The 113,629-nt window shown below is 60.4% G+C and carries 102 protein-coding genes, 5 tRNA genes and 2 pseudogenes (1 of these 109 only partly in view); 43 read left to right on the top strand and 66 right to left on the bottom strand.

Translation table 11 applies throughout. The features are described from left to right. Positions 1 to 261, top strand: partial view of a carboxymuconolactone decarboxylase family protein gene (locus tag ACHPFG_RS05260; RefSeq protein WP_431701764.1) — the 3' portion only. 120 nt of this gene lie to the left of the window's left edge; only the last 261 of its 381 coding nucleotides appear in the window; the start codon falls outside the window, past its left edge; its stop codon occupies positions 259 to 261. Here ACHPFG_RS05260 and ACHPFG_RS05255 read toward each other — a convergent pair. From ACHPFG_RS05255 to kdgD, 5 genes are all read right to left on the bottom strand, one after another. Further along, complete coding sequence (locus ACHPFG_RS05255; protein ID WP_131698440.1) at positions 258 to 1,199, bottom strand: AEC family transporter; 942 nt, start codon at positions 1,197 to 1,199, stop codon at positions 258 to 260. The genes ACHPFG_RS05260 and ACHPFG_RS05255 overlap by 4 nt on opposite strands. A gap of 161 nt (positions 1,200 to 1,360) precedes the next feature. Next, a complete protein-coding gene (garD, locus tag ACHPFG_RS05250) occupies positions 1,361 to 2,914 on the bottom strand; it encodes a galactarate dehydratase (protein WP_431701763.1) in 1,554 nt (517 codons plus the stop codon). 11 nt (positions 2,915 to 2,925) lie between these two features. Continuing rightward, positions 2,926 to 4,290: an MFS transporter gene (locus ACHPFG_RS05245; protein WP_131698442.1), complete on the bottom strand. Its 1,365-nt coding sequence runs from the start codon at positions 4,288 to 4,290 to the stop codon at positions 2,926 to 2,928. A 98-nt stretch (positions 4,291 to 4,388) separates the two neighbouring features. After that, positions 4,389 to 5,834 (bottom strand): aldehyde dehydrogenase family protein, encoded by a 1,446-nt coding sequence (locus tag ACHPFG_RS05240; RefSeq protein ID WP_027604836.1) that lies wholly within the window; start codon positions 5,832 to 5,834, stop codon positions 4,389 to 4,391. A 54-nt stretch (positions 5,835 to 5,888) separates the two neighbouring features. Next, a complete protein-coding gene (gene kdgD, locus ACHPFG_RS05235) occupies positions 5,889 to 6,800 on the bottom strand; it encodes a 5-dehydro-4-deoxyglucarate dehydratase (RefSeq protein WP_027604837.1) in 912 nt (303 codons plus the stop codon). A gap of 242 nt (positions 6,801 to 7,042) precedes the next feature. Between kdgD and ACHPFG_RS05230 the strand changes: the two genes are divergently transcribed. Further along, positions 7,043 to 8,197 (top strand): phospholipase, encoded by a 1,155-nt coding sequence (locus ACHPFG_RS05230; protein ID WP_431701762.1) that lies wholly within the window; start codon positions 7,043 to 7,045, stop codon positions 8,195 to 8,197. Positions 8,198 to 8,471: 274 nt separating this feature from the next. Next, positions 8,472 to 8,714, top strand: coding sequence for a hypothetical protein (locus ACHPFG_RS05225; protein WP_431701761.1), 243 nt, complete (start codon positions 8,472 to 8,474; stop codon positions 8,712 to 8,714). A 37-nt stretch (positions 8,715 to 8,751) separates the two neighbouring features. Here the strand turns inward: ACHPFG_RS05225 and ACHPFG_RS05220 are convergent, their stop codons facing one another. Next, complete coding sequence (locus ACHPFG_RS05220; RefSeq protein ID WP_259242150.1) at positions 8,752 to 9,498, bottom strand: FadR/GntR family transcriptional regulator; 747 nt, start codon at positions 9,496 to 9,498, stop codon at positions 8,752 to 8,754. A 278-nt stretch (positions 9,499 to 9,776) separates the two neighbouring features. On the opposite strand from ACHPFG_RS05220, the gene ACHPFG_RS05215 reads away from it, so the two are divergent. Then, positions 9,777 to 11,366 carry a glucan 1,4-alpha-maltotetraohydrolase domain-containing protein gene (locus ACHPFG_RS05215; protein ID WP_431701760.1) on the top strand — a complete coding sequence of 530 codons (1,590 nt, stop codon included), beginning with the start codon at positions 9,777 to 9,779 and terminating at the stop codon, positions 11,364 to 11,366. A gap of 60 nt (positions 11,367 to 11,426) precedes the next feature. Here ACHPFG_RS05215 and ACHPFG_RS05210 read toward each other — a convergent pair whose 3' ends face one another. From ACHPFG_RS05210 to rplM, 7 genes are all read right to left on the bottom strand, one after another. Further along, on the bottom strand, positions 11,427 to 11,846 hold the full coding sequence (locus ACHPFG_RS05210; protein WP_131698448.1) for a ClpXP protease specificity-enhancing factor: 420 nt from the start codon (positions 11,844 to 11,846) through the stop codon (positions 11,427 to 11,429). A 17-nt stretch (positions 11,847 to 11,863) separates the two neighbouring features. Beyond that, a complete protein-coding gene (locus ACHPFG_RS05205) occupies positions 11,864 to 12,481 on the bottom strand; it encodes a glutathione S-transferase N-terminal domain-containing protein (protein WP_027604841.1) in 618 nt (205 codons plus the stop codon). A gap of 147 nt (positions 12,482 to 12,628) precedes the next feature. Then, positions 12,629 to 13,408: a cytochrome c1 gene (locus tag ACHPFG_RS05200; RefSeq protein ID WP_027604842.1), complete on the bottom strand. Its 780-nt coding sequence runs from the start codon at positions 13,406 to 13,408 to the stop codon at positions 12,629 to 12,631. Then, positions 13,408 to 14,619, bottom strand: coding sequence for a cytochrome b (locus ACHPFG_RS05195; RefSeq protein WP_003171746.1), 1,212 nt, complete (start codon positions 14,617 to 14,619; stop codon positions 13,408 to 13,410). The genes ACHPFG_RS05200 and ACHPFG_RS05195 overlap by 1 nt, the downstream gene beginning before the upstream one ends. Beyond that, the gene (gene petA / locus ACHPFG_RS05190) at positions 14,619 to 15,212 is read right to left on the bottom strand and encodes a ubiquinol-cytochrome c reductase iron-sulfur subunit (RefSeq protein ID WP_027604843.1); all 594 of its coding nucleotides are present in this window, start codon (positions 15,210 to 15,212) and stop codon (positions 14,619 to 14,621) included. Before petA ends, ACHPFG_RS05195 begins: the two co-directional genes overlap by 1 nt. A gap of 266 nt (positions 15,213 to 15,478) precedes the next feature. Further along, the gene (gene rpsI, locus ACHPFG_RS05185; protein ID WP_003171743.1) at positions 15,479 to 15,871 is read right to left on the bottom strand and encodes a 30S ribosomal protein S9; all 393 of its coding nucleotides are present in this window, start codon (positions 15,869 to 15,871) and stop codon (positions 15,479 to 15,481) included. 14 nt (positions 15,872 to 15,885) lie between these two features. Continuing rightward, the gene (gene rplM / locus ACHPFG_RS05180; protein ID WP_003171742.1) at positions 15,886 to 16,314 is read right to left on the bottom strand and encodes a 50S ribosomal protein L13; all 429 of its coding nucleotides are present in this window, start codon (positions 16,312 to 16,314) and stop codon (positions 15,886 to 15,888) included. Positions 16,315 to 16,562: 248 nt separating this feature from the next. Here rplM and ACHPFG_RS05175 point away from each other — a divergent pair, with 248 nt between their 5' ends. Then, positions 16,563 to 17,603, top strand: a complete 1,041-nt coding sequence (locus ACHPFG_RS05175) for an NADP(H)-dependent aldo-keto reductase (RefSeq protein ID WP_131698449.1) — start codon at positions 16,563 to 16,565, stop codon at positions 17,601 to 17,603. A gap of 77 nt (positions 17,604 to 17,680) precedes the next feature. On the opposite strand, the gene ACHPFG_RS05170 is transcribed toward ACHPFG_RS05175, so the two are convergent. Continuing rightward, a complete protein-coding gene (locus ACHPFG_RS05170) occupies positions 17,681 to 18,817 on the bottom strand; it encodes an acyl-CoA dehydrogenase family protein (RefSeq protein ID WP_131698450.1) in 1,137 nt (378 codons plus the stop codon). Between the two features lie 220 nt (positions 18,818 to 19,037). On the opposite strand from ACHPFG_RS05170, the gene ACHPFG_RS05165 reads away from it, so the two are divergent. Continuing rightward, a complete protein-coding gene (locus ACHPFG_RS05165; protein ID WP_178116718.1) occupies positions 19,038 to 19,958 on the top strand; it encodes a GlxA family transcriptional regulator in 921 nt (306 codons plus the stop codon). 111 nt (positions 19,959 to 20,069) lie between these two features. Here ACHPFG_RS05165 and zapE read toward each other — a convergent pair whose 3' ends face one another. From zapE to ACHPFG_RS05150, 3 genes are all read right to left on the bottom strand, one after another. Further along, positions 20,070 to 21,164 carry a cell division protein ZapE gene (zapE, locus tag ACHPFG_RS05160; protein WP_431701759.1) on the bottom strand — a complete coding sequence of 365 codons (1,095 nt, stop codon included), beginning with the start codon at positions 21,162 to 21,164 and terminating at the stop codon, positions 20,070 to 20,072. Between the two features lie 79 nt (positions 21,165 to 21,243). Next, complete coding sequence (locus tag ACHPFG_RS05155; RefSeq protein WP_431701758.1) at positions 21,244 to 22,599, bottom strand: tryptophan--tRNA ligase; 1,356 nt, start codon at positions 22,597 to 22,599, stop codon at positions 21,244 to 21,246. Positions 22,600 to 22,623: 24 nt separating this feature from the next. After that, a complete protein-coding gene (locus tag ACHPFG_RS05150) occupies positions 22,624 to 23,253 on the bottom strand; it encodes an alpha/beta hydrolase (RefSeq protein ID WP_281113409.1) in 630 nt (209 codons plus the stop codon). A 147-nt stretch (positions 23,254 to 23,400) separates the two neighbouring features. Between ACHPFG_RS05150 and ACHPFG_RS05145 the strand changes: the two genes are divergently transcribed. After that, positions 23,401 to 23,838, top strand: a complete 438-nt coding sequence (locus ACHPFG_RS05145) for a YhcB family protein (RefSeq protein ID WP_003171734.1) — start codon at positions 23,401 to 23,403, stop codon at positions 23,836 to 23,838. Between the two features lie 68 nt (positions 23,839 to 23,906). Here the strand turns inward: ACHPFG_RS05145 and ACHPFG_RS05140 are convergent, their stop codons facing one another. The 3 genes from ACHPFG_RS05140 to ACHPFG_RS05130 form a co-directional block, all read right to left on the bottom strand. After that, positions 23,907 to 25,631, bottom strand: coding sequence for an ABC transporter ATP-binding protein/permease (locus tag ACHPFG_RS05140; RefSeq protein WP_131698453.1), 1,725 nt, complete (start codon positions 25,629 to 25,631; stop codon positions 23,907 to 23,909). A 100-nt stretch (positions 25,632 to 25,731) separates the two neighbouring features. Beyond that, positions 25,732 to 26,292, bottom strand: coding sequence for a response regulator transcription factor (locus ACHPFG_RS05135; protein WP_003171731.1), 561 nt, complete (start codon positions 26,290 to 26,292; stop codon positions 25,732 to 25,734). Further along, positions 26,285 to 27,547 carry an ATP-binding protein gene (locus ACHPFG_RS05130; RefSeq protein ID WP_090409478.1) on the bottom strand — a complete coding sequence of 421 codons (1,263 nt, stop codon included), beginning with the start codon at positions 27,545 to 27,547 and terminating at the stop codon, positions 26,285 to 26,287. Before ACHPFG_RS05130 ends, ACHPFG_RS05135 begins: the two co-directional genes overlap by 8 nt. A 204-nt stretch (positions 27,548 to 27,751) precedes the next feature. On the opposite strand from ACHPFG_RS05130, the gene ACHPFG_RS05125 reads away from it, so the two are divergent. From ACHPFG_RS05125 to ACHPFG_RS05080, 10 genes are all read left to right on the top strand, one after another. Further along, positions 27,752 to 28,465 carry an SIMPL domain-containing protein gene (locus ACHPFG_RS05125; protein WP_145335359.1) on the top strand — a complete coding sequence of 238 codons (714 nt, stop codon included), beginning with the start codon at positions 27,752 to 27,754 and terminating at the stop codon, positions 28,463 to 28,465. Positions 28,466 to 28,557: 92 nt separating this feature from the next. Beyond that, positions 28,558 to 30,159, top strand: coding sequence for an ABC transporter substrate-binding protein (locus ACHPFG_RS05120; RefSeq protein WP_431701757.1), 1,602 nt, complete (start codon positions 28,558 to 28,560; stop codon positions 30,157 to 30,159). Between the two features lie 258 nt (positions 30,160 to 30,417). Next, positions 30,418 to 32,046, top strand: coding sequence for an ABC transporter substrate-binding protein (locus ACHPFG_RS05115; RefSeq protein ID WP_431701756.1), 1,629 nt, complete (start codon positions 30,418 to 30,420; stop codon positions 32,044 to 32,046). A gap of 355 nt (positions 32,047 to 32,401) precedes the next feature. Then, complete coding sequence (locus ACHPFG_RS05110; protein WP_431703440.1) at positions 32,402 to 33,955, top strand: ABC transporter substrate-binding protein; 1,554 nt, start codon at positions 32,402 to 32,404, stop codon at positions 33,953 to 33,955. Between the two features lie 181 nt (positions 33,956 to 34,136). Beyond that, positions 34,137 to 35,534, top strand: a complete 1,398-nt coding sequence (locus ACHPFG_RS05105) for an OprD family outer membrane porin (RefSeq protein ID WP_431701755.1) — start codon at positions 34,137 to 34,139, stop codon at positions 35,532 to 35,534. Positions 35,535 to 35,614: 80 nt separating this feature from the next. Continuing rightward, positions 35,615 to 37,210 carry an ABC transporter substrate-binding protein gene (locus ACHPFG_RS05100; protein ID WP_131698459.1) on the top strand — a complete coding sequence of 532 codons (1,596 nt, stop codon included), beginning with the start codon at positions 35,615 to 35,617 and terminating at the stop codon, positions 37,208 to 37,210. Between the two features lie 76 nt (positions 37,211 to 37,286). Then, positions 37,287 to 38,297 carry an ABC transporter permease subunit gene (locus ACHPFG_RS05095; protein ID WP_003171721.1) on the top strand — a complete coding sequence of 337 codons (1,011 nt, stop codon included), beginning with the start codon at positions 37,287 to 37,289 and terminating at the stop codon, positions 38,295 to 38,297. 10 nt (positions 38,298 to 38,307) lie between these two features. Continuing rightward, positions 38,308 to 39,219, top strand: coding sequence for an ABC transporter permease subunit (locus tag ACHPFG_RS05090; protein ID WP_027604858.1), 912 nt, complete (start codon positions 38,308 to 38,310; stop codon positions 39,217 to 39,219). Between the two features lie 10 nt (positions 39,220 to 39,229). Continuing rightward, positions 39,230 to 40,198, top strand: coding sequence for an ABC transporter ATP-binding protein (locus ACHPFG_RS05085; RefSeq protein WP_131698461.1), 969 nt, complete (start codon positions 39,230 to 39,232; stop codon positions 40,196 to 40,198). After that, positions 40,198 to 41,169 (top strand): peptide ABC transporter ATP-binding protein, encoded by a 972-nt coding sequence (locus ACHPFG_RS05080; protein ID WP_017138288.1) that lies wholly within the window; start codon positions 40,198 to 40,200, stop codon positions 41,167 to 41,169. The genes ACHPFG_RS05085 and ACHPFG_RS05080 overlap by 1 nt, the downstream gene beginning before the upstream one ends. 103 nt (positions 41,170 to 41,272) lie before the next feature. Here ACHPFG_RS05080 and ACHPFG_RS05075 read toward each other — a convergent pair whose 3' ends face one another. Both ACHPFG_RS05075 and ACHPFG_RS05070 read right to left on the bottom strand, forming a co-directional pair. Continuing rightward, positions 41,273 to 41,518, bottom strand: coding sequence for a hypothetical protein (locus ACHPFG_RS05075; protein WP_431701754.1), 246 nt, complete (start codon positions 41,516 to 41,518; stop codon positions 41,273 to 41,275). A 134-nt stretch (positions 41,519 to 41,652) separates the two neighbouring features. Beyond that, positions 41,653 to 43,236 carry a peptide chain release factor 3 gene (locus ACHPFG_RS05070; RefSeq protein WP_431701753.1) on the bottom strand — a complete coding sequence of 528 codons (1,584 nt, stop codon included), beginning with the start codon at positions 43,234 to 43,236 and terminating at the stop codon, positions 41,653 to 41,655. 296 nt (positions 43,237 to 43,532) lie between these two features. Here ACHPFG_RS05070 and ACHPFG_RS05065 point away from each other — a divergent pair, with 296 nt between their 5' ends. The 5 genes from ACHPFG_RS05065 to ACHPFG_RS05045 all read left to right on the top strand — a co-directional run bounded on the left by ACHPFG_RS05065 (position 43,533) and on the right by ACHPFG_RS05045 (position 48,658). Further along, a complete protein-coding gene (locus ACHPFG_RS05065) occupies positions 43,533 to 44,285 on the top strand; it encodes an ABC transporter permease (protein WP_431701752.1) in 753 nt (250 codons plus the stop codon). A 20-nt stretch (positions 44,286 to 44,305) separates the two neighbouring features. Next, positions 44,306 to 45,199, top strand: coding sequence for a glycine betaine ABC transporter substrate-binding protein (locus ACHPFG_RS05060; RefSeq protein WP_431701751.1), 894 nt, complete (start codon positions 44,306 to 44,308; stop codon positions 45,197 to 45,199). 12 nt (positions 45,200 to 45,211) lie between these two features. Next, complete coding sequence (locus ACHPFG_RS05055) at positions 45,212 to 45,865, top strand: ABC transporter permease (RefSeq protein WP_027604864.1); 654 nt, start codon at positions 45,212 to 45,214, stop codon at positions 45,863 to 45,865. Then, the gene (locus ACHPFG_RS05050; RefSeq protein WP_431701750.1) at positions 45,862 to 47,019 is read left to right on the top strand and encodes an osmoprotectant ABC transporter ATP-binding protein OsmV; all 1,158 of its coding nucleotides are present in this window, start codon (positions 45,862 to 45,864) and stop codon (positions 47,017 to 47,019) included. The genes ACHPFG_RS05055 and ACHPFG_RS05050 overlap by 4 nt, the downstream gene beginning before the upstream one ends. Before the next feature lie 475 nt (positions 47,020 to 47,494). Continuing rightward, a complete protein-coding gene (locus ACHPFG_RS05045; RefSeq protein WP_014716890.1) occupies positions 47,495 to 48,658 on the top strand; it encodes a type III PLP-dependent enzyme in 1,164 nt (387 codons plus the stop codon). A 49-nt stretch (positions 48,659 to 48,707) separates the two neighbouring features. On the opposite strand, the gene ACHPFG_RS05040 is transcribed toward ACHPFG_RS05045, so the two are convergent. After that, positions 48,708 to 49,457, bottom strand: a complete 750-nt coding sequence (locus tag ACHPFG_RS05040; RefSeq protein ID WP_131698466.1) for a tetratricopeptide repeat protein — start codon at positions 49,455 to 49,457, stop codon at positions 48,708 to 48,710. A gap of 1 nt (position 49,458) precedes the next feature. After that, positions 49,459 to 50,139: a Fe2+-dependent dioxygenase gene (locus ACHPFG_RS05035; RefSeq protein WP_145335365.1), complete on the bottom strand. Its 681-nt coding sequence runs from the start codon at positions 50,137 to 50,139 to the stop codon at positions 49,459 to 49,461. A 206-nt stretch (positions 50,140 to 50,345) separates the two neighbouring features. Between ACHPFG_RS05035 and ACHPFG_RS05030 the strand changes: the two genes are divergently transcribed. Beyond that, positions 50,346 to 52,649 (top strand): TonB-dependent receptor, encoded by a 2,304-nt coding sequence (locus ACHPFG_RS05030; RefSeq protein WP_431701749.1) that lies wholly within the window; start codon positions 50,346 to 50,348, stop codon positions 52,647 to 52,649. Positions 52,650 to 52,781: 132 nt separating this feature from the next. Next, entirely contained in the window at positions 52,782 to 55,307 is a 2,526-nt protein-coding gene (locus ACHPFG_RS05025; protein WP_431701748.1) for a PepSY domain-containing protein, read from the top strand. A gap of 55 nt (positions 55,308 to 55,362) precedes the next feature. Here the strand turns inward: ACHPFG_RS05025 and ACHPFG_RS05020 are convergent, their stop codons facing one another. Genes ACHPFG_RS05020 through ptsP form a run of 4 tightly spaced genes read right to left on the bottom strand, consistent with a single transcriptional unit; the run spans position 55,363 to position 62,455 of the window. After that, on the bottom strand, positions 55,363 to 56,904 hold the full coding sequence (locus tag ACHPFG_RS05020; protein ID WP_431701747.1) for an alkaline phosphatase D family protein: 1,542 nt from the start codon (positions 56,902 to 56,904) through the stop codon (positions 55,363 to 55,365). Positions 56,905 to 56,948: 44 nt separating this feature from the next. After that, positions 56,949 to 58,664 carry a PTS fructose-like transporter subunit IIB gene (locus ACHPFG_RS05015; protein ID WP_131698471.1) on the bottom strand — a complete coding sequence of 572 codons (1,716 nt, stop codon included), beginning with the start codon at positions 58,662 to 58,664 and terminating at the stop codon, positions 56,949 to 56,951. A gap of 11 nt (positions 58,665 to 58,675) precedes the next feature. Continuing rightward, positions 58,676 to 59,596, bottom strand: a complete 921-nt coding sequence (pfkB, locus tag ACHPFG_RS05010; protein ID WP_431701746.1) for a 1-phosphofructokinase — start codon at positions 59,594 to 59,596, stop codon at positions 58,676 to 58,678. Then, positions 59,597 to 62,455, bottom strand: a complete 2,859-nt coding sequence (gene ptsP, locus ACHPFG_RS05005; protein ID WP_131698473.1) for a phosphoenolpyruvate--protein phosphotransferase — start codon at positions 62,453 to 62,455, stop codon at positions 59,597 to 59,599. It lies immediately after the preceding gene. A gap of 294 nt (positions 62,456 to 62,749) precedes the next feature. Between ptsP and cra the strand changes: the two genes are divergently transcribed. Together cra and ACHPFG_RS04995 are read left to right on the top strand one after the other, a co-directional pair. Beyond that, positions 62,750 to 63,745: a catabolite repressor/activator gene (cra, locus tag ACHPFG_RS05000; RefSeq protein WP_131698474.1), complete on the top strand. Its 996-nt coding sequence runs from the start codon at positions 62,750 to 62,752 to the stop codon at positions 63,743 to 63,745. A gap of 2 nt (positions 63,746 to 63,747) precedes the next feature. Next, a complete protein-coding gene (locus tag ACHPFG_RS04995; protein WP_431701745.1) occupies positions 63,748 to 64,524 on the top strand; it encodes a TatD family hydrolase in 777 nt (258 codons plus the stop codon). On the opposite strand, the gene ACHPFG_RS04990 is transcribed toward ACHPFG_RS04995, so the two are convergent. The 6 genes and pseudogenes from ACHPFG_RS04990 to ACHPFG_RS04965 form a co-directional block, all read right to left on the bottom strand. Beyond that, the gene (locus tag ACHPFG_RS04990; RefSeq protein ID WP_145335377.1) at positions 64,471 to 64,902 is read right to left on the bottom strand and encodes a hypothetical protein; all 432 of its coding nucleotides are present in this window, start codon (positions 64,900 to 64,902) and stop codon (positions 64,471 to 64,473) included. The two genes, ACHPFG_RS04995 and ACHPFG_RS04990, sit on opposite strands and share 54 nt — an antisense overlap. 126 nt (positions 64,903 to 65,028) lie before the next feature. Continuing rightward, complete coding sequence (locus tag ACHPFG_RS04985) at positions 65,029 to 65,733, bottom strand: methyl-accepting chemotaxis protein (RefSeq protein ID WP_431703439.1); 705 nt, start codon at positions 65,731 to 65,733, stop codon at positions 65,029 to 65,031. Between the two features lie 153 nt (positions 65,734 to 65,886). Then, positions 65,887 to 66,090, bottom strand: a pseudogene (locus ACHPFG_RS04980) (HAMP domain-containing protein); the annotation flags it as partial. 1,150 nt (positions 66,091 to 67,240) lie between these two features. Beyond that, a complete protein-coding gene (gene ampE, locus ACHPFG_RS04975; RefSeq protein WP_431701744.1) occupies positions 67,241 to 68,077 on the bottom strand; it encodes a regulatory signaling modulator protein AmpE in 837 nt (278 codons plus the stop codon). Beyond that, complete coding sequence (ampD, locus tag ACHPFG_RS04970) at positions 68,074 to 68,637, bottom strand: 1,6-anhydro-N-acetylmuramyl-L-alanine amidase AmpD (RefSeq protein ID WP_065924088.1); 564 nt, start codon at positions 68,635 to 68,637, stop codon at positions 68,074 to 68,076. The genes ampE and ampD overlap by 4 nt, the downstream gene beginning before the upstream one ends. Before the next feature lie 61 nt (positions 68,638 to 68,698). Further along, the gene (locus ACHPFG_RS04965) at positions 68,699 to 70,849 is read right to left on the bottom strand and encodes a DUF1631 domain-containing protein (protein ID WP_431701743.1); all 2,151 of its coding nucleotides are present in this window, start codon (positions 70,847 to 70,849) and stop codon (positions 68,699 to 68,701) included. 245 nt (positions 70,850 to 71,094) lie between these two features. Here ACHPFG_RS04965 and nadC point away from each other — a divergent pair, with 245 nt between their 5' ends. Continuing rightward, positions 71,095 to 71,943: a carboxylating nicotinate-nucleotide diphosphorylase gene (gene nadC / locus ACHPFG_RS04960; RefSeq protein WP_131698480.1), complete on the top strand. Its 849-nt coding sequence runs from the start codon at positions 71,095 to 71,097 to the stop codon at positions 71,941 to 71,943. A gap of 7 nt (positions 71,944 to 71,950) precedes the next feature. Here the strand turns inward: nadC and ACHPFG_RS04955 are convergent. The 5 genes and pseudogenes from ACHPFG_RS04955 to ACHPFG_RS04935 all read right to left on the bottom strand — a co-directional run. Beyond that, a pseudogene (locus ACHPFG_RS04955) lies at positions 71,951 to 72,040 on the bottom strand (outer membrane lipoprotein carrier protein LolA); the annotation flags it as partial. 21 nt (positions 72,041 to 72,061) lie between these two features. Continuing rightward, positions 72,062 to 72,367 carry a DUF6388 family protein gene (locus ACHPFG_RS04950; protein WP_431701742.1) on the bottom strand — a complete coding sequence of 102 codons (306 nt, stop codon included), beginning with the start codon at positions 72,365 to 72,367 and terminating at the stop codon, positions 72,062 to 72,064. A gap of 178 nt (positions 72,368 to 72,545) precedes the next feature. Further along, a tRNA-Thr gene (locus ACHPFG_RS04945) sits at positions 72,546 to 72,618 on the bottom strand. 48 nt (positions 72,619 to 72,666) lie between these two features. Further along, positions 72,667 to 74,067 carry an O-antigen ligase family protein gene (locus tag ACHPFG_RS04940; RefSeq protein WP_431701741.1) on the bottom strand — a complete coding sequence of 467 codons (1,401 nt, stop codon included), beginning with the start codon at positions 74,065 to 74,067 and terminating at the stop codon, positions 72,667 to 72,669. 35 nt (positions 74,068 to 74,102) lie between these two features. Continuing rightward, positions 74,103 to 74,513 (bottom strand): pilin, encoded by a 411-nt coding sequence (locus ACHPFG_RS04935; RefSeq protein ID WP_131698538.1) that lies wholly within the window; start codon positions 74,511 to 74,513, stop codon positions 74,103 to 74,105. 201 nt (positions 74,514 to 74,714) lie between these two features. Between ACHPFG_RS04935 and ACHPFG_RS04930 the strand changes: the two genes are divergently transcribed. From ACHPFG_RS04930 to yacG, 4 genes are read left to right on the top strand one after another with little or no spacing between them, the layout of a single operon-like run. Beyond that, positions 74,715 to 75,923 carry a type II secretion system F family protein gene (locus tag ACHPFG_RS04930; protein ID WP_431701740.1) on the top strand — a complete coding sequence of 403 codons (1,209 nt, stop codon included), beginning with the start codon at positions 74,715 to 74,717 and terminating at the stop codon, positions 75,921 to 75,923. Continuing rightward, positions 75,920 to 76,786: a prepilin peptidase gene (locus tag ACHPFG_RS04925; protein WP_431701739.1), complete on the top strand. Its 867-nt coding sequence runs from the start codon at positions 75,920 to 75,922 to the stop codon at positions 76,784 to 76,786. Before ACHPFG_RS04930 ends, ACHPFG_RS04925 begins: the two co-directional genes overlap by 4 nt. Then, entirely contained in the window at positions 76,783 to 77,406 is a 624-nt protein-coding gene (coaE, locus tag ACHPFG_RS04920) for a dephospho-CoA kinase (protein ID WP_027604887.1), read from the top strand. The genes ACHPFG_RS04925 and coaE overlap by 4 nt, the downstream gene beginning before the upstream one ends. Next, on the top strand, positions 77,403 to 77,603 hold the full coding sequence (gene yacG, locus ACHPFG_RS04915) for a DNA gyrase inhibitor YacG (RefSeq protein ID WP_003188437.1): 201 nt from the start codon (positions 77,403 to 77,405) through the stop codon (positions 77,601 to 77,603). Before coaE ends, yacG begins: the two co-directional genes overlap by 4 nt. Here the strand turns inward: yacG and ACHPFG_RS04910 are convergent. The 3 genes from ACHPFG_RS04910 to ACHPFG_RS04900 form a co-directional block, all read right to left on the bottom strand. Next, the gene (locus ACHPFG_RS04910) at positions 77,600 to 77,815 is read right to left on the bottom strand and encodes a hypothetical protein (RefSeq protein WP_003171680.1); all 216 of its coding nucleotides are present in this window, start codon (positions 77,813 to 77,815) and stop codon (positions 77,600 to 77,602) included. The two genes, yacG and ACHPFG_RS04910, sit on opposite strands and share 4 nt — an antisense overlap. 75 nt (positions 77,816 to 77,890) lie before the next feature. After that, a complete protein-coding gene (locus tag ACHPFG_RS04905; RefSeq protein WP_431701738.1) occupies positions 77,891 to 78,580 on the bottom strand; it encodes an energy-coupling factor ABC transporter permease in 690 nt (229 codons plus the stop codon). Then, positions 78,577 to 79,044 (bottom strand): FAD/FMN-containing dehydrogenase, encoded by a 468-nt coding sequence (locus tag ACHPFG_RS04900; protein WP_431701737.1) that lies wholly within the window; start codon positions 79,042 to 79,044, stop codon positions 78,577 to 78,579. Before ACHPFG_RS04900 ends, ACHPFG_RS04905 begins: the two co-directional genes overlap by 4 nt. 104 nt (positions 79,045 to 79,148) lie before the next feature. Here ACHPFG_RS04900 and ACHPFG_RS04895 point away from each other — a divergent pair, with 104 nt between their 5' ends. From ACHPFG_RS04895 to ACHPFG_RS04885, 3 genes are read left to right on the top strand one after another with little or no spacing between them, the layout of a single operon-like run. Then, positions 79,149 to 79,778: a DUF1780 domain-containing protein gene (locus ACHPFG_RS04895; RefSeq protein WP_027604891.1), complete on the top strand. Its 630-nt coding sequence runs from the start codon at positions 79,149 to 79,151 to the stop codon at positions 79,776 to 79,778. Between the two features lie 54 nt (positions 79,779 to 79,832). Then, positions 79,833 to 80,006, top strand: a complete 174-nt coding sequence (locus ACHPFG_RS04890; protein ID WP_016976295.1) for a DUF3094 family protein — start codon at positions 79,833 to 79,835, stop codon at positions 80,004 to 80,006. Between the two features lie 60 nt (positions 80,007 to 80,066). Next, positions 80,067 to 81,365, top strand: coding sequence for an NAD(P)/FAD-dependent oxidoreductase (locus tag ACHPFG_RS04885; RefSeq protein WP_145335397.1), 1,299 nt, complete (start codon positions 80,067 to 80,069; stop codon positions 81,363 to 81,365). Positions 81,366 to 81,496: 131 nt separating this feature from the next. On the opposite strand, the gene ACHPFG_RS04880 is transcribed toward ACHPFG_RS04885, so the two are convergent. From ACHPFG_RS04880 to rluD, 7 genes are all read right to left on the bottom strand, one after another. Then, positions 81,497 to 81,573, bottom strand: a tRNA-Pro gene (locus ACHPFG_RS04880). A 93-nt stretch (positions 81,574 to 81,666) separates the two neighbouring features. Then, positions 81,667 to 81,742: transfer RNA gene (locus tag ACHPFG_RS04875), tRNA-Lys, on the bottom strand. A 5-nt stretch (positions 81,743 to 81,747) separates the two neighbouring features. Beyond that, positions 81,748 to 81,824 (bottom strand) — tRNA-Pro (locus tag ACHPFG_RS04870). A gap of 9 nt (positions 81,825 to 81,833) precedes the next feature. Next, positions 81,834 to 81,909, bottom strand: a tRNA-Asn gene (locus tag ACHPFG_RS04865). A gap of 303 nt (positions 81,910 to 82,212) precedes the next feature. Beyond that, a complete protein-coding gene (gene clpB, locus ACHPFG_RS04860; RefSeq protein ID WP_115486600.1) occupies positions 82,213 to 84,777 on the bottom strand; it encodes an ATP-dependent chaperone ClpB in 2,565 nt (854 codons plus the stop codon). Positions 84,778 to 84,923: 146 nt separating this feature from the next. Beyond that, positions 84,924 to 85,649 (bottom strand): peptidoglycan editing factor PgeF, encoded by a 726-nt coding sequence (pgeF, locus tag ACHPFG_RS04855; protein ID WP_431701736.1) that lies wholly within the window; start codon positions 85,647 to 85,649, stop codon positions 84,924 to 84,926. Then, positions 85,646 to 86,608, bottom strand: a complete 963-nt coding sequence (gene rluD, locus ACHPFG_RS04850; RefSeq protein WP_090409564.1) for a 23S rRNA pseudouridine(1911/1915/1917) synthase RluD — start codon at positions 86,606 to 86,608, stop codon at positions 85,646 to 85,648. Before rluD ends, pgeF begins: the two co-directional genes overlap by 4 nt. A gap of 149 nt (positions 86,609 to 86,757) precedes the next feature. On the opposite strand from rluD, the gene ACHPFG_RS04845 reads away from it, so the two are divergent. Further along, positions 86,758 to 87,783 (top strand): outer membrane protein assembly factor BamD, encoded by a 1,026-nt coding sequence (locus ACHPFG_RS04845; RefSeq protein WP_131698489.1) that lies wholly within the window; start codon positions 86,758 to 86,760, stop codon positions 87,781 to 87,783. A 126-nt stretch (positions 87,784 to 87,909) separates the two neighbouring features. Beyond that, positions 87,910 to 88,143 carry a PP0621 family protein gene (locus tag ACHPFG_RS04840; RefSeq protein WP_027606845.1) on the top strand — a complete coding sequence of 78 codons (234 nt, stop codon included), beginning with the start codon at positions 87,910 to 87,912 and terminating at the stop codon, positions 88,141 to 88,143. On the opposite strand, the gene thiO is transcribed toward ACHPFG_RS04840, so the two are convergent. The 5 genes from thiO to pilV form a co-directional block, all read right to left on the bottom strand. After that, complete coding sequence (gene thiO, locus ACHPFG_RS04835) at positions 88,130 to 89,239, bottom strand: glycine oxidase ThiO (RefSeq protein ID WP_431701735.1); 1,110 nt, start codon at positions 89,237 to 89,239, stop codon at positions 88,130 to 88,132. The two genes, ACHPFG_RS04840 and thiO, sit on opposite strands and share 14 nt — an antisense overlap. Before the next feature lie 62 nt (positions 89,240 to 89,301). Then, entirely contained in the window at positions 89,302 to 89,703 is a 402-nt protein-coding gene (locus ACHPFG_RS04830) for a type IV pilin protein (protein WP_431701734.1), read from the bottom strand. 11 nt (positions 89,704 to 89,714) lie between these two features. After that, entirely contained in the window at positions 89,715 to 90,242 is a 528-nt protein-coding gene (locus tag ACHPFG_RS04825; protein WP_431703438.1) for a pilus assembly PilX family protein, read from the bottom strand. A 10-nt stretch (positions 90,243 to 90,252) separates the two neighbouring features. Continuing rightward, positions 90,253 to 90,954 (bottom strand): prepilin-type N-terminal cleavage/methylation domain-containing protein, encoded by a 702-nt coding sequence (locus tag ACHPFG_RS04820; RefSeq protein ID WP_431701733.1) that lies wholly within the window; start codon positions 90,952 to 90,954, stop codon positions 90,253 to 90,255. Continuing rightward, entirely contained in the window at positions 90,951 to 91,436 is a 486-nt protein-coding gene (pilV, locus tag ACHPFG_RS04815; protein WP_431701732.1) for a type IV pilus modification protein PilV, read from the bottom strand. The genes ACHPFG_RS04820 and pilV overlap by 4 nt, the downstream gene beginning before the upstream one ends. A gap of 204 nt (positions 91,437 to 91,640) precedes the next feature. Between pilV and ACHPFG_RS04810 the strand changes: the two genes are divergently transcribed. Further along, on the top strand, positions 91,641 to 92,222 hold the full coding sequence (locus ACHPFG_RS04810; RefSeq protein ID WP_431701731.1) for a GspH/FimT family pseudopilin: 582 nt from the start codon (positions 91,641 to 91,643) through the stop codon (positions 92,220 to 92,222). On the opposite strand, the gene ispH is transcribed toward ACHPFG_RS04810, so the two are convergent. The 6 genes from ispH to murJ all read right to left on the bottom strand — a co-directional run bounded on the left by ispH (position 92,176) and on the right by murJ (position 99,642). Then, positions 92,176 to 93,123 carry a 4-hydroxy-3-methylbut-2-enyl diphosphate reductase gene (gene ispH / locus ACHPFG_RS04805; protein ID WP_027606852.1) on the bottom strand — a complete coding sequence of 316 codons (948 nt, stop codon included), beginning with the start codon at positions 93,121 to 93,123 and terminating at the stop codon, positions 92,176 to 92,178. The genes ACHPFG_RS04810 and ispH overlap by 47 nt on opposite strands. A 126-nt stretch (positions 93,124 to 93,249) precedes the next feature. Continuing rightward, the gene (gene fkpB, locus ACHPFG_RS04800) at positions 93,250 to 93,687 is read right to left on the bottom strand and encodes an FKBP-type peptidyl-prolyl cis-trans isomerase (protein ID WP_174244855.1); all 438 of its coding nucleotides are present in this window, start codon (positions 93,685 to 93,687) and stop codon (positions 93,250 to 93,252) included. A gap of 7 nt (positions 93,688 to 93,694) precedes the next feature. Further along, on the bottom strand, positions 93,695 to 94,207 hold the full coding sequence (gene lspA, locus ACHPFG_RS04795) for a signal peptidase II (RefSeq protein ID WP_131698498.1): 513 nt from the start codon (positions 94,205 to 94,207) through the stop codon (positions 93,695 to 93,697). Beyond that, positions 94,200 to 97,031, bottom strand: coding sequence for an isoleucine--tRNA ligase (gene ileS / locus ACHPFG_RS04790; RefSeq protein WP_431701730.1), 2,832 nt, complete (start codon positions 97,029 to 97,031; stop codon positions 94,200 to 94,202). The genes lspA and ileS overlap by 8 nt, the downstream gene beginning before the upstream one ends. Positions 97,032 to 97,045: 14 nt before the next feature. Next, the gene (ribF, locus tag ACHPFG_RS04785; RefSeq protein WP_167654708.1) at positions 97,046 to 97,984 is read right to left on the bottom strand and encodes a bifunctional riboflavin kinase/FAD synthetase; all 939 of its coding nucleotides are present in this window, start codon (positions 97,982 to 97,984) and stop codon (positions 97,046 to 97,048) included. Positions 97,985 to 98,103: 119 nt separating this feature from the next. Then, positions 98,104 to 99,642, bottom strand: a complete 1,539-nt coding sequence (gene murJ, locus ACHPFG_RS04780) for a murein biosynthesis integral membrane protein MurJ (protein WP_131698501.1) — start codon at positions 99,640 to 99,642, stop codon at positions 98,104 to 98,106. Between the two features lie 253 nt (positions 99,643 to 99,895). On the opposite strand from murJ, the gene rpsT reads away from it, so the two are divergent. After that, complete coding sequence (rpsT, locus tag ACHPFG_RS04775; protein WP_003188401.1) at positions 99,896 to 100,174, top strand: 30S ribosomal protein S20; 279 nt, start codon at positions 99,896 to 99,898, stop codon at positions 100,172 to 100,174. A 202-nt stretch (positions 100,175 to 100,376) separates the two neighbouring features. Here the strand turns inward: rpsT and ACHPFG_RS04770 are convergent, their stop codons facing one another. Beyond that, positions 100,377 to 100,862 carry an FKBP-type peptidyl-prolyl cis-trans isomerase gene (locus tag ACHPFG_RS04770; protein WP_027606858.1) on the bottom strand — a complete coding sequence of 162 codons (486 nt, stop codon included), beginning with the start codon at positions 100,860 to 100,862 and terminating at the stop codon, positions 100,377 to 100,379. Between ACHPFG_RS04770 and ACHPFG_RS04765 the strand changes: the two genes are divergently transcribed. The 3 genes from ACHPFG_RS04765 (at position 100,831) to ACHPFG_RS04755 (ending at position 104,227) form a co-directional block, all read left to right on the top strand. Continuing rightward, positions 100,831 to 101,151, top strand: a complete 321-nt coding sequence (locus ACHPFG_RS04765) for a DUF3565 domain-containing protein (protein ID WP_431701729.1) — start codon at positions 100,831 to 100,833, stop codon at positions 101,149 to 101,151. The genes ACHPFG_RS04770 and ACHPFG_RS04765 overlap by 32 nt on opposite strands. A 79-nt stretch (positions 101,152 to 101,230) precedes the next feature. Next, the gene (gene pta, locus ACHPFG_RS04760; protein WP_053131777.1) at positions 101,231 to 103,330 is read left to right on the top strand and encodes a phosphate acetyltransferase; all 2,100 of its coding nucleotides are present in this window, start codon (positions 101,231 to 101,233) and stop codon (positions 103,328 to 103,330) included. Next, positions 103,331 to 104,227, top strand: a complete 897-nt coding sequence (locus tag ACHPFG_RS04755) for an acyltransferase (protein WP_431701728.1) — start codon at positions 103,331 to 103,333, stop codon at positions 104,225 to 104,227. Between the two features lie 115 nt (positions 104,228 to 104,342). On the opposite strand, the gene cysN is transcribed toward ACHPFG_RS04755, so the two are convergent. The 3 genes from cysN to ACHPFG_RS04740 form a co-directional block, all read right to left on the bottom strand. Beyond that, positions 104,343 to 106,241, bottom strand: a complete 1,899-nt coding sequence (cysN, locus tag ACHPFG_RS04750; RefSeq protein ID WP_431701727.1) for a sulfate adenylyltransferase subunit CysN — start codon at positions 106,239 to 106,241, stop codon at positions 104,343 to 104,345. Between the two features lie 9 nt (positions 106,242 to 106,250). After that, entirely contained in the window at positions 106,251 to 107,168 is a 918-nt protein-coding gene (gene cysD / locus ACHPFG_RS04745; protein ID WP_017137614.1) for a sulfate adenylyltransferase subunit CysD, read from the bottom strand. A gap of 136 nt (positions 107,169 to 107,304) precedes the next feature. Next, entirely contained in the window at positions 107,305 to 108,063 is a 759-nt protein-coding gene (locus tag ACHPFG_RS04740) for a Nif3-like dinuclear metal center hexameric protein (protein ID WP_131698506.1), read from the bottom strand. Positions 108,064 to 108,165: 102 nt separating this feature from the next. Between ACHPFG_RS04740 and algW the strand changes: the two genes are divergently transcribed. Further along, entirely contained in the window at positions 108,166 to 109,320 is a 1,155-nt protein-coding gene (algW, locus tag ACHPFG_RS04735) for a Do family serine endopeptidase AlgW (protein WP_339452488.1), read from the top strand. A 112-nt stretch (positions 109,321 to 109,432) separates the two neighbouring features. Then, positions 109,433 to 111,529 carry a TonB-dependent siderophore receptor gene (locus ACHPFG_RS04730; RefSeq protein ID WP_431701726.1) on the top strand — a complete coding sequence of 699 codons (2,097 nt, stop codon included), beginning with the start codon at positions 109,433 to 109,435 and terminating at the stop codon, positions 111,527 to 111,529. Positions 111,530 to 111,618: 89 nt separating this feature from the next. Here ACHPFG_RS04730 and hemH read toward each other — a convergent pair whose 3' ends face one another. Both hemH and ACHPFG_RS04720 read right to left on the bottom strand, forming a co-directional pair. Beyond that, positions 111,619 to 112,644, bottom strand: a complete 1,026-nt coding sequence (gene hemH, locus ACHPFG_RS04725; protein ID WP_431701725.1) for a ferrochelatase — start codon at positions 112,642 to 112,644, stop codon at positions 111,619 to 111,621. A gap of 15 nt (positions 112,645 to 112,659) precedes the next feature. After that, complete coding sequence (locus tag ACHPFG_RS04720) at positions 112,660 to 113,559, bottom strand: TIGR01777 family oxidoreductase (protein WP_167654704.1); 900 nt, start codon at positions 113,557 to 113,559, stop codon at positions 112,660 to 112,662. Positions 113,560 to 113,629: the final 70 nt, after the last annotated feature.

Here is a 113,629-nt window from a genome sequence, read left to right as displayed (position 1 = left end):
GAACATGCCTGGGGCAGCGTGTGGACCCGCGAAGGCTTGCCGCTGAAGACGCGCAGCCTGATCACCCTGGCCGCCCTCACCGCGCTCAAGTGCCCGCAGGAGCTCAAGGGCCACGTGCGTGGCGCGTTGAACAACGGCTGTACTGTGGAGGAAATTCGCGAGGCGCTGCTGCATTGCGCGGTTTATGCCGGCGTACCGGCGGCGATTGATGCGTTTCGGGCGGCGCAGGAAGTCATCGACACCTATCAGAAAGCAGGCTAGATCCAGCCACCCGCCTGCAACACGAAAATCCCGATATTCGTGGTCACTGCCGCCATCAGCGTGGTGATCACGATAATCGCCGCCGCCAGTTCATGATTGCCCTCGGCCGCCCTGGCCATCACGAAGCTCGCCGCGGCGGTCGGTGCGCCGAAGTACAGGAACAGAATTCCCAACTCCGGCCCGCGAAAGCCCAGCAGCCACGCCCCTAAGGTCGCGACCACCGGCAGCCAGACCATCTTCATCAAGCTCGCGCTCAGCGCCATATTGCCGCTCTTGCGCAACGCCGCCAGGGACAAGGTGCCGCCAATGCAGATCAATGCCAGCGGCAAGGTGGTGTCCGCCAGGTACTGCATGGATTTTTCCAGCCAGCCCGGCAGGCCAATCTGAAAATAGGCGAACGGCGCCGCCACGATGACGCTGATGATCAGCGGGTTGGCCACAACACTTTTGCAGATACTCCACGGGTCGGACTTGATCACCGGGCTGTACACCGCCAGCACAATGGTCGACAGCGTGTTGTAGAACAGGATCACCAGCGCCGCGAGGATCGCGCCGAGGGAGATGCCGTAGTCGCCATACATGCTGGCGGCCAGGGCCAGGCCGATCACCCCGTTATTGCCGCGAAACGCGCCCTGGGTGTAGATGCCCCGGTCTTCACGCTTGCAGCGAAAAATCGCCCAGCCCCAGGCCAGCGCAAAGCTCACCAGCGTGGCAATGGAGAAGTAGATCAGCAAACCCGGCTTGAGCGCCGAGTGCAGGTCGGCGTGGAGGATGCCGAGGAACAGCAACGCCGGCATGGTGACGTTGAACACCAGGGACGAAGCCGTGTGGATAAAGTTGTCGTTGATCCAGTTGATGCGCTTGAGCAGCACACCCAGGAACAGCATGGCGAATACCGGCGCGGTGATGGTAAGGGTGGTGAGGAAGATAGCCAGCATGCCGGGGAGAACCTTGGTGAGCGTCGTCAGGTGGCTAATGATAAGCCATACAGCCCAACGGCGCCTGATAGACCGCTATCGGGGGCAAGCCCCTCCCACAGTTTGAATGGTGAATACCTTCAGTGTGGGAGGGGGCTTGCTCCGATGCAGGCGACTCGGTCTCAGGTAATCGGCGCCGGGTTGAACAAGGTGATGTCGTTATGCAGCTTGTGCTGCTCCGCCCAGGTCTGCTTCTTACCGCTGGCCACGTCCAGATAGAAGTGGAACAACTCCCAGCCCAACTCCTCAATGGTCGCGCGCCCGGTGGCAATGCGCCCGGCGTCGATATCGATGAGGTCCGGCCAGCGCTGCGCCAGCTCCGTACGCGTCGAGACCTTCACCACCGGCGCCATCGCCAGCCCGTAAGGCGTGCCGCGCCCGGTGGTGAACACATGCAGGTTCATCCCCGCCGCCAATTGCAGGGTGCCGCAGACAAAGTCACTGGCCGGCGTCGCGCAAAAGATCAGGCCCTTGCTTTTGAAGCGCTCGCCCGGGCCCAGCACGCCATTGATCGCGCTGCTGCCGGACTTGACGATGGAGCCCAGGGACTTCTCGACAATGTTCGACAACCCGCCCTTCTTGTTGCCCGGTGTGGTGTTGGCACTGCGATCCGCCTCTCCCTTGGCCAGGTAACGGTCGTACCAGTCCATTTCCCTGACCAACTCTTCGGCAACTTCCTTCGTCTCTGCGCGCGAAGTCAGCAGGTAAATGGCATCACGCACTTCGGTGACTTCAGAAAACATCACCGTCGCCCCCGCCCGCAGCAACAAATCCGAGGCATAGCCCAGCGCCGGGTTGGCGGTGATGCCGGAAAACGCATCACTGCCGCCGCACTGCATGCCCAGGATCAGCTCGGACGCCGGCACGGTTTCCCGGCGGCGCTGGTCGAGCTTCTTCAGGCGCACTTCGGCCAGGTCCATGATCTGCTCGATCATCTCGGTAAAACCATGGCTGGAATCCTGCAACCGATACAGCCACGGCTCGCTGAGGTCGACGGAGCTGTCGTTGTCGTGCATCACCTGCCCGGCCTGCAACTTCTCGCAGCCCAGGCTGATCACCAGGGCTTCGCCCCCCAGGTTCGGGTTGCGCGCCAGGTTACGGACGGTACGGATCGGGATGTAGGCATCCGTCGCAGTAATCGCCACCCCGCAGCCGTAGCTGTGGGTCAGCGCCACCACGTCATCGACGTGGGGGTATTTGGGCAGCAATTCGTCCTTGATGCGCTTGACCGCATGGTCCAGCACGCCCGTCACGCACTGCACCGTGGTGGTGATGCCGAGGATATTGCGCGTGCCAACAGTACCGTCGGCGTTGCGATAGCCCTCGAAGGTAAACCCCTCCAACGGTGCCTGGGTTTCAGGCACCTCGGTGGACAGCGGCAAGCTGTCCAGCGGTGGCGCGGTGGGCATGCGCAGTTGATCTTCCTGGACCCAACTGCCGCGCGGAATCGGCGCCAGGGCGTAACCGATGGTCTGGCCGTAGCGAATAATCTGACCGCCTTCGGGGATGTCTTCCAGGGTCACTTTGTGGCTCTGGGGGATGAAATCCACGGTCACCAGGCCGTCCGGGAACTCGGTCCCGGCCGGTACGCCCTGGTCGTTGACCACGATCACCACGTTGTCGCGCTCGTGCAGGCGAATGGAGCGCGGCGAGTCGGCATGTTCAATCAACTGCATCACGGGGCCCCTCAGGAATGCGCTTCGGTTAGGTTGGTCAACTCAGGCCCCTTGCTTGGCGGCTCTTTGAGTACTACACGCTTGATCGGGCCGACGATGACCAGATAGCTGAACACCGCCACCAGTGCGTTGGCGCCGACAAACACCAGGGCCCACTTGAACGAGCCGGTGGTGCTGATGATGTAGCCGATGACAATCGGCGTGGTGATCGACGCGAGGTTACCGAAGGTGTTGAACAAGCCGCCACTGAGACCGGCGATTTGTTTCGGCGAGGTGTCGGATACGACCGCCCAGCCCAGTGCGCCAACGCCTTTGCCGAAGAAGGCCAAAGCCATGAAACCCACCACCATCCATTCAACGTCAACGTAGTTACACGCGATGATGCTACTGGAGACCAGCAGGCCTGCAATGATCGGCGCCTTGCGGGCGAACGTCAGCGAATGGCCTTTGCGCAGCAGATAGTCGGAAATCACCCCGCCCAGCACACCACCGATAAACCCGCAGATCGCCGGCAACGAGGCGATGAAACCGGCCTTGAGAATGGTCATGCCGCGATCCTGCACCAGGTAAACCGGGAACCAGGTCAGGAAGAAGTAGGTGATGCCGTTGATGCAGTACTGGCCCAGGTACACGCCAAGCATCATGCGGTTGGTCAGCAACTGACGGATGTAATCCCACTTCGGACCGTCGGTTTTCTTACCCTTGCCCTTGTCCTGATCCATATCGACCATCGCGCCATTGGCGGCGATGTGATTGAGCTCGGCTTCGTTGATCATCGGGTGCTGGCGCGGGCTGTGGATAACTTTCAACCAGATCAGCGAGAACACGATGCCGATCACGCCCATCACGATAAACACGTGCTGCCAGCCGAAGCTGTAGACGATCCAGCCCATCAACGGCGCGAACAACACGGTGGCGAAATACTGCGCCGAGTTGAAAATCGCCGAAGCCGTACCGCGTTCGGCGGTCGGGAACCAGGCCGCAACAATGCGCGCGTTACCGGGGAAGGACGGCGCCTCAGCCAGGCCCACCATGAAGCGCAGCATGAACAGCGCAACCACTGCGGTGGAGACACCGAACTCACCGACATAGCCTTGCAGCACGGTGAACAGTGACCAAGTGAAGATGCTCAGGGCGTAGACTTTTTTCGAGCCGAATCGGTCCAGCAGCCAGCCGCCGGGGATTTGCCCGGCCACGTAGGCCCAACCGAATGCGGAGAAGATATAACCGAGGGTGACCGCGTCGATACCGAGGTCTTTTTGCAGGCTGGAGCCCGCGATTGCAATGGTAGCCCGGTCGGCGTAGTTGATCGTGGTCACCAGGAACAGCATGAGCAGGATCAAATAGCGGACATGGGTCGGCTTGGTCGCTTGCATGTAGAAGTACTCCCACTAATTATTTTTTTTGCGGGTAATGGTTTTCTGTTTTTGTCGTGGGGACCGGCAGGCCTCCGGCCCCCACTGGGTGTTGCGTATTACGAACCGATGTAGCTGGTTTTCACCACGGTGTAGAACTCCTGCGCATAGCGACCCTGCTCCCGCGAGCCATAGGACGAGCCTTTACGGCCGCCGAATGGAACGTGGTAATCCACACCTGCCGTCGGCAGATTGACCATCACCATCCCCGCCTGGGAATGACGCTTGAAGTGGTTGGCGTACTTCAACGATGTGGTGGCAATGCCCGCCGACAAACCGAACTCGGTGTCGTTGGCCATAGCCAGTGCCGCCTCGTAGTCAGCCACGCGCACAACGTTGGCGACCGGGCCGAAGATCTCTTCACGACTGATACGCATGGCGGCTTCGCTGTCGGCAAACAGCGTCGGCGCCAGGTAGTAGCCTTCGGTGTCACACGTCACCAGGCCGCCACCGCTCACCAGCCGCGCGCCTTCGCTTTGGCCGATGTCGATGTACTTCATGTCCTGGTCCAGTTGGGCCTGGGAAACCACCGGGCCGATGTCGGTGCCGCTTTTCAGCGCGTGGCCGACTTTGATCGACTTCATGCGCTCGGCCATGGCCGCGACGAACTGGTCGTGAATACCGGCGGTGACAATCAGGCGGCTGGACGCCGTGCAACGCTGGCCGGTGGAGTAGAACGCGCTCTGTACCGACAACTCGACGGCCTGCTTGAGGTCGGCGTCGTCGAGAATGATCTGCGGGTTCTTGCCGCCCATTTCCAACTGCACTTTGGCTTGGCGCGATACGCAGCTGACAGCGATCTGACGACCCACACCGACGGAACCGGTGAAGCTGATGCCGTCGACTTTCGGGCTGTTGACCAGCACGTCGCCCACCACACGGCCGCTGCCCATCACCAGGTTGAACACACCGGCAGGGAAACCGGCGCGGGAGATGATCTCCGCCAGGGCCCAGGCGCAGCCCGGTACCAGTTCAGCCGGTTTGATCACCACGCAGTTGCCGTAGGCCAGGGCCGGGGCGATTTTCCAGGCGGGGATGGCGATCGGGAAGTTCCACGGGGTGATCAGGCCGACCACGCCGAGAGCTTCACGGGTGACTTCCACGTTGACGCCCGGGCGTACCGACGGCACGTAGTCGCCGGACAACCGCAGGCATTCACCGGCGAAGAACTTGAAGATGTTACCGGCGCGGGTCACTTCGCCGATGGCTTCCGGCAGGGTCTTGCCTTCTTCACGAGCCAACAGGGTGCCGAGTTCTTCGCGACGGGCGAGGATTTCGCTGCCGACTTTATCCAGGGCATCGTGGCGAGCCTGGATCCCGGAAGTGGACCAGGCTGGGAATGCGGCGCGAGCAGCGTCAATGGCGGCGTTGACCTGGGTGACGTCGGCCTTGGCGTATTCACCGATGACATCGGACAACTCCGACGGGTTGAGGTTGACGCAGTAGTCGGCGCCGGCAACCCATTCACCGTTGATGTAGTTCTCAAAACGCTTTACTTGGGACACGAATCTTCTCCTGACGCAAAAGGCCGCTGATTGCTCAGCGGCCTTGTGGATAATTTATTGCGGACCTTGCTTGTCGATCAGCGCGGCCAGGGCTTCGTATTCTTCCGGCAGCAGATCGGTCAGCGGCGTGCGCACAGGGCCTGCGTCATAGCCGACGATTTTTGCACCCGCCTTGACGATGCTCACGGCATAACCGGCCTTGCGGTTACGGATGTCCAGGTACGGCAGGAAGAAGTCGTCGATGATCTTGGCGACGGTGGCGTGATCATCCTTGGCAATGGCGTGGTAGAAGTCCATCGCGGTTTTCGGGATGAAGTTGAACACCGCCGAGGAGTACACCGGTACGCCCAGGGCCTTGTAGGCAGCGGCGTAAACCTCTGCGGTCGGCAGGCCGCCGAGGTAGCTGAAACGATCGCCCAGACGGCGGCGGATCGACACCATCAACTCGATGTCACCCAAGCCATCTTTGTAGCCGATCAGGTTCGGGCAGCGCTCGGCCAGGCGTTCCAGCAGCGGAGCGGTCAGGCGGCACACGTTGCGGTTGTAGACCACCACACCGATTTTGACCGATTTGCACACGGCTTCAACGTGGGCGGCAACGCCGTCCTGGCTGGCTTCGGTCAGGTAGTGCGGCAGCAGCAGCAGGCCTTTGGCGCCCAGGCGCTCGGCCTCTTGCGCGTACTCGATGGCCTGGCGGGTCGAACCACCGACACCGGCGAGGATCGGCACGCTGGTGGCGCAGGTATCAACGGCGGTCTTTATCACTTGGGAATATTCGCTGGCGGCGAGGGAGAAAAACTCACCGGTGCCGCCCGCTGCGAACAAAGCAGTGGCGCCGTAAGGTGCCAGCCATTCCAGGCGCTTGATATAGCCTGCCTGGTGGAAGTCACCCTGGGCATTGAAATCGGTCACCGGGAAAGACAGCAGACCGTGGGAGAGGATGGACTTCAGTTCTTGTGGATTCATTATTCGAACACCCTGGGCGAAGACTTTCTATTGAAAGGTTGTTGGTTTTGTTGATGTCGTACGTCATCGTACAACTATAAATAATTTCGTCAACTCCAATTCATCGGCGTTGTGCATTTGAGTGAGTTGAACGGCTCAGGCAGCGGTGTTCTTGACGTAGGAAATTATTCCTCTATCCTCGATACAGCTGTATAGATATACAGCAATTAAGGAAAATTCCTACGACATAGCAAGGAGCTAACATGTCAGGTCTTGAACTCGCAGCACCCGAAAAAAAACCGCCTACCCTGCGTTTCGAAGGCAGTGAACACACCGCCATCGGCGACGATACGCTGTTGCGCTTCAGCAAGGACGCCCCGGCAATTCCCGCGCGGCAAGTCGAACTGCATCTGCCTAACGGGCTGGCACTGACCTACGGCCAAGTGATCGCCCTGGGCGGTGACTTTTATGGCATCCCCGGCCAGCCTATCAACGAGGGCACCTCACCTGCCGATCGTGTGCAACGTTTCAGCGCAGCGTTCAACTCACTGGCCGTGCTGCCAGCCGCGCGGGACGAAGCGCCGAAGATCCTGGCGGTGATGCAAAAAGAGATCAGCGCGGTCAACCAGGCGATCAAGGACGGCAAGCAAGCCCATGAAGCCTATGATGCCCTGGGTGATACGTTGTCCGAGGAATGGAACCGCATCACCGGTGGCGGCAGCGCGGTGTCGGCACTGGTCCCATTGGGGCGCTACCTGAAACTGGCGGCGGACAATGCCGACCACTTCGGCGAATCGGCGCTGGCGGCTTACCTGGCAGGGCATGCAGCCGCATTGCAACAGGCCGTGGTGTCGCACCAAACCGGCACCGACCAGGCATTGGAACTGGCCTACGCCATGAACAGCTTTGCCGATCACTTCTTGACCGATCTGTTTTCTGCCGGCCACCTGCGGGTGCCGCGCAAACAGCTGGCAGCGGTCGTCGCACCGGGCGAATTGGGCTCGCTGATCAGCCGTTTCATGCACGATGAAGACAGCAAGTTCGGGCTCAAGGTACGCAATGCCATGGGTGACGAGTGGCATGCCTATGGCGACAAACGCTATTTCGACAGTATCGACGCAGCCAATCGGGCACAGGTCAAACGCGCCGTTCAGGCATCCGCTGATGAGATCTTCGAAACCTTCATCAATGGCGTTGCGCCCTCCCCGGCCAACTTCAAGGCACCGCTGTATGTGCCCGATTTGAACGCGGCACAGAACCCGGCGAATAACTTCTCGCCATTGTTCAAGATGGAGGGCGACAAGGTGCTGCGACGCAAGGAGGTGAATGACCTCAACGACAAGCACTGGACCAATGATTGGTGGGGGTGGAGTACGTATTTGTTGCTCAAGGGTTACAAACCGAATACCCCGGTTTAAGCGGTACCGCCTGTCGATACTGTGATTTCTAACAGTTATGCACCGCTCATCAAGGGCGGATAACACACCTCAGGGGCTTAGGAATTGTCTCCTGAGGCGATTTGTTGCAGCCCTTCTGATGCCTGAAGCCTCAGGCCACCACATCATAGGCCGGCAAGGGAACGGGCCCCAGGAAAATCAGTGCAACTGAACATCAAGGGCCATAACGTTGCGCCAGCTTCGGTCTGTGCTTGATTTTTGCTTCTTTTACTAAGGTTGATGAGAGAGGTGCGTCATGAAAACCACTGATGAAATTTTCGGCCTACTGGCCTCCAGTTTCCAAGCCAATCGGGATAAAAAAGATCAAGACTTTGATCCCGATATGCCTTTGGCCGAGCTGATCGCTGACGAGAACGAAAGGCGTCGTGTGATTGACACGTCCGTGAAGGTGCTTCAGTTGAACCTTCCTGACGACGTGGCGAAGGAAGCGACACTAGACTCGTTAGCGTCCTACATCCAATCAATGCAAGCGTCATAGAAAAACGCTGAACGGCACATGAGCCACCTGCGGCCTATCAGCCTGCCCTTTCAGCCTCTTCGTGAGCATGGCGCAGCCGCTCGCGGCTGTTGGTCAGGTGCAAACGCATCGCCGCCCGCGCCGCATCCGAATCCTGGCGGGCAATCGCCTCATAAATCTCTTCGTGTTCGCGGCTCAGGCGTCCCATGTAGTGCTGGTGGTCATCATGGGCCAGGCGTGCCGAGTTCAGGCGCGTACGCGGAATGATGCTGGTACCCAGGTGGGTCATGATGTCGGTGAAGTAGCGGTTGCCGGTGGACAACGCAATTTCCAGGTGGAATGCGAAGTCCGAGGCCACTGCATCACCGGCGTGCGCCGCGCTTTCATTGAGGGCATCGAGGGCCGCGCGCATGGAGGCCAGCTGTTCATCGCTACGGCGCAGTGCGGCCAGCCCGGCGGATTCCACTTCCAGGCTGATACGCAGTTCGAGAATCGCCAGCACATCACGCAGGGTCACGACGGTGGCCGGGTCGATGCGAAAGCCGCTCGGGCTAGGCGTGTCCAGCACAAAGGTGCCGATACCATGACGGGTTTCCACCTGCCCCGCCGCCTGCAAGCGGGAGATGGCTTCGCGGACCACGGTGCGGCTGACGCCATGGGCGTCCATGATCGCCGATTCGGTGGGCAGCTTGTCGCCACGCTTGAGTTGGCCGTCGCGGATCTGCTCGGACAACACCGTGACCAATTCCTGGGCAAGACTGCGGCGCTTGCGGGGAAGACGAGGGGCGGTGCTGGCGTTTTCCATGTGGAATCATCTATCTCGGCGGACTAAAACAGCATCATAGCCCATGGCGGTTGTACGATCACCGTTTGTACCGCACTTTCATGTACAAGCCGGCAGCTTTCAGCCCCGGCCGTACCTGCCCCCTCGTGCAAAGGGGTTCAAACTCGAACATAACGCGTGGCTACTTCACACCTGAGTCTTAGTACCAAACGATCTCCCGCACCTGGCAATTATGACAGCAGACGGGTTTGCATCCTCGTAGCAGAGTAAAGCCTGTTCCAGCAAACAGGTGGCGGGTGATGAAACGCACAGGCTGGTATTGCACAACGATTGTCTGGCTGCTGGCATGCACCGTCCACGCGGCGCCGCCGACTGTGCGCAATGGAGGTGGCGAAGACATCCTGCTGCAAGGCTTCCACTGGAACTCCAGCCGCAATGCTCCGCAGAAATGGTATGAGGTGCTGACACAAATGGCCCCCACTATCGGCCAGGACGGCTTCACCAAAATCTGGCTGCCTCCCGCCTGGACCGATCAATCCAGTTGGAGCGACGCGGCGTCGGGAACGTCCGGTGGCGGTGAAGGTTACTTCTGGAGCGACTTCGACAAGAACAGCCGATACGGCAGTGACAGCCAGCTCAAACAGGCGGTCGCCGCCTTGGCAGGGGCCGGCGTGCAAGCGATATACGACGTGGTGCCCAACCATATGAACGACAAGCTGCCGAGTCAACAGATACGCTTCCCCAGGGGCCTCAAGCTGTGGCGCGATGACTGCACAACGCCCGTCGTCTGTGATGAAGGCGACGCGTTCATGAGCGGTTCGGCCGACCTCAACACAAGCAACTCGGAAGTCTCGCAGCGCTTCATGCAGGAATTCAGGAACCTGCGGGACAACTACAGCGCCAAAGGCTTGCGCTTCGATTTTGCGCGCGGTTACGCGCCGGAGCGGGTCGATGTGTGGATGAAAAACTTTGGTGACCAAGCGTTCTGCGTCGGCGAGTTGTGGAAAGGCCCCAGCGAGTATCCGGCGAACGACTGGCGCAGTCAGGCCAGTTGGCAGGATGCGTTGAAGGACTGGTCGGATCGGTCCCACTGCAGCGTGTTCGATTTCGCCCTCAAGGAGCGCATGCAAAATGGCAGCTTGGCCGAGTGGCGCCATGGCTTGAATGGCAACCCCGACCCGGCATGGCGACAGGTCGCCGTTACCTTTGTCGATAACCACGACACCGGTTATTCGCCAGGGCAATACGGCGGGCAGCACCATTGGTCCCTTGCCGATCCGCAACGCAATATTGCCTATGCCTATATCCTGCTGAGCCCCGGTACGCCCACTGTGTATTGGCCTGATATGTACGACTGGGGCCGGGGCGACCTGATCCGCAAGCTGATCAGCCTGCGCAAGGACGCCGGTATCAGTGCCGATTCACCGATCAGGTTCCAGACCCACTATTCAGGATTGGTGGCCGCCATCCAAGGCAGCCGCAAGCGCCTACTGATCGCCTTGGACTCCGACCTCTCCAAGGTGCCTGACGGTTTCAGCCCTGCGCTGTTTGCGGACGGGCAGCGCATCCGCTCGTGGCAGGCCGCCCCGGCACCTTCCGACACCACGACCACTTTGCACTGCGACAACGTCAGGCCGGGGCTCGGCCAGGCAGTCTACGCAGTGGGATCGCCTATCGAACTCGGCGCCTGGGACCCGGCCCACGCCATCGCACTGCAACCCGGCACAGCCAATCGCTGGAGCGGTACTGTCGTGTGGCCGACCCAGCAACACATCGAATGGAAATGCCTGATCCGCAGCCTGAGTAATATCAACGAGGTCTACTGGCAAGACGGCCTCAACAATCAGTTCACCACGGGGGCTGCCAGCGAAACAGCGGGGAATTTTTGACAAAAAAAGCCCCGGCAGAGCCGAGGCATTTTTTAACGTAGGCCCGAAGACTTACGCACTTTACTTCACCACTTTCAGGCTCGGCCGACCGCTCGGACGCGGCGGCTCGGTCTCCGGTGGCGGCACATCATCGCCGTCTTCGTTTTCAATCGCTTCGTCGTCCTCGAAAGGCGACTCCAGATCGAACACCATGCCTTGGCCGTTCTCCCGGGCATAGATGCCGAGGATGGCGCCAATCGGCACGAACAGCGTATGCGGCACACCGCCGAAACGCCCTTCGAAGCTGACCGCTTCATTGTCCATGTGCAGGTGGCGCACGGCACTGGGTGATACGTTCAACACAATCTGCCCGTCACTGGCAAAACCCTGCGGTACCTGAACCGCAGGAAATTCGGAATTGACCAGCATGTGCGGGGTGCAATCGTTATCCACAATCCACTCATAGAGCGCGCGGACCAGGTAAGGTCGACTGGAGTTCATCAACGGCTCCTTAAGCCTTAGCGCATATCGCGTTCGACACCAGACAGACTCGCCTGGAAAGCCTCACGCGCGAACTGGCGCTCCATGTAATCAAGCAACGGCTTGGCCGGCCGTGGCAGTTCAATGCCCAGAATCGGCAAGCGCCAGAGTATGGGTAATAGGCAGCAATCCACCAAGCTTTGTTCCTCACTGAGGAAAAAAGGTTTATCGGCGAACAACGGCGAAACACCGGTCAGGCTCTCGCGCAATTCCTTGCGCGCCTGCACCCGAGCAGCTTCTTTGCTGCGGGTATCCAGAATCAAATCCACCAGCCCGCACCAATCTCGCTGGATCCGATGGATCAGCAGGCGGCTGTTGGCACGGGCCACCGGATACACCGGCAGCAAAGGCGGATGCGGGTAACGCTCATCCAGATATTCCATCACCACGGTTGACTCCCACAACGCCAGGTCACGATCGACCAGGGTGGGCAAGCTGCCGTAAGGGTTCACTTCGATCAGTTTCGGCGGATGACGACCCACCTCCACACTGATGATCTCGGCGCTGACACCCTTCTCTGCGAGTACGATGCGTACTCGGTGGGAATAGTGGTCGGCGGGGTCGGAGTAACAGGCCAACCGATTGGTCACGCCCATGGCGGTCCTCCTCGCTTGTTGAAATTATGGAAAGCTCAAAAACGAGCGCGCCCAGAAAGCATCTCTGCAGCCTCTGGAAGTCCAGATCGCTACGGGTTAGAGATGCCGCTGGGCGCGCAAGATTAACAGCAATTGCTTACGGTTGGATCAATGCACATCCTTCCAGTATTCGCGTTTAAGCAGATAAGCGAATACGAAGAAGAAAGCCAGGTACAGCAAGACATACGTCCCGATGCGCTGGTGTTGCAGTTTGACCGGGTTGGCCGAATAGGCCAGGAAGGTCACCAGATTCTTGACCTTCTCGTCAAACTGCTCGTCAGTCAACGAACCAGGGGTTTCTATCTTCAGTTGATCGCACGCTTCATGAGTCAAAGGCGTACCGGTCAACGGATCATATTGCTTCTTGCCGTCTTCGACGACCTGAACCTGCTTGCATCCTACCACTTGCTTGCCTTGCAGGCCGACCAGAACGTTAGGCATGCCGACGTTCGGGAACACACGGTTGTTCACGCCATAAGGGCGCGCCGGGTCCTCGTAGAAGGATTTCAGGTAGCCGTAGAGCCAGTCGGTGCCGCGTACACGTGCCACCAGAGTCAGGTCAGGAGGCGCTGCGCCGAACCAGGTCTTGGCGTCGGCAGGCTTCATGCCGATATTCATGTGGTCGCCGATCTTGGCACCGGTGAACACCAGCTTCTCCAGCATCATTTCATGGGGGATACCGAGGTCATCGGCCACCCGCTCGTAACGCTGGAACTTGGCGCTGTGGCAGCCCATGCAGTAGTTGGCGAACGTACGCGCGCCGTCTTGCATAGCCGCCTTGTCAGACACGTCGATATCGACTTTTTCCAGTTCCGGGCCGCCGTGCTCGGCAGCGAAGGACAGTAGCGGCAGCGCCGCAAGCATCAATGCAACGAATAATTTTTTCATCAGCCAGTCACCCTTTCCGGAACCGGTTTGGTCTTCTCGAGCCGGGTGTAGAACGGCATCAGAATGAAGTAGGCGAAGTACAGGAAGGTGCAGACCTGCGACAGCAGCGTACGCTCAGGGGTCGGCGCCAATACGCCCAACACGCCCAGAATCACGAATGCAATGCAGAACACCCACAGCCAGATTTTGCTCAGCCAGCCTTTGTAGCGCATGGACTTGACCGGGCTTCGGTCGAGCCACGGCAACACGAACAGCACCGCAATGGCCGCGCCCATGGCGATGACGCCCATGAGTTTGTCGGGGATCGCCCGCAAGATCGCGTAGAACGGCGTGAAGTACCAGACCGGGGCAATGTGCTCAGGTGTCTTGAAGGCGTTCGCCTGTTCGAAGTTAGGCTTCTCGAGGAAATAACCACCCATCTCCGGGAAAAAGAACACGATCGAGCAGAACACGAAGAGGAACACGACCACGCCGACAATATCTTTCACGGTGTAGTACGGGTGGAACGGGATGCCATCCAGCGGGATGCCGTTCTCGTCCTTGTGTTTCTTGATGTCCACGCCATCCGGGTTGTTGGAACCCACTTCGTGCAGCGCCAGGATGTGCAGCACCACCAGGCCCAGGATCACAATCGGCAGCGCTACGACGTGCAAAGCGAAGAAGCGGTTCAGGGTGATACCGGAGATCAGGTAGTCACCACGGATCCACTGGGTCAGGTCGTTGCCGATGACCGGAATGGCACCGAACAGCGAGATGATCACCTGGGCGCCCCAGTACGACATCTGGCCCCATGGCAGCAGGTAGCCCATGAAGGCTTCCGCCATCAGCGCCAGGTAGATCAGCATGCCGAACACCCACACCAGCTCCCGTGGCTTCTGGTACGAACCGTAGAGCAAACCACGGAACATGTGCAGGTAGACCACGATAAAGAACGCTGAAGCGCCGGTGGAGTGCAGCAGGCGCAGGATCGAGCCGTACTCGACGTCACGCATGATGTATTCGACGGAGGCAAACGCTTCTTCCGCCGACGGGGTGTAGCTCATCGTCAGCCAGACACCGGTGACGATCTGGTTAACCAGCACCAGCAGTGCCAGGGAACCAAAGAAGTAGAAGAAGTTGAAGTTTTTTGGCGCGTAATACTTGCTGAGATGGTCTTCCCACATTTTAGTGGCGGGGAAGCGTGCATCCACCCAATCCATGAACTTGCTCATCACGCGTTCTCCTTATCGAGGCCAATGACAATGAGGTCGTCAGTTTCGTAGGTATGCGGAGGCACGGGCAGGTTCAAGGGAGCGGGCTGGGACTTGTAGACGCGCCCCGCCAGATCGTAGTGGGAGCCGTGGCAGGGACAGAAATAACCACCGACCCAGTCTTTACCCAGATCGACCGGGGCGACTTCAGGGCGGAAGGTGGGCGAGCATCCCAAGTGGGTACACAGGCCAACCAGCAGCAGAATCTCTGGCTTGATCGAACGTGCTTCATTTTTGGCGTAGGCGGGTTGGTCGGATTTCTCAGATTTGGGGTCAGACAACTGGCCTTCGATCTTTTTCAGATTTCCCAGGATTTCCTCAGTACGACGAACAATGAATACCGGCTGGCCGCGCCACTCAGCAATCATCTGCTGGCCTGGTTCGATCTTGCTGATATTCACCTTCACCGGTGCACCTGCGGCTTTCGCCTTGGCACTGGGAAACCATGACCCCACGAACGGGACCGCAGCCCCCACCGCTCCTGCAGCACCCACCACGGATGTGGCTGCTACTAAGAAGCGACGCCGGCCTGCATTCACGCCGTCATTGCTCATTCAGTCCTCTCCCATCAGCTTTTTGGCCTGTTAAATCAGGCGTCTACTAAGTATTAAATCTGAACTTATAAAAATTTTGCCGAATGGTAATGAAAAGCCCCACGTATGACAAGGGAATTGCCCGGGGCTCCGCCTCCAAGCCTTGTAGTATAGGGGGTCTACGGATGTGGCAAGTTGTCACGGTGAAAAATGTGCATAAATCGCAGGCAATAAAAAACGCCCAGCTCCGTAAGGAGGCTGGGCGTTTTTGTGGAACGTAAAGCGAATTAACGCTTCGAGTACTGCGGACGCTTACGCGCTTTACGCAGACCGACTTTCTTACGTTCAACTTCACGGGCATCACGAGTCACGAAGCCAGCTTTGCGCAGAGCGCCACGCAGGGTTTCGTCGTACTGCATCAGAGCGCGAGTGATACCGTGGCGGATTGCGCCAGCTTGACCACTTACACCGCCACCGATAACGGTGACGTAGATGTCGAACTTTTCAACAGTCTCGGTCAATTCCAGCGGCTGACGAACTACCATGCGGGCAGTTTCGCGACCGAAGAAGTTGTCCAGAGTGCGGTTGTTGATCGAGATGTTACCAGTGCCCGGACGCAGGAAAACGCGTGCGGTTGCGGTTTTGCGACGGCCAGTGCCGTAATTTTGAGTCGCCGACATAATGAACTATTCCGTTAAAACTTCAGTTCTTGGGGCTGCTGAGCAGCATGAGGGTGTACAGCGCCCGCATAGACTTTCAGCTTGCGAAACATATCGCGACCCAGTGGGCCCTTCGGCAGCATGCCTTTGACCGCGATTTCGATCGGGGCTTCAGGCTTCTTGGAGATCAGGCCTTCAAAGTTGGAAGACTTGATACCGCCTGGGAAACCGGAGTGACGGTAGTACATTTTGTCTTGCGCTTTGTTGCCGGTAACACGTACCTGCTCAGCGTTGATGATCACGATGTAGTCACCGGTGTCAACGTGAGGGGTGTACTCAGGCTTGTGCTTGCCACGCAGACGGCTGGCGACTTCAGTGGCCAGACGACCCAGGGTCTGACCAGCGGCGTCGACGACAAACCAGTCGCGCTGAACTGTTTCCGGTTTTGCAGTAAAAGTTGTCATTCTTTAATAGCCTCAGGGGCCGCCCTGTAAATTAGACGGCGGATCTTACTGAATAGTGCTTACTTTGACAAGTCAAAGGCAGCCGGATACAGACGCTATCGGGGGCTCGGGTCGGCGCGTCCGTTCAACGGCAAGATTCTTCGGCAGGCGGCGCATCACTTCCACTGCAGAAAGAGGTGGGCAATTATGCAGATTGCGAAAAAAAATTCAACCTGCTTTTATGATTGTTTTCCCTGAAGGAGTACCCGATGGATTATCGACAGCTGGGCCGTACGGATCTGAACGTGAGCGCGATAGCCCTGGGCACCATGACGTGGGGTGAGCAGAACAGCGAGGCAGAGGCCTTCGCGCAGATCGAACGGGCCAAGGCGGCGGGGATTAACGTCCTCGACACCGCAGAAATGTACCCGGTGCCGCCCAAGGCCGACACCTATGCCACCACCGAGCGTTACATCGGTAATTACTTCAAAAGCCGCGGTGACCGTGCCGATTGGATCCTCGCCAGCAAGATCGCCGGCCCCGGCAACACCATCGACTACATCCGCGACGGCCACCTGCGCCACAACCGCAAGCACATCGTCGAAGCCCTGGACGCCAGCCTCAAGCGCCTGCAAACCGACTGGATCGACCTCTACCAGCTGCACTGGCCGGAGCGCAGCACCAACTTCTTCGGTCAATTGAGCTACAAGCACAAGGACGAAGACGACCTGACCCCGCTGGAGGAAACCCTCGAAGCGCTGGATGAGCAGGTGAAGGCTGGCAAGATCCGCCACATTGGCCTGTCCAATGAAACCCCGTGGGGCGCCATGAAGTTCCTGGCCCTGGCCGAAGCCCGCGGCTGGACCCGCGCGGTATCGATCCAGAACCCCTACAACCTGCTCAACCGCAGCTTTGAGGTTGGCCTGGCGGAAATCGCCATTCGTGAGCAGTGTGGCCTGCTGGCTTACTCGCCCCTGGCATTCGGCATGCTCAGCGGCAAGTACGAAGGTGGCGCACGCCCGGCCAAGGCGCGCCTGACGGAGTACAGCCGTTTCAGCCGCTACTTCAACCCGCAGTCGGAGGCGGCGTGCAGCCGTTATGTGGCACTGGCGCGGGAGCATGGCCTGGATCCTGCGCAGATGGCATTGGCGTTTGTGACACAACAGCCGTTCGTGACCAGCAACATTATTGGCGCAACGTCGCTGGAGCAACTGGACAGCAACATCGCCAGTGCTGATCTGAAGCTGTCGAAGGAAGTACTGGAAGGGATTGAGGCGATTCAGAAGGATCATCCGAATCCGGCGCCTTGATCGATCTGTAGACCGCTATCGGGGGCAAGTCGAATCGTCGCACCGCCCCGATAGGGCCCTCACAAACAACACAGCACTCAAAGCGCCCGCGCAATGATCTCCTTCATGATCTCGTTGGTACCCGCATAAATCCGCTGCACCCGCGCATCCGCCCACGCCCGTGCAATCGGGTACTCCCACATGAACCCGTAGCCGCCGTGCAACTGCACGCACTCATCGAGCACCTTACATTGCAGGTCCGTGGCCCAGTACTTGGCCATCGCGGCAGTGGGCACATCCAGCTTGCCTTCCAGGTGCAACGCCATGCATTTGTCGACGAACACGCGGCCGATCTGAATCTCAGTGGCCATCTCCGCCAACTTGAACCGGGTGTTCTGAAAGTCGGCAATCGCCTTGCCGAACGCCTTGCGCTCACGGGTGTATTCCAGGGTCCACTGCAGCGCCGCCTCGGCAGACGACAGCGCGCCAATCGCGACAGTCAAACGCTCCTGCGGCAATTCCTGCATCAAATAGGCGAAGCCCATGCCAGCCTGGCCCAGCAGGTTTTCCTTGGGCACCCGCACGTCCTGGAAGAACAGCTCCGAGGTGTCCTGGGCCTTCATGCCGACCTTCTCCAGGCGCTTGCCCTTGGCGAAGCCGGGCGTATCGGCGTCCACCAGAAACAGACTGGTGCCCTTGGCACCCGCCTTGGGATCGGTCTTGGCGACCACGATCACCAACTCAGCCAGATAACCGTTGGTGATAAAGGTCTTGGAGCCATTGATCACGTACTCATCACCGTCCAGCACGGCGGTGGTCTTGACCCCTTGCAAGTCGGACCCGGCACCCGGCTCGGTCATGGCGATGGCCGTGACCCTCTCACCGGAGATCAACTTGGGCAGGTACTTGTGCTTCAGCGCCTCACTGCCGTAATGCAGGATGTAGGGCGCGACAATGTCCGAATGCAGGGAAAAGCCGATGCCGGTCAGGCCCAGGCGGCTGATCTCCTCGATCACTACCGCGCTGTAGAGAAAGTCCGCGCCCAGCCCGCCGTATTCCTCCGGCAGATGGGAACACAACATCCCCGCCTCCCCCGCCTTGCTCCACAGGTTACGGTCGATGTAGCCCTGCTTCTCCCATTGCCCGTGAAACGGTGCAGCGTCTTTTTCAAGAAAGGTGCGCACGCTCTGGCGGAAGAGTTCGTGCTCCGGGCTGAACAAGGTTCTCGGAATCATGGGTCACCTGCGTGGATTGTCGGACAAGGACGAGCCCACAGAGCCTATGCCCCGACGGCGTCACAGGACACTGGACACATGCGACAAAAAATAAGACGATCCAGCCGTCTGGTGACCACTTTCCCCTATAAGAATAAATGAAATTATGTCTAACCAAATCTCCACGCCGTTGCGGCGCGTCAGCATTTTGGCCATTGATCGGGTATTCGCTTCTACCCTCATGCAAGCCAAGGATTTCTTCCATCTCGCCAGCCTGCGTTATGGCAAACAGCAAGGCCTGGGCCTGACCCCAGCGTTCGAAACACGCCTGGTGAGCCCCGACGGAAAATCGGTGCGCAGCTTCAGTGATGTGATCATGCCGGTGGACGGCGGCCTGGAAGACGCCGACATCATCGTGCTACCGGCCTTCTGGGATGACTTCGATGCCCTGTGTGTGCGCTACCCGCAAGTGCTGCCGTGGCTGCGCGAACAACACGCCCGCGGCGCGGTACTCTGCGGCGAAGCCACCGGGGTGTTCTGGCTGGCCGAAGCAGGCCTGCTCGATGGCAAGGAGGCGACCACCTACTGGCGTTTCTTCAACGCCTTCAGCGAACGCTTCCCCAAGGTCCAGCTCAATCAGGACAAACACCTCACCGACGCCGACAACCTGTATTGCGCCGGCGGTACCACCTCGGCGTGCGACCTGTATATCTACCTGATCGAACGCTTCTGCGGCGCCAACATCGCCCAGGCCGTGGCCCGCGACATCCTCTACGAAGTGCAGCGCAGCTATTCACCCGGACGCATCGGTTTTGGCGGCCAGAAGCTGCACCAGGATGTGATCATCCTGCAGATCCAGCACTGGCTCGAAGAGCATTTCGCCGACAAATTCCGCTTCGAAGACGTTGCCCGGGAACACGGCATGAGCATCCGCAATTTCATGCGCCGCTTCCAGACCGCCACCGGCGACAAGCCGCTGCATTACCTGCAACGACTGCGTATCGAGACGGCCAAGGGCCTGCTCTCGGGCAGCCGCAAGAGCATCAAGACCATCAGTTATGAGGTGGGTTACGACGATGCGAGTTTCTTTGCGCGGTTGTTCAGGCAGCACACGGAGCTGTCACCGAACCAATATCGGCAACAGTTCCAACAAGCCGCGTAAGCAAATGTGGGAGGTGGCTTGCTCCCGATAGCGGTGGATCAGTCAGTGCATCTGTTACTGAAAGACCGCTATCGGGGGCAAGCCCCCTCCCACATTTGACCTACATCGCTCTTAAGGCTTGTGCCCGCGCGACAGGAACTCGTGGGACTGCATTTCCAGCAAGCGGCTCAATGTCCGCTGGAATTCAAAGTTCAAGCGCCCGCCGGTATACAGATCCTTGAGTTCGACTTCCGCCGAGATGATCAACTTGACGTTACGGTCGTAGAACTCGTCGACCATGTTGATAAACCGTCGTGCGATGTCGTCGGTGGTGACGCTCATCTGCTCCACGCCGCTGAGGATCACCGCGTGGAAGATCTTGCCCAGTTCGATGTAGTCGTTCTGGCTGCGCGGGCCGTCGCACAACTGGCGGAATTCGAACCAGGCCACGTCATCGCAGGTACGCAGGGCGATGATCTCGCGGTTCTCGATCATCAGCTTGTCGTTTTCCACCGCCTGGGTGCATTCCGGCGTGAGGGCGCGGAAGCTTTTGCGCAGGCTTTCGTGCGCCGCTTCGTTCAGCGGGAAGTGGAACAACTCCGCTTGCTCGAGGTGACGCAGACGGTAGTCGACGCCGCTGTCGACGTTGACGATCTCGGTGTTCTGCTTGATCAGCGCGATGGCCGGCAGGAAGCGAGCGCGCTGCAGGCCGTCCTTGTACAGGCCGTCGGGCACGATGTTCGAGGTGGCGACCAGGGTCACGCCGTTCTTGAACAGCTCTTCCATCAGGGTGCCGAGGATCATGGCATCGGTGATGTCGGAGACGAAAAATTCATCGAAGCAGATGACCCGCGCTTCATCGGAGAAACGCTTGGCGATGATGGTCAGCGGGTTTTTCTCACCCGGCAGGGTCTTCATTTCTTCGTGCACGCGCTTCATGAAGCGGTGGAAGTGGGTGCGGACCTTTTCCTTGAACGGCAGCGCTTCAAAGAACGTATCGACCAGGTAGGTCTTGCCGCGGCCGACACCGCCCCAGAAGTACAGGCCTTTGACCGGGGCGTGGTCTTTCTTGCCGAACAGCTTGCTGAGCATCCCCGGCTTGTTCTGCGAGGCCGCGATCAGGTCGTCGTACAGGCGCTGCAAATGACGCACCGCATTTTCCTGAGCCGCGTCATGGAAGAACTCAGGGCGTTTCAGATCAGCTTGATATCGTTCTAGGGGCGTCATAATTTCGTTAGCAAGGCAACAAAAACGGGCCGTCACTGTAACGACGGCCCTGGATAATGGCAATCAACCCTTGGTCGGGTTAATCCTCGATTGGGGTCAACGCAGTGCGCAAGGCTTCGATGGCGGCATCACGCGATGCGCCGTCGACGAACTCGGCGCTGTCGGCCACTGCAGCACCGTCCAGCCAGACGCTGAAGCTCAGGGCTTCGGGGCGTACGTCCAGCGCAGCGCCACTTTGCAGTTGCTTAGTGACTGCGCCGGCCGCTTTACCATCGGCAAAGTTGCGCGACAGCAGCAATTGCTCGCCATCGGCGGCCAACAGGCGGAAACGGAAGCTGCCGTCATCTTCACGGAAGCTCACGAAACGCGCGGCCTTGGCGGCCTTCTTCTTGGTGGCGACCGGCGCTGCAGCCTGCTCGACGAACGAACGCAGGCCCACCGCTTCACGCAACTCGGCCAGGAATGGCGCGGCTACGGCACGGGCTTTCCTGGCGCCGACCTGCAACAGGTCTTCCATGTCCGACGGGCGCGACATCAACTGGTGGTAACGCTCGCGCGCTTCGCCCAGTTGGCTGTCCAGCAGTTGGAACAGACGATTCTTCGCCTCGCCCCAACCCAGGCCTTGCAGCAGCTCGCCGCGGAACTCTTCTTCCTGGGCCTTGCTGGCAAACGCCTGGTAGAGGGTGAACAGGTGCGAGTTGTCGGGGTCCTTGGCTTCGCCGGGCGCGCGGGAGTCGGTGACAATCCGCGAGATAGCGTCCTTCATGTCCTTGGCGCTGGTGAACAACGGGATGGTGTTGTCGTAGCTCTTGGACATCTTGCGGCCATCCAGGCCCGGCAAGGTGGCAACGCTTTCTTCGATCAGCGCCTCGGGCATGGTGAAGAATTCTTTACCGTTGCCGAACAGGTGGTTGAAGCGCTGGCCGATGTCGCGGGCCATTTCCACGTGCTGGATCTGGTCGCGGCCCACCGGCACCTTGTGCGCGTTGAACATCAGGATGTCCGCCGCCATCAGCACGGGGTAGCTGTACAGGCCCATGGTGATGCCCGCATCCGGGTCTTCGCCGGTTTCCACGTTCTTGTCCACCGAGGCCTTGTAGGCATGGGCGCGGTTGAGCAGGCCCTTGGCCGCCACACAGGTCAGCAGCCAGGTCAGCTCGGGGATTTCCGGGATGTCGGACTGGCGATAAAAGGTCACCCGGTTCACATCCAGACCACCGGCCAGCCAGGTCGCGGCAATTTCCATACGCGAACGCTGGATGCGCTGCGGGTCATCGCATTTGATCAGGGCGTGGTAGTCGGCCAGAAAGTAGAAGGAGTCAGCATTGGCGTCCTGGCTGGCAAGGATCGCCGGGCGGATCGCACCAGCGTAGTTGCCCAGGTGCGGCGTGCCGGTGGTGGTGATGCCGGTGAGGATACGGGTACGAGTCGTCATGGGTAATCGCTTATCAGACTGCTATCAATTCGAGAGGCGCGGCAGCACCAGATCCTTGAGATCGGTGAGCTTGCCATGAAAAAAGTGCCCGCATTCTGCCACTTTCAGCAGCTCATGGGGGCGTTTCAAGGCGGCAGACCAGTCGTAGACCAATTGCGGATCGACCACTTCGTCGGTTTCCGGTTGGATCAAGGTCAATGGGCAGGTCAGGGGCAGCACGTCGTTATTGCTCAGACGCATCACGGCGGCGGCGACCATAAACAGGTGCGCGAGCTTTTCGCCTTTGGCTTCCAGGCGGCCGCCGAGGCTTGCCGCCACGTAGCCACCAAAGGAAAAACCGAGCAGGGTGAGCGGCAGGTCGGGGTGTTTTTCACGCAGCCAGGTAACAGCCGCTTCGGCATCGTCCACTTCACCGGTGCTCATGTCGTGGGTGCCGGCACTCGCGCCGACGCCACGGTAATTGAAACGCAAAGTAATCAACCCGGCATCGCGAGCTGTGCGTTGCAGGGTCGAAACGACTTTATTGAGCATGGTCCCGCCCTGCACCGGATTAGGGTGGCAGATCAGCGCCAGGCCACGTGGCTCGGGGTGATCCAGGTACAGGGCTTCCAATTGGCCTACCGGGCCATCGATCAAAACGGGGGTTTCACGCATGAGCAAGGAATGAACTCCGTGACCTCTCAAAGGGTCGACTCGTCTAGCTAAAAGTCTGTGCATGGCATCATTGCGAGCTTAATCGCGGTATACAGCGCAGGTTTGAGCCGTTAACGTAAAGCAAAGCCGTTTATAGAGGAAGGACTCGTGGAACACTCGCTCTTAGTTTGGTTGTTGCCGACTCTCGCCTTGGTTGCCGGTGTCGCCATTGGATTCCTGGTTGCCCGCCTGCTGCCGAATGCCGCGCCTAACCGCACGCAGCGTCAGTTGGATGACATTCAGGAACGTTTTGACAGTTATCAGAACGAGGTTGTTACCCACTTCAACAGCACCGCGACCCTGGTCAAGAAACTCACCCAGAGCTACCAGGAAGTACAGGATCACCTCGCCGATGGCGCAAACCGCCTGGCCCTCGACGACATCACCCGTCAACGCCTGCTGGCCGCGCTGCATTCCGATGCACCGCAAACTCCACGGGAACGCCTGACCCCACCCCGGGAAAACCAGGAGCCGCCACGGGACTACGCGCCAAAAACGCCAAACGCCCCGGGCATGCTGGATGAGCATTACGGCTTGAAGAAGTAAGTCATTTTCAAGCGATAAAAAGCCCGGCTGATCGATGATCAGCCGGGCTTTTTATTGGGCCTCACTCTTCAGGACATGGTTTGTTCCTGCAACCAACCGCCCTCGATCCGCACATGCCGCCCATGGAAGCGCTTGAGGCTGCTGCGATGCCCGACGCTGACAATGCTCAACCCTGGCAGCTCATCGATCAACGCTTGATACAGCGTCGCCTCATCCTCTTCATCCATGGCCGAGGTGGCCTCGTCCATGTACAGCCACTGCGGCGCGAACAACAAGGCACGGGCAAAGGCCAGGCGCTGTTGCTCACCCGGCGAGAGCATGCGTTGCCAATGGTTGGCTTCATCCAGACGCCCCACCAGGTGCGGCAGGCGACAGGTTTCCAGCACCTGTGCATAACGCTCTGCCGAATAGACGCTGTCGTCCTGTGGATAACTCAACACCGCCTTGAGTGTGCCGATCGGCAGATAGGGCTTCTGCGGCAGGAACAGGTAACGCCTGGCCGGCAGGCGAATGCTGCCGTGACCAGCAGGCCAGAGATGGCCCATAGCGCGCAGCAAGGTACTTTTGCCGCTGCCGGAGCGGCCGCTGAGCATGACGCGCTGACCCGGCTCAACGATCATGTTGGCGTCGGTCAGCAAGTGGCGACCATCCACCAGGCTCAAGCCTAGCCCTTGCACCACAAGACGCTCGCCCTCTGCGCTGACGTCGATGGTGGCTGGACGCTGCTCGTTTTCACTCATAGCCTGCTGAAAACTCAGCAGACGGTCGCTGGTCGCGCGCCAGCCGGCCAAGTCAGCGTACGCACTGATAAACCAGCTGAAGTTGCCCTGCACGTTGCCGAACGCCGAGTTGATTTGCATCAGCTCGCCCAGTTCGATCTTGCCGGAAAAGTAGCGCGGTGCAGCCACGATAAACGCAAAGACGATCGCAATCTGTTCATAGCCGGCAGTGAAGAACGTCAGGCGCTTGGACACTTTCATGATGTCCCAGTAGTTATGCCAGACCTTCCCGAACCGCGCACTCAAACGCTGATTCTCATTGGGCTCGCCGTTGTACAGGGCGATGCTCTCGGCATTCTCCCGCACCCGCACCATGGAGAAACGCAAGTCCGCTTCGAAGCGTTGTTGCTGGTTGCTCAAACCGATCAAACGACGACCGATCAGATGGGTCAGCCAACTGCCGACACCGGCATAGACCAAAGCACACCAGAACATGTAGCCCGGGATGGTGATACCGAACACTTCAATACTGCCCGACACGCCCCACAGGATGATGGAGAACGACACCAGGCTGACCACATTGCGCAGTAGCCCAAGGCCAAGACTCAGCGTGTTCAGGGTAAAGCTATTGAGGTCTTCGGAAATTCGCTGGTCCGGGTTATCGGTGTAGCCGCCCTGCTCCAGCTGGTAGTAGTTCTTGTTGCCAAGCCAGCGGGCGAAGTGTTTTTCGGTCAGCCATGCGCGCCAGCGAATGGTCAGCATCTGCGTGAGGTAGAGACGGTAGACCGCGCCGAGAATCGCCACCGTGGCGATACCGCAGAAATAAACGATCTGCTGCCAGAAGGCGGCGGTGTCCTTCTTTTCCAGAGCGTTATAGAAATCCTTGTACCAGTGGTTAAGCCACACGGAAATGGCCACGCTGAACAGCGACAGGCCGATCACGACTGCGAGCAACAACCAGGCCTTGCCCTTCTCTTCACTGCGCCAATAGGGCGTGATCATCGCCCACGTTCGGCGAAAAAACTGCCCACGCACCGCGTCGTTGACCGCGGAATACTCAGCGTTCTGATTCATCGTTCAGGCTCGATAGGAGGGTGGTGACAGGCGTTTGAACCGATCATAGATGATCGGTTCAGGGCTCCGTGCGGCCTGAAGCGGGTTGTTCAGCTTAGGTTCAGCGGCGTACCGGACGCTTCTGCAGCTTGCGTTGCAGGGTGCGCCGGTGCATGCCCAGGGCGCGGGCAGTGGCAGAGATATTGCCTTCGTGTTCGGTGAGGACGCGCTGGATGTGTTCCCACTGCAGGCGGTCCACCGACATCGGGTTTTCAGGCACCAGGGTGTCGAGGTCGGCGTGCTCGGACAGCAATGCGGCCAGCACGTCATCGGCATCCGCCGGCTTGCACAGGTAATTGCAGGCACCGCGCTTGATGGCTTCGACGGCCGTGGCGATGCTGGAGTAACCGGTGAGGATCACCACGCGCATTTCCGGGTCGAGCTCCAGCAGTTTGGGCAACAGCACCAGGCCGGAGTCGCCGTCCATTTTCAGGTCGAGCGCGGCGTAATCCGGCAAGTCGGCCTGGGCGATGGTCAGGCCTTCTTCGGCGGAGCCTGCGGTGCTCACGCGAAAACCGCGACGGCTCATGGCGCGCGCCATCACGCGGGTAAACGTGGCGTCATCATCTACCAGCAACAGATGCGGCAGTTCTTCGCCTTCGACTTGGATCTCGTCACTCATCGATATCTCCTCGTGCGACACGGGGCAGGCGCAGCTCGGTGAGCGTGCCGCCTTCCTCATGACTATAGAGCTTCACTGAGCCGCCCGCGCGGGTCACGCTGGCCTTGCTCAAAAACAGGCCCAGGCCGAAGCCTTTGCCCTTGGTGGTAAAGAAAGGTTTGCCGATCTGCTCGGCAATGGCCAGCGGCACGCCTGCGCCGTGATCGCGGATGCTGATCGTCAGGTCATCCACATCCCAGTCCAGCCGGACTTCCAGGCCTTCGGGGCAGGCGTCGGCGGCGTTGTTCAGCAAGTTAAGCAAGGCTTGGGTCAGGTCCGGCGGTGGCGCCAGGCGCGGCACAGTGCCCTGCCCCAGCAGATGGAAACGGTAGCTGGCTTCGGGGCGCATCAAATGCCAGCGGTTCAGGGCTTCATCGAGCCACTGGGTCACGTCCTGCATATCGACCGCCAGGCGGCGATTGGCTTCAGCCGCGCGTACCAGTTGCTGCAAGGTTTGCTTGCATTGCTTGACCTGTTCGCGCAGCACGCCGAGATCCTCTTGCAGCGCCGGGTCGTGGTGGTCCTGGGTCATTTCGTTGAGCAGCACGCTCATGGTCGCCAACGGCGTGCCCAATTCGTGAGCCGCGCCAGCGGCCTGGGTGGCGACGGCGAGCAGTTGCTGGTCACGCAGGCCTTCTTCGCGGCGAATGGCGCGCAGTTCTTCCTGGCGGCGCAGCTCTTCGGCCATGCGCGCGGCAAAGAAGGTGATCACGGCGGCAGACAGGGCAAAGCTCAGCCACATCCCGTAGATCTGCAGGTTTTCGCGGGCGATGGGGAACGTTTGCAACGGATAGAACCGCGCCAGCAGCAGGGTGTACAGGGTCAGGGCGATGCCCGACAGCACCACCGAGTAGCGCCACGGCAAGGTCACCGCAGCGATGGTCAGTGGCACCAGGTAATAAGAAACGAACGGGTTGGTGGAACCGCCGGAGAAATACAGCAACACACTGTGGATAAACAGGTCGCAGGCCAATTGCAGGGCGTATTCCAGCTCGGTCACCGGCCATGTGGTGCGCAACCGAATGGCGGTAAATACACACAGCACGATGGAGAAACCCAGGGTCACGCCCAATTGCAGCCACGGCAGCGGCAGCAGGTCGAACCAATAGGCAAGCCCGACCGAACCGGCCTGTGCGGCCAGTACCAGGGTACGGATGAACGTCAGGCGCCAGAGGTTCTGGCGGGTGGCGGAAGTCAGTTTTACGGCGGCGAGCATGAGCTCTCCCGATGAGCGCTGCAGGCGGATCGGCAGGAGTATAAACGAAGCAGGCACGCTGGCATGGCGCGTGTGGCTCTTTGCCGCAGGCCGAGCGAACGACCGCTCGTCGGCGTCCGCACGATGTGTAGCGAATATGTAAACCCGAAGAACCCGATACCACCGTCTACAGTCATACCGATACGAACACCCTAAGGAGCTTCCATGTCTCGTTTCACTCGCAGTGCAGTTGTTCTCACCCTCAGTGCCAGCGCCCTGGCCAGCCTTCCGGCACTGGCCGCCGATGCACTGAATTACAACCAGATATCCCTGCGCGCCGAGGTCAGCCAGGAAGTGGCCCGCGACAAGATGATCGTCACCCTCTACACCGAGTCCCAGAACCCCGACCCGGCCAAGCTCGCCGCCGAAATCACCACCACCATGAACAAGGCCCTGGGCCAGGCGCGCGAAGTGCAAGGCGTGACCTTGCGCCAGGGAAGCCGTAACAGCTACCCGATCTACGACAACAAGAACCAGAAGATCACCGGCTGGCGCGAGCGCGCCGAACTGCGCCTGGAAAGCGCGGACTTCCCGGCGCTGTCCAAACTCACCGGCGAGTTGCTCAATACCCTGAAAATGGAAAACATGGACTTCGCCATCGCCGACACCACGCGCAAGACCAGCGAAGACGCCCTGCTCAAGGACGCGGTTGCCGCCTTTAAAGCACGCGCGCAACTGGCCACCGATGCGTTAGGCGGCAAGGGCTACAAGATCGTCAACCTGAACTTCAACACCAATGGCTACCCACAACCTTATGCCCGTGGCGGAATGATGATGAAGGCAGCCATGATGGATTCAGCACCGACGCCGGAAGTGGAGGCAGGTACCAGCCAGGTCAGCATGAGCGCCGATGGGGTGATCGAAGTGCAGATGCCGTAACCCCTACCCGACAAACCTTAACGGCGGTAACCTCGGTGACCGCCGTTTTCGTTTGGGCAGCTTTTATATGCCTGCCACTTTTAGGGGTCTCCATGGAAAGAACCACCTTCAAACCACTCCTCTTTACCGCCGGCCTGCTGGCCTTTATGCCGATGGCCCACGCAGCCAGCACCCTGGTCTACTGCTCCGAAGCCAGCCCCGCCGGTTTCGACCCCAGCCAGTACACCAGCGGCACCGACTTCGATGCGTCCGCCGAAACCGTGTTCAACCGCTTGACCCAGTTCAAGCGTGGCGGCACCGAAGTGGAACCAGGCCTGGCCACCCGCTGGGAGGTGTCCAAAGACGGCCTGACCTACACCTTCCACCTGCGCGATGGCGTCAAGTTCCACACCACTGACTTCTTCAAACCCACCCGCGATTTCAACGCGGATGACGTGCTGTTTACCTTCAATCGCCTGCTGGATGCCGAGAGCCCGTTCCGCAAGGCCTACCCTTCCGAATCGCCGTACTTCACCGACATGGGCCTGAACACCACGATCAAGAGCGTCGACAAACTCGACGAGCACACCGTGCGTTTTAACCTGAACAACGTCGATGCCTCGTTCGCGCAGAACCTGGCCATGAGTTTCGCCTCCGTGCAATCGGCCGAGTACGCCGCCCAGCTATTGAAGGAAGGCAAGGCCGAAGACATCAACCAGAAACCGGTGGGCACCGGGCCGTTCGTGTTCAAGCGTTACCAGAAGGACTCGCAGATCCGCTACGTGGCGAATAAACAGTATTGGAAACCCGAGGATGTGAAGCTCGACAACCTGGTGTTCGCCATCACCCCGGACGCCGCCTCGCGCCTGCAAAAGCTCAAGGCCGGCGAATGCCAGGTCAGCGGCTACCCGCGCCCGTCGGACATCGACGTGATGAAGCAGGACCCCAACCTGCGCGTGCTGCAGCAAGCCGGTTTCAACCTGGGCTTTCTGGCCTATAACGTGACCCATCCACCGCTGGATCAACTCAAGGTCCGCCAGGCCCTGGACATGGCCATCGACAAGCCGGCGATCATCAAGGCCGTGTACCAGAGCGCCGGACAATTGGCGCAGAACGCACTGCCACCGGCGCAGTGGTCTTATGACCCGTCCATCAAGGATGCCCCGCACGATCCGACCAAGGCCCGCGCGCTACTAAAAGAAGCAGGGGTTGCACCAGGTACCACCATCAACCTGTGGGCGATGACTGTCCAACGCGCCTCCAATCCGAATGCACGCATGTCGGCACAAATGATCCAGCAGGATTGGGAAAAAATCGGCATCAAGGCCAATATCGTCAGCTATGAGTGGGGCGAATACATCAAGCGCGCCAAAAATGGCGAGCACGATGCGATGATTTATGGCTGGACCGGCGACAACGGCGACCCGGATAACTGGCTCGGCGTGCTCTACAGTTGTGCCGCGGTCAAGGGCAGCAATTACGCCAAATGGTGTAACCCGGCCTACGACAAACTGGTGCAGCAGGCTAAGGTCAGCAGCGACCGCGAGCAACGCATCAAGTGGTATCAACAGGCACAAAAAATTCTTAAGGAACAAGTACCTATAACGCCCATTGCCAACTCGACGGTTTTCCAACCCCTGCGCAAGGAAGTGAAGGACTTCAAGATCAGCCCGTTTGGGCTGACACCGTTCTACGGCGTGAGTCTAGATAAGTAACAGCAACGCCCCAACCGAGTGCGCCATACGCCTCGGTTGCCCCTTTCCGGTGCTCCTTCTGCACCGAAAAAAACCTATAAATATGCTCAAATATGTCAAAACTTTCATAATTGCGACATTCCTGTACGTTCGTACCACTCTTTCCACCTCGCGACGGTTCAGCATCTTGCAATGGGTATGGCGCCTGCATAAGTATCCGCAGGCCGACTCACGAGGTCGCCCTCACCACCAAAAATGACAACAAATCATGAGGCCAACATGCTTAAACACGCAGTCCTTCCGTTATTAGTGAGCGCTGGCCTGATGGCCGCGGTCCCTTTCGCCCAAGCGGCGACTAACCTGGTGTTTTGCTCCGAAGGGAGCCCGGCCGGTTTCGATCCAGGCCAGTACACCACCGGAACAGACTTCGATGCTTCGGCCGAAACCATGTTCAACCGTCTGAGCCAGTTCGAACGAGGCGGCACCGCCGTTGTTCCTGGCCTGGCCACCAGCTGGGACGTGTCCCCGGATGGCCTGACCTACACCTTCCACCTGCGCGAAGGCGTCAAGTTCCATACCACCCCGTACTTCAAGCCGACTCGTGAGTTCTCGGCTGACGACGTACTGTTCACCTTCAACCGGATGATCAATAAAGACGATCCATTCCGTAAGGCTTACCCCACTGAGTTCCCGTACTTCACGGACATGGGGATGGACACCAACATCAAGAACATCGAGAAGGTCGATGCCCACACCGTCAAGTTCACCCTTGGCACCGTGGACGCCGCTTTCATCCAGAACCTGGCAATGAGCTTCGCTTCCATCCAGTCGGCTGAATACGCAGCCCAACTGCTGAAGGAAGGCAAACCTGCGGACATCAACCAGAAGCCGGTCGGGACTGGCCCGTTCGTATTCAAGAGCTACCAGAAAGACTCCAACATTCGCTACACCGGCAATAAGGACTACTGGAAACCTGAAGACGTGAAGATCGATAACCTGATCTTCGCCATCACCACCGATCCGTCGGTGCGTATCCAGAAGCTGAAGAAAAACGAGTGCCAGATCACCCTGTTCCCACGTCCGGCCGACCTCAAGGCGCTGGGCGAAGACAAGGACCTGAAACTGCCGCACCAGGCCGGTTTCAACCTGGGCTATGTCGCCTACAACGTCATGGACAAGATCAAGGGCAGCGACCAGCCAAATCCACTGGCTGACCTGCGCGTACGCCAGGCGCTGGACATGTCGGTGAACAAGCAGCAGATCATCGACTCCGTCTACCAGGGCGCAGGTCAACTGGCGGTCAACGCCATGCCGCCAACCCAATGGTCCTACGACACCACCATCAAGGATGCCAAGTACGATCCCGAGAAAGCCAAGGCGCTGCTCAAGGAAGCGGGTGTCAAGGAAGGTACCGAGATCGTTCTGTGGGCGATGCCGGTTCAGCGTCCGTACAACCCGAACGCCAAGCTGATGGCTGAAATGCTGCAAAACGACTGGTCCAAGATCGGCCTGAAGGTCAAGATCACCAGCTACGAGTGGGGCGAGTACATCAAGCGCTCCAAAGGCGGCGAGAACCAGGCCATGATCATTGGCTGGAGCGGCGACAACGGTGACCCGGACAACTGGCTGAACGTGCTGTTCGGCTGCGACTCGCTGGCCGGCAACAACTTCTCCAAGTGGTGCGACAAGAAATTCGACGGCGTCGTGAAAGAAGCCAAGGCTACGTCGGACGTCGCCAAACGCACCGAGCTGTATAAGCAGGCGCAACATATCCTCAAAGATGCAGTCCCGATGACACCTATCGCGCACTCGACGGTGTATCAACCCATGCGCAACACCGTACAGGACTTCAAGATCAGCCCGTTTGGCCTGAACTCCTTCTATGGCGTGAGCGTAAGCGGCAAGTAAGGACCAATGACGGCGACGTTTCATAACGTCGCCGTCATTGCATCCGCCTGGACCGTAGGAAATAGACCACGCTCGCAATCGCCGCTTCCTACAGCTGCGAACTGCGACAAACAGCTCTTTTGCCTACAAGGTCAGTCCGATTTGGCGCATTTACTGCGAAGTCCGCGACCCATACCGTCGTAGGACAGCAGAGGCTCCAACCTGGAAAAGGCACTTGCTGTGTGTGGGATCAGTAATGTCTCCCTGGCCGTACGCCAGGGTGATTGCTTGCTGATGACAACTACAAACAAGGATCGGGATCGTCATGCGCCATACCACCGTTCTATCCGCAATCTTTGGCTCCAGCCTGCTGGCTATGGCCACGATGGGCCACGCCGCCGACAAAAAGAGCCTGGTGTTCTGCTCCGAAGGCAGCCCCGCGGGCTTTGACACCGCGCAGTACACCACCGCCACCGATAACGATGTGGCCGAGCCGCTGTACAACCGCCTGGTTGAGTTTGAAAAGGGCGCGACCAACGTCGTACCTGGACTGGCGACCAAGTGGGATATTTCCGAAGACGGCCTGACCTACACCTTTCACCTGCGTGAAGGGGTGAAATTCCACAGCAACAAGGAATTCAAGCCGACGCGGGACTTCAACGCCGACGACGTGCTGTTCACCTTCAACCGCATGCTTGACCCCGACCACCCATTTCGCAAGGCCTACCCCACCGAGTTTCCGTATTTCAACGGGATGAGCCTGAACAAGAACATCGCCAAGGTCGAAAAAACCGACCCGCATACCGTGGTGATGACGCTCAACTCGGTCGACGCTGCGTTCGTGCAGAACATCGCCATGAGCTTTGCCGCCATCCTGTCGGCCGAATACGCCGAGCAGTTGCTCAAGGAAGGCAAGCCCAGCGACATCAACCAGAAGCCGATCGGCACTGGCCCCTTTGTCTTCCAGCGCTACCAGAAAGACTCGCAGATCCGCTATGTGGGTAACAAACAGTACTGGGACCCGAGCAAGGTCAAGCTGGACCAGCTGATTTTTGCCATCAACACCGACGCCTCGGTGCGCGTGCAAAAGCTCAAGGCCGGCGAATGCCAGGTCACCCTGCATCCCCGCCCGGCCGACGTCGACGCGCTCAAGGCCGACCCGAACCTGCAACTGCTGACCAAGCCGGGTTTCAACTTGGGCTACATCGCCTACAACGTGCGCCACAAGCCATTCGACCAGCTCGAAGTGCGCCAGGCGCTGGACATGGCGGTGAACAAGCAGAGCATCCTCAACGCCGTGTACCAGGGCGCGGGGCAGTTGGCAGTCAATGCCATGCCGCCAACGCAATGGTCCTACGACGACACCATCAAGGACGCCGCCTACAACCCGGAAAAAGCCAAGGAACTGCTCAAGGCCGCAGGCGTGAAGGAAGGTACCGAGATCACCCTGTGGGCGATGCCGGTGCAACGGCCGTACAACCCCAACGCCAAGCTGATGGCCGAGATGCTGCAAAGCGACTGGGCCAAGATCGGACTGAAGGTCAAGATCGTCAGCTACGAGTGGGGCGAATACATCAAGCGCACCAAGAACGGTGAGCACGATGTCAGCCTGATCGGCTGGACCGGCGACAACGGTGACCCGGACAACTGGCTGGGCACCCTCTACAGCTGCGACGCCATCGGTGGGAACAACTACTCCATGTGGTGTGACCCGGCGTACGACAAGCTGATCAAGCAAGCCAAGGTCGTCACCGACCGAGAACAAAGGACTGTTCTGTACAAACAGGCGCAGCAACTGCTCAAGCAGCAGGTGCCGATCACGCCCGTAGCCCACTCGACGGTCAATCAGCCGTTAAGCGTCAAAGTCGAAGGATTCAAAGTAAGCCCCTTCGGCCGCAACGTGTTCTCGGGCGTCAGTATTACCCCATAAGAAAATAACCGGATTGCAGGGAGCGAAGTTGGCTCTCTCGCAAACGTGCAGCCTTTTGTTGGGATTTTTCCTACAGCAAACGTTTGCAACAGTTTGCAATAGCTTGATCGAGTTACACACCCAATAGCCGGATCACCAAAAAAGACCGGCATTAAAAAGAGAACCAAAGGAGCTTCAACCCATGAAACTGAGCAGCAAAGCGCTTCTGGCCCTGGCCATCAGCACCATCACGGCAACCGCCTACGCTGAAACCCAAAGTCAGGACTTCGTTCCTACCACGTTGGCCGGCACCAGCGCTCAAAGCGAGGCCAAAGGCTTTATCGACGGTCAAAGCCTGGGCGGTACTACCCGTAACTGGTACTCCACCGAGAAGAAATTCCGTGGCCAGCGTTTCTCCTATGAGAAACACAATCAGACGCGCACCGACGCGAACCGCACAAACTGGGTACAAGGCACCATCCTCAACTACTCCTCGGGCTTCACCCAAGGCACCGTAGGTGTGGCGACCGAAGTCGCGGCTTACAACGCCGTTGTCCTGGACCGCAGCAAACGAGATATCAAGGGCGGTTCCAACCGTACCCTGGCTGACTCCGACGGTGATGCAGTAGGCCAATGGAGCAAGCTGGGCCTGGCTAACGTCAAGTTCCGCGTGTCCAACACCACCTTGACCGCCGGTCGCCAGAACTTCAGCAGCGGCATCGTCGACACCATCGGCAACCGTGCCCTGCCGTCGAGCTTCGAAGGTGTGAGCTTCAACAGCGAAGAGCTGAGCAACCTGTCGTTCCAAGGCGGTATTTTCGATCGCGTTTCGCCGCGTACCGAGCAGAGCCTGACCAAATTCGTATCCGAGTACGGCAACGGCCAAGAGACCGACAAGGTCAAAACCCTGGGCTTCAACTACCAGCCGTTCAAGAGCCTGAAGACCAGCGTTTTCGCCGCTAACGTCGAAGACTTCTGGAACCAGTACTACTTCGGTGCCACCCACGAATTGGGTGATGCACAGACCCTGGCACTGACCACCGGCCTGAACTACTACAAAACCACCGACACCGGCAGCAAGAAGATGGGCAACATCGACAACGACACTTACTCGTTGTCCCTGGGGCTGACCCACCAGGCTCACAGCCTGACCTTCTCGTACCAGGAAGTTAACGGTAACGAGTACTTCGACTACCTGCACGAAACCAACGGCATCTACCTGGCCAACTCCCTGACGTCCGACTTCAACGCCCCGAACGAGAAGTCCTTCCAGGTCGCCTACGGCATCAACATGGCCGAATACGGCGTGCCAGGCCTGAAGTTCAACGTCTACTCGGCACGCGGCTGGGGCATCGACGGTACCCACTACACCGGCACGGCTTATGGCACCGCTGGCAAGTCCCGCAGCGACCTGCGTCTGATGGACGGCGAGAAGCACCAGGAATACGGGGTTGGCACCTCCTACGCGATTCAGAGCGGCCCACTCAAGGCCACCACTATCCGTGGCACCTACGTGACTCACCGCGCCAGCGCAGAACAGCCTGACGGCAACATCAAAGAGTTCCGTCTGGTCACCACCATCCCGTTCAACATTCTTTAATCAGCACCAGGTAGACGGCGGGCTCAGGACGAGCCCGCCGTCTACGCTTGTCTGGTCCCATCGATTGCAGAGGGCTCTGAATGAAAATGCTCCCGCTACAAGCTGCCGTTGCCGCTGCGCTGTTAAGCGTCGCTATCGGCGTATCGGCCAAACCCCTGGTGGTCTGCACCGAAGCCAGTCCGGAAGGTTTTGACCCGGTCCTGTACACCACCGCCGTCACCGCCGATGCCGCCGCTGAAACCATGTTCAACCGTTTGGTGGACTTCAAGCCCGGCACCACCGAGATCGTGCCAGCGCTCGCCACTTCCTGGGAAATCAGTGACGACGGCCTGACCTATACATTTCATCTGCGCGATGACGTCAAGTTCCACACCACCGACTACTTCAAACCCACGCGCAACATGAATGCCGACGACGTACTCTGGAGCTTCCAGCGCCAGCTGGACCCAAAACACCCGTGGCACAACAAATCCAACGTGGGCTACCCGTACTTTGAAAGCATGGGCTTCAAGGAACTGCTCAAGAGCGTGGAGAAGACCGATGACCATACCGTGGTCTTCACCCTGACCCGCCCTGAGGCACCGTTCCTGGCCGATGTTGCGATGCCGTTCACCGCCATCCACTCCGCCGAGTACGCCGACAAGCTACTCGCCGCCGGCAAGACCGAAGAGCTCAACAGCAAGCCGATCGGCACCGGCCCGTTCATTTTCACGCGCTACCAGAAGGATGCTCAGGTGCGCTTCAAGGCCAACCCGGAGTACTTCCGTGGCAAGCCTCCGGCCGATCCGTTGATCCTGGCCATTGCGGTCGACAACAACGTGCGCCTGCAGAAGCTCAAGGCCAACGAATGCCAGATCGCGCTGTATCCCAAGCCCGATGACCTTCCCAGCATCAAGAAAGACCCGAACCTGAAGGTCGCTGAACTGGCGGCGATGACCACCGCGTACACCGCCCTGAACACCACCCACAAGTACATGAGCGACGCGCGGGTGCGCCACGCGATCAACATCGCGTTCGACAAGAAAGGCTACAACGAATCCCTGTATGGCAAAGGCAACGCCGTTGATGCCACCGGCCCGTATCCACCGACCCTGCTGGGCTTCAACGATAAGCTGAAAAACCCTGAGCGCGACCTGGACAAGGCCCGTGCCCTGCTCAAGGAAGCCGGCGTACCAGAAGGCACCGAGTTCACCCTGTTCACCCGTAACGGCGGCGGCCCGACCAACCCTAACCCAATGCTCGGCGCCCAGCGCATGCAGGCGGACCTGGCGCAAATCGGCCTGAAAGTGAACATCAAGGTCATGGAATGGGGCGAGATGCTCAAGCGCGCCAAAGCCGGCGAGCACGACATGGTTTCTGCCGGCTGGGCCGGTGATAACGGCGACCCGGATAACTTCCTCACGCCGAACCTGAGTTGCGATGCAGCCAAAAACGGCGAAAACTACGCACGCTGGTGTAACAAAGAGTTTCAGGACTTGATCGATAAGGCCCGTGCTATCGCTGAACCCACTGAACGCGCCGCACTCTATGAACAAGCACTGGACGTTTTCGACAAGGACCAACCATGGATCCCCATGGCTTACCCGAAAATGTTCACCGCCATGCGCAAGAACGTCGAGGGTTATACCCAAAGTCCTCTGACGAACAATAACTTCGCCACTACCCAGGTGAAGTAAATAAGAGAAACGCTCGGCACCGCCCACCAGGACGGTGCCGAACCTGCCTAACCGGCTGATTGAGGTACACCACAAGATGTTTAGTTTTATTGCCCGCCGACTGGGGTTATTGATCCCCACGTTTTTCGGCATCACGTTGCTCACGTTTGCGTTGATACGCATGATCCCTGGCGACCCTGTCGAAGTCATGATGGGCGAGCGGCGCGTCGACCCCGAGATGCACGCACAGGCAATGGAACGCCTTGGCCTTAACAAGCCGCTGTATGCGCAATACCTGGACTATGTCGGCAAGCTCGCCCAGGGCGACCTTGGCGAATCGCTGCGCACCCGCACCAGCGTGTGGACCGAGTTCACCGCCCTCTTCCCGGCGACCCTGGAGCTGTCCATGGCCGCCCTGCTGTTCGCCGGCATCCTGGGCCTGTTGGCCGGGGTGATCGCGGCACTCAAACGAGGATCCCTGTTCGACCATGGGGTGATGGGCATCTCCCTGGCGGGCTATTCGATGCCGATCTTCTGGTGGGGCCTGATCCTGATCATGTTCTTCTCGGTGAGCCTGGGCTGGACCCCGGTTTCCGGACGTATCGACCTGCTCTACGACATCGAGCCGCGCACCGGCTTCATGCTGATCGACACCCTGCTGGCTGACGAGCCGGACGCGTTCTGGGATGCGCTGCACCACCTGATCCTGCCGGCCATCGTGCTCGGCACCATTCCGTTGGCAGTGATCGCGCGGATGACCCGTTCATCCATGCTCGAAGTGCTGCGTGAAGACTACATCCGTACCGCCAAGGCCAAAGGCCTGTCGCCGGCGCGCGTGGTGTTCGTGCACGGCCTGCGTAACGCGTTGATCCCGGTACTCACCGTGGTCGGCCTGCAAGTCGGCACCCTGCTGGCCGGTGCGGTCCTGACCGAAACCATCTTCTCGTGGCCCGGCATCGGCAAATGGCTGATCGAAGCCATTGGCGCGCGGGACTACCCGGTGGTGCAAAACGGCATCCTGCTGATCGCCTGTCTGGTGATCCTGGTGAACTTCGTGGTGGACATCCTCTACGGCTTCGCCAACCCACGCATCCGTCACCAGCGCTGAGATCATGACCATGACCACACCTACTCAAGTGTCAGCAGTCGATCAAAGCCTGCTGTACCCGTCGCCGTACAAAGAATTCTGGCAAGCCTTCTCCAAGAACAAAGGCGCGGTTGCCGGCCTGCTGTTCATGCTGCTGATCGTGTTCTGCGCGATCTTCGCGCCTTGGGTGGCGCCGCATAACCCCAGCGAGCAATACCGTGACTTCCTGCTGACCCCGCCGTCGTGGCTGGAAGGCGGGCAGATCCAGTTCCTGCTCGGCACCGATGAGCTGGGCCGCGACCTGCTCTCGCGCCTGATCCAGGGCTCGCGCCTCTCGTTGCTGATCGGCTTGTCGTCGGTAGTGATGTCGCTGATCCCGGGCATCCTGCTGGGCCTGTTCGCCGGGTTCTTCCCGCGCCTGCTCGGCCCGACCATCATGCGCCTGATGGACATCATGCTGGCCCTGCCGTCGCTGCTGCTGGCGGTTGCCATTGTCGCGATCCTCGGCCCTGGCCTGATCAACACCGTGATCGCCATCGCTATCGTCTCGCTGCCGTCCTATGTACGTCTGACCCGCGCTGCGGTGATGGGCGAACTGAACCGCGACTACGTGACTGCCGCGCGCCTCGCCGGCGCCGGCCTGCCCCGCCTGATGTTCATCACCGTGCTGCCTAACTGCATGGCACCGCTGATCGTTCAGGCCACCTTGAGTTTCTCTTCCGCGATCCTCGATGCCGCCGCGCTGGGCTTCCTCGGCTTGGGCGTACAACCGCCAACGCCTGAGTGGGGCACCATGCTGGCTTCGGCTCGCGACTACATCGAACGCGCATGGTGGGTCGTCAGCCTGCCGGGCTTGACCATTTTGCTCAGCGTGCTGGCAATCAACTTGATGGGTGACGGCCTGCGCGACGCGCTGGACCCGAAACTCAAGAACGCCGCCTGAGGAGATTCCCATGTCACTGTTAGAAATCAAGAATCTCAACGTCCGCTTCGGCGACAAGACCGCCGTGCCGGTGGTCGATGGCCTCGATATTTCCGTCGACAAAGGCGAAGTCCTGGCGATCGTTGGCGAGTCGGGCTCGGGTAAATCCGTGACCATGATGGCGCTGATGGGCCTGATCGAGCACCCCGGCATCGTCACCGCCGACGCCCTGAACTTCGACGGCAAGGACATGCTCAAGCTGAGCAATCGCCAGCGCCGCCAGATCGTCGGCAAAGACCTGGCGATGGTGTTCCAGGATCCGATGACCGCGCTGAACCCCAGCTACACCGTGGGTTTCCAGATTGAAGAAGTGCTGCGCCTGCACCTGAAGATGTCCGGCAAGCAAGCGCGTAAACGGGCCATCGAGCTGCTGGAAAAGGTTGAGATCCCCGGCGCTGCCAGCCGTATGGACGCCTACCCGCACCAACTCTCCGGCGGTATGAGCCAGCGTGTGGCCATCGCCATGGCGATTGCCGGCGAGCCGAAGCTGCTGATCGCGGATGAGCCGACGACCGCGTTGGACGTGACCATCCAGGCGCAGATCATGGAACTGCTGCTGGCCCTGCAAAAAGAGCAGAACATGGGCCTGGTACTGATCACCCACGACCTCGCGGTTGTGGCAGAAACCGCCCAGCGCGTGTGCGTGATGTACGCCGGCCAAGCGGTGGAAGTCGGCCAGGTGCCGCAATTGTTCGACATCCCGGCGCACCCGTACAGCGAAGCGCTGCTCAAGGCGATTCCCGAGCACAGCCTCGGCGCCACGCGCCTGGCCACGCTGCCGGGTATCGTGCCCGGCCGCTATGACCGCCCGCAGGGTTGCCTGCTGTCGCCACGCTGCCCGTATGTGCAGGAATCCTGCCGTGCCCAGCGACCCAGCCTTGATCCGAAAAGCAACAGCCTTGCGCGCTGCTTCTACCCCTTGAACCAGGAGGTGGCGTAATGGCCGTCGTTCTTACCGCCCGCGACCTCACCCGTCACTACGAAGTGTCCCGTGGCCTGTTCAAGGGCCATGCGCTGGTACGCGCGCTTAATGGTGTGTCGTTTGAACTGGAAGCCGGCAAGACCCTCGCGGTTGTAGGCGAGTCGGGTTGCGGCAAATCCACCCTGGCCCGTGCATTGACGCTGATTGAAGAGCCGTCTTCAGGCTCGCTGAAAATCGCCGGCCAGGAAGTCGCCGGCGCCGACAAGGCCCAGCGCAAGCAACTGCGCAAAGACGTGCAGATGGTGTTCCAGAGCCCCTACGCCTCGTTGAACCCACGCCAGAAGGTCGGTGATCAACTGGGCGAACCGCTGTTGATCAACACCAACCTGTCCGCCGCCGAACGTCGCGAAAAAGTGCAGGCGATGATGAAGCAAGTGGGCCTGCGCCCTGAGCATTATCAGCGCTACCCGCATATGTTCTCCGGTGGCCAGCGCCAGCGGATCGCCCTGGCCCGCGCCATGATGCTGCAACCGAAAGTGCTGGTGGCGGATGAACCGACCTCGGCCCTCGACGTATCGATCCAGGCCCAGGTGCTCAACCTGTTCATGGACCTGCAGCAGGAGTTCAACACCGCCTACGTGTTCATCTCCCACAACCTCGCGGTGGTGCAGCACGTTGCCGATGACGTGATGGTGATGTACCTCGGCCGCCCGGTGGAAGTGGGCCCCAAGGAAGATATCTACGCCCGCCCCCTGCACCCGTACACCCAGGCGCTGCTGTCGGCGACCCCGACCATTCATCCGGATCCGAACAAACCGAAGATCAAAATCGTTGGCGAGTTGCCTAACCCACTGAACCCGCCGCCTGGCTGCGCTTTTCACAAGCGCTGCCCGTATGCGACGGCGCGTTGCAGCAGCGAGGAGCCGCAGTTGCGGGCGTTGGATAACCGCCAGGTGGCTTGCCACTACGCGGAGCAATTCGTGGCCTGAAACCCTGGCCCGTAGAAATGTGTAAGAAGTGATACAGCGTTCTACAGCCCTTCCCGTCAGGTTGCGCATCAGCCTGGCGGGAGGGGCTTTCTTTTGGATGCAATTAACTGTCGCCGTCGTCGTAGGTTTCGCTGTCTTCCCCTTCGTTGTAGGGGTTTTCTGCGTCCTCTTTTGGCGCGGGCTGGGCCTGGGGTTGCCAACTGCCGGAGTTGACCTCGTTCTGCTTTTTCTTGGTGACCGGGCCGGTGTCTTTCCACTGCGGCACTCCTGCGCCCGCCAGTGCCGGAAGGGTCGTCAACCCCAGGGCAGCCAGCAACACCAGGGGAATGGCGCGTTGAGCATTTCGCACGGTGGTCTCCTTTACAGTCGGTGGGTAAACGCTAGACCCGATGCCGGATTCTCGCCAATCCCATGCCTGGTGGAGACCAAAAATGTGGGAGGGGGCTTGCCCCCTCCCACATTTTGTTTTGCGGCGCTCGGACCTTAGTGGTGCTCGCGGGTCGCGCGGAATTTCACATCCGGCCAGCGCTCTTCCATCAACGCCAGGTTCACCCGGGTCGGGGCCAGGTAGGTCAGGTGACCACCGCCATCGACCGCGAGGTTTTCCACGGCCTTGTTGGAGAACTCTTCCAGCTTCTTCTTATCGGCGCATTCGATCCAGCGCGCGGAGTACACGGTGATCGGCTCGTAGGAGCACTCGACCTTGTATTCCTCTTTCAAGCGGCTGGCGACCACATCGAACTGCAGCACGCCAACGGCGCCGAGGATGATGTCGTTGCTGCGCTCGGGGAAGAACACCTGGGTCGCGCCCTCCTCTGCCAGTTGCTGCAGGCCTTGGCGCAGTTGCTTGGATTTCAGCGGGTCACGCAGGCGCACGCGGCGGAACAGTTCCGGAGCGAAGTGCGGGATACCGGTGAAGCCCAGCGCTTCGCCTTCGGTGAAGGTGTCGCCGATCTGGATGGTGCCGTGGTTGTGCAGGCCGATGATGTCGCCGGCGTAGGCCTCTTCGAGCTGTTCACGCTCGGAGGAGAAGAACGTCAGGGCGTCGCCGATGCGCACGTCCTTGCCGGTGCGCACGTGGCGCATCTTCATGCCTTTTTCGTATTTGCCCGAGCAGATGCGCATGAAGGCAATACGGTCGCGGTGCTTGGGGTCCATGTTCGCCTGGATCTTGAACACGAAGCCGCTGAATTTCTCTTCAACAGGTTCGACAGTGCGCTCGTTGGCAACGCGGGCCAGAGGCTTCGGTGCCCAGTCCACAACAGCATCGAGCACATGGTCGACACCGAAGTTGCCCAATGCGGTCCCGAAGAACACCGGGGTCAGCTGGCCGTCGAGGAATTCCTGCTGGTTGAACTCATGGCAGGCGCCCTGCACCAGTTCCAACTGGTCGACAAAGCGGTCGTACTCATCACCCAGGTGGGCACGGGCTTCGTCGGAGTCGAGCTTCTCGATGATTTTCACATCGGTGCGTTCGTGACCGTGGCCGGCGGTGTAGACAATGATGTAGTCGTCGGCCAGGTGGTACACACCCTTGAAGTCGCGGTAGCAACCGATCGGCCAGGTGATCGGCGCGGCCTTGATCTTCAGGACGGCTTCGATTTCATCCAACAATTCGATCGGGTCGCGGATGTCGCGGTCGAGTTTGTTGATGAAGCTGACGATCGGCGTGTCACGCAGGCGGCACACGTCCATCAGCGCGATGGTACGTGGCTCGACGCCCTTACCGCCGTCGAGGACCATCAGTGCCGAGTCCACCGCAGTCAGGGTGCGGTAGGTGTCTTCGGAGAAGTCTTCGTGGCCCGGGGTGTCGAGCAGGTTGACCATGTGGTCGCGATACGGGAACTGCATGACCGACGTGGTAATGGAAATACCCCGTTGTTTTTCCATTTCCATCCAGTCGGAGGTGGCATGGCGGTCGGATTTGCGCGATTTCACCGTGCCGGCCACTGCGATCGCCTTGCCCATCAGCAGGAGCTTCTCGGTGATGGTGGTTTTACCGGCATCGGGGTGGGAAATAATGGCGAAAGTGCGGCGTTTCGCGACTTCGGCGGCCTGGTGGGTCATGGGAAATCGCCTGGCAGGTGAGTCAAAAAAGGGCGGCGAGTATAGCGCAAACCGCGAGTGACGGACCACCGTTCACCCCATTGGGGGTGGCTAAATACTGCCAACTGTGGAACCTTTTAAAAGGTAGAGACGTCCACTCCCCTGCTATCGCACTCGGAACAGGGGCTGATAAATCAGCAAGTTAGCCTGACGAGGCTGCGCTTATGGCTCGAACTCATGCCGCTTTTGACGGCATTGGCGAGCTGCATTTCGCGATCACTTTTCGCTGACAGCCAGCAATGGCATGCCACGCAGGAATGTGTTCGTCGACAGAAGAAAAAAGGAGTCCGCCTGTGGCTATTCGCTATGGCAAAGGGCTGATAGGAGGAGTGGTTGTCGTCGCTCTCCTGGCCCTGCTGGTCCACTGGATCGGCATCAACACGATCGAACTGTACCGCGACGATTTGTTGTTTTACCTGCAAGCTCATTTAATCCTTGTTCTAGTCTCCATGCTGGCGGCCCTGATTGTGGGCATCCCCGCCGGTATCCTGCTCAGCCGACCGAACATGGTCGGGCGCGCAGAACGCTTCATGCAGATCTTCAACATCGGCAACACCGTCCCCCCCCTGGCCGTACTGGCCATCGCCCTCGGCGTCCTCGGCATCGGCAGCGGCCCGGCCATCTTCGCGCTGTTCCTCGCCTCCCTGTTGCCCATCGTGCGCAATACCTACGAAGGCCTCAAAAACGTTCAGGGCTCGCTGAAAGAAGCCGCCACCGGCATCGGCATGACCCCGCGCCAGGTGCTGTTTCGCGTCGAATTGCCCAACGCCGTGCCGATCATCATCGGCGGCGTGCGCGTGGCACTGGCGATCAACGTGGGTACCGCACCGCTGGCGTTCCTGATTGGTGCCAACAGCCTGGGCAGTCTGATTTTCCCCGGCATCGCCCTGAACAATCAGCCGCAACTGCTGCTTGGTGCCGCATGCACCGCACTGCTGGCATTGCTGCTCGACGGTCTGGTGACCATGGCCAGCCGCCTCTGGCTGGAACGCGGGTTGCGTCCGTCTTAAGGCTTGGCAAAGGAAATCACATGAAAAGACTGACCTTGATATTGAGCTGCGTCCTGCTGTTTGCAGGTTTTGCGCAAGCCGCTGAAAAACCCGTGATCCGCATCGGCGCCAGGGTGTTCACCGAACAGACCCTGCTGGCCGAAATCACCTCCCAGTACCTGCGCACCAAGGGCTACGACGCCCGTGTGACCGGCGGCCTGGGCAGCAACCTGGCGCGCAGTGCCCAGGAAAGCGGGCAATTGGACCTGATCTGGGAATACACCGGCGTGTCGCTGGTGGCCTACAACCATGTGGACGAGAAGCTCGACAGCGAACAGTCCTACGCCCGGGTCAAAGAACTCGACGCGAAAAAAGGCCTGGTCTGGCTGTCGCCGTCGAAATTCAGCAACACCTACGCCCTGGCATTGCCGGAAAACGTGGCCAAGGAATTCCCCCAGATCAACACCATCAGCGACCTGACCCAAGCCCTTGCCGAGAACACCAAAGGCACGCGCCTGGTGGCCCTGGACACCGAGTTCGCCAACCGTTCCGACGGCATGGGCGGCATGGTCAAGCTGTACGACATGAACCTGACGCGTAAAAACACCCGGCAGATGGACGCCGGCCTGGTCTACACCGCGTTGCGTAACGGCCAGGTGTTTGCCGGTCTGGTCTACACCACCGACGGTCGCCTGAACGCGTTCAAGTTGAAGCTGCTGGAAGACGACAAGCACTACTTCCCGGACTACACCGCCGCCCCGGTGATTCGCCAGCAATACCTCGACCAGCACCCTCAACTGGCCGCCGAGCTCAAGCCATTGGCCGAACTGTTCAACGACGCAACCATGCGCGAGTTGAATGCACGGGTCGACGTCGAGCATGAAAGCCCATCCGCTGTTGCCGCCGATTTCCTGCGCCAACATCCGATCAACTAAGAAGGAGAAGACATGGAATTCCTGAACGCCTTTTCCCATCTTGATTGGGCCCAGGTCCTGCACCTGACCTGGCAGCACATCACCCTGGTCGGTATCGCGGTGATCCTGGCGATTGTCGTCGGCGTGCCCCTCGGCGTGCTGATGACCCGCTTCCCAACCCTAGCCGGCCCCCTGCAAGCCAGCGCCACGGTGCTGCTGACCGTACCGTCCATCGCGCTGTTCGGCCTGCTGCTGCCGTTCTACTCCAAGTTTGGCCAGGGCCTGGGGCCGATGCCGGCGATCACCGCCGTGTTCCTCTACTCTCTGCTGCCGATCATGCGTAACACCTACCTGGCCCTCACCGGCGTTGAACCGGGCATTCGCGAGGCCGCCAAAGGCATCGGCATGACCTTCGGCCAGCGCCTGCGCATGGTCGAGCTGCCCATCGCCGTGCCGGTGATCCTCGCCGGTGTGCGTACCGCCGTGGTGATGAACATTGGCGTCATGACCATCGCCGCCACCATCGGCGCCGGTGGCCTGGGTGTACTTATTCTGGCTTCCATCAGCCGCAGCGACATGTCGATGCTGATCGTTGGCGCCGTGCTGGTCAGTCTCCTGGCCATCTTCGCCGACCTGCTTCTGCAATGGCTGCAACGCTCGCTGACTCCAAAAGGACTGCTCAAATGATCGAACTTCAAAACCTGACCAAGACTTTTCAAAGCAACGGCAAGACTGTTTCGGCCGTGAACGACGTAAGCCTGATCGTCAATGAAGGCGAGATTTGCGTATTCCTCGGTCCCTCGGGCTGCGGCAAGAGCACCACGCTGAAAATGATCAACCGCCTGATCAAGCCGACCTCGGGCAAGATCCTGATCAACGGCGAAGACACCACCGACCTCGACGAAGTGACCTTGCGTCGCAACATCGGCTATGTGATCCAGCAGATCGGCCTGTTCCCGAACATGACCATCGAGGAAAACATTGTGGTCGTGCCCAAGCTGCTGGGTTGGGACAAGCAGAAATGCCACGACCGCGCCCGCGAGTTGATGAGCATGATCAAGCTGGAACCCAAGCAGTACCTGCATCGCTACCCGCGTGAACTGTCGGGCGGCCAGCAACAGCGCATCGGCGTGATTCGCGCACTGGCGGCCGATGCCCCGTTGCTGCTGATGGATGAGCCGTTCGGCGCGGTCGACCCGATCAACCGCGAGATGATCCAGAACGAGTTCTTCGAGATGCAACGCGCGCTGAACAAGACCGTGATCATGGTCAGCCACGACATCGACGAAGCCATCAAGCTGGGTGACAAGATCGCCATCTTCCGCGCCGGCAAGCTGCTGCAGATCGACCACCCGGATACGCTGCTGGCGCATCCGGCCGATGAGTTCGTCAGCAACTTCGTGGGCCAGGACAGCACCCTCAAGCGCCTGCTGCTGGTGAAAGCTGAAGATGCGGCCGACAACGCCCCGTCGGTGAGCCCGGAAACCCCGGTGGCCGAGGCCCTGGAGCTGATGGACGAAACCGACCGCCGCTATGTGGTCGTCACGTGCGCCGAGAACAAGGCACTCGGCTATGTACGCCGTCGCGACCTGCACCGTCAGACCGGCACCTGCGGCCAGTACCTGCGTGAGTTCAACGCCACGGCGGCGTACGACGAGCATTTGCGCATCCTGTTGTCGCGTATGTACGAGTTCAACCGCTCGTGGCTGCCGGTAATGGATGCGGAGCGGGTGTTCCTGGGTGAGGTGACCCAGGAATCGATCGCCGAGTACCTGAGCTCCGGTAAGTCCCGTGGGGGCAAGACCAGTATTGTTTCGCCTGCCGAGACCGCCCTGGCCTGATCTTATGTGGGAGGGGGCTTGCTCCCGATGGCGGTGTGTCAGTCACTTCATCTGTCACTGATCCACCGCTATCGGGAGCAAGTCGAATCGTCGCACCGCCCCTCCCACATTTGGTCCGCGATCTGTCAGGGAAATACCTTCAATTATCCCCATCCGGGGAACATCATTCCGTCACACGTGTCGGTTACATAAGTAGCTGCACGTGGTCCCGCGACGAACGCGTGCAAAAACGCGACATTTTTAGTTGATCTATGGCCCCTCACGTCCTAAAGTTCGCGCCGAACGTCCATGCTGGAAACGATCCATCCGGCTCAAGTACTGACGACGAGACAGCAAGGCCAAGGGAAGCGGTTGTTCCCATGGCCTTTTTGCTTTCGGCGACATGCCTTGGGAAGTAGGCGAACCAAAGTGGGGATACGGAGGACGTTCATTTGCACCCATTGATCAATTTAGTTTGCCCTTAGGAGTTCCCAGCATGTCGATCAACGTCGAAGATTATTTCGCGCGCGCCACTTTTGACAAAATGAAGGCGTTCGCCGACAAGCAAGAAACCCCGTTCGTGGTGATCGACACCGCGATGATCAGCCAGGCCTACGATGACCTGCGCGCCGGTTTCGAATTCGCCAAGGTGTATTACGCGGTCAAGGCCAACCCTGCCGTCGAGATCATCGACCTGTTGAAAGACAAGGGTTCGAGCTTCGACATCGCCTCGATCTATGAGCTGGACAAGGTCATGGACCGTGGCGTCAGCGCCGACCGTATCAGCTACGGCAACACCATCAAGAAATCCAAGGACATCCGCTACTTCTACGAGAAGGGCGTGCGCCTGTTCTCCACCGACTCCGAAGCCGACCTGCGCAACATCGCCAAGGCCGCACCGGGCTCGAAAGTGTATGTACGTATCCTCACCGAAGGCTCGACCACCGCTGACTGGCCTCTGTCGCGCAAATTCGGCTGCCAGACCGACATGGCCATGGACCTGCTGATCCTCGCTCGTGACCTGGGCCTGGTGCCGTACGGTATTTCGTTCCACGTTGGCTCGCAGCAACGCGACATCAGCGTGTGGGACGCGGCAATCGCCAAGGTCAAAGTGATCTTCGAACGCCTGAAGGAAGAAGACGGCATCCACCTCAAGCTGATCAACATGGGCGGTGGCTTCCCGGCCAACTACATCACCCGCACCAACAGCCTGGAAACCTACGCCGAAGAGATCATCCGTTTCCTCAAGGAAGACTTCGGCGATGACCTGCCGGAAATCATCCTCGAACCAGGCCGCTCCTTGATCGCCAACGCCGGTATCCTGGTCAGTGAGGTGGTATTGGTTGCACGTAAATCCCGTACTGCCGTCGAGCGTTGGGTGTACACGGATGTGGGCAAGTTCTCCGGCCTGATCGAAACCATGGACGAAGCCATCAAGTTCCCGATCTGGACCGAGAAGAAAGGCGAGATGGAAGAAGTGGTCATCGCCGGCCCGACCTGCGACAGCGCCGACATCATGTACGAAAACTACAAGTACGGCCTGCCGCTGAACCTGGCGATCGGTGATCGTTTGTACTGGCTGTCGACCGGTGCCTACACCACCAGCTACAGCGCGGTTGAGTTCAATGGCTTTCCGCCGCTGAAGTCGTTCTACGTGTAAGACGGCTGCGCACAAAAAACCCATGACATATCATGGGTTTTTTTATGCCTCAGGAAAGGCTCACGGCCCGTTGGCGGTAGGCCTCGGCCAGCGCTCTAACCTGCGGATCACTCGCCGCAGCCAAGGCCTTGTGGGCTGTTCGCAGGAACTTGAGATTTCCGCCCGCCAGCGCCTTGCGCAACCACGCCAACGCCGCCTCGACCTGGCCCCTGTCGGCCAACACCGCCGCATAGCTGAACTGCCCGCGAAAATCCCCGGCCTCGGCTGAACGTCGATACCACTCGACAGCCGCCTCCAGGTCCCTCGGGCAAACCTGAGCGTCTTCCAGATAGCGCCCCAGCAGGTTCATCGACTTGGCATGGCCCTGTTCTGCGGCTTGCCGATACAGGGCCAGCGCTTGCTGTGGGTTCTCGGCAACACCCCGCCCCGTCGCCAGCAGATTGGCATAGTTGTACTGGCCCCAATCCAATCCCGCGTCTGCCGCCAACCGATATTCCCGCGCAGCCGCCGTTTCGTCGATGGCACACCCCCAGCCATGCTCCCGGCAACGCCCGGCCATATTGCGCGCCATTAAATGCCCACCCTGCGCCGCAATCTGGAACCAACGCAGCGCCAGCGCTTCATCGCGCGCTATACCGCGGCCTTCCAGCAGGATTTGCCCGAGCAAGGCCTGGGCATCCACCACGCCCTCCTTGGCCGCGATCAAAATCGCCTGGGCCGCGCGCACCGGCGAGTCGTCGAGCATGCCCTGCAATTGCTCAACGTTGAGCACTTCTTCGCGGCGCAATAAAAAGCCCATGTCAGACCTCGACCCAACGACGCAACAGGTTGTGATAGGTGCCGGTGAGTTGGATCAGGGCCGGGTGATCAGGTACATCGCGGGTCAGTTGCTGGATGGCGCCGTCCATCTCGAACAGCAGCGTACGCTGGCTGTCTTCACGCACCAGGCTTTGGGTCCAGAAAAACGAGGCATAGCGCGCACCACGGGTCACGGCGTTGACTTTGTGCAGGCTGGAGCCGGGGTACAGCACCATGTCGCCGGCCGGCAACTTCACGCGCTGCAGGCCGAAGGTGTCCTGGATCTCCAGTTCGCCGCCGTCATAGTCGTCCGGGTCGCTGAAGAACAGCGTGGACGACAGGTCCGTACGCACCCGCTCATGGCTGCCCCTGGCCTGGCGCACGGCATTGTCGATATGGAAGTCGAAGCTGCCACCGGCCGTGTAGCAATTGAGCAGCGGCGGGAAGACCTTGTGCGGTAACGCTGCCGACATAAAGAGAGGGTTTTTCCACAATCTTTCGAGCATCGCCGCGCCGATTTCCTTGGCCAGTGGGTGGCCTTCGGGCAATTGCAGGTTGTGCTTGGCTTTGGCGGACTGGTGCCCGGCGGTGATTTTGCCATCGGCCCAATCGGCGGTTTCCAGGGCGTGGCGGATGCGCTGCACTTCCTCGCGAGAGAACAGGCCGGGAATGTGCAGCAACATGGGGCAATACCTGTAGGCAAAGAGGCGCTAATGGTATTGATTCTTATCCGCCCTGTAAAACGCCAAAGACGAACGAGATCGTAAAAACCGTAAGCCAAAAGTGTAAAGAATGTAAATTCAGCGCGAATAGTAATGTATCGCAATTGATAGAAAGTCTTGTTCACCCTATATTCCGCCGCCTCACATCCTTGGGGAAAGGACACGTCATGTCGCGCACCACCACAAAAACACCTGTTGCTTCACCCCGTATGCTGGCTTCGGCCATCGGCGTTGCGCTCAGCGCCAGCTCTGTCGCCCATCTGGCGCAGGCGGCCGAAGACACTGAACAAAAAGGCCAGCGCAACAGCATCTCCCTCGGCGCCACCAGCATCACCGGCGAAGAACAGGACAACACCGCTTACCAGGTCGAAAAAGCCTCGTCGCAAAAATACACCGCGCCGCTGGTGGATACGCCGCGCTCGGTGACCGTGGTGCCACAACAAGTCCTCAAGGATACCGCCGCCACCTCGTTGCAGGATGCCCTGCGCACCGTACCGGGGATTACCTTCGGCGCTGGCGAAGGCGGCAACCCGCAGGGCGACCGTCCATTCATCCGTGGTTTCGACGCCCAGGGCGACACCTACCTGGACGGCGTGCGCGACACTGGCGGCCAGAGCCGTGAGATTTTCGACATCGAGTCCATCGAAGTCAGCAAAGGCCCGAACTCCTCCTTCGGCGGTCGTGGCTCGGCCGGTGGCAGCCTCAACCTGGTGAGCAAGACCCCGCAAGCCCGGGACTTCACCAACGGCGGCTTCACTTACGGCTCCGATCAGACCCGCCGTTATGTACTCGATGTGAACCGTCAATTCCTCGACGACAGCGCCGCGTTCCGCCTGAACCTGATGAGCCACGAGCAGAACGTGGCTGGCCGTGACGCTGTAAATTACGACCGCTGGGGAGTGGCCCCATCGCTGACCTTTGGGTTGGGCACGCCGACCCGCGTCAACCTCAGCTACTACCATATGGAAAGCAATGACCTGCCGGATTCGGGCATTCCGTATGGCTACAGCTCTGCGACCGCCACCACCCACGCGCACGACAAACCCACCGACGGCGGCGACAGCAATAACTTCTACGGTCTCAAGGACCGCGACTTCCGCAAGACCCGCGCGGACATCAGCACGTTCTCCATCGAGCACGACCTGAACGACGACATGACGCTGAAAAACACCCTGCGCCATGGCAGCACCGGCCAGGACTACGTGCTTACCCAGCCGGACGATAGCCAACGCAACGTCAACCGTTTCGGCACGGTGTGGCGTCGCGCGAACACTCGCGTCTCCACCACCACGACCACCACCAACCAGACAGATCTGTTCGGCAACTTCCAGGCGCTTGGCTTCAAGCACAGCTACTCCACCGGCCTGGAGTTCACCGGCGAAGAAACCCGCGTCAGTGGTTACACCGTCACACCGAACACCAACCCGACATGCACCGTGGCCGGCGGCGGCCGGGGTGGCCAATGCACCTCGCTGAGCAACCCGAATCCAGACGACGCCTGGACCGGAAGCATCGCGCGCAACTACAACGGCACCAACACCAAGGCCACCAGCCGTGCCGCCTATGTGTTCGACACCATTGAGCTGGACCCGAAATGGCTGCTGAACGTCGGCCTGCGCTACGACACCTTCGACACCGAAGCAAACATCAACGCAGTGCCCAGCGCGACCGTGAAGGCACGCAGCAAGGTCAAGGACGACAGCCAGTTCTTCAACTGGCAGGCCGGCCTGGTCTGGAAGCCTTTGGAGAACGGCAGCATCTACACCTCCTACGCGACCTCGGCCTCACCGGCAGGTGGACTGGTGGGCGAAGGGGTCGACAGCAATGCGATTCCTACCGGCATCAACACCAGCGACCTCAAGCCCGAAGAAACCGTCAACTACGAGCTGGGCACCAAGTGGGACCTGTTCCACAACCGCCTGTCCCTGTCTGCCGCAGTGTTCCGTACCGAGAAGAAAAACACCCGCATCCTGGTGGACTCCAACACCTACGAAACGGCGGGCGAATCGCGGGTCGATGGCCTGGAACTGTCCGCCAGCGGCAAGATCACAGAGCTCTGGCAAGTATTCGCCGGCTACAGCTACCTGAAAGCCGAACTGGTTGACCCAGGCAAAAACGGCAACCGCCAGGGCGTCGTCCAGGCAGGTTCCAACAAAGGCAACCAAATGCCCAACACGCCGGAGAACTCGTTCAGCCTGTGGACCACCTATAACGTGACCCCGAAGCTGACCATCGGCGGTGGCGCGTTCTACGTCGATCAGGTTTACGGCGATGCGGCCAACACCGTGTATGTGCCGTCCTACATACGCTACGACGCCATGGCCAGCTATAAGCTGACCAAGAACGTCGACCTGCAACTGAACGTGCAGAACCTGACAGACAAGACCTACTACGACAAAGCCTACGCCTCGCACTTCGCCAACCAGGCGGCGGGCCGCACGGCGCTGCTGTCCACAAGCTTCCACTTCTAAACGGTCAGCAGCCCACAAAGCCCCACGCATCGGATGCGTGGGGCTTTTGCGTGTCAAACAGAATGTTTCTCGACAACCCACGGCATAATGCGCGCCGTGCCCTACATATTCAGATAGACGAGGCGGTCCGACGTGTTGAAGAAAACCCTGTTCCAGTTGCACTGGTTCTTCGGCATCACTGCCGGGCTGGTGCTGGCCTTGATGGGGATCACCGGGGCTGCGGTCTCGTTTCAGGATGAGATTCTGCGCGCGCTCAACCCGAGCGTGTTGAGCGTGGAGAAGCGCGAAGCCGGCGTGCTGCCGCCCGCCGAGCTGGTGCGCAAGCTGGAAGCCACCGAAGGCAAGACCGTGTCCATGCTGTGGGTGGAAAGCGAAAGCGGCAACGCCGCCCGCGTGTTCTTCACCCCGCCGCCGGGTGAGCGCCGCGGCCAGATGCGCTATTTCGACCCCTACACCGGGGACTACATGGGCGACGCGGTCGGCCAGGATGTGCTCGGCTTTATCCTGCAACTGCACCGCTTTTTGGCCATGGGCGAAACCGGCCGGCAGATCACCGGCGCCTGCACACTGATCCTGGTGTTCTTCTGCCTGTCCGGCCTGTACCTGCGCTGGCCGCGCCAGGTCGCCAACTGGCGTGCCTGGCTGACGCTGGACTGGCGCAAAAAGGGCCGCAGCTTCAACTGGGATTTGCATTCGGTGTTCGGCACTTGGTGCCTGCTGGCCTACCTGCTGGCGGCACTGACCGGTCTGTCCTGGTCCTACGACTGGTACAGCCAGGGCCTGACCAAACTGCTGTCCGACGCGCCGCAAAATGAACGGATGCGCAAGCGCGGTCCGCCGCCCGCAGGCCCGGCCCCCGTAGCCAACTACGACGCAATCTGGAGCAGCATCTACAGCAATGCCGGCCCAGGCTTGAGTGCCTATAACATCCGCATGCCAGCCGTCGCCGGGCAACCCGCCATCGTCTATTACCTGCTCAAAGACTCTCCCCACAACCGCGCACTGAACCAGATCAACCTGGACCCGGCTACCGGCGAGGTCAAATCCCATGACGCGTACGCCGACAAAACCTTTAAGTCGCAGTTACTGACCAGCCTCTACGCGCTGCACACCGGCAGTTATTTCGGCCTGGCGGGGCGCATTATCCTCACCGTCAGCTCGCTACTCATGCCGTTGTTCTTCATCACCGGCTGGCTGCTGTACCTGGACCGTCGGCGTAAAAAACGCCAGGTGCGCGACGCGCGCAAAGGCCTCAGTGCCAACCGCTGTGATGCCCCGGCCTGGCTGATCGGCTTTGCCAGCCAGAGCGGGTTTGCCGAGCAACTGGCCTGGCAGACCGCCGGACAATTGCAGGCGGCCGGCCTGCCGGTGAAGGTGCAGCCATTGGGCAGTGTCAGCCAGGACGACTTGCGTCAGTCGGAAAATGCGTTGTTCGTAGTCAGCACCTTCGGCGACGGCGAAGCCCCCGACAGCGCCCGCGGTTTCGAGCGCAGCGTGCTCGGCCAGGATCTGTCGCTCAAGGGCCTGAACTACTCGGTACTGGCCCTGGGTGATCGCCAATACGAACACTTCTGCGGCTTCGCCCGTCGCCTGCACTTCTGGCTGACCCACCAAGGCGGCAACCCGTTGTTCGCCCCAGTGGAAGTCGACAGCGGCGACACGGCCGCCCTGCTGCACTGGCAACAACAGCTTGGCCAACTGACCGGCCACGCACCGGCGGCGGCCTGGCCGACCGCCCAATATGAAAACTGGACACTGAGCCAGCGCACCCTGCTGAACCCTGGGAGCGCCAGCTCGGGCGTCTACCTGCTGGGCCTCACCTCACCATCGCCGCAACGTTGGCTGGCCGGCGACCTGGTGGAAATCCTGCCGCGCAATTGCCTGGGGGCCATCGAGCACTTCCTCGAAGGCCTGGGCCTGACCGGCACCGACGGCGTGCTGGTCGACGGCTTCGCACACACCCTCAACCAAGCCCTGGCGACCCGCCAACTGCCGGACAACCGCGCACATCTGGTGGGCTTGCATGCCCAAGCGCTGGTGAATGCGCTCGCCCCCCTGGGCATGCGCGAATACTCCATCGCCTCGATTGCCAGCGACGGCGTGCTGGAATTGATCGTGCGTCAGGAACGCCACCCCGACGGCAGCCTGGGTGTGGGCTCCGGTTGGCTCACCGAACATGCCGCCATTGGCTCGACGATCAGCCTGCGCCTGCGCCGCAACAGTGGCTTCCACCTGCCGGACGCGCCCATACCGCTGATTCTGCTCGGCAATGGTACCGGCCTGGCCGGTTTGCGCAGCTTGCTCATGGCACGCATTGCCGAAGGCCAGCAGCGCAACTGGCTGCTGTTCGGCGAACGCACCATCGCCCACGACTTCCTGTGCCGGGATGAGCTGCAAGGCTGGCTGACCAGTGGTGATCTGGCCCTGCTGGACCTGGCATTTTCCCGGGATCAGGAGGAGAAAATCTACGTGCAGGATCGCCTGCGCGAATCCGCCGATGTCCTGCGTAAATGGCTCGCGGACGGCGCGGCGATTTATGTGTGCGGGAGCTTGCAGGGGATGGCGACGGGCGTGGACCAGGCGCTGGTCGACATCCTGGGGAGTGAAGCGGTGGAGCGCTTGATCGAACAGGGCCGTTACCGTCGAGACGTCTATTGATGTGATCCAATGTGGGAGGGGGTTGCCCCCTCCCACATTGGGATCGCATTTCAAGTCAGGTGGGTTGCAGCTTCTGTTCGAACACCGAGACCCCATCCAGGTCGCGCAAAATCACGGTCAACTCCGCTGTCTGCCCATCAATCTGCACTTCGCCAAAAAACTGAAACCCGGCAAACGGCGAGGTGTTCTGCGCGGGCGGGGCCTTCTCGAACACCACCTCAGGGCCAAAGGTTTTATCCAGTGGATTGGGGCCGAAGCTGCCCGCATTCAGAGGCCCGGCGACAAACTCCCAGAACGGTTCAAAATCCTGGAACGCCGCACGATCCGGGTGGTAGTGATGGGCCGCGCAGTAATGCACATCGGCCGTCAGCCACACATGGTTGCGCACCTTCTGCGCGCGTAGAAAGCCGAGTAATTCGGCGATTTCCAGCTCGCGACCTTGCGCCGGGCCTGGGTCATTGTTGGCAATGGCTTCCCAGCGCGGCACGCCGGGGCTGACTTCGCCGTCGGGCACGCCGAGGCCGATGGGCATGTCGGCGGCGATCACCTTCCACTGCGCCTGTGAGGCCTTGAGTTCGCGCTTGAGCCAGTCCAACTGCTCGCGGCCGAGGAAGGGTTTTGCGCCGCCCAGGTTGTCATCGTTGGGGCCGCGATAGCTGCGCATGTCGAGCACGAATACATCCAGCAGCGGGCCATAGCTGAGCTTGCGGTAAATCCGCCCGCCGCCGTCTGCGCTCTGCCGGCGCATGGGTGAATATTCCAGCCAGGCCTGGCGTGCACGGCCGACCAAGGCATGGATGTCCTTGGTCTGGTAGCGCTCGTCGAGCTGCTTGCCGGGCGACCAGTTATTCACCACTTCGTGGTCGTCCCACTGCCAGATCTGCGGCACTTCGGCATTGAAGCGACGCACATTTTCATCCAGCAGGTTGTAGCGGTAGTTGCCGCGATATTCGTCGAGGGTTTCGGCGACTTTGCTCTTGGCTTCGGTGGTGATATTGCGCCAGATACGCCCGCCCTCGGTGGGCAATTGCGCGGGTACCGGGCCGTCGGCGTAGATGGTGTCGCCGCTGTGGATAAAGAAGTCCGGCAGGCGCAGGCGCATGGCTTCGTAGATACGCATGCCGCCGATGTCCGGGTTGATGCCGAAGCCCTGGCCGACGGTGTCGCCACTCCACACAAACCGGATGTCGCGACGCTGTTGCGGCACGCTGCGCAGGTGGCCGAACCACGGCTCGCTGGCGACGCCAGTCTGGGCGTCTTCAAAATGCACGCGATAGAAAATCGCCTGGTCGGCGGGCAGCCCGGTGAGTTCGACGCGGGCGGTAAAGTCGGTGCGGCTGTCGGCCAGGGGCGAGACGAATTTGCGCGGGTTGCTGAACACGCTGCGGGTGTCCCACTCCACCACCATCTTCGCCGGGCGGTCGCTGCGGCTCCAGATCATCGCGCGGTCGCCCAGCATATCGCCGGACTGCACACCGTCGGTGAGTTGCGGCCGGTCCTTGACCGACGCGATCACCGCCGGGGCCAGGCCCGGCAGCAACAGGCCGGCGCCGACGGCTTGCATCACACGGCGACGGCCGAGATCGAAGTGGCTCATGCAGGTGCCCTCTTGAATATCAAAAGGGCCACTAAAGCATGCGGTTATGACACCGGTGCGACAGCCAGCTCGGCCGCTTCCGGACGCTTGATCAGCGCATACACCAAACCGGTCAGCAGGCTACCGGCGACAATCGCCAGCAAGTACAGCAGCGCATGGTTCATCGCATTCGGAATGATCAACACAAACAGGCCGCCATGGGGGGCGGCCAGTTTGCAGCCGAAGTACATCGACAGAGCACCGGTCAACGCGCCACCGGCGATGCTGGCCGGGATCACGCGCAACGGGTCCTTGGCGGCAAACGGGATCGCGCCTTCGGAGATAAAGCACATGCCCAGAATCATCGCGGCCTTGCCGGCCTCGCGTTCAGTCTGGGCAAACTTGCGTCGCGCCAGGAACGTGGCGATGCCCATGCCGATTGGCGGCACCATGCCGGCCGCCATGGTCGCGGCCATCGGTGCGCCGCTCTGTGCCGCCAGCAAGCCGACGGAAAACGCATACGCCGCCTTGTTGATCGGCCCGCCCAGATCGACACACATCATGCCGCCCAACAAGATGCCCAGCAGCACCGCATTGGTGGTGCCCATGGTCGCGAGAAAATCGGTCAGGCCTGTGAGCATGCGCGCCACCGGCGGCCCCACCAGGTAGATCATCGCCAAGCCCGTAAACAGGCTCGCCAGCAACGGGATGATCAGGATCGGCTTGAGTGCTTCCAGGCTCTGCGGCAACTTCACCGCACGGGTGATCAGCTTGACGCAATAACCGGCGAGAAAACCGGCGAAGATCCCGCCGATAAAACCGGCCCCCAACGTACCCGCCAACAAGCCACCGATCATGCCGGGGGCAATGCCCGGGCGGTCGGCAATCGAGTAAGCGATATAACCCGCCAGCAACGGCACCATCAGCATAAAGGCACGGTCGCCGACGGTTTTCAGCGCAGCCGCGAGGGTGCCTTCCTGTTCAAACGCATGAATGCCGAACACAAACGACAAGGCGATCAGCAAACCGCCCGCCACCACCATCGGCAACATGAACGACACACCGGTCAGCAGGTGTTTGTAGACGCCGGTTTTTTCTTGCTTGGCCACGGTACCACTGGCGGCACTTTCCACCGCGCCTTCGGCCAGGGCCTTGTTGAGGGTCGCCTCGGATTGCTTGAGCGCAATACCGGTGCCACAGCGGTAGATCTTCTTGCCGGCGAAACGCTCGGTGGCGACTTCGATGTCGGCCGCCAGCAGTACCACATCGGCATTGGCGATGGCCTCGGGGCTCAACGGCGTACGCGCACCGACCGAGCCCTGGGTCTCGACCTGCAAGTCATAGCCCAGGCGCTTGGCGGTCTGTTGCAGGGCCTCGGCGGCCATGAAGGTATGGGCCACGCCGGTCGGGCAGGCGGTAATCGCGACGATACGCGGGGCATGCTTCGACGCAGCCGCTGCTTGGCTGACGACATACTCCTGGGCTTCCTCAGCGCCCCGGCGCAACACCGCTTCGACATCCGCCAGCGCCTGGGCCGGTGTGCTCTGGAACACCCGCTTGCCGACAAACCGCTGCATATCCACCGCGGTGCTGCTGACCAGCAACACCCATTCGGCGTCGTCGATCGTGGCCTGGGACAACTGGCGCTCGGGGCGCTGCACATCCACCACCTCGACGCTGGTGCTCCAGCCCTGGCGTTGCGCGGCGGCGTCCAGCAAGCGGGCGCACAGCACACTGGTGACCATGCCGTTCGGGCAGGCAGTAACAATGGCTAACTTCATGACAAACCCTCTTATTGTTCTGTCAGCGGGCGTACAGCGACGCCGCTTTCAAGACGCGCCAACTGCTCGGCGTCGCTGATGCCAAAACCGATCTGACTCACCGCCATGGCGGCAATTGCCGTGGCGCGGCGCAGGGTGTGTTCCGGCGCCTCACCACTGAGCAAGCCGTGGAGCATGCCGGCCAGCAACGAATCGCCTGCACCGACCGTACTGGCCACCGTGACCTTGGGCGGCGTGGCATGCAGGGTGGGAGCCCGGCTGTACCAGCTCACGCCCGCGGCACCGTCGGAGACGACCACATGTTCAACACCCTGCTGATGCAGTTGGCTGATCACCTCAGTGGAATTGCCCAGGGCATCGGCCAACTCTTCGGTATTGGGTTTGATCAACCACGGGGCCGCCTTAAGACCGGCACGCAGCGCCTCGCCGCTGGTGTCCAGAGCGACTTTCAAGCCGAGACGCTTCAAGTGTTCCAACAGCCCCTGCAACCACTGCGGGCTGACCCCACACGGCAAGCTGCCGGCGACGACCACCGCATCATGGCCCGGCGCAATGCGGGTCAATTGGTCGAGTAACGCTTGCTGCGCCTGCTCACTGACCAACGGCCCCGGCGCATTGATGTCGGTGACCCGGCCGTCCTGCTCGGCAATCTTGATATTGCTGCGGGTTTCGCCGGGCACGCGGATAAACGCGTCGGCAAAACCACGCTGTGCAATCAGCGCCTCGAAGGCGTGGGGATTGTCCTCACCGAGAAAACCGCCCACGGTCACTTGATGGCCCAGGTCGGCCAAGACTTGCGCCACATTCACGCCTTTGCCGGCGGCATGGCTGAGCAGGGTTTCGCTGCGGTTGACTTCACCCGGTTCCAGGTGCGCCAGGCGTACCGTCAGGTCCAACGCCGGGTTCAGCGTCAGGGTCAGAATCCTTGCCATCTACACGGCCTCCACAAGGGCACGCACTTCGGCGGGCGTGCCCACCACCAGTGCTTTTTGCGCCAGGCCCTGGGCCTCGCTCAGACTGAATTCACGCACCCGCGCCTTCACTTCGGGAATGCTGCGGGCCGACACGCTCAACTCATCCACACCCAGGCCGATCAGCACCGGCACCGCCAGCGGGTCCGCCGCCAGTTCGCCACACACACCGACCCATTTGCCATGGGCATGGGCCGCGCGCACAGTGATGTCGATCAGTTGCAGCACCGCCGGGTGCAGGCCGTCGGCCTGGGCCGACAAGGTCGGGTGGCCACGGTCGATAGCCAGGGTGTACTGGGTCAGGTCGTTGGTGCCGACACTGAAGAAGTCCACTTCCTTGGCCAGCACCGGCGCGAGCAAGGCTGCCGACGGGATTTCGATCATGATGCCCAGTTGCAGGTCGGCCACCGGAATTTCCAGGCGCAGGCGCTCGGTCATATCGCGGGCGGCACGCCACTCATCCACGCTGCCGACCATCGGGAACATGATGCGCAACGGGCGGTTATCCGCCGAGCGCAGCAGCGCGCGTAATTGCGCCTCCATGATCTGCGGGCGTTGCAGGGTCAGGCGAATACCGCGTACGCCGAGGAAGGGGTTTTCTTCCTCGGCAATCGGCCAATAAGGCAGCGGTTTGTCGCCGCCCACATCGAGGGTGCGCACCACCAGCGGGCGGCCCCCGAGGCCGTCGAGCACACGGCGGTACTCGGCTTCCTGGGTGGCTTCGTCCGGGGCTTGCGGGTGGGCCATGAAAATCAGTTCGGTGCGCAGCAAACCAATGCCTTCGGCGCCCTGCTCCACGGCGCTGGCCACACCTGCGCTTTCGCCGATATTGGCGAACACTTCCACGGCGTGACCATCACGGGTCAGCGCCGGTTCGTGGCGCTGGGCCGAGGCGGCCTGCAAGCGTTGCTCACGGGTATCGCGCTCGACGGTGGCGCGTTGCAGGGTGGCCGCGTCAGGATCTACATGCAGGCGGCCACGTTGGCCATCCAGCAACAACGGCGTGCCGGCGGCCAGCAGCAGCACCGCCGGGCCTGCGCCGACCAACGCCGGAATACCGAGGGCACGCGCGACAATGGCGCTGTGGGCTGTTGCGCCGCCACGGGCGGTGAGGATGCCGGCGACGCGGGCCGGGTCCAGGCGCGCGACGTCGGAAGGGCCGACTTCGTCCATTACCAGGATGTAGGGTTCGCTCGGCTCCTGGGCGGTTTCGACGCCGCACAGTTGCGCCAGCACCCGGCGACCGATGTCACGCAGGTCGGCAGCGCGCTCGGCGAGCAAGGCATCCTGCAACGATTCCTGCTGTTTGGCGGCGGCTTCGATCACGCTCATCCACGCCGCTTGTGCGCTTTCACCTTGCTTGAGACGGGTGTCGACTTCGTCGGTGAGTTCCGGATCGTCGAGCATTTCCTGGTGGGTGATGAAAATCTCGCGGATGGCTTTGGCTTGGCTGCGTTCGATCAGGCCCTGGATATCCCGGCGCACATCGCCCAGGGCGTCTTGCAGGCGCTGGCGCTCAATGGCCGAGGACTCGCCGCGCAAGGGGTAATCGAACACCTGTTGAATCTGGATATGTGCAGGGCCAATGGCGATGCCCGGCGCCGCGGCGATGGCCTGGAGCTGGCTGCCAGCCTGTGGCGCGCTGATCACTGGCGCGATATCAAGGGCTTCGGGCTGTGCGCTCACGGTCGGCAGTGGCTCGACCTCTTCGCCCAGGCCCTCTTCGACGGCGGCCAGCAGCGCGGGCAATGCATCGCCGGCAATCGTGGGTTCAGCAACAAACTCCAGCACCTGGCCACGCCGGGCGCCAAGGCTCAGCAACTTGCTCAGGCTCTTCACCGACACGGCGCCCACCGGGCCATCGACAATGCGCACACGGATGTCGCCTTCAAAACTTTTCGCCAACTGCGCGAGGATCTTTGCCGGCCGGGCATGCAGGCCGTGGGCGTTGGCCAGGGTGATGCGGGCGCTCGGCCAGTCAGGCGGCAGTTCACCGCCGAGCACTTCGAGCACCGCGCGACTGCTGGTGGCGCTGCCCAATTCCTGGCCGCGACCTTCGATCAGCAAGGCGCACAGGCGCTCAAGCAGGGCCTGGTGCGCCTCACCCAGGCTGGCCAGGCAGAACAGCCCATTGAGCGGCTGGCCCAGGTAGCGCATGGGTTTATCCGGGGTGACAAACGCCAGGCCCGGGCGCTTGACCGTCTGCTCGCTGTGCAGCCACCACAAGCCATCACCCAGCGGCAGCGCATCGACCTGCTGCAACACGGCGGCAAACCCATTGCTGACGCAATCGGCCTGGCGCAGCAGGCGCGCGCCTCTCCACACAAGCTCTTCGAAGTCATCGGCAGACACGCCCAGGCTGATCATCTGCGCGTCCAGTGCCAGCTCCTGCGGTGCGCCTTGCAGCAGTTTCAGCAAGGCTTCAGCCGTGCCGGCGCGGCGCAGCGCCTGGCCCAGGTCGGTTTCACCGAGGGCGCGGGTGAGCAGTTGCAGCAGGCGCAGGTGTTCGTCGGATTTGGCGGCAATACCAATGGCCAGGTACACAATCTGCCCATCGCCCCAGTCCACCCCTTCGGGGAACTGCAACAGGCGCACGCCGGTGGAAAACACCTGATCGCGGGTTTCGGGGGTGCCATGGGGGATGGCAATACCTTGGCCAAGAAAGGTCGAGCCTTGGGCTTCACGGGCTTGCAAGCCGCTGAGATAACCCTCGGCAACCAGGCCATCAGCCACCAGTTTGTCTGCGAGCAGGTGCAAGGCAGCAGATTTATCCACAGCCACCTGGCCCATGGAAATCTGCTCTACAGTGAGCTCAAGCATGCCGTTCTCCTAGTTAGTGCGATGGACGCACTAGGTATTGTTTTGAATAAAACAGTGTAATGGTGTTCCGGGATAACTGACTGAGCAGTCAATTGGCAGTAGGCACTCAGTGGCTAACGTCGTAAAAATACGCTGGCTGAAACGTTTAATCTAGAATTTATGGCAGGTTACGCGTTAATTGCGCATCCTTGAAGAACCACTCGGCACTTGAGCTGAGACATTGGTCGTGTGCAGGAATCGGTTACGATTGGACAAAATGTCGGGGCGAGCTCCAAAAAACAAGGAAATCCCGGTTTGAAACTCAGTGATATTGCACGTCTGGCCGGTGTGTCCGTGACCACCGCCAGCTATGTCATCAATGGCAAAGCCGCACAGCAACGCATCAGCAGCGCGACCGTCGACCGGGTGCGTGCGGTGGTCGAAGCCCATGGCTTTACGCCCAACCCCCAGGCCGCCGGGCTGCGCAGTCGGCATACCCGTACCCTGGGATTCATCCTCCCGGATCTGGAAAACCCCAGTTACGCACGCATCGCCAAGCTGCTGGAGCAAGGTGCGCGGGCACGCGGCTATCAGTTGCTGATCGCCAGCTCAGACGATGAAGCCGACAGCGAGCGCCAACTGCTGCAACTGTTCCGCGCCCGCCGTTGCGACGCGCTGTTCGTCGCCAGTTGCCTGCCGGCCAGCGACGACAGTTACCGCGAGCTGCAAGCCAAGGGTCTGCCGGTGATTGCCATCGACCGGGTGATGGGGGCGGACCAGTTCTGCTCGGTGGTCAGCGACGACCGCCAGGCCTGCCAGCAACTGACCAGCAGCTTGCTGCAACCGTTGCCCAAGCAGATCGTGCTGATTGGCGCGCGGCCCGAGCTGAGCATCAGCCAGGAGCGTGCGGCTGGCTTCCGTGAAGCGCTTGACGGTTTCACCGGCGAGGTCATCGTCGAACACGGCGAAGCCTTCAGCCGCGACTGTGGCCGACAGCTGATGGAGCAACTTCTGCATCAACTGGGGCACTTGCCTGACGCCTTGGTGACCACGTCCTACGTGCTGCTGCAAGGCGTGTTCGACGCACTGCATGACTTCCCGCTCAAGTCACGCCCGCTGCGCCTGGGCACGTTTGGTGACACCCAGTTGCTGGACTTCCTGCCGCTGCCGGTCAACGCCATGGCCCAGCAACATCAGCTGATTGCCGACACCGCGCTGCGCCTGGCCCTGGCCGCCATTGAAGAAGAACAGTACCAACCGGGCGTGCACGCCATCGGCCGGACTTTCAAGCAGCGTATCCACGAGGCCTGAGCGTGGAGCTGATCGACACCCACACCCACCTGGATTTCCCGGACTTCGACAGCGATCGCCGGGAAGTCCTCGCCCACAGCCGGGCGTTGGGCGTGCGGCGCATGGTGGTGTTGGGGGTGTATCAGCAGAATTGGCAGCGGCTGTGGGATCTGGTGCAGGCAGATGCAGGTTTGTTCGCAGCCTTTGGCCTGCACCCGGTCTATCTCGATGACCACAAGCCCGCCGACCTGACGGAGTTGGGCGACTGGCTGACCCGCCTGCACGGCCATCGACAGCTCTGCGCGGTGGGTGAAATCGGCCTGGATTACTTTCTTGAACAGCTGGATCGCGAACGCCAGCAAGGCCTGTTCGAAGCCCAACTCAAACTGGCGGTGGACTTCCAACTGCCGGCGCTGCTCCACGTACGCCGTAGCCATGCGGCCGTGATCGCCACGCTCAAGCGCATCCGCCTGCCACGGGGTGGCATCATCCACGCGTTTGCCGGCAGCCGGGAAGAAGCCCACGAATACATCAAGCTGGGGTTCAAGCTTGGCCTGGGCGGCGCAGCCACATGGCCCCAGGCCCTGCGTATGCACAAGGTGCTGGCACACCTGCCGCTGAATGCGGTCGTACTGGAAACCGACGCTCCCGACATGGCCCCGGCCATGTACCCAGGCCAGCGCAATAGCCCGGAGCACCTGCCGGCGATCTGCACCGCCCTGGCCGAGCGCATGGGCACCAGCCCCCTAGCGCTGGCCGAGGCGAGCACACGCAATGCGTGCGAGCTGTTCAATTGGTAGTACCGGGGTCACCGCTTGCAGGTTCAAGGTCATGCGCTGCCGATGACGGGCATAGCGCAACACCAGGAAATGCACCAGCAGCACCACCAACGACACATTGAGTTGCCCGATCAGGCTGATCAGCCCCACCCACTCCATCACCAGCGCCACGATCAGCACCACGCAGGTCAGCACGGCCATGCTCGGGCGTACCAGCGCCCAGTGGTCCAGCGCCTTGAAATGGCGCAACTGCCGGGGGCAGTTCAACGCCAGGATGCGCTGGCAATACGGGCAATCAAAGGGTTCTTCAATGGCGATGGCATTCAACTGCCAAGGCTTGAGTTCAAACGTGATGTCGCAATGGGCGCAGTGCCCCTTGATGCCGATTGCAGGGGTCATCGTCGTGCCTCCCTTGGACCTTGATTGAGTGACACAAATTTTCACTCATTCACCCGCGCAAAAAAGGCACTCCGGGAAATCAGGACAGGCACTACACCAAACAAAGACCAATCCTACGACATCGCCTTACACACGAAAGGCCCCGATCAGTTGCTTCAATTCGATCACCTGTATCGACAGCTGCCGGCTCGCCGCTTCAGTCTGATGCGCGCCTTCGGCAGCGTGCTCGCCGGCACGATTGATTTCGACGATATTCTGGTCGATGTCATGAGCAACGGCGGTCTGCTGCTCCACAGCCGCGGCGATCTGCTGATTCTGATCGACGATCATGCCCACGGCACCGAGGATATTTTCCAGGGCTTGCTGGACCTTATCCGACTGTTCCACGGTGCCGCTGGCCATTTCATGGCTGCTGCCCATGGCCTTCACGGCCGCTGCCACGCCGCTGTGCAGGCGGCCGATCATTTGTTCGATTTCTTCGGTGGAATGCTGGGTCCGCCGGGCCAGGGTTCGCACCTCGTCGGCCACCACGGCAAAGCCGCGTCCCTGCTCACCGGCCCGCGCGGCCTCGATGGCAGCATTGAGTGCCAGCAGGTTGGTCTGCTCGGCGATGCTTTTGATCACCTCCAGGACGCTGCTGATGGATTGGCTGTCAGTGGCCAATTGGTTGATCACCCTTACCGACTGGTCGATCTCCGAGGCCAGCCGCGCAATGCTGCCCTGCTGGGATTGCACCAGGCCACGGCCATTGACGGTTTCATCGTTGACGCTGTGGGCACTGCTGACCGCCGCCGCCGCACTGCGCGCCACCTCCTGGGCGGTGGAAGACATTTGGTTCATGGCCGTCGCCACCTGCTCAATCTGCATGCGCTGGCCAGAGACCGCCTGATTGCTCCGGGCCGAGACCGTTTCCACTTGACCGGCCTGTAATTCGACCTGGCTGACGGTATGCCCTACGCGCTCGATCAAGTCATGGATTTTCGCCACGGTACCGTTGAACACTTGGCCCAGATCACCCAACTCATCGCGGCTTTGGGCAACAAAGGTAACGGTCATGTCGCCGGCGGCCACCTTGTCCATCATCGCCCCCAGACGCCGCAACGTAGTGCGCGTAGACGCGTAGAACCCCGCATAGAGGTAGAAGATCAGCAAAAACACCGCCGTCAGCGCCGAGACCAGCACCACCATGTGTGTACGGTTCTGCGCCAGGCGCTGCTCCAGTTGCTGCCCGAGGAACATCAGGGTGGCGTCATCGAGCTGATAGGTGTGCTCCATCAATTGGCTGACGCTGTCATAGAAACCCTGCCAGGGAGCGTCAAGGGTTTCGGCCATCACCACCTGTTCTTCGAACAACTCGCTGCCGTGCTTGAGGCTGGCGTTGCTGGTCTTGGCCAGGCTGTCGAGTGCCGCATGCGCGGCGTTGCTGGAGCCCAGGACGTCCTGCAATTTCAAGGCGTATTCGGCCTGGAGCTTTTCCAACTGTTGCAGCAGTTCGTCGAAGCGGGTACTGGAAGATGAGTTGAGAAAACCCTGGCCCAGGGAGTAGGCGCCCATCGCCCGGCCTTCTCCCAAGGTCTGGGTGACCTGCGGGGTGACGCTGGTGATCAGTTCGCTGAGTTGGCGCAAGTCACTCTGGGGGTCGCGGCTCAAGCCGGACTGGCTGGCAATGATCTGGCTGAGCATCTGTGCCTTATTGAGCAACTTGCCGATCAACGCACTTTTGCTCTGCAGCGAGCTTTCCTGCTGCTGGGCCTGGAAGGCCGCGATCAGTTCGTCACGCTTACCTTCAAAGGCGGCGATTTGCTCAGGTTCGGCAGCCATCGGGTTGAGGCCTTGCAGACGGGCGAGCACGCTCTGCTCCAAGGTGCTGATCTTGCCCTCAAGGTCAGCGGCCTTGCCGGACTGACCGAGCGTTGCGTTGATCTGCACCTGGTTATTCAGGGTTTCCAGGTCACGGCGCAGGACCAGGCTGCTGCCGAGCAAATCCAGGCTTTGCAGCTCGACACGAGTGCCCTGGAATTCGCGCCAGGAATCACGCACCAGGTAATAGTTGGTCGCCAGCATCGGCAGCAGGAACAGCACGCTGATCAGGCTGAACTTCAGGCCGAAGCTAAGACGGTTCATCAGCGCGATGGCGGGATAGAGCAAGCTCTTCACAGGTGACCTCCCCTTTCTTTTATTTTTATTGAGGCGCAGGGCGGCGGCAGAAAGCCACTATTTGGCGCTCTGTCTGTATAGCTCAATTTGAAAGGGAGTTTTGTAACGTAAAGTTAACGAACCAGGATTGCGGGGGGCTGCTGCGCAGCCCGGCGCGGGGCAAGCCCGCTTATCACAGGAATCAGGGCAACACCGTCCAGATGGCGAAGCCGGCATACCACAGCACCGCCGCACGCAGCAGCAGTTCCCACAGGCGATCCAGGCTGTTGATGCCGTCGGCACCCACGGCGGGAGGGGGGATTTCAGCGGCGACCAGACCGACTTTTTCCACCAGTTGCGCCGCGCTGATGTCCCAGCTCAGCAACTCGTGAAGCATGACACGGCTGACCGCGACGAAATTGCCCACCAGCGCAAAACTGGCCGCCAGCAAGCGCACCGGCAACCAGTCAAACGCGTGACGCAGCTGCCCGGCGCGCTCAGCCACCAGAGGGTTGTGGCTATGCTCACTGGCGAGCGCCAGCAGTCGATAGGCCAGCGCCGCGACCGGCCCTAACAGGAAGTACCAGAAAATCACGGCGAAGAAGCTCTGGTAGGCCTGCCACAACAGATAGCCCTGGACGCGCTCCAGCAGTTGCTCGCCGCTGTCGGCGCCCAGCTTCAGGTCGCGCTCGGCCACATGTTCGGCCGCCTGCAGGTCACCACGGCGCCAGGCATCACGAAATGGCCCCAGCCCAGCCAATAGATCGCCACGGCCCAGGCTGTAGATCACCACCAGCAAGTGCACCGGCAGCGCCAACAAACCATAGGCCACCGGTTCCAGCACCAGCAACAACAACGCCAGCAACGCCACCGGCAGCAACACCAGCAGGAGCAGAATCAGCCACGGCTGCTTGCCCGTGCGCGGGCTCGACTCCAACTTGGCCAATTCGCGCAACCAGCCGCCGTCACGCTGCAATCGCTGACGCATGGCCGAGAACTTCTCGATCCACACTGCCAACACCAACACCAGAAAACTCATCGTGCGTGTCCTCCATCCTGCAGGGCGCTGCGAAAGCGCGCCCAATCAAAAGCGGGGCCGGGATCGGTCTTGCGCCCCGGAGCAATATCGCTATGGCCGCAAATACGCTGCGGCGTAATACCTGGGTAGGCTGCCAGCAACTGACGGGTCAGGTCGATCAGCGATACATACTGGGGGTTGGTGAACGGCAAATCATCCGTGCCCTCAAGCTCTATCCCCAAGGAAAAGTCATTGCACGTCTCACGCCCTTCGAAGCACGAGACCCCGGCATGCCAGGCCCGGTCGATACAGGACACAAACTGCGTCACCGTGCCATCGCGCTCAATCAGAAAATGCGCAGACACCCGTAGGTCGGCAATCCCTTCAAAGTAGGGATGTTCCGTGACGTCCAGACGATTCTGGAAAAACTCCTGCACTTTGCCGGTGGCAAACTGCGCGGGTGGCAGGCTGATGTTATGCACCACCAACAGTGAGATTTCGCCTGCCGGGCGCTCGTTGAAGTTGGGTGAAGGGCAATGGCGAATGCCCTGGCACCAGCCGCTGGCGGGGTCCAACTGCATACAGGATCCTTGAACGTGACTAAGTGTGACCAGTATGCCGCGTTCGACCCCGTGGTTGCGATCACTTGCCGCGATTGAGTTGACGCAGCTTGCCCACCACGGCCGCCAGCGCCCGCTCGAACAGCGGCTCATCGTCCAGGTTATGCAGCGCGCCACGTTTGAACGCCATCGCCAGTTGACCCGCGCTCTTCTCCAGGACCTTGAGCCCGGTACGGCCGACGAAAACATAGGTGCTGGCCGGCGCCATGATCGCCGTCAGCTTGCACCGCAGGGTGCCTGCCTGGCCCTGCTGGAACACGACCCAGTCACCGATTCGCAATTGGTGCACCTTGGCCAGGTCCGGATCATCGTCCGGCAGGCCCTCGACTGGATCGAGCGGCAGTGCACTGAACACAAAGGGCTCACGCACTTCGAGCCATCCATCGCCCCCCTCGGGCGGCCGGACATGCAGGGTCTGCAAGCGCACAAAAAAATCACGGGTGCTGAAGGGGTCGAATGCAGCGCTGGTCAAGCCGTCGCGCAGTGCCTTGAGCAACCCCGGCAACTGCTCCAGCAAGTGCACCCCGGCTTCAGTGTCTGCCGGCAGGCTGACACTCCAGATCAGCTCATCCATGGTGCGCAGCCCTGCCTGCCATTGCACCGACTGCTCGCCGTGCTTGAGGCTGGCCAGCAACAGCACCTGGCTCCAGGCCTGTTGCAGGAACTGCACCACTGCCTGCGGCAAAACCTTGCCCAGCATCCGTCGATTCAGTACCTCAGCCACCCGCGCACGCGCCGCTTCAGTGCGCACGCGCGCTTCTTCAGCATTGCGGGTGTGTTGTTCAAGCAATTCGCTACGACGACGCTCATCGGCGGTGAACGCTGTGAATTCAGTCAGCAATTGGGAAAAAATCGCCGGATCTTCAACAAACTCATTGAGTAAACGCTGAACCACCTGCTCTATGCGCAGGTACAGGCTGTCGCGCTGGAAGTCATCGACGGGGCTCCAGCCCATGGCAGTGGTCGCGATTTCATTCAACAGGCGCCGAGCCGGGTGGCCGGGGCGACTGAAAAAGCTCTTGTCCAGCACCGCCACTTTCAGCATGGGGATCTGCAGGCGGCCAATCAAGGCCTTGAAGGCGTCCGGCACCGCGCGGTCATTGAGGATGAATTCGAACAGTAGGGCGATCAGGTTGATCACATCTTCATCCGCATCCTCCACCACCCGCGACTTGCCACTCTTGACGCTGACACGGGTGAGCAACTGCTCGAGCTGGTTGCGCAGGTCGAAATCATCCTCGGCGTCCGGCTCCGGGACGTACTGCTGCAAATGGGATAACAGGCGCAGCAGATCGCGGGTGGCGATGGGCTGGGGTTCGGCACTGGCTTCAAGGGTAGGCGACACGCTACCGCGCACGACGGTCAACAATGCCTGCAAGGCGGTGAAGGCTTGCTGGCCATTTTCGTCGACCGGTTGGTCGGCGCTCGGCAATACCTCCTCGCGATGATGATCGCGGGTGGCACGACCGCCAGGACGACGGGATGGCACGGCCTTGAGTTCCGGCAACACGCCGGTCGCGACCAGCAGTTGATTGGCTTCACCGTACAGTTGGTCAGCATCACTGAGGACGTACTTTTCAAACAGCTTGAGCATGATCAGCTTGACGCGGATCTCCACGCCCAGACTGCGCCCGGCACGCAGGAAAAACTCGCACAGCAGCGCCGGGCCCAGGGGGTTCTCACGGTCGTCCAGGCGATTGCCGAGCAATACACTCAAGCGTGCAGTGAGTTGCGACAGCGCCAGGCCGTCGCGGTGACGCACCCGGCCTAGCATGGCCTCAAGCGCGACGGCTTTTTCCAGGTCGTCCCTGGACGTGCCTGAGGCCGCGTCATAGGACACCACCGGCACCAACTGAAGCTCACCGCGCCCCGCCTGCCCCAGGTTTCCAAAGGCTTCGAACAGCCGCTCCATGAACACGCGCTCGAAATTCTTGCGCTTGAGGCGCAGGTCGCGCATGGCTTCAAAGAAAATATGGTGGTCCACATTGTTGCGGGCCTTGTCGGCCATTTCGAACAAGGTGTCGTCGGCGTTATCGAACAGTTCCTGCAAACCCTGCTGCAACTGCTGCGCCGCCTTGTCGCGAACCTGCAGCAACACCACCGGCAGGCGCGCGAGCGGCGATGGCGTGGCTTGTGCCTTGTTGATCGGCACCACCTTTCCGTCATTGTGCATCCTGGCCTCCTGAAACGGCGGTAAAGCGTTGGGGAAAGATCGTGTACAGGCCCAATAAGCGCTGTGGATAACCGGTTACCACCATTGCGTCAAAGCTATGACGCCAATTGCAAGGCGCAAGATTATCTTGCAAATGAGTGCGGTTGCGCCAGCAAACTCTGACATTGCGTTGTAAATGAGTGGTGAGCCTGGGTTCAAACGCACGCTGCCCCTATAATCGGGACACCTTGTTTGTGGAGCCTGTTATGCCAAACCTCCGTCTTGCCGACCTCACTGCCGAAATCGAAGCCAACGTGCGCCGCGCGCTCCTGGAAGACATCGGCAGCGGCGACATCACCGCACAGTTGATCCCGGCCGAACGGCTGGCCACGGCCACCATCATTACCCGCGACGACGCCGTCATCGCCGGCACAGCGTGGGTGGACGCGGTATTTCGCCAACTGGACCCGCGGGTTGCCGTGCACTGGCAGGTGGCCGACGGCGAGCGCGTCAGCCCCAACCAAGTCCTGTTCCGCCTGGAAGGTCCGGCGCGTTCGCTGCTCAGTGGCGAACGCTCTGCCCTGAACTTCCTGCAATTGCTCTCCGGGGTCGCCACACGTGCCCGGTTCCTGGCGGATTTTGTCGCCAGCACGCAGGTGAAGCTGCTGGACACCCGAAAAACCCTGCCCGGCCTGCGCCTGGCGCAGAAATACGCGGTGACCTGCGGTGGCTGCCACAACCACCGCATCGGTTTGTATGACGCGTTCCTGATCAAGGAAAACCATATCGCGGCCTGTGGCGGGATTGCCCAAGCCATCAGCGCCGCCCACAAGATCGCACCCGGCAAGCCGGTGGAAATCGAAGTGGAGAGCCTGGACGAACTGCGCGAAGCGCTGGCGGCGGGCGCCGACATCATCATGCTCGATGAATTGAGCCTGGAAGATATGCGTGAAGCCGTGCGCCTGAACGGCGGCAAGGCCAAGCTGGAAGCCAGCGGCGGGATCAATGAAACCACCCTGCTGCCTATCGCCGAGACGGGGGTGGACTACATCTCCATTGGTGCGATGACCAAGGATGTGAAAGCAGTGGATTTGTCGATGCGTCTCAGTATTTGAGCACCTTAACGGTAGGAGCGAGCTTGCTCGCGAAAAACCTGAGAACGCCGCAGGGAACCAGGCAGCCCGCGTCATCGTTAGCGATTTTCGCGAGCAAGCTCGCTCCTACAAGCTGCTTTTAAACGACCAAATCATTCATCTCGCAATACTCTTCCCATTCGACACCCAGCACCTCGGCCGCCTCTTTGTGCAAGGCCAGCCGTGCCGCTTCGAATTCTTCCGGTGTCGAGGTGTACTTGAGGGTCAGTTCCCAAGGCTGGAAGCCCTGGCTCTCGGCTTCGTCCTCGAAGGCCCACTGGACCTGGTCGCGCTGATCATCGGCGCTCAGGTCCTTGATCTCTTCTTTGAGCTGCGGCGATTCCTCAAGGTATTTTTCGAGGGCTGCTTGATGCCGAACTTCCTGGGTCATTTCAGTCGTGGTCATGTTGTTCTCTTAGATCGAGGAATGGGGATGCATCTGGGTCATCAAGGTTGCGCAGATACAAAAGAGCGGGCACACGTGCCAACTCGTCTGGCCTTCAGAACCATTCTGGGATCATCTGAAAACATTGCCTTTGAAACACTGCCGTTAAAACACTGCAGCTAAAACAGTAGTGCCTTTTTGCCCGAGACAGGAATCGAACCTGCGACCTTCGCGTTACGAGTGCGCTGCTCTACCAACTGAGCTACACGGGCGGTGGGCTAAAGCTAGCACCGCATCGGGCGTCCGGCAACTTGCGCCCTTCAACGGGCAATGACCCCCTGAGCCCAGAAGCGTGGTTGCAGGTGACGACCTTCGCCGTCCTGGTACTGCTGCTGGGCTTGCTGGAGGTGAGGCACATCGCGCATCGCGATAAACACCAACAGACCAACGGCCAACACACTCAAGGCTTTCCATAGGTTCCGGGCCAACGGCAGCGCAGCGCTTGCTGGCATGTGCGACACATGCAGCGCCATCAGCCAGCCCACCACCAGCGCCAACCAGACCTGGGAGTTGGGCATCACGATCACGCCATCGACCATGGACTGCACCAGCGCCCCCACCAACGCCGCAGACAGGCACAAACGCAGCAGGTCAACACGCTCGGCGGACAGCGCTCGCTCGCGTAGCACAGCCAACGTGGCCCAGCCGCCTCGCCCTGCCAGCACCGCCACGCACAGCGCCGAGGGCACACCCCATTCGCTGGCCCATTGCAGAATCGCCTGATGGGGATGAGCGGCAATCCTGTTGGCGATATCGGCAAAATGCATCGGCCCGAAACCAAGCCACGGCCGCTCGACCAGCATATGCCACGCCTGCCACCAGATCGGGCCACGTCCCGACAGCGAGGTGGTGAGACGATCACTGGCACCACTGGAGGGCTCAGCCCCCAGGTAATCCGCCAGCACCGTGAATATCAGCCAATACAGCAACAGTCCAACCAACACTGCGGCCAACTGCCAGCCCAGCCAGCGACGTCCCCCAGGCCCAAGTACCGCCAACACCACGCCCGCCATGCCCATACCGAGCCAGGTGCCGCGCGTACCGCCGCTGATCGCGATCAGCCACCAGACACACAACAACGCAAACACCGTACCTCGCAAGGCGCGGGAGAGATTGGGGATCAGCAAGGGCAGCGCCAGCAATGGAAGGGTAAATGTCTGAAACTGGCCGTAGAAACGCTTGTTGGAAAAGCCGGACAGCAGCCCGTCAGGGTCCAGCGCGCGCTCGCCACTGGTGAACGCGAGCGTACCGGCATAGAGATACTCGGCCGACTTGATCAGGCACAACACCACCACAATCAGGATCAGCACGCGATCCAAAGACTCGCCGCCGTGACGACGAAGCAGGGAAAAGGCGACGGCAATCGCCGCGCAGCTGATAAACAGCGCCACTTCGGTGAGGGCCCACAGCGGCTGATGGGCAAACGCCGAAGACAGCAGGCCCAGCCCGACAACCAGCGCTACTCCCCAGGCCGTGGGCCTGTCCACCCAAGGTTCAGTCGAGGTAACCGACAACCCATACAGCACCGCGCAAAACCCGATGGCAATTTGCATTCCACGCTGTAGATCATGCCCACCGAACGGTGCGCAAATCCCGACAGTCATCAGGCACGCAGTTGCTATCAGGAAAACTCCGCCTCGCTGCTGTACGGATAACGCCATCGGCCACCTCGACTTCCCTGTGGATGGTTTAGCAGTTATGCCCCGTCGGTGCCGCAGCCCTTGCCGACATATTTCGCTTCAGCGGTAGTCGTGCACTTCCAGCCGGTGGCGCTGCGCACCAGGCTGATGGTCTTGCCCAGCACCGGCGCCGGCGCGTCGAGTATTTCGCAGCTGATGGAGCCCGCGCCCGTGGCCACGTCGCCTGCCACATCGATCTTGCAGTTGGCGGTGGGGCTGGTGCCGCCGATCAAGGCCAAGGTAGGTACGGTGCCCTGGTTGATGGTGTCTTCGTAGCCGGCCTTCAACGCGGCAATTTCAGCCAGGCCGGCAGTGAACTTGGCCTTGGCCTGGTGCGTGGTGTACATGGGCAAGCCGATGGTGGCCAAAATGCCGATGATTGCCACGACGATCAACAACTCGATCAAGGTAAAGCCTTTCTGACGTATCACATTCACTCTCCAGAATAGAACTCATGACAAGGCGCGTCCTGCACCCCGTTTTGCAACGGCGCCAGTGTACTCACCCGCAAGCGGTCAATCGCGTTCAAGACGCACATTCTGACATTTTTATCCTGCGCCATCGGCATGCCCGAATCCGTCACCTGACTAAGCTATAAATCTTCGACAGCCTGTATGCGGAACCGCGACATGAACAATGCTTCGACGATTTACGCCTGGGAAGGCATCAACCGCAAAGGGCGCAGGGTGTCCGGGCAAACCAAGGGGCACAACCCTGCCCTGGTCAAGGCACAACTGCGCCAGCAAGGGATCAGCCCCGGCCGTGTGCGCAAGCAATCTCCGCTGCTGCCAAGCCTCGCACCATCAGTCAAAGCGGCTGACATCACCCTGCTCACTCGCCAACTGGCTACGCTGCTGAAGGCAGGGGTTCCACTTCTGCAAGCCTTCGACATCATCAGCGAAGGCGTCGACAACCGAGCAGTGCGTGAACAGGTGCAAGGACTTAAACAGGCGATCGCGGCCGGCAGCAGCCTGGCTGATGCATTGCGCAAACAACCGCGTTATTTCGATGCGCTGTACTGCAACCTGGTAGCCGCCGGCGAACAGGCCGGGGCGCTTGAGACACTGCTGGAAAGGGTGGCGATCCACCGGGAAAAAAGTGAGCAGCTCAAGGCCAGGATCAAAAAGGCCATGACGTACCCCATTGCAGTCCTGGTGGTTGCCAGCCTGGTCACCGGCATACTGCTGGTCCATGTGGTGCCGCAGTTCCAGAGCCTGTTCGCCGGGGTCGACGGCAAACTGCCGGCATTTACCTTACATGTGATTGCCTTGTCGGCGTTCATGCAGCACGCATGGTGGATGCTGGTGTTGGGCATAGCCGCGGGCGCCATTGGACTTCGCCAGGCCTATCGGACCTCGTCGGGTTTTCGCTACTGGCTGGACGCCGGTTTGTTGAAAGCGCCCCTGGCAGGCAAACTGCTGACAAAATCCGCTGTGGCCCGTTACGCCCGCACGCTCTCCACGACCTTTGCCGCCGGTGTCCCACTGGTACAGGCATTGGATTCAGTCGCCGGCGCCGTGGGAAATGGCCCGTTCAAACAGGCAATCGAACATATGCGTCACGATGTATCCACTGGTATGCAACTGAATCAATCCATGGTCAACAGTGGCCTGTTTCCCGGCATGGCGATCCAGATGACGGCGATCGGTGAAGAGTCGGGCACCCTGGAGTACATGCTGGAAAAGGTCGCCAGCCACTATGAAGCGGAGGTGGACAACCAGGTCGACAACCTCACCAGCCTGATGGAGCCGTCGATCATGGTGGTCCTGGGGGGGATTGTCGGCGCGCTGGTCATCGCCATGTACCTGCCGGTCTTCCAGTTAGGGAGCGCATTTTGAGCGTGCTGCTGAACGAGCACCCATGGGCTTTTGTCGCCATAGCGTTGGTACTGGGGCTCATCGTCGGCAGCTTCCTCAACGTGCTGGTCTGGCGCCTGCCTAAAATGCTCGAACGGGAATGGCGTGCCCAAGCCCATGAGGTGCTCGGTCTACCTGCCGAACCTGACGGGCCGACCTACAACCTGATGCACCCCAACTCATGCTGCCCGCACTGTGATCATCCCATTCGGCCCTGGGAAAATATCCCACTGCTCAGCTACCTGATACTCAGGGGCCGCTGCGCCCATTGCCGGGGGGCCATCAGCCCCCGCTACCCTTTCACCGAACTCGCCTGTGGGTTGATCTCGGCAGGGGTCGCCTGGCATTTCGGCTTTGGCTGGGAAGCCGCAGCGGTGCTGGTGTTGAGTTGGGGATTACTGGCGATGAGCCTGATCGATGCAGACCACCAGTTGCTGCCGGATGTGCTGGTGCTGCCATTGCTGTGGCTGGGGCTGATCGTCAACAGCTTTGGATTACTGACGACATTAGCCGACGCGTTATGGGGTACCGTGATCGGCTACATGAGCCTGTGGAGCGTGTTCTGGCTGTTCAAGCTGGTCACCGGCAAAGACGGCATGGGCCACGGTGATTTCAAGTTGCTGGCCCTGCTCGGCGCCTGGGGTGGCTGGCAGCTATTGCCGATGACACTGTTGATGTCCTCGCTGGTGGGGGTGGTTGTCGGGTTGATCATGATGCGCCTGCACAAGACCCAGGCGTCCACGCCGATGCCATTTGGTCCGTATCTGGCAATTGCCGGCTGGATTGCATTGCTCTGGGGTGGTCAAATAACCGACTTCTATTTGCAGTCCGTCGGTTTCAGATGACCACTCCTGTTGCAACACCCTGGATTCTTGGCCTCACTGGCGGCATCGGCAGCGGTAAAAGTGCGGCAGCCCAGCACTTTATCGACCTGGGCATTGACCTGGTGGACGCCGATCACGCCGCACGTTGGGTGGTCGAACCCGGCCGCCCGGCATTGGCCCGCATCGCCGAGCATTTTGGTGCTGGCGTATTGCAGCCTGACGGCCAGCTGGACCGCGCCGCTCTGCGTAAGCTGATCTTTGAGGTGCCCGAAGAGCGCCGCTGGCTGGAAGCCCTGCTGCACCCGTTGATTGGCGAGGAGATTCGCAGTCACCTGGCTCGCGCCCGCTCGCCTTACGCGATCCTGGTGTCACCGCTGCTGATCGAATCGGGCCAGTACAGCATGACCCAGCGCATCCTGGTGATCGACGTGCCGCAATCGCTGCAGATTCAGCGTACCCTGCAGCGCGACGGCATCAGCGAACAACAGGTTCAGGCAATCCTCAAGGCCCAGTCCAGCCGTGAAGATCGCCTGAACCATGCCGATGACGTGCTGGTCAATGACCAGGACCTCGCCTGGCTGCACAGCGAGGTCGAGCGACTGCACCACTTTTACCTTACTTTGCGTGGAGGCCGATCATGAGCCAACCCTTGACCGTCGACTGCCCAACCTGCGGCGCACCCGTGGAATGGAAAGCGACCAACCTCAACCGGCCGTTCTGCTCGGACCGTTGCAAACTCATCGACCTGGGCGCGTGGGCCGCCGAGGAACACAAGATTCCCGTGGCTCCGGATGCCGAAGACGAGCTGTTTTCCGAAGACTTGCCGCCACGCCACTAAGGCCGCATAAAGGCGTATTCCTGCTGGTCGTCGAGGTTTTCTGCGAGGTATTGCAGCTCGTCGGCCAGGTCTTCGAAACTGCGTACGCCCTTGCTCTGCTGTACCACCGCACTGAGCATCGCGCGCAGGGTCAAGCCTGGGTCGAAACCGATTTCCTGTGCCGCATCCTGGCTTCTGCGCAACTCCTGCCGTGCCCACTCGTACACACTCATGATTCGTGCTCCCGCCTTGCCTAGGAAAATTTCGCAGAGCATGGGCCTGCTCGGCTGCACGGGATTTGATCTGGGTCAACGCTGCGATTCGTCATCCTTCCAGGGTGCCGAGAGGTAGCGTGTGCGGTTGAATGTCTCCAGCCATTCCGGACAAAACACCACCAGGGCGCTGATCACCATGCCGTTGATAAAGGCCTCGGGGAAGATGATCAGCCACAGGTAGCCGACGAAATCCTCCAACCATTCCGGCATGGCAAAACGACCGTCGAACCACAGCAACCCGAGCCCCAGCAGCAGGCAACACAAGGCCGACAACGCGGCAGCAAAAAAACCGGAGCAGAAGATATACACGAAGGGATTGCGCGGCTGCGCTCGCTCGACCACAAGCGCACAGCCTTCGGTGATCAGCACCGGCAGCACGACCAGCAGCAGGCCGTTGACGCCAAGGGCTGCCAGGTCCTGGCGCCCAAGCAGCATTAACCCGAACTGGGCGGCAAAACCACCGACGATGGCCAGGGGCCAATCCAGCAGCAGGGTTACGGCGGTCATACCGATAAAGTGGTAGGACACTCCGGTGTCGAAATCCCGTCGCACCAACCACAACATGAACAGTGCGAACACCGTACCGAACAGCAAATGCTGACGCCGCCGGTCGGCAAACAACTCGACCCAGGGCGCGCGCAGGATCGCCCATAACAGCACCGGCGCATACAACAGCCAGCCGATGCCGAGGGTTGTGGGCGCCAGCACTGCGGCGCTGATCACGGCTTCACCTGCTCCAGGGCCTGGCGCAGTTCAGCAGCGGTGCCGTATTCCTGTTGAGAAACCAACGTACCGTTATCCACCTGCAGCCACAGCACTTTATCCGCCGCCGCGGGATAACGCGGGGCGATACGCGCGTCACGGTCCAGCATGACGCGGTAGTTGTAGGATTGCATGGCCGGTACCGCGAACAATTTGGCGATCAGTCGAGGCATGCGCTGGATGTCAGCGACGAACACTGCATGCCGCGCTTCGAGGTAGCCTTTAGGTTGGCCTTGCAGCGCCGCGTCGACCAGCTTGGCCGCATCCATGCTGCGCGCCACCAACAGAATCTGCGCCTGGTTATCGAGGGTATAGGCTTGGTCGAATTGATCGAGCAAGGTCCAGGGAGCGAGGCGTTCGCCCACTTCAACAGCCTGTGCCCATACCGGTAAAACACTTAGCAATAGCACCACCAGAAACTTCACTGCACGCTCCTCATTCGGGGGAATTACGCTTGAAAGGCCAGTCTACACCCTGGCTTTTGCAGCAGGACTTCCTGCGGTCATCATTTGGACGCTAAGCTGCAAGCATGGATGACTCAGATTATTTGCGCCTGCTCACCGTAGCAGCCGAACAAGCCAATGCGTTCCTGTCCAATGCCCGCAAATGGGAGCGTGAGCGTTGGGTTTGCCAGCGCCTGCTGCAAGGCTTGAATGTGCCCTACCGCGCCGAAGAGTTTCATCCCGCCGGGCAAGAGCCGCCTGACGTGCTGTTTCGCGATGCCAGTTTCGAGGTGTTTTTCGTACTTGATGAAGGCCGGCGCCTGAACGACGAATGGCGCGATGAGTTGCTACGCCGGCGCAGTGCCTTTTCCCTGAGCCAACTGGTGCGCCGCGAAGCCAAGCCTCGGCGCATCCCCGCCCATGAATTCCTGCTGCGCCTGGCACCCACGCTGCGCAAAAAAGCGCACAACTATAAGGAGCGCGGCATGGACCTGGGCGAGTTGGATATCGTCGCCTTCACCAGTCTCAAGCGCGAAGTGCTCGACCTCAACAGCCACTTCCCACCGCCAACGGAATACCTGCGCCAGGGCTGGCGCTCGCTGTCGCTGGTGGGGCCAACGTTTGCACGGGTGCTGTTCGCCCACCCGGACGCGCCGGATTTCTTGCGCAACAACTTGGGGCGCAGCATAGTGTTCGACGTGGGCATCAGCCTCTGATCCCCTCGCTGTAACGTGGCGCCCCTTTGCAACGTCTACCTGACGAGGCCTTATATGACCAGCCGCCTGAACCCCGACGACCAACAGCATGTCGAAGAGTACCTGCAACTCTCCCAGAACCGAGTCGAGCGCAAGCCTTTCCGGCCGTGGCTGCTCCTTGGTGTGGTGCTGGTGGTGGTGATCGGGCTCGGCCTGCTGAGCCGCCTTTTGAGTTACCTGACGCTATGAGCTGCCTGGCGCTCGCGGGGGTAACTGCTCCGATTTCTTTTAGCCTTGCGAGATATCCCCATGACCCATCGTATTATTATCGTCGGCGGCGGCGCCGGCGGCCTGGAGTTGGCTACGCGCCTGGGTAAGACTCTGGGCAAGCGCGGCACCGCCAGCATCACGCTGGTGGACGCCAACCTCACCCACATCTGGAAGCCTTTGCTGCACGAAGTCGCTGCCGGCTCACTGAACTCTTCGGAAGACGAACTCAATTACGTCGCCCAGGCCAAATGGAACCACTTCGAGTTCCAGCTGGGGCGCATGAGCGGGCTCGACCGTGAGCAGAAGAAAATCCAGCTGGCCGCCACCCTCGACGAAGAAGGCCGCGAATTGGTGCCTGCGCGCGTGCTGGGCTATGACAGCCTGGTGATTGCGGTAGGCAGCACCACCAACGATTTCGGCACCGAGGGCGCGGCACAGCACTGCCTGTTCCTCGATACACGCAAGCAGGCCGAGCGCTTCCACCAGCAGTTGCTGAACCACTACCTGCGCGCCCATGCCGGGCAGACCGATGTGGTGGAAAAGATCAGCGTTGCCATCGTCGGCGCGGGTGCGACCGGGGTCGAATTGGCCGCCGAACTGCATAACGCCGCCCATGAGTTGGCGGCGTATGGCCTGGACCGCATCAAGCCGGAAAACATGCACATCACCCTGATCGAAGCAGGCCCGCGTGTACTGCCGGCCCTGCCGGAGCGGATCGGCGGGCCGGTGCATAAAACCCTGGAGAAGCTCGGGGTGACGGTACTGACCAACTCTGCGGTCAGCGAAGTGACCGCAGACGCATTGATCACCAGCAGTGGGCAGGTGATTCCTGCCAGCCTCAAAGTGTGGGCCGCCGGGATTCGTGCACCGGGCTTCCTCAAGGACATCGATGGCCTGGAAACCAACCGCATCAATCAACTGCAAGTGCTGCCCACTCTGCAAACCACACGCGATGAAAATATCTTCGCCTTTGGCGACTGCGCCGCCTGCCCGCAACCGGACACCGATCGTAATGTGCCGCCACGGGCCCAGGCCGCGCACCAACAGGCCTCGTTGCTGGCCAAGTCGTTGAAACTGCGTATCGAAGGCAAGGACCTGCCGTCGTACAAGTACACCGACTATGGGTCGCTGATCTCACTGTCGCGTTTCTCGGCGGTAGGTAACCTGATGGGCAACCTGACCGGCAGCGTGATGCTGGAGGGCTGGCTGGCGCGGATGTTCTATGTGTCGCTGTACCGCATGCACCAGATGGCGCTGTATGGCTTCTTCCGCACGGCGATGCTGATGCTGGGCAGCAAGATTGGCCGCGGGACCGAACCGCGCCTGAAACTTCACTGACGGCAGAGTCCCTGGTGGGACTCGTTCAATGTGGGAGGGGAACTGCCTCTCCCATACTAGTTTTATGTTGGAGTTGAGATAATTTCAGGCAAAAAAAATCCCCGTATCTTTCGATACGAGGATTTTTAATATGGTCGGGGTAAGGGGATTCGAACTCCTGACATCCTGCTCCCAAAGCAGGCGCGCTACCGGACTGCGCTATACCCCGGAAAAAAAAGGCGACCTTTCAGTCGCCTTCTTCGATCAGCGCTTTTGGCCTCTGATCTTAAGATTCGATTCCAGCGTTAACTGGTCTCAAAAATGGTGGGTCGTGTGGGATTCGAACCTACGACCAATTGGTTAAAAGCCAACTGCTCTACCAACTGAGCTAACGACCCAAATATGGTCGGGGTAGGGGGATTCGAACTCCCGACATCCTGCTCCCAAAGCAGGCGCGCTACCGGACTGCGCTATACCCCGGTTTGAAATTGGCTCCGTGACCAGGACTCGAACCTGGGACCCAATGATTAACAGTCATTTGCTCTACCGACTGAGCTATCACGGAACTACATATTTCAAAGTACAACTTTTACTGCTGTGTAACCTTCTCTTCGACCCTGTCCGTATCGCTACGTTAGCGTCTCTGAGGCGCGCTATTCTACAATCTTAAAAACCCCTGTCAACCCTTTAAATTGCTTTTAAGACAATGATTTGCGCTTCTTTCTGATTTCTTCTTGGGGAGAAGAAACCCGTGGGCTGACGTTGCTGCGGGGCGCACTTTACAAGCCTTTGCCTTACAGTTCAACGCCCTATCGAAAAAAAAGGCCCTGGGATGCAGGGCCTTCTCTTATTGCAGTGCAATTCGGGCTCAGTGGAAGACGATTTCGTCGTTCTCCACAGTCGCCTCGACGCTGGTGCCCGGCATAAAGCTGCCCGACAGGATCAACTGCGCCAGCGGGTTCTCGATCCAGCGCTGGATCGCACGTTTCAAAGGTCGTGCGCCATACACCGGGTCGTAACCGACCGCGATCAGCTTGTCCAACGCCTCTCGGCTCAGCTCCAGCGACAATTCGCGCTCCGCCAGGCGACCGCGCAGACGTCCCAACTGGATCTCGGTGATGCCCGCGATCTGATCCCGCGCCAATGGCTCGAAGATCACCACTTCGTCGACCCGGTTGATGAATTCCGGACGGAAGTGCGTAGTCAACGCATCCATTACAGCCGCGCGCTGGGCCTCACGATCACCTACCAGCTCCTGGATCTGCGCCGAGCCCAGATTGGAGGTCATCACGATCACCGTGTTGCGGAAGTCCACCGTACGCCCGTGGCTGTCCGTAAGCCGACCATCTTCCAGCACTTGCAGCAAGATGTTGAATACGTCCGGGTGAGCCTTCTCGACCTCATCCAGCAGGATCACCGAGTAAGGCTTACGTCGAACGGCTTCGGTCAGGTAACCGCCTTCCTCATAGCCTACATAGCCTGGTGGAGCACCGATCAGGCGAGCCACCGAGTGTTTCTCCATGAACTCGGACATATCGATCCGCACCATGGCCTCTTCAGTATCAAAGAGGAACTCGGCCAATGCCTTGCACAGCTCGGTCTTACCCACGCCGGTCGGACCGAGGAACATGAACGAGCCACTCGGACGGTTCGGGTCGGACAAACCGGCCCGAGACCGCCGCACCGCGTTGGACACCGCCACGACCGCCTCTTCCTGGCCGATCACGCGCTGGTGCAACAGGTGCTCCATCTTCAGCAGCTTGTCACGCTCGCCTTCGAGCATTTTCGACACGGGGATACCGGTCCATTTGGAGACGACCTCGGCGATTTCTTCCTCGGTCACCTTGCTGCGCAACAGCTGATTTTCAGCCTTACCGTGCTGGTCGACCATCTGCAGGCTGCGTTCCAGGTCCGGGATCACCCCGTACTGCAACTCGGCCATGCGGTTCAGGTCGCCTTTACGGCGTGCGGCTTCCAGCTCCTGGCGCGACTGCTCGATCTTTTGCTGGATCTGCGCAGAGCCCTGTACTTCGGCTTTTTCCGAGGTCCAGATTTCTTCAAGGTCCGAATACTCGCGTTCCAGGCGGACGATCTCCTCCTGGAGTTTTTCCAGGCGTTTCTTGGCTGCTTCGTCCTCTTCTTTCTTAAGTGCCTGGGATTCGACTTTCAGTTGAATCAGGCGACGATCCAGGCGGTCGAGCACTTCCGGCTTGGAGTCGATCTCCATGCGAATGCGGCTGGCCGCTTCGTCGATCAAGTCGATGGCCTTGTCCGGCAATTGACGGTCGGTGATGTAGCGATGGCTCAATTTGGCCGCCGCAATGATCGCGCCGTCGGTGATCGCCACTTTATGGTGGACCTCGTAACGCTCTTTCAGGCCCCGCAGGATCGCGATGGTGTCCTCTTCGCTCGGCTCTTCCACCAGGACTTTCTGGAAACGACGCTCAAGGGCCGCGTCCTTTTCAATGTACTGGCGATACTCGTTGAGCGTAGTAGCACCGACACAATGCAACTCGCCTCGCGCCAAGGCGGGCTTGAGCATGTTGCCAGCATCCATGGAGCCCTCGCCTTTACCGGCGCCGACCATGGTGTGCAGTTCGTCGATAAACAGAATGATCTGCCCTTCCTGCTTCGACAGTTCATTAAGCAGGGATTTCAGGCGCTCTTCGAACTCACCGCGAAACTTTGCACCGGCGATCAACGACCCCATATCCAAGGACAGCAGGCGCTTGCCTTTAAGACCGTCCGGCACTTCACCATTGATGATGCGCTGGGCCAAGCCTTCGGCAATCGCGGTTTTACCCACGCCAGGTTCACCGATCAGCACGGGGTTGTTCTTGGTGCGACGCTGCAGAACCTGGATGGTGCGACGAATTTCATCGTCACGGCCGATCACTGGGTCAAGCTTGCCCTCTTCGGCACGCTTGGTCAGGTCGACGGTGTACTTGTCCAAGGCCTGGCGCGACTCCTCGTGGTTAGGGTCGTTAACCGCATCACCACCACGCAGGTTGTTGATGGCGTTTTCCAGGGCTTTCTTGCTTACACCCTGGCCGAGTAGCAACTTGCCAAGCTTGCTGTTCTCGTCCATGGCGGCGAGCAGCACCAGTTCGCTCGAGATGAACTGGTCACCCTTCTGCTGGGCCAGGCGATCGGCCTGGTTGAGCAGGCGCGCCAGATCCTGGGACATATTCACGTCCCCGGTCGGATTTTGGATTTTCGGCAGTTGGTCGAGCTCTTTGCTCAATTCCTTGCGCAGGCTGCTGACATCAAAGCCCACCTGCATCAACAAGGGCTTGATAGAACCACCTTGCTGTTCCAGGAGCGCCTGCATCAAGTGCGCAGGCTCGATGGCCGGGTGGTCGAGACCCACCGCCAAGGATTGGGAGTCCGATAAGGCCAACTGCAATTTGCTGGTTAAACGATCAATACGCATTAGTCACCTTCCTTTTGAGCAGGCCGGAGCTATAAAACATCCTGAATGAAGAAACCTGCCAGATACCCTTATAGATGGGGTGGATTCTGGAAGATTCAAGCAAGCGGTGGTTGATATGGATCAGCATTGACCCAGATCAGCAGAGTCTAGCGTTCAAGCCAGATAAGGGAGGCAAAACGTCCCGTGCGGGGGCTGCGCCGGTACGAAAAGAAGCGTGGATCGGTCACGGTGCAGAAGCCACCACCATAAACAGCGGTGACGCCACGCGCAGCAAGGCGCAGGCGGGCCAACTGATAGATATCGGCCATGAATTTGCCGGGATTGCGGCTTGGTACAAAGGCTGCGACCGTTGTCGGCAGTTGCTGAATGAAGGCTTCACGCACTTCGGGGCCGACTTCAAAGGCTTGCGGGCCAATCGCCGGGCCCAGCCAGACCAGTACGTCGGCAGGCTCGGCATCCAGGCGTTCAAAAGCGGCTTCCAACACACCAGCCGCCAGTCCACGCCAGCCGGCATGGGCTGCCGCGACACGGGTGCCGGCACGATTGCAGAACAACGCAGGCAGGCAATCGGCGGTCATCGCAGTGCAGGCGATGCCCGGTGTGCTGGTCCAGCTGCCATCGGCTTCAGCCACGCGGCCAGGGTCGGCCTCGACCACGTCCACGCCATGGACCTGGCGCAGCCAGGCCGGCTGAATACCAAAGGCGTCGGTAAGGCGACGGCGATTCTCAAGGACGGCTTCAAGGCTGTCCTCGACGTGACCGCCCAGGTTAAGGCTGTCGAACGGCGCCAGGCTGACGCCGCCCGTGCGGGTAGTCACACAGGCTTTCACCCCGACAGGCGCGGGCCAGTCAGGAATCAGCCAGTTGTTCACCCGACAAATGCCTCGCGATCCTGCTTGAGCAACGACAGCAACCAGACAAAATCGTCTGGAAGGGGCGATTCCCAGCTCATGCGCTTACCGCTCGTCGGATGATCCAGTTCCAGGAAACGTGCATGCAAGGCCTGGCGCGGGAACGTCTTGAGCGATTCGACCATGGTCTGGCTCGCCGCAGGCGGAATGCGGAAGCGGCCACCGTAGGCAGGATCGCCTACCAACGGGAAGTTGATATGGGCCATATGCACGCGAATCTGGTGGGTTCGACCGGTTTCCAGCTTGACCCGCACATGGGTGTGGGAACGGAAACGCTCCAGCACGCGGTAGTGGCTCACCGCCTGCTTGCCGCCTTCCATCACCGCCATACGCTGACGCTGCTGGCCGTGGCGACCGATCGGGGCATTGATCTTGCCACCCGCCACGACCACGCCGATCACGATGCACTCGTAGATACGGCTGACGCTGCGGCTCTGCAATTGCGTCACCAGTTGCGTTTGCGCCTGAATGGTCTTGGCCACCACCATCAAGCCGGTGGTGTCTTTGTCCAGACGGTGCACGATGCCGCAACGCGGCACGTTGATAATGTCCGGGATGTGGTGCAGCAGGGCATTGAGCAAGGTGCCATCAGCGTGCCCGGCCGCCGGGTGAACCACCAGGCCTGCGGGTTTGTTGATGACCAGGATGTCGTCGTCTTCATAGACGATATCCAGCTCGATGTCCTGGGCGACCCATTCTCCCTGGGCTTCCTGCTCGGCAGTCAGCTCAAGAATCGCACCACCATGGACTGTGTCTCGCGGGCGGATAACCGCTCCATCCACAGTCAGGCGGCCGTCTTTGATCCAGGCGGAAAGGCGCGAGCGCGAGTGCTCAGCGAATAATTGTGCGGCGACTTGATCGAGGCGTTGGCCGCCCAATTCGGACGGCACCTCTGCGCGAAGTTCAATTTTATCGGACATGCTCAGACTAGGCGTGGCACAGCCTTTGGTTTCGGCTGCGCGCTTGTGGTTAAATACGGCGTCTTTTGCCCCGAGGCTTTCAACGGGGCGCTCATCATAACAGGACGGCCCCGCCCAAGACAGCGGCCGTCATAGGGACGCAAGCCGCCATGCAAGTGAAACACCTGCTGCTGATCGCCATCCTCGCCATGACTGCTGCTTGCTCGTCAACAAAGGAAGTCGTCGACGAAAACCTGAGCGAAGTCGAGCTGTACCAACTGGCACAGAAAGACTTGGACAATAATAGCTACACCAGCGCCACAGCGAAGCTGAAGGCACTGGAGTCGCGTTATCCGTTCGGGCGCTACGCCGACCAGGCCCAGCTTGAGCTGATCTACGCCAACTACAAGAACGCCGAGCCGGAAGCGGCCAAGTCCGCCGCCGAGCGTTTCATCCGCCTGCACCCGCAACACCCGAACGTGGACTACGCCTACTATTTGAAGGGCCTGACCTCGTTCGACCAGGATGTTGGCCTGCTGGCGCGCTTCCTGCCGCTGGACATGACCAAGCGCGACCCGGGCGCCGCCCGCGACTCCTACAACGAGTTCGCCCAGCTGACCAGCCGCTATCCAAACAGCCGCTACGCGCCGGATGCCAAGCAGCGCATGATCTACCTGCGCAACCTGCTGGCGTCCTACGAAATCCACGTAGCCCACTACTACCTGACCCGTCAGGCTTATGTAGCCGCCGCCAACCGTGGTCGTTATGTCGTAGAAAACTTCCAGGAAACGCCGTCCGTGGGTGACGGCCTTGCGGTGATGACCGAGGCTTACCAGCGTCTGCACCTGGACGAGCTGGCCAACACCAGCCTGGAAACCCTGAAGCTCAACTACCCTGATCACCCGAGCCTGAAAGACGGCCAGTTCGTGCCTCAGGTTGCCGAAGCGGACAACCGTTCGTGGCTGAGCAAGTACACCCTGGGCCTGATCGAATCGCGTCCACCATTGCCGCCGGGTGAAACCCGCGCCAACCAGGACGTGATCAAGCAGTTCCAGGATGCCAAGGAAGCCATTCCTTCGGACCTCAAGCCGCATGACGAGAACGGCGACGTGATCGAGGAAGAAGAGCCGCAGGCCCTGGGCAACAACCAGGACCGCTCGTGGTTCAGCTACATGACCTTCGGTGTGTTCGACTGAGCCTGTCGACGCAACGCAAAAAAGGAGCCCCGAGGGGCTCCTTTTTTATGGGTTAGCATTATTGCGCTGTGCGCCTGCCACGTCCTTGGCTAAACTGGCGCACTACTTATCGAGAATCCGCCCATCATGCTTCGTCTTCTGTTCTGGATTGCCGTTATTGCTGCCGCGGTATGGTTCTGGCGCAAATTCAAAAGCCCGACCGCCAGGCAGCAACGCACCAGCGAGCCCGGTGCAGCATTGATGGTGCGTTGTGCACACTGCGGCGTGCACTTGCCACAGGATCGCGCCCTGAGTTCGCGCCAGGAGTGGTATTGCACCCAGGCGCATCTGGAGCAAGGACCGAAATCTATCCAGCGTTGATCCGACCTTCGGGGGCATAGGGTGCCGGGTCGATAATCGGAGCACGTTCCAGTAGCAAATCGACAAATAACTGGCACGATGCCGGCGCCAGGACCAACCCGTTGCGGTAATGACCGCAGTTGAGCCACAGCCCTTTAAAACCGGGGACCCGGCCGATATAGGGGATGCCTTCCGGCGAGCCGGGCCGCAAGCCGGCCCAATGCCCCACCACTTCGGCGTCGGCCAGGGCTGGAATAAGTTCCACAGCCGAGGCCTTGAGGCTTTCCAGCGCGGTGTCGGTAGGCGTCTTGTCGAACCCCTCATGTTCCAGCGTGCTGCCGATGAGAATGTGTCCGTCGCGTCGAGGGATCGCATAACGCCCTTTGGCCAGGACCATGCTCGACAGGAAGTCCGAGGCGCACTTGTACAAAATCATCTGCCCCTTGACCGGCTCCACCGGCAGCGCCAGTCCCAACGTGGCGAGCAACTCACCGCTCCACGCCCCCGCTGCGAGCACCACCTGATCCCCCAGAAGCGGCCCCTCTGCCGTATCCACGCCAACGACATTGCCGCCGTCCAGAATAAAACCGGTCACTTCACACTGTTCGTGAACGGTCACGGCAGGCAGCGCCAATAGCGCGGCCTTCAGGGATTTGACCAGGCGCGGATTGCGCACGTTGGCCACGTTGGCCATGTAGATTGCCTGGGAATACCCACCGCCCAGAACAGGGACAGCATCATGGGCGGCAGATACATTCACTTTGCTCAGGGGCCGGCCTTCACGGGCCGCCCAGTCCAGCGCCTCGGTTTCGTCGTCCAGGTCCAGCCAGTACAAGCCCGTGGTATGAACCTCCGGGTCGACACCGGTAGCGGCAAACAGCCGATCAGCCAGTTGCGGATAAAAATCCTGGGACCAATGGGCCAACGCTGTGACCGCCGGGCTGTAGCGCCACGGATAGAGTGGCGACACAATGCCCCCGCCCGCCCATGACGACTCCTGCCCGACACCGGCGCGCTCCAGCAGGGTTACAGCCTGCCCCTGGGTCGCCAGATTAAACGCCGTCAACAAGCCGATGACTCCGCCACCGACAATCACCACTTGCTGTTGCTTAGCCATCATTTGATCCAGCCGATAAATAGGAAAACGCGCACCCGGCGCCCAATCATCCAGCACCCTCATCATTGCCCCCAGCATATCTGGCGCGACATTTCAGGTGCCGCACCCGGATTGCCACGCGCACCAGTGCTGCCCAAGCTGAAGTCACCGCAAGGGTCGCCAGCCATCACCGAGTCAGCACCCGGCGTAGCGACCAGGTAGAAATCCTGAGGGTTCAACGCTGCGGTGATTCTATAGCGATGATTGCCCGTACTGACGCCGCTTGCGTCAATAAAAGTGCCGTTCCTCACATAAAAGCGCTCCAGATGCTGAGCTTGCTCAGTCAGCAGCGCGACAATTTCCGCGCGGTAGACCTTTTTCACATGGCCGGTGTACCCGGGATAAGCGATTCCGGCCAGAAATGCGATGATCGCCACGGCGATCAATAACTCGATCAGGGTAAAGCCCTGGCTGTCCTTGCCCATTCCAATGCTCCTTACTGAAGTTGCCGCCACGAAACCCGCCGAAACCGCGAGCCACTTTCCTCCTCCACCCGCGCATACACGCTCTCCAATACCGTGCGCGATTGGCCACTGAGCCCGACCGCTGTTATCCGGTACAACGTCGCCAGGGTTTGCGGCGGCACATGCGGCAGCCCTACACCCGGCCCCAGGGATTGAATACCGTAGAGCCCACCCTTGATGGCAACCCAGTTAACCGATGACACAGGATGGGGCCCGGCGCCCACCACCGAAAACGCTTCATCCGGTGGCCCGCAGGCAGCGATCGACGGGCATTGCGGCAAAGCCGCCCCCTTTCGCCTCACACCTTGCTCTCCAAGCCTCAAACCACTTTCTGCAGTTTGCAGCGACTGGTTGCGGTGCCACAGGCTGCCTGCGATCTTTTGCTGGGTTATCGCCCCCTCTATGGAAGACAGGCCGATCACCGACAACAGCAGCAAAAACACCAGGCTTATCAGCAGGACCATTCCCCGCTGCCGCGACAAAACACCTTCCGCCTGCATCATGGCCTCCCTACCCCACACGGTTTCGCAGCGCCGCCACGACGCTGTAGGTTTGATCTTTTACCCGCCCCGTCGGGTCTTGCAGCGTCATGCGGATGCGTACGCTGCGGATCAAGGATTCATCGGTTGGGATAGCGTCATAACGCACAACCCGAACGGATGCCGGGCTGGCAGCCACGCCGAAACTGACATCGAAAGCCCGTACGTTATCCACCAACACAGCCTTGGCCGGCGCGGCAGGCGTGCTGACCTTCAACTGGCCCGCCTCGAAGGTGTAGGTCAGTTGCCGAATCGCAAAACGAATCTGCCCGGGAGCAGGCGCAGGTGAGCTGCCTGAATAGGCTTGAGCGGTAGCAGTGCAGTCGGAGAGCACCGTCCAGTCAGGCCTGCCATCGCCGACATCGGCAGTGACCAGCGTCAGCGACTTTGAACTGCCCCCGGCACTCCAGCTGACAGGCCTTTCAAAGGCTGGCGGGGCGTTCTCGATAAAGACCGGGGCCAAACAGCCAAACATTCCCGCCTGGCGAATGTCCTGGATCATCTTGCCCAGTACAAACCGCGCATCATCCTGCAGCAACATGGCCGCCTGATGGCTGGCGTAGGTCACTCGGGAACTGATCAGCACTTGGCTCCCCCCCAGCACCAGCACTAAACCGACGACCAGGGCCAGCAACAATTCCACCAGGCTGAAACCTCTAACTCCATGTCTCATCGCATCACACCAGGCTCATTGTCGATGCGACTGGTCAGGGTGAAGGTTTCCCGCGCGCCAGGCCTATTTGCACCCCGGCTGTCATCCCAACTGATACTGACAGTCACTTCGTCTGCACTGACCGCCACGGAGCCTTTGGCACTGTCCCCGGCAAAACCGCGGATATTGGCCTGGAAATCATGTAGGTCCACATCACGCACGCTGGTGGTCGCAGTACTCGTCGGCGCCCGTTCGTCCCGGCGCAATGAATAGTCGGCGCCGGAATTGGCACGAATTCGGTCGAGCATATCGTAAGCGATGAAACTGGCCTGGCTGGTCATCCTCGAATTGTCGGTGTACTTGAGGGCGTTGAGCTGGAGCACCACCGCACCTAGCAGGCCGACGGCGAGAATCAGCACCGCCACCAGCACTTCGATCAACGTCGTGCCGATTTCATAACGAGGAAAAGCCAGGGGCGAACAGATTTTCAGGCAAGTAAGCATTACCGTCGTCATCCATGTCGAGGGCCGAAGAAAAACAGGAAAACCCTGCCGTGCGACACCAGACTAGCGTCGGTTTTTGACCGGCGCTGCCCACGGAACAAAGGGAAATACTTTGGACACAAAGGCCACCATTCGGTAACCCGAACTGGACGCTATACCTAGATTTCAACCCGCTATGCACACACGTCCACGGAGGGACGGCGTATGGAACAACGAGGTTTCACCCTGATCGAACTGCTGCTCGGACTGCTCGTGAGCGGCATCCTGGCGCACCTGGCCACCCCCAATTTCATGGGCCTGCTGGAATCACAGCAGCGACAAAGCGCCGCGCAATCACTGACGAACGGACTTCGCTTCGCGCGCACTGAAGCCATCGCGCGCAATCGGGCAGTGGTCATCCATGCACTGGACGATGACTGGAGCCAGGGTTGGCGGGTCATTTTGGATGTAAGTGGGCGCGGTCATCTGGACGACGACAACCCGGTGCTACTGGAACGCCAGGGCAGCGGTCGGGTGCCGATAGTCGGGAATGGACCGGTTAAAAGCCAAGTACGCTTCAGCGGGCTGGGCGAACCGGTATTTGCCGGGGGAGGTTTTCGTGCTGGCACTGTACACATCTGCGCCACGGACTCGCTGCAGAGCCTGCACCAGGTGGTGCTGGCGCCCAGTGGGCGCATCAGCCTGCGCAGCGATAGAGCCGAACAGGCGTTGTGCCGAAGTTACTTCGGCACCCTGGCATTCAGAGCAGCGAGCGAACCCGCAGCTCCTTGGGCATGGAGAAAGTGATGTTCTCTTCACGACCGGCCAACTCATCGGCGCCCGTTGCCCCCCAGGCATGCAACTGCTGGATGACGCCGCGCACCAGGACTTCCGGGGCCGAAGCGCCCGCCGTGATACCAATACGCTCGACACCATCGAACCAACTGCGCTGCATATCTTCAGCACCGTCGATCAGGTACGCCGGTGTCGCCATGCGTTCGGCCAATTCGCGCAGGCGGTTGGAGTTGGAGCTGTTGGGGCTGCCGACCACCAGCACTACATCGCATTCATCGGCCAACTGCTTGACTGCATCCTGGCGGTTTTGGGTGGCATAGCAGATGTCGTCCTTGCGTGGCCCACCAATGGCCGGGAAGCGGCTGCGCAGCGCGTCAATCACGCGGCTGGTGTCATCCATGGACAAAGTGGTCTGGGTCACGAATGCCAAACGCTCAGGGTTGTGAACCTGCAAGCTGGCGACGTCTTTTTCGTCTTCCACAAGGTAGATGGCGCCACCATTACTGCCGTCATATTGGCCCATGGTGCCTTCGACTTCCGGGTGCCCGGCGTGGCCGATCAGGATGCATTCACGACCGTCCCGGCTGTAGCGCGCGACCTCGATATGTACCTTGGTGACCAGCGGACAGGTGGCGTCGAATACTTTCAGGCCACGGCCAGCCGCTTCGGTACGTACGGCCTGGGAAACACCGTGGGCGCTGAAGATAACGATAACGTCGTCCGGCACCTGCTCCAGTTCTTCGACAAAGATGGCGCCACGTGCACGCAGGTCTTCGACCACGAACTTGTTATGGACGACCTCATGGCGCACATAAATCGGCGGCCCGAAGACTTCCAGGGCGCGGTTGACGATTTCGATCGCCCGGTCCACGCCGGCGCAGAAGCCACGGGGGTTGGCGAGTTTGATTTGCATGCTGTGCCTCGTGTCTGGCGCTTGGTCAGAGTTGATGCTAGTGAACTGACAATGGAGATCAAAGGAGGGAGGGGGCTTGCCCCCTCCCTCCCCGGCCCGATCCCACATTTTAGATCGGGGCGTTGATCAAAGTGCTTTAACGTCGAAGATTTCAACGTCGAACGTCAAGGTTTTACCGGCCAACGGGTGGTTGAAGTCGATGGTTACTTGCGCGTCATCGAAGGTTTTGACCACACCAGGCAGCTCGGTATTCGCCGCATCGTTGAAAATCACCAGCAGGCCTTCCGACAGGTCCATGTCCTGGAACTGCGAACGCGGGATGATCTGCACGTTTTGCGGGTTGGGCTGGCCAAAGGCGTTTTCCGGCAGAATCTGCAGGGTGCGCTTGTCGCCGGCCTTGAAACCGAACAGTGCCGCTTCAAAACCCGGCAGCAGGTTGCCGTCGCCGACCTTGAAGGTCGCCGGGGCTTTGTCGAACGTGCTGTCAACCGTGTCGCCATTCTCCAGGCGCAGTGCGAAATGCAAGGTGACTTCCGTGTTCTGGCCGATGCGTTGCTCAGCCAATACCTGATCAGTCATTGACGGTCTCTCCGGTTTTCTTACTTTTGAACATGTCCAGCGCCAGCATGATTGCGCCGACGGTGATGGCGCTGTCGGCAAAATTGAACGCCGGGAAGTAATGGCGGTTCTGCCAATGCACCAGGATGAAGTCGATCACATGGCCCAGGGCAATACGGTCGTACAGGTTGCCCAGCGCGCCGCCCAGTACCAGGGCCAAGGCGATGGCCAGCCAGGTTTCATCGCGGCCCAGGCGTTTGAGCCAGACCACGAGCACCGCGCTGACCACCACGGCGATCAGCGCGAACAGCCAGCGCTGCCAGCCGCCACCGTCAGCCAGGAAGCTGAAAGCGGCACCGGTGTTGTAGGCCAGGGTCCAGCTGAAGTAATCCGGGATCACCACGATTTGCTGGAACATTTCCAGGGAGCCCTCGAAGTGAGCCTTGCTGACCTGGTCAATGACCAAGACCAGCACGCTCAGTACGAGCCAGCCCAGACGTCCGAAACGACTGGCTGCATTAGGCATAGTGGCGAACCTCGCCTTCACCGGAGATGTTGTCGACGCAACGACCGCAGATTTCCGGATGCTCAGGGTTCACCCCGACATCTTCCCGGCAGTGCCAGCAACGGGCGCACTTAGGGAAGGCCGACTTGACCACTTTGAGCTTGAGGCCCGGTACTTCAGTGGCCACGGCGTCCGCCGGTGCCTGGGCAAACGGTGCCAGGCTCGCAGTGGAAGTGATCAACACGAAGCGCAGCTCGTTGCTCAACTTGGTCAGGTCGGCAGTCAGGCCTTCCTCGGCAAAGAGGGTGACTTCGGCCTGGAGGTTGCCACCGACGGCCTTGGCCGCACGCTGAACCTCCAGCTCCTTGTTCACCGCAACCTTGACGGCCATTACGCCTTCCCAGTACTCGCGACCCAGTTCGAAGTCGGCCGGCAGTTCGGTCAAGCCTTCGTACCAGGTGTTGAGCATGACGGACTCGTTACGCTCGCCCGGCAGGTATTCCCACAGTTCGTCGGCGGTGAAGGCCAGGATCGGTGCGATCCAGCGCACCAGCGCTTCGGAGATGTGGTACAGCGCGGTCTGCGCCGAACGGCGGGCCTTGCTGTTGGCACCAGTGGTGTACTGGCGATCCTTGATGATGTCGAGGTAGAAACCACCCAGCTCCTGCACGCAGAAGTTGTGGATCTTCGAGTACACGTTCCAAAAGCGGTATTCGCCGTAGTGCTCTTGCAACTCGCGTTGCAGCAACAGGGTACGGTCCACAGCCCAACGGTCCAGGGCAAGCATGTCCTCGGCCGGCAGGATGTCGGTGGCCGGGTTGAAACCGGTCAGGTTCGACAGCAGGAAGCGTGCGGTATTACGGATACGGCGGTAGGCGTCGGCGCTACGGGCCAGGATCTGGTCCGACACGGCGATCTCGCCCGAATAATCGGTCGACGCCACCCACAGGCGCATGATGTCGGCACCCAGCGTGTCATTGATCTTTTTCGGTTCGATCACGTTCTTCAGCGACTTGGACATCTTGCGGCCCGTCTCGTCGACGGTGAAGCCGTGGGTCAGCAGCTCGCGGTACGGCGCGTGGTTGTCGATAGCGCAACCGGTCAGCAACGAGGAATGGAACCAGCCACGGTGTTGGTCGGAGCCTTCCAGGTACAGGTCGGCACGCGGGCCGGTCTCGTGGCCCATCGGGTGCGAGCCGCGCAGCACGTGCCAGTGGGTGGTGCCCGAGTCGAACCATACGTCCAGAGTGTCGCTGATCTTGTCGTACAGCGGTGCCTCGTCGCCCAGCAGCTCGGTAGCATCCAGCTTGAACCAGGCTTCGATACCTTCCTGTTCGACACGCTGGGCCACCACTTCCATCAGTTCGACGGTACGTGGGTGCAGCTCACCGCTTTCCTTGTTAAGGAAGAACGGGATCGGCACACCCCAGTTGCGTTGACGGGAGATGCACCAGTCCGGACGGTTGGCGATCATCGAATGCAGGCGCGCCTGACCCCAGGCCGGTACGAACTTGGTGTCTTCGATGGCCTTGAGCGAGCGCACACGCAGGGTGTCGCCGCTGGTCGGCTCTTTGTCCATGCCGATAAACCATTGCGCGGTGGCGCGGTAGATCAGCGGGGTCTTGTGACGCCAGCAGTGCATGTAGCTGTGCTTGATGGTGTCGGTTTGCATCAGTGCACCGACTTCACGCAGCTTGTCGATGATCGGCTGGTCGGCCTTGAAGATGAACTGGCCGCCGAAGAATTCCAGCGACGGCACGTAAACACCGTTGCTTTGCACCGGGTTGATGATCTCATCGTTGACCATGCCGTACTTTTTGCAGATCACGAAGTCGTCCACGCCATAGGCGGGCGAGCAGTGAACCACACCGGTACCCGAACCCAACTCGACGTAGTCAGCCAGGTACACCGGCGACAGACGGTCATAGAAAGGGTGACGGAAGTTGATCAGCTCCAGCGCGGAACCGGTAGTGGTGGCAATCACCGAACCTTGCAGCTCGTAGCGAGCCAGGCACGCTTCGACCATTTCCTCGGCCAACACCAGCAGGCGATCACCGACGTCCACCAGGGCGTAGGTGAATTCCGGGTGCACGTTCAGAGCCTGGTTGGCGGGAATGGTCCACGGGGTAGTGGTCCAGATCACGATGGCAGCCGGTTTGCTCAGGCTTGCCAGGCCAAACGCCTGGGCCAGCTTGGCGTCGTCGGCAATCGGGAAGGCTACGTCGATGGTCGAGGACTTCTTGTCTTCGTATTCGACTTCCGCTTCAGCCAGGGCCGAGCCGCAATCGAAGCACCAGTTCACAGGCTTGAGGCCCTTGAACACGAAACCGACCTTGACGATTTCGGCCAAGGCACGGATTTCACCGGCCTCGTTCTTGAAGCTCATGGTTTTGTACGGGTTGTCCCACTCGCCCAGCACACCCAGGCGGATGAATTCGGACTTCTGCCCTTCGATCTGCTCGGCAGCGTAGGCACGGCACAGTTCTCGGGTTTTATCGGCACCCAGGTTCTTGCCGTAGGTCACTTCGACCTTGTGTTCGATCGGCAGGCCGTGGCAGTCCCAACCCGGGACATAAGGCGCGTCGAAGCCCGAAAGGGTTTTCGAGCGCAGGATCATGTCCTTGAGAATTTTGTTCAGCGCATGACCGATGTGAATCGTGCCGTTGGCATAAGGAGGGCCGTCGTGCAGGACGAATTTCGGACGATCCTTGCCAATTTCGCGCAACTTTCCGTACAGGCCAATACTGTCCCAGCGCTGCAGGATCTGCGGTTCGCGCTGTGGCAGGCCGGCCTTCATTGGGAAGGCGGTGTCCGGAAGGTTTAGCGTGGCTTTATAGTCGGTCATTTAAGGCTCTTCGGTTAGCGATGGGCGCTAGGTGCGGCTAGTGCACGGGCGGCGGCGACATCCGCATTGATCGCCGTTTTCAACGCCTCAAGCGAGGCGAAACGCTGCTCTTCACGCAGCTTCTGGTGGAAAACCACCGTCAAACGCCGGTCATACAGATCACCGGCAAAATCCAAAAGGTGAACTTCCAGGTGGGCCTTGCCATCACCTGCAACCGTGGGCCTGACGCCTATGTTGGCGACTCCCGGCCACGACTGGCCGTCGATGTCGACGCTCACCAGGTAAACCCCGGTCAGCGGCACACGGCGGCGCTTGAGTTGCACGTTGGCGGTTGGCGTGCCCAGTTGGCGCGCCAGCTTCTGGCCGTGCAGTACCCGCCCGGCAATGCGGAACGGGCGACCGAGCAAACGCTCGGCCAAGGCGAAGTCGGCAGCGGCCAGGGCGTTACGCACCTGGGTGCTGCTCACGCGCAGGCCATCCAGTTCGACGGTTTGCGCGGCTTCGACGGTAAAACCCTGGGTGATACCGGCGTGTTGCAGGAATTCGAAATCCCCGACCCGGTCGCAACCAAAACGGAAGTCGTCGCCGACCTCCAAATGCTGTACGCCCAGGCCATCTACCAGTATGCGGTCGACGAACTCGGCAGCGCTGAGACTTTGCAAACGCTGGTTGAAAGCCAGGCAGAGGACGCGGTCCACGCCTTCTTCGGCCAGCAGCTGCAGCTTGTCCCGTAGGCGGGCCAGACGGGCCGGTGCCGTTTCCGGGGTGAAATATTCCCGCGGCTGTGGCTCGAAAATCACCACGCAGCTGGGTACGTCCAACTCGACCGCACGCTCGCGCAGCCGGGCCAGGATAGCCTGGTGACCACGGTGAACACCGTCAAAGTTGCCAATAGTGGCGACGCAGCCCCGATGCTCAGGGCGCAGGTTGTGGAGACCTCGAACCAGCTGCATAACGCGCTTCTTGCTCATAAAGTGGTCGATTATAACCACACCCGGCCCCGGACGACAGGCAACAGCGCAGGGCAAATGGATCGAATCGATAAAACAACCGTTTTATCGCGACAAACTCTCTAACTCAACGACTTGCGATTGAAATCCCGCAGGCGGAAGCCCTGCAGCAGCAACATCCCGAAGTACACCACCACACCGGCCACCACCAACATGCCCAGGCGCATGAAGCGCTCCAGCATATGGCCTTCATCCCAGGCCGGCATGAAGTGCATCAGGCCGAGCAATACCGCCGACATCATCGCAACAGCCACCAGCAACTTGAGGGCGAACATGCCCCAGCCAGGCTGAGGCTGGAACATCTGTTGTTTACGCAGTTGATAAAACAGCAGGCCGGCATTGATGCAGGCTCCAGCACTGATGGCCAGGGCCAGGCCGGCATGGGCCAGCGGGCCGATAAACACCAGGTTGAGCAGTTGCGTGACTATCAGGGTGAAGATCGCGATCTTTACCGGGGTGCGGATGTTTTGCTGGGCATAGAAACCAGGCGCCAACACCTTGATCACGATGATGCCGAGCAGGCCGACGGAATAAGCCACCAGCGCATGCTGAGTCATCAACGCATCATGGGCATCGAATTGCCCGTATTGGAACAGCGACACTGTCAGCGGCTCGGCCAGGATCCCCAAGGCCAGTGCGCACGGCAATACCAGGACGAAGCACAGGCGCAGCCCCCAGTCGAGGATGCGCGAGTATTCCTGGCGATCCTTGCTGGCGTAGGTGCGCGCCAGCGTCGGCAGCAAAATGGTGCCCAGGGCCACGCCCAGCACGCCGGACGGTAACTCCATGAGGCGGTCGGCGTAATACATCCACGACACCGAGCCGGATACCAGCAACGAGGCGAACGCGGTGTTGATGATCAGGGAAATCTGGCTCACCGACACGCCAAGGATCGCCGGCAACATATTGCGCATCACGCGCCAGACGCCGGTGTCCTTGAGGTTCAGGCGCGGCAATACGAGCATGCCGATCTTTTTCAGGTGCGGCAGTTGGTAGAGCAACTGCGCCAGGCCCCCGGCCAGCACGGCCCAGCCAAGGGCCATGACCGGCGGATCGAAGTAAGGTGTCAGGAACAGGGCAAAGATAATCATGCTGACGTTAAGCAGCGTCGGCACGAACGCCGGTACCGAGAAACGGTTCCAAGTGTTGAGGATCGCACCGGCCAGGGATGACAGCGAGATCAGCAATATATAAGGAAAGGTCACTCGCAACAGATCAGTGGTCAGCGCGAATTTTTCCGGCGTATTGGCAAAACCCGGCGCCGTGGCCCAGATCACCCAAGGCGCGGCGAGCATGCCGACGATGGTCACCAGCATCAGCACCAGGGTCAGCAGGCCCGAGACGTAGGCAATGAAGGTACGAGTCGCCTCCTCCCCCTGCTGGGTCTTGTACTCGGCCAGAATCGGCACGAACGCCTGGGAAAACGCGCCCTCGGCAAAGATCCGCCGCAGCAGGTTGGGCAGTTTAAATGCAATAAAGAACGCATCCGTGGCCATGCTGGCGCCAAAAATACGCGCCAGCAGGGTGTCACGCACAAACCCCAAAACCCGGGAGATCATCGTGATAGAGCTGACGGCGGCCAACGATTTGAGCAGATTCATTGAAAGAGTTTGCGCCTATAGATAAAGAGCAGGCGAACTAAGCGCCTACTTATGCGATACTGCGCGCCTGCAACAGCACAGCGCCAAAGCTCGCGAGTTTACAGGTCAAGCGCCGGAAATAAATCACCCGCCTCTTCAGATCGACCACTCAGCAGTTCGCATCAGCCGGCCTTGACAACACATCAAGTCATCGGCATGATTCGCGGCCTATTTTGTTTGCTATTTCCTAAAAAGTCTTTCGAGGAGCTCGACGGTGGCCAACACACCTTCCGCCAAAAAACGTGCAAAACAGGCTGAGAAGCGTCGCAGCCACAACGCCAGCCTGCGTTCCATGGTTCGTACCTACATCAAGAATGTAGTTAAAGCCATCGACACCAAAGACGCTGAAAAAGCTCAAGCAGCTTACGTTCTGGCTGTGCCAGTTATCGACCGTATGGCCGATAAAGGCATCATCCACAAGAACAAGGCCGCTCGTCATAAGAGCCGCCTGAATGGCCACATCAAGGCTCTGAGCGTTCCTGCTGCAGCCTAAGTGGTAGCAACTGCAACGCAACCCCGGTTGCGAAACAGTTAAGAAATGCCCCATACCGAAAGGTCTGGGGCATTTTTGTTTGTGCCTGAAAATACACCACGATCAAAATGTGGGAGGGGTATCCGGTAGAGATTTTCAAGCGCACAAAAAAACGCCCCGAACCAGTCGGGGCGTTTTTGCTACCACTTGATCAAAACATCAATCAATGGTGATGACCGCCTTCACCGTGGACGTGACCGTGGGCCACTTCTTCCTGGGAAGCGTCGCGGATGGCAACGATCTTCACTTGGAAGTTCAGGCGCTGGCCAGCCAGAGGGTGGTTGCCGTCGACGGTGACGTCGTCGCCGTCCAGATCACGGATGGTGACGATCTGCATTTGACCGTCCGGCGCGGAAGCGTGGAACTGCATGCCCACTTCCAACTCATCAACACCTTCGAACATGCTGCGGCTCAGGGTGCTGACCAGTTCGGCGGAGTATTCGCCGTAGGCATCTTCAGGTTCTACGGCAACGGTCAGCTCATCACCAACGCTCTTGCCTTCCAGAGCCTTTTCCAGGCCTGGGATGATGTTACCTGCGCCTTGCAGGTAGACCAGCGGCGCGCCGCCGGCTGAGCTGTCGATGACCTCACCAGCGTCGTTGGTCAGGGTATAGTCGATGGAGACAGCCTTGTTAGCGGCGATCGTCATGGGGCGAGACCTTTTGCATAAGAATGAAGAACGGACAAGTCTAAACAAGGATTTGCCCGAAAGCGAACAGAACCCGGACGGACGGGGCCGATCAACGGCATCCTTGATCATCGGTTTCCACCAGGACGAGGAGGGTCACTGGATTGCCGAGCTGTCTTGCGGCCACACCCAGCACCTGCGCCACCAGCCTCCGTGGCAGTCCCGCGCCTGGGTTCTGGACCCCGCGCAGCGCCTGGGAAAAATAGGCCGGCCCTTTGCCTGCGGCTGGTGTGCGCAAGCGCCCGAATAACGATAACCTTGGCACCTGATTCCCGGCAGGCACTCAACCATAGAGCGCCACCGAAGCCATGCACCTCCAGAGAATTCGCATGCAGACTTTTTTTATCGCGCCCACCGATTTTGGTGTGGGCCTGACCTCCATCAGCCTTGGGCTGGTGCGTACCCTTGAGCGAGCCGGCCTGAAAGTCGGTTTCTTCAAGCCGATTGCCCAGCCGCACCCTGGCGATACCGGCCCTGAGCGCTCCACTGAACTGATAGCGCGCACCCACGGACTGAAACCACCACAGCCCCTGGGCCTGGCTCACGTGGAGCGGATGCTCGGCGACGGCCAGCTCGACGAGTTGCTCGAAGAAATCATCACCCTCTATCAGCAAGCCGCCGTGGGCAAGGACGTGCTGATCGTCGAAGGCATGGTACCGACCCGCAGCGCCAGCTATGCGGCCCGGGTCAACCTGCACCTGGCCAAGAGCCTGGATGCGGAAGTGATCCTGGTTTCTGCCCCGGAAAACGAAGTGCTCACTGAACTCTCCGGCCGCGTGGAATTGCAGGCCCAACTGTTCGGCGGCCCGAAAGACCCGAAAGTGCTCGGCGTGATCCTGAACAAGGTGCGCACCGACGAAAGCATGGAAGCCTTCTCGGCGCGCCTCAAGGAGCATTCGCCCTTGCTGCGCAGCGGTGACTTCCGCCTGCTCGGCTGCATTCCTTACCAGCCGGAACTCAACGCGCCGCGCACCCGCGACGTGGCCGACCTGATGGGCGCGCAGATCCTCAACGCCGGCGACTACGAAACCCGGCGCATGACCAAGATCATCATCTGCGCCCGCACCATGCGTAACACCGTGGAGTTGCTCAAGCCCGGCGTGCTGGTGGTGACCCCCGGCGACCGTGACGACATCATCCTCGCCGTCAGCCTGGCCGCGATCAACGGCGTGCCCCTGGCCGGCCTGCTGCTGACCAGCGATACCCTGCCCGACCCGCGCATCATGGAGCTGTGCCGCGGCGCCTTCCAGGCTGGGCTGCCAGTTTTGTCGGTGAGTACCGGTTCCTACGAAACCGCCAACCTGCTCAACAACCTCAACAAGGAAATCCCCATTGATGACCGCGAGCGCGCGGAGATCATCACCGATTTCGTCGCCAGCCACCTCGACGCGCGCTGGCTGCACCAGCGCTGCGGCACGCCACGGGAGATGCGCCTGTCGCCGGCGGTGTTCCGCTACCAGTTGATCCAACGCGCCCAGGCTGCCAACAAACGCATTGTGCTGCCCGAGGGCAGCGAGCCGCTGACCGTGCAAGCCGCCGCCATTTGCCAGGCAAGGGGCATCGCGCGCTGCGTGCTGCTGGCCAAGCCGGCTGACGTGGAAGCCGTCGCGCGCGCCCAAGGCATCGAATTGCCCGAAGGCCTGGAGATTCTCGACCCGGACCTGATTCGCCAGCGCTACGTCGAGCCCATGGTTGCCCTGCGCAAGAGCAAGAGCCTGAATGCGCCGATGGCCGAGCAGCAACTGGAAGACACCGTGGTGATCGCCACCATGATGCTCGCACTGGATGAAGTGGACGGTCTGGTCTCCGGGGTTATCCACTCTACCGCCAACACCATTCGCCCGGCCTTGCAACTGATCAAGACCGCACCGGGCTGCACCCTGGTGTCATCGGTATTCTTCATGCTGTTCCCCGAGCAGGTGCTGGTCTACGGCGACTGCGTGATGAACCCGCACCCAAGTGCCGCCGAGCTGGCGGAAATCGCCTTGCAAAGCGCCGACTCGGCCGCCGCCTTCGGCATCACCCCGCGCGTGGCGATGATCAGCTACTCCAGCGGCGACTCGGCCAGCGGTGAGGAAGTGGAGAAGGTCCGCGAAGCCACCCTGCTCGCTCATGAGCAGCAAAGCTCACTGCTGATCGATGGCCCCCTGCAATACGACGCCGCCGCCAACGAAACCGTCGCCCGCCAACTGGCCCCCGACAGCCTGGTCGCCGGTAAAGCCACCGTGTTCGTGTTCCCGGACCTGAACACCGGTAATACCACGCACAAGGCCGTGCAACGCAGTGCCGATTGCGTCAGCCTGGGGCCGATGCTCCAAGGCCTGCGCAAACCGGTCAACGACCTGCCTCGTGGCGCCCAGGTCGACGACATCGTGTACACCATCGCGCTGACTGCGATCCAAGCCGCCAACCGACCTATGGATATCTAAATGCTGGATTTTCTACCTGCCGCCGTACGCGGGGTGATCGCGTCCTTGTTGCTGGCGCTGAACACGATCCTGCTGTGTTCGTTCCTGTTTGTCGTGGCGCTGTTCAAGGCCCTGCCCTTCGCCAAACGCTTCAGTGAATGGCTGATGAACCACACCCATGAAGCCTGGGTCACCAACAACAAGGGTTGGATGAACCTGGTGCGCAGCACCCGCTGGCACCTTAAAGGCCTTGAAGGCCTGGACTACCAGCACTCGTATCTCGTCACCAGCAACCACCAGAGCTGGGTCGACATCATGGTCCTGCAATACGTGCTCAATCGACGCATTCGCCCGCTGAAGTTCTTCCTCAAGCAGGAGTTGATCTGGGTGCCGGTGATTGGCTTGGCGTGGTGGGCGTTGGGCTTTCCGTTCATGAAGCGCTACACCAAGGCCTACCTGGAGAAGCACCCGGAGAAGAAAGGCAAAGACCTGGAAACCACCCGCAAGACCTGTGCGAAGTTTCGCAACAACCCGGTGGGCATTTTCAACTTTGCCGAAGGCACGCGCTTTACGCCGGGCAAGCACGCACAGCAGAAGTCGCCGTTTCGCTACCTGCTCAAGCCCAAGGCGGGTGGTATCGCGTTTGTGCTGGATGCCATGGGGGAACAGCTGAAATCACTGGTCAACGTGACCATTCACTACCCTGGCGGACGCCCTGGGTATTGGGATTTGCTGTGCGGGAATGTGAAGGAAGTAGTGGTGCAGTTTGAAGAGGTGCAGATTCCGGCCGAGTTTATCGGCAAGAATTATGAGCAGGATGGGGAGTATCGGTTGGCGTTCCAGGGGTGGATCAACCAGCTGTGGGAAACCAAGGATGCGTTGCTGGACCGCCTTCACAAAGATTTTCCAGACAAATGATGAACAAAATGTGGGAGGGGGCTTGCCCCCGATAGAGGTGGATCAGTGACAGATGTACTGACTGACACACTGCTATCGGGGGCAAGCCCCCTCCCACATTTGACTGCAGCGAGGTTTAGATCGCGCCGCGCTGACGCAACAGCTCCAGCACTTGCTTGACACTGTCTTCCAGCGACAAGGCCTGGGTGTCGATTACCAGGTCGGCATTCAACGGCACGTCGTACGGGAAGGATTCGCCAGGGATGTTATCCCCACCCGCCGCGTACAGGCCCTGCGGATCACGCTCGGCACACACCAGCGGCGAGGCCTGCACGTACACGGTCAGCAGGCGGTCGCTGCCAATCAGCGCCTTGGCCTGTTCACGGCCTTCGGCATCCGGGGCGACAAACGCGGCCAGGGTCAGCAGGCCGGCTTCGTTGAACTGACGCGCCACGTGAGCGGCACGACGCCAGTTCTCGGTACGTCCGGCACGGTCCTGCGGCAACCCTTTGTTCAGGTCGTGACGCAGGTTCTGGCCATCCAGCACAAACACCGCGCGGCCCATGTCGAACAGCTTGCGCTCGACCGCATAGGCCAAGGTGCTCTTGCCCGCGCCTGACAAGCCGCTGAACAACACTGTGGCCGGCTGCTGGCCGAAACGCTGGGCGCGCTCCTCGGTGGCGACATGGGCCAACTTGCCATGATGGGCCGCACTGCCGTGGGTAATCGGCGGTGCGATGATCATGCCGGCGCCCACGGTGCCGTTGGTCAAGCGATCGATGACGATAAACGCACCGGTGGTGCGGTTGCTGTCGTAGCCATCCAATGCGATGGCGGCGTCGAGGCTGACCTTGACCCGGCCGATTTCGTTCAACTGCAGCGAACTCGCCGGGCCTTCGGCCAGGGTGTTCACGTCCACACGGTGCACGATGCTGGTGATGGAACCCGGCACGTAGCTGGTGGCGCGCTTGATGTCATATTTCTTGCCCGGCAGCATCGGTTCTTCGGCCATCCACACCAGCATGGCGTCGAAGGCGTCGGCCACTTGCGGCACATTGTCGGCATGCACCAGCAGGTCGCCACGGGAGATGTCGATCTCGTCTTCCATGGTCAGGGTCACGGCCTGGCCGGGGCCGGCGTGCTCCAGCTCACCTTCGAAGGTGACGATGGATTTGACGCGGCTGCTCTTGCCCGACGGCAGCACCACGACGTCGTCGCCCTTATGCACGATGCCGCTGGCCAGGGTGCCGGCAAACCCACGGAAGTTCAGGTTCGGACGGTTGACGTACTGCACCGGGAAACGCAGGTCGGTGTAGTTGCGGTCGTTGGCGATCTCGACGGTCTCGAGGATCTCCATCAGCGACTGGCCGGTGTACCACGGCGAGTGCTCGCTCTTGTTCACCACGTTGTCGCCCTTGAGCGCCGACATCGGCACGAATGCCATGGTGCTCGGCTTGAAGGCGATGCCCTCGGCGAACTTCAGGTAATCGGCCTTGATCGACTCGAACACGCTTTGATCAAAGCCATTGATGTCCATCTTGTTGACGGCGATCACGATGTGCTTGATGCCCAGCAACGAGGCGATATAGCTGTGGCGACGGGTCTGGGTCTGCACGCCGTAGCGGGCGTCGATCAGGATGATCGCCAGGTCACAGGTGGATGCACCGGTGGCCATGTTGCGGGTGTACTGCTCATGGCCGGGGGTGTCGGCGATGATGAATTTGCGCTTGGCGGTGGAGAAGTAGCGGTAGGCGACATCGATGGTGATGCCCTGCTCACGCTCGGCCTGCAGGCCGTCGACCAGCAACGCCAGGTCGATGTCGTCACCGGTGGTGCCGGACTTTTTCGAGTCACGGGTGATGGCTTCCAGGTGATCTTCGTAGATCATCTTGGAGTCGTGCAGCAGGCGCCCGATCAGGGTGCTCTTGCCGTCGTCGACGTTGCCACAGGTCAGGAAGCGCAACATTTCCTTGCGCTCGTGCTGGCCCAGGTAGGCGAGGATGTCCTCGCTGATCAAATCAGATTGATGCGACATGACAGCCCCTTAGAAATAGCCTTGACGTTTTTTATCTTCCATTGAGCCTGCACCATCGTGGTCGATGACACGGCCCTGGCGCTCGGAAGTTCGCGTCAGGAGCATTTCCTGAATGATGTCCGTCAGCGTCTCGGCTTCGGACTCCACCGCGCCCGTCAACGGGTAGCAGCCAAGGGTACGGAAACGTACTTTCTTTTTGACGATTCGGGCTTTGTCTTCGTCGGAAAGGTGCTCGAGGATGCGGTCGTCGTCGATCATGATCAACGTGCCGTTCTTCTCGATGACATCGCGTTCGGCGGCGAAGTACAGCGGCACGATCGGGATGCCTTCCAGGTAGATGTACTGCCAGATGTCCAGCTCGGTCCAGTTGGACAGCGGGAACACACGGATCGACTCACCCTTGTTGACGTTGCCGTTGTAGACGTTCCAAAGCTCCGGGCGCTGGTTCTTCGGGTCCCAGCGGTGCTTGCTGTCGCGGAACGAGTACACGCGCTCTTTGGCACGGGATTTCTCTTCATCGCGACGGGCACCGCCGAAGGCAGCGTCGAAACCATGCTTGTCCAAGGCCTGCTTGAGGCCTTCGGTCTTCATGATGTCGGTGTGCTTGGCGCTGCCGTGGGTGAACGGGTTGATGCCCTGCGCCACGCCGTCCGGGTTGACGTGGGTGATCAGGTCCAGGCCCAGCTCTTCGACCATTTTGTCGCGGAACTTGTACATTTCCTGGAATTTCCAGCGGGTGTCGACGTGCATCACCGGGAACGGCAGCTTGCCCGGGAAGAAGGCCTTGCGCGCCAGGTGCAGCATCACGGCGGAGTCTTTACCGATCGAGTAGAGCATCACCGGGTTATCGAACTCGGCGGCGACCTCGCGGATGATGTGGATGCTTTCCGCCTCCAGCTGTTTCAGATGCGTCAGTTTGTCGACCATGGTTACTCACGGAAAAACGATCTTATGGACGGCCAGCGGGCCGTGTTCGAGCGGGGCATGCTAGCACAGCACCTTCTTCTATTCAGGGCGCCAGCTAGATCGAAACGGTATATCAATATGCCCCAAGGTTTGGCCGTCAAATCGGGTTGGGGCAATCGATGAACAGATGCTCCAAGGCAAAGCGCCGCGCCAGGTAGTCGCCCAGCGCCTGTACGCCGTAACGCTCGGTGGCGTGGTGGCCGGCGGCGATAAAGCTGATGTCGTTTTCCCGGGCGCTGTGGAAGGTTTGCTCGGAGGCTTCACCGCTCAGGAACAAGTCGACGCCGGCGGCGATGGCGTTGTCGATGTAACCCTGGCCGCCACCGGTGCACCAGCCGACGCGGCGGATCATCTGGCTGCCTTCGATCAGCAGCGGCTCGCGGCCCATCACATCCTGCACACGCCGGGCGAAGTCGCGGGGCGACAGCGGTTCGGCGAGCGAGCCGACCAGACCGACGATCTTGGGGTTGCTCGGGTCCAGTGGGCCTTCGACGGTGACTTCCAGCTGTCGGGCGAGTTGCACGTTGTTGCCAACGTCGGGGTGCAGGTCCAGCGGCAGGTGGTAGGCCAACAGGCTGATGTCGTGCTTGAGCAGGGTTTTCAGGCGGCGTTGCTTCATGCCGGTGATACAGGGGTTTTCGCCTTTCCAGAAATAACCGTGGTGCACCAGGATCAAATCGGCCTGGGCTTCGACGGCCGCGTCCAGCAGGGCCTGGCTGGCGGTCACGCCGCTGACGATGCGCATCACTTGCGGCCGCCCCTCGACCTGCAGGCCATTGGGGCAATAATCGGCAATTTTTGCGCTGCCAAGGTAGCGGTCCGCTTCCTCGACGAGGGTGGTAAGGGGGACGGCCATAAAAGACTCCTAAATATCCCGTTCCGAGGCGCTCGCAGCCTCGTATAATGCGCGACATTATGGGCGCTCTCCCGCCCCCTGCAACCTGTCAGGACTTACTTGATGCTCAAGGCACTGCGTTTTTTTGGATGGCCATTGCTGGCTGGCGTGCTGATCGCGATGCTGATTATTCAGCGTTATCCCCAGTGGGTGGGCTTACCCACCTTTGATGTCAACCTGCAACAGGCGCCGCAGACCAGCTCGGTGGTGCAAGGCCCGGTGACTTACGCGGACGCGGTGGTCATCGCCGCTCCGGCCGTGGTCAACCTGTACACCACCAAGGTCATCAACAAGCCGGCCCATCCGTTGTTTGAAGATCCGCAGTTTCGCCGTTATTTCGGTGACAACGGGCCCAAGCAGCGCCGCATGGAGTCCAGCCTGGGTTCCGGGGTGATCATGAGCCCCGAAGGCTACATCCTCACCAATAACCACGTGACCACCGGCGCCGACCAGATTGTGGTGGCCCTGCGTGACGGCCGCGAAACCCTGGCCCGCGTGGTGGGCAGCGACCCGGAAACCGACCTCGCGGTCCTGAAGATCGATTTGAAAAGCCTGCCTTCCATCACCCTCGGCCGCTCCGATGGGCTGCGGGTGGGTGATGTGGCACTGGCCATCGGCAACCCGTTCGGGGTGGGCCAGACGGTGACCATGGGCATCATCAGCGCCACAGGGCGTAACCAGTTGGGGCTGAACAGCTACGAAGATTTCATCCAGACCGACGCGGCGATCAACCCGGGCAACTCCGGCGGCGCACTGGTGGATGCCAATGGCAACCTGACCGGCATCAACACGGCGATTTTCTCCAAGTCCGGCGGTTCCCAGGGCATCGGCTTTGCGATCCCGGTGAAGCTGGCGATGGAAGTGATGAAGTCGATCATCGAGCACGGCCAGGTAATTCGCGGCTGGCTGGGGATTGAAGTGCAGCCGCTGACCAAGGAACTGGCCGAGTCGTTTGGCCTGACCGGGCGCCCTGGCATCGTGGTCGCCGGGATCTTCCGCGATGGCCCGGCACAGAAAGCCGGCCTGCAGTTGGGGGATGTGATCCTCAGCATCAACGGCGAACCGGCCGGTGATGGGCGCAAGTCGATGAACCAGGTGGCGCGGATCAAGCCGACCGACAAGGTGGCGATCCAGGTGATGCGCAACGGTAAAGAAATCAAGCTGCTGGCGGAAATCGGCCTGCGCCCACCGCCTGCACCGGTCAAGGAAGAGGAATAAATCACCTCGGCAGGTACCCGTTCGCGGGTACCTGTAAGCTCATGTTTCAGAGCAGAAGCATTCTCATTGGACATGTTATATTGTTTCAATATCGCCATTTGAACGCTCTATCATGCCGTCTCGAAAGTTTGCCCCCCTGGCTGGCCTGGCCTTGGGTTTGTTGCTGGACCCCGCCTTTGCCGAAGACAATACCGTTGAGCTGGACGCCATCAGCGTCACCACCGACGCCTATGAATCCGCCACCGGCCCGGTCAACGGCTACCGCGCCACCCGTTCTGCCAGCGCGACTAAAACCGACACCGCCCTTCGCGACATCCCACAGTCCATCAGCGTGATTCCCGCCTCGGTACTCACGGACCTAGGCAGCACCAGCGTGGAACGCGCCCTGGAGTTCGCCGGCGGCGTGTCCAAGCAGAACAACTTTGGCGGCCTTACCCTCTATGAATACAGCGTGCGCGGTTTCACCACGTCGGAGTTCTACCAGGACGGTTTCAGCGCCAACCGTGGCTATCCGAGCACGCCGGACGCGGCCAATATCGAACGTATCGAAGTGCTCAAGGGCCCGGCAGCCAGCCTGTATGGCCGTGGTGATCCCGGCGGCACCGTGAATATCGTCACCAAAAAGCCTCAGCCTGAAGCCTTCACCACCCTGCAAACCAGCGCCGGCAGTTGGGATCGCTATCGCACCGCCTTGGACGTCAACACGCCACTGGACAGCGAGGGCAACCTGCTGTCGCGGGTCAACCTGGCGGTGGAAGACAACAACAGCTTCCGCGATCACGTCGAGAGCAAGCGCGTATTTGTCGCGCCCTCATTCAGCTGGCAGCTGGACCCGGACACCCGCCTGCTGGTGGAAAGCGAATTCGTACGCCACAGCTCCACCTTCGACCGGGGCATCGTCGACGCCCCCGGCGTATCGCGCTCCACTTTCCTCGGCGAACCCAACGACGGCGATATCGACAACCACAACAACCGCATCCAGGCCACCCTTGAGCATCACCTCAACGACGCCTGGAAACTGCGCCTGGCCAGCCATTACAAGCAAGGCAGCCTGTGGGGCGACGCCTCGGAAAACGGCGCGCTGAACGCCGACGGCCACACCCTCAACCGCCGTTACCGCGAACGTTCCATGGGTTGGCATGACAGCATCACCCAACTGGAACTGCGCGGCCTGTTTGAGATTGGCAGTTGGCAACATGAACTGCTGGTCGGCACCGAGTACGAGGATTACCGCAAGAAGGAGCGCGTCACCGCCATTGCCGGCAGCCTCTACCCCATCGACCTCTACAACCCGGTCTACGGCCAGCCCAAAGCCAACGGCGAACGTTCCGGCACCGACTTCTTCGAACAGACCAAAAGCCAGGCGCTGAACCTGCAAGACCAGATCATCTTCACCGACCGCCTGCGCGGCATGGTCGGCGCGCGCCTCGAGCACTTCGAACAAAGCACCGACGACTTCACCCGAAACCACGCCAAGAGTCGGCAAACCCACGACGCACTTACCCAGCGCGCCGGCCTGCTCTACCAACTGACGCCAGAGGTCGGCGTATTCGCCAACGCCTCCACCTCGTTCAAACCCAACAGCGGCCTGGACGCCACCGGTAAGACCTTCAAGCCCGAAGAAGGCGTGGGCTATGAGGTGGGGATCAAGAGCGAGCTGTTCGACGACCGCCTCAGCGCCACCCTCGCCGCCTTCCATATCGAAAAGGAAAACGTGCTGGCCCTGGACCCGGCCACCAATACCAACCGCGCCATGGGCAAGGCACGCAGCCAGGGCTTCGACCTGCAACTGACAGGACAACTGACCGATGCCGTACGCGTGATCGGCGCCTTTGCCTACATCGATGCCGAAGTGACCAAGGGTGATAAAGCTATTCCTGCGGGCAGCCGCATCCTCGGCGTGGCCAAGCGCAGCGGCAGTCTGTTGGGGGTGTATGAATTCCAGGAAGGTGCGCTGCGCGGTTCAGACCTGGGCGCGGCGTTCACCTATGTAGGGGATCGCTCGGGTGAAGCGGGCAGTCGCTTTGAGCTGCCCGCCTACCACACCGTCGATTTGCTGGCCCATTACAAGGCCACGCAGAACGTCACCGTGGGTCTGAACCTCAACAACCTGTTCGATGAAAAGTACTACGAGCGGTCCTACAGCAATTACTGGGTCAATCCCGGCGAGCCGCGCAACCTCACCGTCAGCCTGACCCTCAACCTCTAACCGCCCCTTGCTCGCGAAGCACCTGAGAGCGGCGCATGACCCCAGATGCACTGCGTTATCGTTAACGACCTTCGCGAGCAAGCTCGCGCCTACAGTGACAGCGGTGCTCTTTCGCAGAGGGTATTGAGCGCCGCCGCCCATTGCGGGTCATCATTGAGGCATGGCACCAGCACCAACTCCTCACCGCCCGCCTCGCGGAATTGCTCCCGACCACGATCACCGATCTCTTCCAGGGTCTCGATGCAATCGGCAACAAACGCGGGGCACATCACCAGCAGCTTTTTCACCCCTTGCTGGGCCAGCGCTTCCAGGCGTGCCTCGGTGTAGGGTTCGATCCATTTCGCGCGACCCAGGCGCGATTGGAACGCCACTGACCATTTGTCATCGGGCAAGCCCAGGCGCGCAGCGAAATCCCGGGCAACGGTGAAGCATTGCGCGCGGTAGCAGGTAGCGAGCACCTCAGGCGAGGCATTCTTGCAGCAGTCCGCGTCCTTGAAACAGTGCGCACCGGTAGGGTCGAGCTTTGTCAGATGGCGCTCGGGCAAGCCGTGGAAGCTCAGCAGCAAGTGGTCGTAATGCGCGTCTATATAAGGTCGGGCGCTGGCTGCCAACGCATCGAGGTATTCCGCCTGATCGTAGAACGGCTGCAGGATCGAGAACTGTACGTTGAGCTTTTTGTCACGCACCACCCGCTTGGCTTCCTCAATCACCGTGGTCACGGTGCTGTCGGCAAATTGCGGGTACAAGGGCGCCAGCGTGACCTTTTGAATACCTTGGGCGGCCAACCGCGTGAGGGTCGTTTCCAGGGAAGGCTCGCCATAACGCATCGCCAACTCCACGGGCCCCTGGGTCCACTGCGCGTTCATCTGCTGCTGCAGGCGACGACTGAGTACCACCAGCGGCGAGCCCTCGTCCCACCAGATCGAGGCGTAGGCATGGGCAGACTGCTCGGGGCGCTTGATCAGGATCAGCGATACCAGCAAGCGCCGCACCGGCCACGGCAGGTCGATTACATAAGGGTCCATCAGGAACTGATTGAGGTAGCTGCGCACATCGGCCACCGAAGTGGACGCCGGTGAGCCCAGGTTGACCAGTAACAACGCGTGATCCGTCATGCAACATCCTATCTCTTAGAGGCGGCTGGAAACGTCGTCCAAAGCCGCACGCAACTCAGTGAACTGGAAAGTGAAACCGGCCGCCACCAGGCGTTCGGGCAATGCTTTCTGGCCGCCCAGCAACAAGCCGGACAACTCGCCCAAACCCACCTTCAACGCAAAGGCCGGCATCGGCATGAACGCCGGGCGATGCAGCACCTGGCCCAATGTCTTGGCGAACTCGCGGTTACGCACCGGGTGCGGCGCGCAGGCATTATAAGGACCGCTGGCGTCATCCTTGTGCAGAAGAAAATCAATCAGGGCGATTTGATCCCTGATATGCACCCACGGCATCCACTGCCGCCCGTTGCCGATAGGCCCGCCCAGCCCGAGCTTGAACGGCAGCAACAGGCGCGACAAAAAGCCGCCCTCGGCCGCCAGCACCAGGCCGGTACGCACCAACACCACGCGGATGCCCATCGCTTCGGCACGCTGAGCGGTTTCTTCCCAGGCGATGCACAGTTGGCTGGGGAAATCGTCCTGTACCGGCCCGCTGGCCTCGGTCAGTTCGCGCTCGCCACCGTCGCCGTACCAGCCCACCGCCGAACCGGAAACCAGCACCGCCGGTTTCTGCGCCTGGCTTTCGAGCCAGGCCAGCAGGGTTTCGGTCAAGCCGATGCGGCTACTCCAGAGCAACGCCTTGCGTTTGTGGGTCCAGGGACGGTCAGCAATCGGCGCACCCGCCAGGTTAACCACCGCGTCCACCGCGCCAATCACCTCCTCCAGACGACTCACGCCCAGCACCGTTGCACCGCACAACCGGGCGACGTCTTCAGGATGACGGCTCCACACCGTCAGGCGATGACCTTGGGCAATCCAGTGTTGGCAGAGTTGGCGACCGATCAGGCCGGTACCGCCGGTCAGCAAAATATGCATGGGACGCTCCTCATGTAACGTTCGCCGCCGATCACTAGTCTATTTTATAAGCAGGGATCAATTTGTAATC

The sequence above is a fragment of the Pseudomonas sp. BR20 genome (assembly GCF_050780135.1).
Classification (GTDB): Bacteria; Pseudomonadota; Gammaproteobacteria; order Pseudomonadales; family Pseudomonadaceae; genus Aquipseudomonas.
This window is presented reverse-complemented; position numbering and strand designations above follow the sequence as displayed.

Bases quoted from the DNA above. Each gene is read 5' to 3' on its own strand.
- ACHPFG_RS05225 (WP_431701761.1), top strand. From the start codon at position 8,472: ATGAAAACCACTGATGAAATTTTCGGCCTACTGGCCTCCAGTTTCCAA.
- ACHPFG_RS05210 (WP_131698448.1), bottom strand. From the start codon at position 11,846: ATGAACTCCAGTCGACCTTACCTGGTCCGCGCGCTCTATGAGTGGATT.
- ACHPFG_RS05155 (WP_431701758.1), bottom strand. From the start codon at position 22,599: ATGACGACTCGTACCCGTATCCTCACCGGCATCACCACCACCGGCACG.
- pta (WP_053131777.1), top strand. From the start codon at position 101,231: ATGCAGACTTTTTTTATCGCGCCCACCGATTTTGGTGTGGGCCTGACC.
- ACHPFG_RS04985 (WP_431703439.1), bottom strand. From the start codon at position 65,733: ATGTCTTCCACCGCCCAGGAGGTGGCGCGCAGTGCGGCGGCGGCGGTC.
- kdgD (WP_027604837.1), bottom strand. From the start codon at position 6,800: ATGAATCCACAAGAACTGAAGTCCATCCTCTCCCACGGTCTGCTGTCT.
- cysD (WP_017137614.1), bottom strand. From the start codon at position 107,168: ATGGTCGACAAACTGACGCATCTGAAACAGCTGGAGGCGGAAAGCATC.
- ileS (WP_431701730.1), bottom strand. From the start codon at position 97,031: ATGACCGACTATAAAGCCACGCTAAACCTTCCGGACACCGCCTTCCCA.
- ACHPFG_RS05215 (WP_431701760.1), top strand. From the start codon at position 9,777: ATGAAACGCACAGGCTGGTATTGCACAACGATTGTCTGGCTGCTGGCA.
- ACHPFG_RS05040 (WP_131698466.1), bottom strand. From the start codon at position 49,457: ATGGGCTTTTTATTGCGCCGCGAAGAAGTGCTCAACGTTGAGCAATTG.
- ACHPFG_RS05065 (WP_431701752.1), top strand. From the start codon at position 43,533: ATGTGTTCGTCGACAGAAGAAAAAAGGAGTCCGCCTGTGGCTATTCGC.
- ptsP (WP_131698473.1), bottom strand. From the start codon at position 62,455: ATGCTTGAGCTCACTGTAGAGCAGATTTCCATGGGCCAGGTGGCTGTG.
- ACHPFG_RS05165 (WP_178116718.1), top strand. From the start codon at position 19,038: ATGCAAGCCAAGGATTTCTTCCATCTCGCCAGCCTGCGTTATGGCAAA.
- cysN (WP_431701727.1), bottom strand. From the start codon at position 106,241: ATGTCGCATCAATCTGATTTGATCAGCGAGGACATCCTCGCCTACCTG.
- rpsI (WP_003171743.1), bottom strand. From the start codon at position 15,871: ATGTCGGCGACTCAAAATTACGGCACTGGCCGTCGCAAAACCGCAACC.
- ACHPFG_RS05015 (WP_131698471.1), bottom strand. From the start codon at position 58,664: ATGAAGTTAGCCATTGTTACTGCCTGCCCGAACGGCATGGTCACCAGT.
- ACHPFG_RS04740 (WP_131698506.1), bottom strand. From the start codon at position 108,063: ATGGCCGTCCCCCTTACCACCCTCGTCGAGGAAGCGGACCGCTACCTT.
- ACHPFG_RS05020 (WP_431701747.1), bottom strand. From the start codon at position 56,904: ATGAGCCACTTCGATCTCGGCCGTCGCCGTGTGATGCAAGCCGTCGGC.
- ACHPFG_RS04720 (WP_167654704.1), bottom strand. From the start codon at position 113,559: ATGCATATTTTGCTGACCGGCGGTACCGGCCTGATCGGTCGCCAACTC.
- pilV (WP_431701732.1), bottom strand. From the start codon at position 91,436: ATGCTTACTTGCCTGAAAATCTGTTCGCCCCTGGCTTTTCCTCGTTAT.
- ACHPFG_RS05135 (WP_003171731.1), bottom strand. From the start codon at position 26,292: ATGAGTGACGAGATCCAAGTCGAAGGCGAAGAACTGCCGCATCTGTTG.
- ACHPFG_RS05110 (WP_431703440.1), top strand. From the start codon at position 32,402: ATGGCCACGATGGGCCACGCCGCCGACAAAAAGAGCCTGGTGTTCTGC.
- ACHPFG_RS05060 (WP_431701751.1), top strand. From the start codon at position 44,306: ATGAAAAGACTGACCTTGATATTGAGCTGCGTCCTGCTGTTTGCAGGT.
- ACHPFG_RS04755 (WP_431701728.1), top strand. From the start codon at position 103,331: ATGCTGGATTTTCTACCTGCCGCCGTACGCGGGGTGATCGCGTCCTTG.
- ACHPFG_RS05130 (WP_090409478.1), bottom strand. From the start codon at position 27,547: ATGCTCGCCGCCGTAAAACTGACTTCCGCCACCCGCCAGAACCTCTGG.
- ACHPFG_RS04990 (WP_145335377.1), bottom strand. From the start codon at position 64,902: ATGACCCCTGCAATCGGCATCAAGGGGCACTGCGCCCATTGCGACATC.
- ACHPFG_RS05115 (WP_431701756.1), top strand. From the start codon at position 30,418: ATGCTTAAACACGCAGTCCTTCCGTTATTAGTGAGCGCTGGCCTGATG.
- ACHPFG_RS05070 (WP_431701753.1), bottom strand. From the start codon at position 43,236: ATGACCCACCAGGCCGCCGAAGTCGCGAAACGCCGCACTTTCGCCATT.
- ACHPFG_RS05140 (WP_131698453.1), bottom strand. From the start codon at position 25,631: ATGAATCAGAACGCTGAGTATTCCGCGGTCAACGACGCGGTGCGTGGG.
- ACHPFG_RS05200 (WP_027604842.1), bottom strand. From the start codon at position 13,408: ATGAAAAAATTATTCGTTGCATTGATGCTTGCGGCGCTGCCGCTACTG.
- rluD (WP_090409564.1), bottom strand. From the start codon at position 86,608: ATGTCCGATAAAATTGAACTTCGCGCAGAGGTGCCGTCCGAATTGGGC.
- ACHPFG_RS04895 (WP_027604891.1), top strand. From the start codon at position 79,149: ATGGATGACTCAGATTATTTGCGCCTGCTCACCGTAGCAGCCGAACAA.
- ACHPFG_RS05120 (WP_431701757.1), top strand. From the start codon at position 28,558: ATGGAAAGAACCACCTTCAAACCACTCCTCTTTACCGCCGGCCTGCTG.
- ACHPFG_RS05170 (WP_131698450.1), bottom strand. From the start codon at position 18,817: ATGATTCCGAGAACCTTGTTCAGCCCGGAGCACGAACTCTTCCGCCAG.
- thiO (WP_431701735.1), bottom strand. From the start codon at position 89,239: ATGGCTAAGCAACAGCAAGTGGTGATTGTCGGTGGCGGAGTCATCGGC.
- ampD (WP_065924088.1), bottom strand. From the start codon at position 68,637: ATGCAGTTGGACCCCGCCAGCGGCTGGTGCCAGGGCATTCGCCATTGC.
- yacG (WP_003188437.1), top strand. From the start codon at position 77,403: ATGAGCCAACCCTTGACCGTCGACTGCCCAACCTGCGGCGCACCCGTG.
- zapE (WP_431701759.1), bottom strand. From the start codon at position 21,164: ATGACGCCCCTAGAACGATATCAAGCTGATCTGAAACGCCCTGAGTTC.
- pfkB (WP_431701746.1), bottom strand. From the start codon at position 59,596: ATGGCAAGGATTCTGACCCTGACGCTGAACCCGGCGTTGGACCTGACG.
- ACHPFG_RS05255 (WP_131698440.1), bottom strand. From the start codon at position 1,199: ATGCTGGCTATCTTCCTCACCACCCTTACCATCACCGCGCCGGTATTC.
- ACHPFG_RS05105 (WP_431701755.1), top strand. From the start codon at position 34,137: ATGAAACTGAGCAGCAAAGCGCTTCTGGCCCTGGCCATCAGCACCATC.
- ACHPFG_RS04910 (WP_003171680.1), bottom strand. From the start codon at position 77,815: ATGAGTGTGTACGAGTGGGCACGGCAGGAGTTGCGCAGAAGCCAGGAT.
- rplM (WP_003171742.1), bottom strand. From the start codon at position 16,314: ATGACAACTTTTACTGCAAAACCGGAAACAGTTCAGCGCGACTGGTTT.
- ACHPFG_RS05030 (WP_431701749.1), top strand. From the start codon at position 50,346: ATGTCGCGCACCACCACAAAAACACCTGTTGCTTCACCCCGTATGCTG.
- ACHPFG_RS04830 (WP_431701734.1), bottom strand. From the start codon at position 89,703: ATGGGCAAGGACAGCCAGGGCTTTACCCTGATCGAGTTATTGATCGCC.
- algW (WP_339452488.1), top strand. From the start codon at position 108,166: ATGCTCAAGGCACTGCGTTTTTTTGGATGGCCATTGCTGGCTGGCGTG.
- murJ (WP_131698501.1), bottom strand. From the start codon at position 99,642: ATGAATCTGCTCAAATCGTTGGCCGCCGTCAGCTCTATCACGATGATC.
- ACHPFG_RS05035 (WP_145335365.1), bottom strand. From the start codon at position 50,139: ATGTTGCTGCACATTCCCGGCCTGTTCTCTCGCGAGGAAGTGCAGCGC.
- hemH (WP_431701725.1), bottom strand. From the start codon at position 112,644: ATGACGGATCACGCGTTGTTACTGGTCAACCTGGGCTCACCGGCGTCC.
- ACHPFG_RS05090 (WP_027604858.1), top strand. From the start codon at position 38,308: ATGACCACACCTACTCAAGTGTCAGCAGTCGATCAAAGCCTGCTGTAC.
- ACHPFG_RS04845 (WP_131698489.1), top strand. From the start codon at position 86,758: ATGCAAGTGAAACACCTGCTGCTGATCGCCATCCTCGCCATGACTGCT.
- ACHPFG_RS04825 (WP_431703438.1), bottom strand. From the start codon at position 90,242: ATGCAGGCGGAAGGTGTTTTGTCGCGGCAGCGGGGAATGGTCCTGCTG.
- ACHPFG_RS04950 (WP_431701742.1), bottom strand. From the start codon at position 72,367: ATGACCACGACTGAAATGACCCAGGAAGTTCGGCATCAAGCAGCCCTC.
- ampE (WP_431701744.1), bottom strand. From the start codon at position 68,077: ATGAGTTTTCTGGTGTTGGTGTTGGCAGTGTGGATCGAGAAGTTCTCG.
- ACHPFG_RS05245 (WP_131698442.1), bottom strand. From the start codon at position 4,290: ATGCAAGCGACCAAGCCGACCCATGTCCGCTATTTGATCCTGCTCATG.
- ACHPFG_RS05175 (WP_131698449.1), top strand. From the start codon at position 16,563: ATGGATTATCGACAGCTGGGCCGTACGGATCTGAACGTGAGCGCGATA.
- coaE (WP_027604887.1), top strand. From the start codon at position 76,783: ATGACCACTCCTGTTGCAACACCCTGGATTCTTGGCCTCACTGGCGGC.
- ACHPFG_RS05085 (WP_131698461.1), top strand. From the start codon at position 39,230: ATGTCACTGTTAGAAATCAAGAATCTCAACGTCCGCTTCGGCGACAAG.
- ACHPFG_RS05230 (WP_431701762.1), top strand. From the start codon at position 7,043: ATGTCAGGTCTTGAACTCGCAGCACCCGAAAAAAAACCGCCTACCCTG.
- garD (WP_431701763.1), bottom strand. From the start codon at position 2,914: ATGCAGTTGATTGAACATGCCGACTCGCCGCGCTCCATTCGCCTGCAC.
- ACHPFG_RS04930 (WP_431701740.1), top strand. From the start codon at position 74,715: ATGAACAATGCTTCGACGATTTACGCCTGGGAAGGCATCAACCGCAAA.
- ACHPFG_RS04940 (WP_431701741.1), bottom strand. From the start codon at position 74,067: ATGGCGTTATCCGTACAGCAGCGAGGCGGAGTTTTCCTGATAGCAACT.
- ACHPFG_RS04770 (WP_027606858.1), bottom strand. From the start codon at position 100,862: ATGACGATCGCCGCTAACAAGGCTGTCTCCATCGACTATACCCTGACC.
- ACHPFG_RS05150 (WP_281113409.1), bottom strand. From the start codon at position 23,253: ATGCGTGAAACCCCCGTTTTGATCGATGGCCCGGTAGGCCAATTGGAA.
- ACHPFG_RS04840 (WP_027606845.1), top strand. From the start codon at position 87,910: ATGCTTCGTCTTCTGTTCTGGATTGCCGTTATTGCTGCCGCGGTATGG.
- ACHPFG_RS04765 (WP_431701729.1), top strand. From the start codon at position 100,831: ATGGAGACAGCCTTGTTAGCGGCGATCGTCATGGGGCGAGACCTTTTG.
- ACHPFG_RS05100 (WP_131698459.1), top strand. From the start codon at position 35,615: ATGAAAATGCTCCCGCTACAAGCTGCCGTTGCCGCTGCGCTGTTAAGC.
- ispH (WP_027606852.1), bottom strand. From the start codon at position 93,123: ATGCAAATCAAACTCGCCAACCCCCGTGGCTTCTGCGCCGGCGTGGAC.
- ACHPFG_RS04890 (WP_016976295.1), top strand. From the start codon at position 79,833: ATGACCAGCCGCCTGAACCCCGACGACCAACAGCATGTCGAAGAGTAC.
- ACHPFG_RS04885 (WP_145335397.1), top strand. From the start codon at position 80,067: ATGACCCATCGTATTATTATCGTCGGCGGCGGCGCCGGCGGCCTGGAG.
- petA (WP_027604843.1), bottom strand. From the start codon at position 15,212: ATGAGCAATGACGGCGTGAATGCAGGCCGGCGTCGCTTCTTAGTAGCA.
- ACHPFG_RS04730 (WP_431701726.1), top strand. From the start codon at position 109,433: ATGCCGTCTCGAAAGTTTGCCCCCCTGGCTGGCCTGGCCTTGGGTTTG.
- ACHPFG_RS04965 (WP_431701743.1), bottom strand. From the start codon at position 70,849: ATGCACAATGACGGAAAGGTGGTGCCGATCAACAAGGCACAAGCCACG.
- ACHPFG_RS05050 (WP_431701750.1), top strand. From the start codon at position 45,862: ATGATCGAACTTCAAAACCTGACCAAGACTTTTCAAAGCAACGGCAAG.
- lspA (WP_131698498.1), bottom strand. From the start codon at position 94,207: ATGCCTAATGCAGCCAGTCGTTTCGGACGTCTGGGCTGGCTCGTACTG.
- ACHPFG_RS05080 (WP_017138288.1), top strand. From the start codon at position 40,198: ATGGCCGTCGTTCTTACCGCCCGCGACCTCACCCGTCACTACGAAGTG.
- ACHPFG_RS05205 (WP_027604841.1), bottom strand. From the start codon at position 12,481: ATGGGCGTGACCAATCGGTTGGCCTGTTACTCCGACCCCGCCGACCAC.
- ACHPFG_RS05125 (WP_145335359.1), top strand. From the start codon at position 27,752: ATGTCTCGTTTCACTCGCAGTGCAGTTGTTCTCACCCTCAGTGCCAGC.
- ACHPFG_RS05095 (WP_003171721.1), top strand. From the start codon at position 37,287: ATGTTTAGTTTTATTGCCCGCCGACTGGGGTTATTGATCCCCACGTTT.
- ACHPFG_RS05195 (WP_003171746.1), bottom strand. From the start codon at position 14,619: ATGAGCAAGTTCATGGATTGGGTGGATGCACGCTTCCCCGCCACTAAA.
- ACHPFG_RS04810 (WP_431701731.1), top strand. From the start codon at position 91,641: ATGGAACAACGAGGTTTCACCCTGATCGAACTGCTGCTCGGACTGCTC.
- ribF (WP_167654708.1), bottom strand. From the start codon at position 97,984: ATGCAGCTGGTTCGAGGTCTCCACAACCTGCGCCCTGAGCATCGGGGC.
- ACHPFG_RS05045 (WP_014716890.1), top strand. From the start codon at position 47,495: ATGTCGATCAACGTCGAAGATTATTTCGCGCGCGCCACTTTTGACAAA.
- nadC (WP_131698480.1), top strand. From the start codon at position 71,095: ATGCCAAACCTCCGTCTTGCCGACCTCACTGCCGAAATCGAAGCCAAC.
- ACHPFG_RS04820 (WP_431701733.1), bottom strand. From the start codon at position 90,954: ATGAGACATGGAGTTAGAGGTTTCAGCCTGGTGGAATTGTTGCTGGCC.
- clpB (WP_115486600.1), bottom strand. From the start codon at position 84,777: ATGCGTATTGATCGTTTAACCAGCAAATTGCAGTTGGCCTTATCGGAC.
- ACHPFG_RS05220 (WP_259242150.1), bottom strand. From the start codon at position 9,498: ATGGAAAACGCCAGCACCGCCCCTCGTCTTCCCCGCAAGCGCCGCAGT.
- ACHPFG_RS05055 (WP_027604864.1), top strand. From the start codon at position 45,212: ATGGAATTCCTGAACGCCTTTTCCCATCTTGATTGGGCCCAGGTCCTG.